This window comes from Streptomyces sp. NPDC022552 (assembly GCF_055561875.1).
The window spans coordinates 1-113,289 of record NZ_JBVHGJ010000011.1; the positions used below are offsets into that span (position 1 = coordinate 1).

The following is a 113,289-nucleotide window of genomic DNA, read 5'->3' on the forward strand; positions in this document are numbered from 1 at the left end:
GGGTGGCGCTGGGTGCGGTGGCCCGGTCGTTCCTGAAGGAGGCCGCGGGGATCGAGATCGTCTCGCACGTGGTGGAGCTGGCGGCGGCGAGGGCTCCGTACGGTGTCTACCCGACGCCCGCGGATGTGGAGAAGCTGGACGCCGATCCGGTGCGCTGCCTGGACGCGGATGCGTCGAAGGCGATGGTCGCGGAGATCGACCAGGCCCACAAGGACGGCGACACCCTGGGCGGGGTCGTCGAGGTCCTCGCCTACGGTGTGCCGGTGGGGCTCGGCTCGCATGTGCACTGGGACCGGCGGCTGGACGCGCGGCTGGCTGCCGCGTTGATGGGGATCCAGGCGATCAAGGGTGTCGAGGTCGGTGACGGTTTCGAGCTCGCGCGGGTGCCGGGTTCGCAGGCGCACGACGAGATCGTGAGGACCGAGGACGGTATCCGGCGCACCTCGGGCCGTTCCGGTGGTACCGAGGGTGGTCTGACGACCGGTGAGCTGCTGCGTGTGCGTGCCGCGATGAAGCCGATCGCGACGGTTCCGCGTGCGCTGGCGACGGTCGACGTCGTCACGGGTGAGGCCACGCAGGCGCACCACCAGCGCTCCGACGTGTGCGCGGTGCCGGCCGCCGGGATCGTGGCCGAGGCGATGGTCGCGCTCGTCCTGGCGGACGCGGTGGTGGAGAAGTTCGGCGGCGACAGCGTGCCGGAGACCCGCCGCAACGTGCGCTCGTACCTCGACAACCTCCAGATCCGGTGACCGCACCCCTGATCGTCCTGATCGGACCGATGGGGGTGGGCAAGTCCACGGTGGGCGCGCTGCTCGCGGAGAGGCTGCGCTGCGCGTACCGGGACACGGACGACGTCGTCGTCGCCGCCGAGGGGCGGTCCGTCGCGGACATCTTCGCCGCTCAGGGCGAGGACCGTTTCCGGGCGCTGGAGAAGGCCGCTGTCGCCACCGCGCTCGCCGAACACGACGGTGTGCTGTCCCTCGGCGGCGGCGCGGTCCTGGACGGCGGAACCCGGAGCCTGCTGGCTGCGCACACGGCGGTGGTCCATCTGACGATGGGTGTCGAGGAGGCGGCCGGCCGTGCGGGGTTGGCGGCCGCGCGGCCGCTGCTCACGGGCGATCCACGCGAGCGCTGGCGGGAGTTGGCGGAGGCCCGCGCCCCTCTGTACGCCGAAGTCGCCGGGGTGGTCGTGGCCACCGACGGTCGCACACCCGACGAGGTCGCGGACGCGGTCCTCGATGCCCTGGAATCGAGGCGATGATGGCTGATTCCACCCGGATCGAGGTCGGGTGCCGCGTACGGCGAGAGGTCCGCGTCGGAGGGGGCCGCTCGGACGCCGCCTACGGCGAGGTGTCCCCGTCGGACGGGGCCGGTCGGGCCTCGGCCGGTGTGTGACCGCGCACCCGTGGGGCCCGCGTGGTGGTCCGGCCACACCCCGCCGGAGCCCTGTCGGCCGTCACGTCCGCCGGCTCGCCGGATGGCCGAATCACCTGTGGTCCAGCACGCATGAGCGAGAGCAGGTGGGTGCCGTGGACACCTCGTCCGCGGCACCCTCGCGGAGCGATCGTGGGAGGGCAACAGAGCAGGCCGTCCCCCATGGTTGGAGTGTCGTGAACACAGCTGTCATCAGGCGACGAGACCAGGTCCGACCGCTTACGGTGCCTCGCCGGAACCGGCGTCCCGCCGACCCGGCCGTGTCCGACGACGCCGTCTCCGAACTGTGTGCCGCACTGTTCTCCTCGTTCCCCAGGAAGGATCAGCGGCAGCGTGGGGAGCAGTACCTGCGCGGGCTGCTCACCACCGAGGGACGCAAGACCGCGCGCAACATCGCGGCCCATCTGGGCGCGCCCGCCACGGAGCAGACGCTGCACCACTTCATCGCCGACTCCACCTGGAACTGGCAGCCGTTGCGCGCCGCGCTCGCCGCCCATCTGGAGCGGAAGACTCCCGTCCAGGCCTGGGTGGTACGCCAGATGGCGATACCGAAGACCGGTGAGCACTCGGTCGGTGTCGACCGGGGGTTCGCGCCGCATCTGCGCCAGACGTTCCGCGGTCAGCAGGCCTTCGGTGTGTGGCTCGCCTCCCAGGAGCTGAGCGTGCCCGTCGACTGGCGTCTGGTCCTGCCCGATCAGTGGGTCCACGACCACGCGCTGCGCGACCGGGCGGGTGTTCCGAAGGAGGCGGGGGCCGAGAGCCCGGAGGAGTGCGCCGTCGCGGTCGCCCTGGAGGCCGCGCGCCGCTGGGGACCGCGTAGACCGGTGCTGATCGACCTGCGGGACGGCGACGTGCCGGCGGCGGTGGCCCCGTTGTCCGCCGCGGGTGTCCCCTTCCTCCTCCGCATCAGCGGCACCCAGCGGCTGTCCGTCGCGGACCGCGCCATGCCCGGCTTCCGGGGCGGCCCGCTGCCGGCCCAGCGGATCCTCCAGCTGGTCAAGGGGGTCCGCCGGCCGGTGCCGTGGCAGGACACGGCCGCCGGTCTCGCCCCGCGCACGTCGCTCGCCGCGATGGTCCCGGTGGCGCTGTCGGATCCCTGCTCCGGTGCGCCGCGCAAACTGTCCCTGCTCGGTGAGTGGACCGACCCGTCCCGTCCGCCGTCCGCGCTGTGGCTGACGGGCATGACGCAGCCGGGCCCAGGTCCGCTGCTGCGCCTCACCAAGCTCACCCGTCGCGTGGACGTGGACTTCGCGCGCGTCGGCGAGGAGGCCGGGCTACGGGACTACGTGGGCCGTTCCTTCCGCGGCTGGCACCGGCACATGACGCTGGCCTCCGCCGCGCACGCGGCCGTCGTGCTGTCCGGCGGCGGCTACGACAGCGACTACGACGGCGGCTCCGGCGACGGATTCGGCGGAGGCTACGACGGCGAGTCGGAGAGGGGGCACCCGGCCGAACTCGCCTCCGCCTGAACACCCCTGGCGTCCACGGCGTCCACGGCGTCCCTGGTGTCCATGGCGCCCGTGGCCGCCGGGCGCCGCCGGCGCAGGACCTCGCGGGAGCGGTGCAGCCGCAGCGCCAGCTGCACCTCCAGCGTTCTGCCCGGCTGCTGCCACGCGTCGCCGAGGAGGTCGGTGACCCGGTCGAGCCGCCGTGACACCGTGTTGGGGTGGACGTTGAGCACCTCGGCCGCGCCGGCCTGGCTGCATCCCGAGGCGAAGTACGACTCCAGGGTGCCGGTCAGGTCGGTGAGCCGGTCGCGGTCGTAGTCGAGGACCGGGCCGATCGCGCTCTGGATGTAGCCGTCCACGTCGTGGTCGTCGGAGAGCAGCAGTCCGAGGAAGCCGAGGTCCTTCGCCGAGGCCGTGCCGCCCGCGCCGTCGAGCGCGGTCAGCGCGTCCAGGCAGCGCATGGCCTCCTTGTGCATCCGGCCGATGTCGGCGGCGCCCCGGCCGGGTCCGGCCGCGCCCACCGACACGGGGTGGCCGAGGAGCGGTGACAGCTGGTCGGCCACGGCGCGGGCCGCGGCCGAGGCGTCCGTCCCCGGCAGGAGCAGCACGATGTTGCCGCTGTGGACCGTCTTGAGCCCGGTCATCCGGTGCGCGTAGGAGGAGGCCCACACCACGGCTCTGCCCTGCTCGCCGCCCTCGGGGTGGGCGACGAGCAGGACGTGGGGTGCGTCCAGGTCGATCCCCAGGCGACACGCACGCTGCGCGAGGTAGTGGTTCTGGTGCCCGCTGCGGGCGTCGGCCGCGAGGAGTTCGTCGAACAGGTCGTCGCGTACGGGCCCTTCGGCGACGGCCGTGCTGCGCCGTAGGAGGAGCTGGATCGCGAAGGTCTGCGCGGTCAGCTGGAGCAGGCCCTCGTCCTCGCCCACCAGCGCCGTGGTCGGGCGCAGCACCAGCACGCCCAGGTCCTCCGCGCCCGCGGTGACCGGGGCGACCCAGGTGCCCTGGGCGGTGACGACGGGCCGCAGATGGGCGTGCGCGTCCAGGGCCGCCTCCGCCACGGCCGACTCGTCCAGGTCGCCGAGGTCGCCGCTGGCGGCGAGCGGCCGCCCGGCCGGGTCGCGCAGCTGCAACGCCGAGTCCAGCGCGTCGCCGGCCGCCTTCGCCACGGTGGTGAGGTCGGCGCCGGCGAGCAGCAGTCCGAGGGTGTGGCTGTGCGCCTCGTTGAGCTGTTGCAGCCTGACCAGGCTCGTACGGGTGCGGAAGCCGTCCAGTTCCAGCCGGCCGACCTCGCCCCGGGCCTGCTCGAAGCTGCCGGCCCGCTCGATGGCGACGGCGGCGAGCGCCGCCAGGGAGCAGACCAGACCTATCTCGTCCGGGCTGAAGTGGCGTACGGAGCGGGCCGCGCCGTAGAGCACGCCGACGATCTCGTCGCCGTTGCACATCGGCACGGCCATCATGGCGTGCAGGCCCTCGGCCCGTGCGACCTCGTCGGCGCCCTCGTCGTGGACGAGCGTGTCGTCGTCGAGGTAGTCGGCGGTCCACAGGGGCGCTCTGGCCGCCAGGGTCGGGTGGCCGAGGCCGAAGGGGGGCTGGATCGTGTGACCGGTGACGAGCGCGGTGGTCGAGCCGTCGGAGACGTACACCCGGAGGTGGCCCTCGGGTTCCAGGAGGGCGATGGACGTCATGTCGAAGTTGAGGAGCCGCTTGACCCTCCGGGTGACCACCTGGAGCAGTGACTCGACGTCATGGGGGGACGTCAGGTCCCGCGCGGTGTCCACCAGGTCGGCCAAGCCGTCCTCGCGTTGACGACGCTGCCCCTGCCAGGCCTGTACGCCACGGGCCAGATGCACGGCGCGCTCCAAGCGGGCCAGCTCCGGATCCGTGGTGCCGTCGCGCCGGGCCCGCTGCAGCACCTCGTCGAACCGGCCCGACGGAGCCTGTTCGGCGAGGAGTTCGAGGACGGCCATCAGGCCGGTGTCATGGCTGCGTGAAACCGTCATGATGTGGGAGCCCCCAGCCCGTCGTGCGCGTTTCGCCCGTTATCGGTCCGAAACTAGTTCGACGGTGATCTTCCGGTCAACTGGCGACGGGGAGGCGGTGACGGGCGGGAGGCGAGTGGCGCGCCGCGTGCAGAACGGTCCCGACGCGGACCGCAGCGGCCGCCGCCAGGTACGGCCGCGCCCGCCCGTGATCCGCGCCGCGTTCGAGCTCCGTGACCATCGCCTCGTACCGGGAGGGCGAGTTGCGGAAGCGGGAGAGGAAGACGGACAGACCGGTGTAGAGCTCGTGCCGCCTGCCGAGCCTGCGCTGCGCCTCGATCCACTGGTCGAGGGCCCGCAGCCGCGACTGTTCGAGGCGGGCGATGTGGGCCCGCAGATGCGGTCCGGTGACCACTCCGGTGTACGCGTCGGCCGTCCACAACTCCAGTGCCTGGCCCAGCCGTTCGGCCGCCGTCTCGTAGTCCTCCAGCTCCATGGCCCGGTAGCCCGCGCCGGCCGAGCGCTGGAAGAGGCGGAGGTCGGAGGTGCCGCCGCCGGTGCCGAGCCGGTAGCCGCCGGACAGCGTGACGAGGACGTCGCGCGGGGTCCGGGGTCTTGACGCGGCGGGTGCGCCCACCGCCTCCTCGCGGCGGAGGCCGAGCGCGGCGCCGATCAGCTCGCGCAGCCGCCGGACATGGGTCTCGATCATCTCCCCGGCGTGGTGCGGCGGGCCTTCCGGCCAGAGTTCCTGCGTCACGACGGCCGTCGGCACGATGTGGTCGGCATGGGCCGCGAGCAGCGCGAGCAGCTGACGGGCCGGTGCCTCGGCGGGAACGATGGGTGTCCCGCTCTCCTGGACAGTGAGCAAGCCCAGCACCTTCAGATCCATAGCGCCCCCTCCATGGTTCATGTCCTGCCGACCATAAGATAATAATGACCACTTCTTTTTTAGGGAAGGTGAATCTTGACGCCAAGAAAGCACTCGGCGAACAGGAGTGGTCGCGAACGGGCAGGGGTCCCCTCACCGCCCTGAGGGTGCTTCGGCGGGGGCGCCGCGCCCCCGCCGAAGCACCGGCTCAGGCGCCGTGCGTTCCGGCCTCCGACAGGTCGGCCCGGGTCAGGGTGCGGGGGGTCGCGTGGCCCGACAGGGCCAGGGTGAGGTCGAGTTCTGCGAGGAGACAGCGGATCACATGGTCCACGCCCGGCTCGCCGTCGAGCGCGAGACCGTACGCGTAGGGGCGGCCGACGAGCACTCCGGAAGCGCCCAGCGCCAGGGCCTTGGCGATGTCGGCGCCGGTGCGCACTCCGCTGTCGAAGAGGACCGTCAGCCGGTCGGCGACCGCGTCCGCCACGGCCGGCAGGGCGTCGGCGGCGGCGATCGCCCCGGCGACCTGGCGGCCTCCGTGGTTGGAGACGACGACGCCGTCCATGCCCGCATCGGCCGCCGCGCGGGCGTCGTCCGGGTGCAGGACGCCCTTCAGGACGATCGGACCGTCCCAGTTCTCCCGCAGGAACGCCAGGTCCGGCCAGGTCTTGCCGGGGTCGGAGAACATCGACACGAAGTGCATGACGGCCGCGTTCGGGTCCTCCTCGACCGGCTTGGCCAGACCCGCCCGGAACGCCGGGTCGGAGAAGTGGTTGGCGGTCCCCACCCCGTGCAGGAACGGCAGGTACGCCTGGTCGAGATCGCGCGGACGCCAGGAGAGCAGCGGGGTGTCGAGGGTGACGACGAGGGCCGTGTAGCCCGCCGCCTCGGCCCTGCGCAGGAAGGAACGGGCGACCTCGACGTCCTTCGGCCAGTACAGCTGGAACCACCGCTCCCCCTCCCCCATCGCCTCCGCGACCTGCTCCATCGGCGTGCTGGAGGCGGAGGAGAGGATGTACGGGATGCCACGCGCCGCCGCCGCGCGCGCCGCCGCCGGCTCGGCGTCGGGGTGCAGGATCGACAGCACGCCGACGGGTGCCAGGGCGACGGAGGCGGGGAGCCGGCGGCCGAACAAGTCCACGGACAGGTCCCGTTCGCGCACGTCACGGAGCATGCGCGGGACGATCCGCCGGCGTTCGAGGGCCGCCCTGTTGGCGCGCGCGGTCGAGCCGTCACCCGCACTGCCGGCGACGTAGCCGACCGGTCCCGGGCCGAGCCGGGCGTTGGCCAGCTCCTCCAGGCGCGTCAGATCGGTGGGGAGCCGGGGAACGGCTCCGGTCAGCCCGTTCAGATAGATCTCGTACTGGAAGTCCGCCCAGCTCATGTGCGGGTACCGCCCCTCGGAGGTCGTCGTGGGAGCACCTTGCCACCGGAGTGCGGCACCTCACCAGGCCCGTGCGGCCTCCACTCCCAGCCATACGGCTCCGAGTCCGGCAGCCAGGCTCCCCGCCACGTTCGCCACCGCGTACCCCGTGGCCCCGCTCTCGTACAGCTTCAACGTCTCGTACGAGAACGTGGAGTACGTCGTCAGCGCCCCGCACAGGCCCGTGCCTAGCAGCAGATGGGCCTTGGCGGAGGAGACGCCGGTGAGCAGGCCGAGGACGAAGGAGCCGACGACGTTGACCGTGAACGTGCCCCAGGGGAAGACGGAGTCGTGGCGCGCCTGCACGGCCCGGTCGGTGAGGTACCGCAGGGGCGCGCCGACGACCGCGCCCGCGACGACGAGCAGCCAGTTCACTCCTGCTCCACCCGGCCCACGTACCGGATCACCTCGCAGTCGTCGAGGATCACCAGACCCTCCGTCACCAGTGTGTCGAGCTGTGGCAGGAACTCCCGGACCCGGTCCTCGGTGTCCACGATCACGATGGCTACGGGCAGGTCCTCACTCAGCGAGAGCAGGCGCGTGGTGTGGACGCGCGAGGAGGCTCCGAAGCCCTCGATCCCGCGGAAGACGGAGGCGCCGGCGAGCCCCGCCTCGTGGGCGCGATGCACGATCTCGGCGTACAGCGGCCGGTGGTGCCAGGTGTCGCTCTCGCCGACGAGAATCGTCACGCGCAGGGCCCTGCCCATCAGTCTGGTCATCGTGTTCTCCTCGCCAGAGCGCCACGGGTCGCGAAGGTCGCGGCCCCTACGGCGACCATCGCGGCCGCTACCGTCGCTCCCATGTATGCCACGCCCCGGGCCGCGTCCCCCGCGCTCAGCAGCCGCTGCGTGTCGAGGGCGTACGTGGAGAAGGTGGTGAAGCCGCCGAGGATGCCGGTACCGAGGAAAGGGCGGGCGAGCCGGTGGGGCGGGGTGCCGACCTCGATGACCAGGACCATCAGGACGCCGATGGCCGCGCAGCCGGACGCGTTCACAGCGAGCGTGGTCCAGGGGAACGCGCCGGCCGGGGTGGGCCACGCGAGCGAAGCTCCGTAGCGGGCCGCCGCCCCGACGGCCCCGCCGGCGGCCACGGCCCCGACGATCGGCAGCTCTCTGCGGAAGTCCATGAAGGTCAGGCTATGCGGACCGCCGCGCGGCTCCCGGCCTGAGCGCACGGACCGAGCGAGGCGGACGGGCGCGGCGCCCCGGCCTGGGGCCTTAACCGGGGCCGGCCCGCCGCCTCGTCCTGAGATGGTCGGGCCGGGCCCCTCTCCGGTCAAAACCGGGCCGCAGAGTGTGTCAGATCCGATCGGTTCAGTTCAGGGCGGCCGCGATCAGCAGCCCGAAAGCGGCGAGGATCAGCACCGTCCGGATCAGATGGAAGCTGTTCCAGCGCTTCTCGAAGGCCGCCCGGACGGCGGACGCGGGCTCGCCCGTGCGCTCCGAGGCGGCCAGCGCGTTGTTGAGCGGGATGTTGCCCGCGACGGTGACCAGGTGGTTCAGGGCCGCGCAGACGAGACCGGCCAGGACCAGCCACTTCTGGGTGTCGTCGCCGTCGTCGACCGGCACGAGGAACGCGGCCAGCGGGAAGGCGACGACGCCCAGGAAGACGAGGATGAACACCGCTTTGGGCACGTACTCGTTGATCCGCCGCATGGCGTCGACGAACGTGGCGTCCTCGAGCCGCGCCAGGGCGGGCATGATCCCGGTCAGGAAGATCAGCATGAACCCGGCGTATAGGCCGGTGGAGGCGATGGCGAGGGCGAGCAGCGTGGTGGCCATGGGGCCATCATGGCCGGATCCCCCGCCCTCGCGCAGCCACTTGTGGATCACCCGCTGTACGGGTCACCCGATTCCCCGCCGCCTTCCCGGCCGAGCAGCTTGTCCGCCTGCCGGATCGCCTCGGTCAGCTCCCGCACCACCGTCGAACCCGACCGGTCGGCGATCGCCCCCGAGCGCTCCGCGAGCACCGAGAGCCGCGGCGCGCCCGGCAGCTCGCCGCCCCGCAGGCGGTCGGCGAAGTAGGCGGTGACGGCGGTCAGTTGCAGACTGTCGTGGCCCTGCGCCCAGAGCGATCCGGTGAGCGCGCTCGTGGTGACGCTCCCGGAGTTCTCGTGCGGTGCGCGGCTCTTCGGGTCGAGCCAGCGGACGGTGGCCGTGGCCAGCTGCCCCGTGCGGCCGGGCCGGGTCTTCACGGCGTACAGCGCGGTGACGGTGTGGCCCGCGCCGACCTCGCCGCCGTCGACCCGGTCGTTGCGGAAGTCCTCGTCGGCGACGTCCCGGTTCTCGTAGCCGATCAGCCGGAACCGCTCGACGGTCTTCGGGTCGAAGGCGACCTGTGCCTTGGCGTCACGGGCGCGCAGCTCGATGTGGGTGGGCAGCTGGTCCACGAAGACCTTGCGGGCCTGCTCGGTCGTGGAGACGTACGTGGTGTGGCCGTCGCCCTTGTCGGCGAGCTGCTCCATGAACGCGTCGCCGTACTCGCTGCCGACACCGACCCCGAAGAGGGTGATGCCGTACTCCCTGCGCTCCTCGTCGATCCGGTTCAGGATCGACTGCGCCTCCGTGTCACCGGTGTTGGCGAGGGCGTCGGAGAGCAGCACGACCCGGTTGGTGGCGCCGTCGCGGTGGCCCTCGACGGCGACGTCGTACCCGGTGCGCACCCCCGCCTCCACATTGGTCGACGAGGTGGTCGCCAGCTCGTCGACGATGCCGTGGATGCGCTCGCGCTGCCCCTTGACCCGGGTCATGGGGAGCCGGGTCTCGGCCGTGTCGCTGAAGGTGACCAGGGCGACGGAGTCGTCGTCGCGGAGCTCGTCGGTGAGGAGGCCGAGGGACTGCTTGACCAGGTCGAGGCGGCCGGTCTCGGCCATCGAACCGGAGATGTCGACGACGAAGGTGAGGGCGGCGGGCGGGCGTTCGCCCCGGCGTTCCGCGGCCGCGGTGGCGAGCCCGACCCGGACGAGCGACCAGCCCTCGTCGTCGGTCCTGGCACCGTCCACGGTCACGCTGAACCCGTCACCCTCGGGCCGCGGATAGTCCGGGCGGAAGCTGTTGACGAACTCCTCCGGCCGTACGGACTCCGGGGCGGGCAGTCGGCCTTCGGCGAGGGTGCGGCGGGCGTAGCCGTACGACGCGGTGTCCACGTCCAGGGCGAAGGTGGAGAGGTAGTCGGCGGCCGGGCGGGGGGACCGCTGCTCGCCTTCGGCGGCGTCCTCCCGGCCCGTGGCGCCCCCGTCCGGCCGGGGCGCCTCGAATCCGGGCGCGTCCGGCGCCTGGACGCCGCCGCCCCGGTCCGATGCCTGCTCGCGGTTCTCGCCGCCCCCACAGCCCGTCAGGACCAGGCCTGCGGCCAGGATCCCGGCCGCCAGCCGCACACGCTGTCGTCGCTTCACTTCATCTCCCCCTCGGTGTCCGTCACTTGTGAATGTGACGTTCGGGAGGCCGGGAAGGAGCAGACGAAGGAGTTGCGGATGGATCTCGATGCGGCAACGGCGAACGGGTCGGGCGCGCGTGGCATGGACTCGCCATCCTTCTCAACAGGGGTTGTCACCGTGTGCAGTCACATGCGTACATGGAGTGGCACACCGACGGGGCGGGGGTGGTCAGCGGTGGCAGAGACTGCGGGCTCCGTGATGCTCGCGCGATCGGCGATGAACAGAGCGGTGGCCGAGGCCAAGCGGCCCGCGGGCCGCCCTGTCCGCGGTACGCGACGGATCAGCGCGGCGCTGGCCGGGCTGGCAGCCTCCACCCGGCACGAGCTGTTGACCTTCGACGACCCGGCCGCGTCCGCGGGCCGTGCGATCCCCGAGCCGTTCCTGGAGTTGGCGGGAGCGTGCATGCGGACCGCGGCGGAGCGGGCCCCGGAGGTCAGACGGATCGTGCCGCGCCACGCCCTCCCCCAGGTGGTGGGCGCGGTCCGGATGCCGGGCAGCGCCCGGCTCACGGACGCGATCCCGTTCAAGATGATCGTCGTCGACCGCACGGTCGCGGCGGTCCCGCTCGATCTGGAGCTGCTGTACAACGGGGTGCTGCTGATCCGCGACCCGGTCGTCGTGCAGGCCCTGGTCCGCGCCCACCATGCCAGTTGGGACGCGGGCGAGGAGCTGACCCGGGCGACGGACGGGTCGCGCGACGAGCTGCCTCCCCAGCTCCGCCCGGTCCTCGAAGCACTCCTCGCCGGGCTCACGGACGAGACGGCCGCCGCCCGCCTCGGCATGTCGGGCCGTACCTACAGCCGGCGGGTCGGCGAGCTGATGCACGCCCTGGGCACGACGAGCCGCTTCCGCGCGGGCGCGGAAGCGGCTCGAAGGGGGTGGCTGTGACGTGGTGCGGGCCGGTCTCCCGCGGGTCTACGAAACGATGTCCTTGCGGGCGAAGCCCCGGAAGGCGAGGGCGAAGAGGATCAGCGCGTACGTCACCGAGATCGCCGTGCCCTTCAGCATCCCGCCCCACTCCAGCTGGGGCTGGAGCGCGTCCACCCACGCGTACTGCCAGTGCGCGGGCACGAAGTCGCGCCAGGAGCCGAGCGCCGTGACCGCGTCCAGGACGTTGCCGATGATCGTCAGGCCGACCGCGCCTCCGACGGCGCCCAGCGGCGCGTCGGTCTTCGTGGACAGCCAGAACGCGAGCCCGGCGGTGACGAGTTGGGAGACGAGGATGAAGGCGACGGCCAGACCGAGCCGGGGCAGGGTCTCGGCGGCGGGCAGAGCGCCGCCGGTGGGGAGCTTCAGCGGCCCCCAGCCGTAGGCGAACGTGCCCGCGACGAGCGCGACCGCGGGCAGCAGCACCATCGCCGCCGCGCTGAAGCCGAGCGCCACGGCCAGCTTGGACCACAGCAGCCGGGCCCGGGGCACGGGCGCGGCCAGCAGGTAGCGCAGCGAGGACCAGCTCGCCTCGGAGGCGACGGTGTCCCCGCAGAACAGGGCGACCGCCACCACGAGGAGGAAGCCGGCCGAGACGAAGAGACAGGTCGCGGCGAAGTTCGCCGCCGACGCCGTCGCCGTGTCCATCAGCGTGATGCGCCCGTTGCCGCGGCCGTCCTGGTCCCCGCCGATCGCGAAGGCGACGATCAGGATGAACGGCAGTGCGGCGAGCACCGCGCCCATGACCAGCGTGCGGCGCCGCTTCAGCTGGCGTACGGCCTCGACGCGCAGCGGCAGGGTGCGCCGTGCCCGGTAGCCGGGGGCGGTCTCCACGAGCTCCTCGGCTCCCCCGCCCGTGCCCGCGCTCGTGCTCGTGCTCGTGCTCGTGCTCGTGCTGGTGCTCATGCGGAGCCACCTCCGATCAGGGTCAGGAACGCGTCCTCGAGACGCCGGTGCGGTCCCACACCGGTCAGGGGCACGTCCAGGCGGACGAGTTCACCGATCAGGGCGGTCGCGTCGGCCCCGTCGAGACGGACCAGGAGCCCGCCCTCGGTCCTCGCCGCCGATCCGATCCCGGGCAGCGCGCCGATCTTGTCGACGAGCGGGTCGGGGACGCTGTCCCCGAGGGTCACCAGCAGGGTGTCCCCGGCGCCGGTGATCTCGCCGACCGGCCCGGCCTGCAGGAGCTGCCCGCGGTCCATCACCACGAGGTGGGTGCAGGACTGCTCGACCTCCGAGAGGAGGTGGCTGGAGACGATGACGGTCCGGCCCTGCGCCGCGTACCGGATCATCACGTCCCGCATCTCGCGGATCTGTGGCGGGTCGAGTCCGTTGGTCGGCTCGTCGAGGATCAGCAGGTCCGGCAGGCCGAGCATGGCCTGGGCGATCGCGAGCCGCTGCCGCATGCCCTGCGAGTACGTCCGTACGGCGCGGGCCAGGGCGTCGCCGAGGCCCGCGATCTCCAGGGCCTCCTCCATGTGCGCGTCCTCGGCGGGGCGGCCGGTGGCCTTCCAGTACAGCTCCAGGTTGTCCCGCCCGGAGAGGTGCGGCAGGAAGCCCGCGCCCTCCACGAAGGCGCCGACCCGGGACAGGACCGGTGCGCCCGGGCGGATGGCCTGCCCGAAGACCCGGATCTCCCCGTCGTCGGGGGTGATCAGGCCCATGAGCATGCGCAGGGTGGTGGTCTTTCCGGCGCCGTTGGGCCCGAGCAGTCCGAGGACCTGCCCCTGCTCGACGCGGAAGGAGAGATCCCGTACGGCATACCGGTCGGAGGACTTGGCGTACTTCTTCGACAGGCCCGTGATCTGCAGCGGTACGACGGCGAGTCCGGGGTCCGGGGCAGGAGCCGCGGTCCGGCGCCGGGAGGTCAGCAGCAGCGCGGCGGCGATCAGGGCGCCGACGAGCGGCAGGCCCCACACCCACCACGGCATCGCGGCCGCCTGGGTGTCCACGGCCGGCGCCGTCGGCACGGTCAGCGGGGCCTCGACGGCCACGGTGTAGGCGGCCGGTGTCGCCGGGGAGGCGTAGCCGAGGTCGGTGGCGGCGAGCACGAGCCGCAGCCGGTGACCGGCCTCGATCTCGTGGTCGATCGCCGGCAGCGTCAGCTCGACGCTCCGGCCCTTCGCGGCCCCTTCGATCCGGACGGGGGCGACGAGCTGGGCGGGCAGCACCTGCTGCCGTCCGTCCGGACCGACGTCGTAGACCTTGGCGAAGAGGACGGCCGAGCCGTCCGGGCTGTCCGAGGTGACCTTGACGCGGACGCTCGGTGTGCCCGTGATCCGTACCGGCTCGTTCTGCGGCTTCGCGTCGAACCGGGCGTACTGGCCGGGGAAGTCGAGCGAGAGGCCGACACCGAGCGAGGAGAGCTGGGAGAGCCCGCCGCCGACGCCGGGGACGGCCGAGATGGCGGGCGGGGTGGCCCCGGCGGGGTTGGCGAAGGTCTGCGGCCGGGAGGCGTCGAGCGGCACGGACAGCGGGTCGCCCGAGAGCCCCGGGTAGCGCCCGGAGGTCGCCCCGCGCAGCTGCGCCTCCCCGTCGGTGGAGTCGACTCCACCGGCGCGGCTGACGCGGAACGCGGGACCGGTGTCGGCACCCTTGTCCTGCTTGAGATAGCGGTCGAACCAGTCGCCGATCCGGGCCTCGACCCGGTCGGTCTCGCGGTCGCCGCCGTCGTGGCCGCCCGCGATCCAGTCGACGGCGACGGGCGCGCCGTTGGCGGCGATCGTCCTGGCCATGGCGTCGGCGTGGGTGAGCGGGAAGAGGGAGTCGCTCTGTCCCTGGACGATCAGGGCGGGGACCTTGATCCGGTCACCGACGGCGGAGGGGCTGCGTGCTTCGAGGAGCGTACGGGCGGCGGCGTCGGGCTTCCCCGAGACGGCCACGCTCTCGTACATCGCGCACAGCTCGGCGGTGAAGCGCCCGCATCCGTCGGCGGCGCGGGGCCCGGCGGCCGCCGCCGCGCGACCACCCGGCCGAGTGCCCGTGTCGGCACCCGTGCCCGGACCCGTGTCGGCACCCGCCCCGGCGCCCGGTGTCGCGCCCGTCGAGAAGAAGATGCCGGCCCAGAGCTTCTTGAAGACGCCGTCCGGGAAGAGTGCGTCGGCGAGGTTCCAGTACGTGATCTGGGGGGCGATCGCGTCGACGCGGGTGTCGTGACCGGCGGCGAGCAGCGAGGCCGCGCCACCGTAGGAGGCACCGGTGACACCGACGCGCGGGTCACCGGCCTTGTCGAGCTGGACCTCGGGGCGCCCGGCGAGCCAGTCGACGAGCCGCCGGACGTCCTTGACCTCGTGGTCGGGGTCGTTGAGTCCGATCTCTCCCGTCGAGGCGCCGAACCCGCGGGCCGACCAGGTCAGGACGGCGTAGCCGTCGCGGGCGAGCTTCTCGGCCTGGGCGCGGACGTCGTCCTTGGAGCCGCCGAAGCCGTGGCCGAGCAGGACGGCCGGCCTGCGGTCGGCGGCGGGTCCCGAGGTGAAGTACGAGGTGTCGATCCGCGCCCCGGGCATGTCCAGCACCTGGTCCGCGCGGTGCACGGGTGGCGGTTCGTCGGAGGCGACGGCGGTCCAGGTACCGGCGCCCGCGAGCACGGCGAGGGCGGCGGTGACCGCGGCCCACCGGGGAAGTCGGAATGGCATGCTGCCGAGCCTAGGCGGCCGACCTGTGCGACTCGGCTGTCCAGGGGCGGAAATCGGCGGCCTCCTGGAGTCGTACGCCGTACCGTCCCGTACACCAGGCGCGGTACGCGCGGCGCGAGGCGAGGGGTCGTGGATGGAGATCAGGCGGGCGACGACGGCGGCCGAACTGCTCGCGGCGGGACATCTCTACGACGGGCCGCCGAGGGAGCGGTGGGCGGAGGCGTTCCTCGCCGCCGCGGGCCATCTGATGCTGATCGCGTACGCGGAGGACGGTTTCCCCGCGGGGCTGGTGTCCGGGATCGAGATGCTCCACCCGGACAAGGGGGTGGAGATGTGTCTGTACGAGCTGTCCGTGGACGAGGGATACCGGCGTCGGGGTGTGGGACGGGCGCTGACGGAGGCGCTGGTGGCCGAGGCCCGGGAGCGCGGCTGCTACGACGTGTGGGTGGGAGTGGATCCGGACAACGAGGCCGCGTTGCGGACGTACCGGTCGGCGGGGGCGCAGGAAGAGGACGGGTTCGCGATGCTGACCTGGGAGTTCGAGGTGAAGGACCGGTGAGGGGAGCCGACGGCCCCTTGTACGACACATGACAGCACGAGACTCTGTGGCGCACCACGCACACCCGTACTTGCCGGTAACCCGGTCAACGAAAGGTTCAGGTGCCCCACCACATGACCCGAATACCCCGCCGCGCCGTGGCCGTCGTGCCCGTCCTCGCCCTCGCCGCCGGCCTTCAGTTCGCCGCCTCCCCCACGGCACAGAGCGCGACTGTCGGCGACCTCCGCCTCGCCCCGGCCTCGCTCGCCGTCGACAACAGCTGGATCGTCGTCCTCAAGGACGGCTCGACCCGCGCCGCCGATCTGGGCGTGACGCCCAGGCACCAGTACCGCTCGGTCCTGAAGGGCTTCTCCGCTTCCATGTCCCAGGCCAGGGCCGCGGCCCTGGCCTCCGACCCCCGCGTGGCGTACGTCGAGCAGAACACGACCGTACGGATGACCGACACGCAGCCCGGCGCGACATGGGGCCTCGACCGGATCGACCAGCGTGATCTGCCGCTGTCGACGACGTACAGGTACGACACGACCGCGTCGAACGTCACCGCGTACATCATCGACACCGGGATCCGCACCTCGCACAGCGAGTTCGGCGGCCGGGCGACCGTGGGCACGGACACCGTCGGCGGCGGCCAGAACGGACAGGACTGCCAGGGCCACGGCACGCACGTCGCGGGCACGGTCGGCGGCGCGAAGTACGGCGTCGCCAAGGGCGTCAAGCTGGTGGCCGTACGCGTCCTGGACTGCAACGGCTCCGGTACTACGGCCGGCGTCATCGCGGGCGTCGACTGGGTCACGGCCAACGCGGTCAAGCCGGCGGTCGCCAACATGAGCCTGGGCGGGGGCGCGAACACGTCCCTGGACGACGCGGTGAAGCGCTCGATCGCCTCGGGCGTCACGTACGCGGTCGCCGCCGGCAACGGCAACTTCCTCGGTCTGCCGGCCCGGGCGTGCAACTACTCCCCGGCCCGCGTCCCCGAGGCGATCACGGTCGGCGCGACGGACTCCGCCGACAAGCGGGCGTCCTTCTCCAACTACGGCACGTGCGTGGACCTGTTCGCGCCGGGCGTCTCCATCACCTCGGCGTGGAAGGACGGCGACACGGCGACGAACACCATCTCGGGCACGTCGATGGCGACCCCGCACACGGCGGGCGTGGCCGCGCTCCACCTCGCGGCGAACCCGACGGCCACCCCGGCCCAGGTGAGCACCGCGCTGGTGAACAACGCCACCAACGGCAAGGTGGGCAACCCCCTGTCGGGCTCCCCGAACAAGCTGCTGCACTCGATCTTCTAGCCGCGGCTACCCCACCAGATGCCCGAGGAGCTCCGCACCCGCCGGATAAGGCCGCTCCTCGGGCATCCACGCACGCGCCTCGTCCACCCGCCCGGCGCGCACAAGGGCGTGGACCTCGTGCGCGAGCGGCGTGACGTCCCGTACGGAGACGGTCCACTCGTCCGCGTACCGCCGCGCCGCATCCCCGGCGAGCCCCAGCTGGAGCGAGCGGTACGGAAGGGCGGCCAGGTGCGGGTCCCGCTCGGGGTCCCACTGCACCCGCGCCGGGGCCTGCCTCAACTGCCGCTTCCAGGTTGCCTGGTCGGGGTGGAACCCTCGGACGTAGTGCGACAGGCAGGCGTTGCGCAGCGCCCACTCGAACCCCTCGCGGGTGATCTCGATCGCGAGGACCGTCTGCTGGCCCTCCTTCAGGCCCCAGCCGCAGCGGTACATCATCCACAGGAACGAGGGCTTGATCCACGTCATCCGGTCCCGCTTCCACGCGGGCGGGAAGCGGCCCTCGCGAGCCGTCGGGAGGCCGATGGACGGGTCGTACGCCTGGTAGACGGTCACCGTCGAGTCGGTGTGCAGGGCGCGGATCTGGTACTTCGGCGGAACCACGGACATGGCCCCCAGGGTGCGCGGTCGCGCGCCCCGGGGGCCATCGAATTTCGCGGGTCAGTGGTTGCGCGGGAAGCCCAGGTCCACGCCCGCCGGGGCGTCGGAGGGGTCCGGCCAGCGGGTGGTGACGACCTTGCCGCGGGTGTAGAAGTGGACGCCGTCGTTGCCGTAGATGTGGTGGTCGCCGAAGAGCGAGTCCTTCCAGCCACCGAAGGAGTGGTAGCCCACCGGCACCGGGATCGGCACGTTCACGCCGACCATGCCCGCCTGGATCTCCATCTGGAAGCGGCGCGCCGCGCCGCCGTCGCGGGTGAAGATCGCGGTGCCGTTGCCGAACGGCGACGCGTTGATGAGGGCGACGCCCTCCTCGTACGTCTCGGTGCGCAGCACGCACAGGACCGGGCCGAAGATCTCGTCCTGGTACGCCTTCGCGGTCGTCGGCACGTGGTCCAGGAGCGACAGGCCGATCCAGTGGCCGTCCTCGAAGCCGTCCACCGTGTGGCCCGTGCCGTCGAGGACGACGTCGCAGCCCTCGTCCGCCGCGCCCTTCACGTACGAGGCGACCTTGTCGCGGTGGACCGCCGTGATCAGCGGGCCCATCTCCGAGGTCGGGTCGTTGCCGGGGCCGATCTTGATCTTCTCGGCGCGCTCGCGGATCTTCTCCACCAGCTGGTCACCGATCGCGCCGACCGCGACGACCGCCGAGATCGCCATGCAGCGCTCACCGGCCGAGCCGTACGCCGCCGAGACCGCGGCGTCGGCCGCCGCGTCCAGGTCCGCGTCCGGCAGCACCAGCATGTGGTTCTTCGCACCGCCGAGCGCCTGGACGCGCTTGCCCGCCGCGGAGGCGGTGGTGTGGATGTACCGGGCGATCGGCGTCGAGCCGACGAAGGAGATCGCCGAGACGTCCGGGTGCTCCAGGAGCCGGTCGACGGCCACCTTGTCACCGTGCACGACGTTGAAGACGCCGTCCGGCAGGCCCGCCTCGGCGAGCAGCTCCGCGATCTTCAGCGACGGCGAGGGGTCCTTCTCGCTCGGCTTGAGGATGAAGGTGTTGCCGCAGGCGATGGCGAGCGGGAACATCCACATCGGGACCATCGCCGGGAAGTTGAACGGCGTGATGCCGGCCACCACACCGACGGGCTGGCGGATCGCCGCCACGTCCACCCGGTTCGAGACCTGGGTGGACAGCTCGCCCTTGAGCTGCGTGGTGATGCCGCAGGCCAGGTCCACGATCTCCAGACCGCGGGCGACCTCGCCCAGCGCGTCGGAGTGCACCTTGCCGTGCTCGGCGGTGATCAGCTCGGCGATCGCGTCCCGGTTGGCGTCGAGCAGCGCGCGGAACTTGAAGAGGATCGTGGTGCGCTGCGCGAGCGACGCCGTGCCCCAGGTCTCGAACGCGGTCTTGGCGGCCGCCACGGCCGCGTCGACCTCGTCGACCGACGCGAGCGCCACCTTCGTGGTCACGGCGCCCGTGGCCGGGTCGGTGACCGGGCCCCAGTTGCCCGACGTGCCCTCGACGGTCTTGCCACCGATCCAGTGGTTGACGGTCTTCTCGGTGTTCGTCATGCCGGAATGCTCCTTCAGAGATGGCGGCGTCGGGCGGTGACGTGCCGGTCGTACTCCTCCCGGGCCTTGACCGCCGACACGCGGGTCGAGGTCTCGGCCACGGGCACATCCCACCACGCCTGGGCGGGGGGCGCGCCCGACACTGTGTCTGCCGTTTCGGTCTCGACATAGACACATGTGGGAACGGTCGACGCCCGCGCGTCGGCGAGGGCTTCCCGCAGGTCACGTACGGTACGTGCAGTGAGCACCCGCATCCCGAGCGAGGCGGCGTTGGCGGCCAGGTCGACGGGGAGCGGGTCCCCGGTGAAGGTGCCGTCGGGAGCGCGGAAGCGGTACGCGGTGCCGTACCGCTCACTGCCCACGGCCTCCGAAAGACCTCCGATGGAGGCGTACCCGTGGTTCTGCAGGATCACCACCTTGATGGGCAGCCCTTCCTGCACGGCCGTGACGATTTCGGTGGGATTCATCAGATACGTACCGTCCCCGACGAGCGCCCAGACCGGCCGGCCGGGCGCGGCGAGGGCCACCCCGATCGCCGCCGGGATCTCGTAGCCCATGCAGGAGTAGCCGTACTCGACGTGGTACTGGTCGGCGGAGCGGGCCCGCCAGAGCTTGTGGAGGTCGCCGGGGAGCGAGCCGGCCGCGTTGATCAGGATGTCGTCCCCGGTGACCAGGGTGTCGAGTGCGCCGAGGACCTGCGGCTGCGTGGGCCGGGCCGCCACGTCCGCCGTGGTGCAGGCGGCGGTGACGCGGGCCTCCCAGCGGCCCTTCTCCTCCGCGTACTCGTGCACGTAGTGCTCGGTGACATGGTGCGGGTCGAGCAGCGCGTGGAGCCCTTCGAGCCCCTCGCGGGCATCCGCGACCAGGGGCAGCGCGGCCAGTTTGTGCGAGTCGGAGGCCGCGATGTTGAGGTTGACGAACCGCACGTCCGGGTGGGTGAACAGGGTCCCGGAGGCGGTGGTGAAGTCGGTCCAGCGGGTGCCGACGCCGATCACCACGTCGGCCGTGCGCGCCAGGTGGTCGGCGACGGCGGTGCCGGTGTGGCCGACGGCGCCGACGTCCTGCGGATGGTCGTGACGCAGCGCGCCCTTGCCGGCCTGGGTGGAGGCGACCGGGATGCCGGTCAGGGAGGCGAAGGTGGCGAGCGCCTCCTCGGCGCCGCTGTACTTGACCCCGCCGCCCGCGACGATCAGCGGACGGGCCGCGCGGCCGATCGCCGCGGCCGCCGCCTCCAGTTCGGCGTCGTCGGGCACGGGCCGGCGCACGCGCCAGACCCGCTCGGCGAAGAACTCCTCCGGCCAGTCGTACGCCTCCGCCTGGACGTCCTGCGGCAGGGCGAGCGTCACCGCCCCGGTCTGGACGGGGTCGGTGAGGACCCGTACGGCGGCGAGCGCGGCGGGGATCAGCGCCTCGGGGCGGGTGATCCGGTCGAAGTACGTGGAGACCGGTCGCAGACAGTCGTTGACCGACACATCGCCCGCGTACGGGACTTCGAGCTGCTGGAGGACGGGGTCGGCGGGGCGGGTGGCGAAGGTGTCGCCGGGCAGCAGCAGCACCGGGAGGTGGTTGACGGTGGCGAGCGCGGCGCCCGTGACGAGGTTGGTGGCGCCGGGGCCGATGGAGGTGGTCACGGCGTGCGCGGAGAGCCGGTTCGACTGGCGGGCGTAGCCGACGGCCGCGTGCACCATGGCCTGCTCGTTGCGCCCCTGGTGGTAGGGCATCTCCTCGGCGTGCTCGACGAGGGCCTGGCCGATCCCGGCGACGTTCCCGTGGCCGAAGATGCCCCAGGTGGCGGCGATCAGCCGGCTTCGTACGCCGTCGCGTTCGGTGTACTGCGCGGCGAGGAACCGCACCAGCGCCTGCGCGACGGTCAGAGTGCTCACGTGTACCCCTCCGAGTGGTCGGGGTGGAAGCAGATCTTCCACTCCCTCTCCGGTCCTGGTCCCGCCATCACGTTCAGGTAGTACATCGCGTGGTCCGGCTGAGCGATCGACGGGCCGTGCCAGCCGTCGGGCACGAGGACGGCGTCGCCCGTGCGGACCTCGGCGAGGAGGTCGGCGCCTCCGGGCCGGGAGGGGGAGATCCGCTGGTAGCCGACTCCGCCGTCGGCGATCTCGAAGTAGTAGATCTCCTCCAGCTCGGACTCGGCGCCCGGGCGGTGCTCGTCGTGCTTGTGGGGCGGGTAGGAGGACCAGTTCCCGCCGGGGGTGATCACCTCGACGGCGATCAGGCGGTCCGCCTCGAAGACGTCGGCGGCGGCGAAGTTCCGTACCTGCCGCGCCTGGTTGCCGCTGCCGCGGGCCTCGACGGGTACCTCCGGCGCGGGGCCGTAGCGAGCGGGGAGTCGTCGCTCGCACTTCGCTCCTGCCAAAGCGAAGCGGCCTCCCGCACCGGAGGCGATCTGGACTCGGGCGTCGCGGGGCACGTACGCGAAGTCGGACACTCCGCCGAACACGCTCTCGCGGCCCAGGAGTTGAAGCGTCTGGCCGTCGACGTGCACCGTACAGCCGCCGGAGAGCGGAAGCACGATCCATTCGCTGTCCCCGGTGTCCAGGAGGTGGGTGGCTCCCGGGCCGAGTTCGAGGACGCGCAGTGCGGAGTGCGCCCAGCCGGCCCGGTCGGGGTCGACGTGGAGCGCGTACGACCCGTGGGAGGCGGTCCCGGCGGGCAGATGGAGATCGTTCATGGGCGGTGCGTACTCCTTCCTACCGCTTCCCGCAGCAGCCGCGCAGCGGTATCGACGGCTCCGGCCACATCGCCGTCCGCGGGATAGAGCAGGGCGCGGCCGACGACCAGGCCCCGGACGGTGGGCAGGCGCAGCGCGGCGCGCCATTTCTCGTACGCGACGTCCTGGGCGTCCGGGCCGGGCCCGGGGTCTCCGCCGAGGAGGACGGTGGGGAGGGTGGTGGTCTCCAGGACGCGGGCCATGTCGTCGGGGTGGTCGGTGACCGGGACCTTGAGCCAGGTGTAGGCGGAGGTGCCGCCGAGGCCGGAGGCGACGGCGAGGGAGGTGGAGACGGCCTCGGCGGAGAGGTCGTTGCGGAGCCGGCCGTCGTGGTCGCGGTGGCAGAGGAACGGTTCGACGAAGACGGGCAGTCGCAGGGCGGCCATCTCGTCGACGGCGCGGGCGGCGGAGTGGAGGGTGGAGAGCGAGCCGGGGTCGTCCGGGTCGATCCGCAGGAGGAGCTTGCCTGCGTCGAAGCCGAGCCGGGCGAGGTCCTCGGGGCGGTGGCCGGTGAACCGGTCGTCGAGCTCGAAGGAGGCCCCGGCGAGGCCGCCGCGGTTCATCGACCCGATGACGAGGCGGTCGTCCAGGGCGCCGAGCAGGAGCAGGTCGTCGAGGATGTCGGCGGAGGCGAGGACGCCGTCGACGCCGGGCCGGGAGAGCGCGAGCCGGAGCCGTGCGAGGAGGTCGGCGCGGTCCGCCATCGCGTACGGCCTCGCCCCGACACCGAGCGCGCCGCGGGCGGGATGGTCGGCGGCGACGATCAGCAGCCGCTCGCGGCCCTCGAACCACGCCCGCCTGCGCCGCGCCGCGGCGGCCTCCCCCACGGCCTCGGGCCGCCGGGCCCGGAGCGAGACGAGCCGCTCGACGTCGACGGGCTCGAGCCCGGCGCCCACGCCCGCGACCCGCGCGGCCCGAGCGAACCGCCGCGGCGGCACGGGGTGCGCGGCCTGACGGAGGGGGTCGCGTGCGGGGGGCGTCTGTGCGGGGGGCGTCTCACGCGTGGGGCCCGGCGGGGCGGGCGGGTGCCCGGGGCCGGGCGGGGCGGGCGGGTGCCCGGGGCCCGGCGGGGCGGGCGGGTGCCCGAGGCCGGTCGGGGCGGACGAGGCTGCGGGGGCGTCGGCGTCCCGGCCGCCCGGCGGCGGAGTTGCTGGAGCCGGCGTGGGGGTCGGGGGCTCCGAAGTGGTGGGCTTGGGTGGGGTCTTCGGTCCGCTCGCGCGGCGGTGGGCGGCTCGGGTGCGCCAGGTGTCGGTGGGGCGGGCGGTCATGGCGTGCGCTCCGGAAGCGTGCCGGTGCCGGTGACCAGGGCCCGGTCGATCTCGTCGGCGTAGGGCATCGCCGGGGAGCAGGCGAGGCGGCCGGCCACGATGGCGCCCGCCGCGTTGGCCCGGCGGAGGATGCGGTCCAGGTCCCAGCCGGCGAGCAGCCCGTCGCACAGCGCCCCGCCGAACGCGTCGCCCGCGCCGAGGCCGTTGACCACGTCGACCGGCAGAGGCGCGACCTCGGCGCTCTCCCCGTCGGCGGTCATCGCGAGGACCCCCTTGGGGCCCTGCTTGACGACCGCGAGCCGGACCCCGGCGGCGAGCAGCGCGCGGGCCGCCGCGTACGGTTCGCGCTCCCCGGTCGCGACCTCGCACTCGTCCAGGTTGCCGACGGCGACGGTGGCTGCGCTCAGGGCCTCCCGGTAGAGCGGTCCCGCCTCGGCCGGATCGGGCCAGAGCACCGGACGCCAGTCCAGGTCGAGAACGGTCAGCTCCGCACCGCCCCGCTCCTCCAGCGCGCCCAGCGTGGCCGCCCGGCTGGGCTCGACGCTCAGCCCCGTCCCCGTCACCCAGAAGGCCCGCGCCGCCCGGACCGCCGCCAGGTCCAGCTCCGCCGGGTGGATCTCCAGGTCCGGCGCCCGGGGCTGCCGGTAGAAGTGGATCGGGAAGTCGTCGGGCGGGAAGATCTCGCAGAACGTCACCGGCGTCGGATACGCCTCCACCGCCGTCACCCAGCGGTCGTCGACCCCGAACGCCGTCAGCTCCTCGTGGAGATACTCCCCGAACGGGTCCGCTCCGGTCCGGCTCACCAGCGCCGTACGCCGCCCGAGCCGGGCCGCCGCGACCGCCACGTTCGCGGGCGAGCCGCCCAGGAACTTCCCGAAGGTCTCCACCCGGGCGAGCGGAACGCCGACCTGGAGGGGGTAGAGGTCCACGCCGAGTCGCCCCATCGTGATCAGCTCGTACGGCTCCGCATCCACGCGCGCCACCTCTCGCCTCGGCCCCGCACCCAGGTCTAGCCGTCCGCCCCGAACCCTGTCAACGCTATGTCCTTACATTCGGACGAGCGTCTTGACTCGTCGTTCCGGGCGCGGCCAAGGTGGCTCTCATGACGAAGCCGTCGCCGCTGTCCCGTATCCGTATCGGCTCCGCCCCCGACTCCTGGGGCGTCTGGTTCCCCGACGATCCACGGCAGGTTCCCTGGCAGCGCTTCCTCGACGAGGTCGCCGACGCCGGCTACGCCTGGATCGAGCTCGGACCGTACGGCTATCTGCCCACCGACCCCGCCGTCCTGGCCGAGGAGACGGGGCGCAGGGGCCTGCGGGTCTCGGCGGGCACGGTCTTCACCGGGCTGCACCACGGTCCGGCCGTCTGGGAGAAGACCTGGGCCCATGTCGCCGACAACGCGGCCCTCGCGCAGGCGATGGGCGCCGAGCACCTCGTCGTCATCCCCTCCTTCTGGCGGGACGACAAGACGGGCGAGGTCCTGGAGGACCGTACGCTCACCGCCGAACAGTGGCGCGATCTGACCGGTCTGACGGAGCGCCTCGGCCGCGAGGTCAGGAACCGGTACGGGCTGCGGATCGTCGTCCATCCGCACGCGGACACCCACGTCGACAGCGAGGAGAACGTGGCCCGCTTCCTGGACGCGACCGATCCGGAGCTGGTCTCCCTCTGTCTGGACACCGGGCACTACGCGTACTGCGGGGGCGACAGCGTCAAGCTGATCGAGACGTACGGCGAGCGCATCGGCTACCTCCATCTCAAGCAGGTCGACCCGGAGATCCTCGCCGGGGTCGTCGCCGACGAGGTGCCGTTCGGTCCGGCCGTGGCGCGGGGCGTGATGTGCGAACCGCCCTCCGGGGTCCCGGCCCTCGAGCCGGTCCTCGCGGCGGCACAGGCGCTCGACGTGGAGCTCTTCGCCATCGTCGAGCAGGACATGTACCCGTGCGAGCCCGACAGGCCGTATCCGATCGCGGTCCGCACCCGCCGCTTCCTGCGCTCCTGCGGAGCATAGGAACCGCGGGAACGCCGTTCGGCGCGCCGATGTGACCTTGCGCCACTTACGTCACATCCATCCCCCTGTCGTCACAGATATCTCCATTACGCGGGCTTTACGTCACAGCCGTTCGACAGCCGCTCCCTTCCCGTTGGAAGGGGTCGTTGCATCGGGCACAGGCTCAGTGATCGCCAGCGTTTGCCCCGCAGCTCCCCCGAACGGCACCCCCGCCGCCGCTGCGAGGCGCGCAGGGAGGTGCCACGCATGACGGACAGACGGCTCTGGTCGTACAAGGACATCGCCGCACACATCAAGGTGCAGCCGGACACCGTCCGCTCCTACCGGAAGCACGGCCTCCTGCCGACACCCGACCATGTCGAGTCGGGCAAGCCCTACTGGTACGCGGACACGATCCGCGCCTGGGTGGCCAACCGCCCGGGCAACCGGAGTCGCCGGGACTGACCTCCACCCGGCACGGGCAGGGCCCCACACCCCACAACGGGTGCGGGGCCCTCGGTCTGTCCGGGACGATCCGGGCCGCCCGCCTAACGGCCGACGGACTCCCTGTCCCGGGCGTCCTCGTCCGCCGGCTCCGACGGTTCCGCCCGGTCCGACACCTCCGCCCGCTCCGGTGCCGCGGCCGGCGCCTTCGTCGCACCTCCGCCCTCGCTGACTCCGAACCGGTCGTGGAAGCGGCGCAGCGGGCCGGGGGCCCACCAGGTCAGGCGGCCGGTCAGCTTCATCACGGCGGGCACGAGCAGGCTGCGAATCACCATCGCGTCCACCAGCACGGCGAGCGCGATGCCGAGGCCCAGCATCTTGGTGTTGGTGACCCGCGAGGTGCCGATGGCCACCATGACGACGGCCAGGATCACGGCGGCGGCGGTGATCAGGCCACCCGTGCGGCGCAGGCCGAACCGGACCGCGTGGTCGTGGTCGCCCGTCTCGTCGTACTCCTCCTTGATCCGGGATATCAGGAACACCCCGTAGTCCATGGAGAGTCCGAAGGCGACGCAGAACATCAGCACCGGCAGGGTCGTCTCGATGTCGCCGGTCGGGGTGAAGCCGAGGAACCCGGAGAGGTGGCCGTCCTGGAAGACCCAGACGACCGCGCCGAACATCGCCGTCAGGCTGAGCCCGTTGAGGACGACGGCCTGGATCGGGATCAGCACACTGCCGGTCAGCAGGAAGACCAGGAGCAGGGTGACGACCACGATGATCGCCCCCGCCCACGGGAGCCGGTCGCCTATGGCGTCCTTGGAGTCGACCAGGACGGCGGCGGCTCCGGTGACGGACGTGTCGAACGGGGCGGGCTCGGCGCGCAGTTCGCCGACCACGCGCTGGGCGGTTCCGCCGACGCCCTCGCCCTCCGGGATCACCGTGAAGTACGCGCGGGCCTCGGCGCCGCCGGTGCCCGAGGGCACCGGTCCGTCCACCCGCACGATCCCGTCGAGGGCCGCGATCCGCTCGCGGTAGCCGGCGTACTCGGCCGGAGTGGCGCCGCCTTCGGCGAGGACCGTGATGCCGCCGCCGGGGCTGCCGGGGAAGCCGTCGCGCAGCTCGTCCTGGACCACCCGGGACTCGGCGGTGGTCGGGAGCTGCCGGTCGTCGACCGTGCCGAACGTGGCTCCGAGGAAGGGAAGTCCGAGCAGCACGAGACCCGCCGTGGTGACGACGGCGAAGACGGGCGCGCGCCGCATCACCAGCGTCGCCGTCCGCGCCCAGCCGGCCCCCGGCTCCCTGGGCCCCGGCTCCGCCGCACCCGGCGCCGTCGACCCCGCCGCCTCCGGCTCCGCGCCGTCGACGGCCCGCCTGCGGCGCCTGAACAGGCGCCGCAGGTCGAGCGCGTTGACCCGCTCCCCGAGCAGCATCAGTGCGGCGGGCAGCAGGACCAGCGCGGCCGCCGCGGCGAGCAGCACCACCGCGATGCCCGCGTAGGCGAAGGAGCGCAGGAAGTACTGCGGGAAGACGAGCATCGCGGCGAGCGAGGCCGCCACGGTCAGGGCGGAGAAGAGCACCGTCCGCCCGGCCGTCCGCAGTGTGGTCCTGACGGCGGTCCGGGTGTCGGCCCCTCCGGCGAGCTCCTCGCGGAACCTGCGGACCACGAACAGGGCGTAGTCGATGGCGAGTCCGAGCCCGAGGGCCGTCGTCAGGTTCTGCGCGAAGACCGAGACGTCGGTGAGTTCGGTGAGGCCGCGCAGTACCGCGTTCGTCCCCAGGATGGCCACGATGCCGATCCCCAGCGGCAGCAGGGCCGCGACCGCGCTGCCGAAGACCATGACGAGCAGGACGAGCGTCACCGGCAGGGCGATCAGCTCGGCGCGCAGCAGGTCCTCCTCGACGACCGTCTGCATCTCGTGCTGCACGGCCAACTGGCCGCCCACGGAGACCTCGACCGGTCCATGCGTGCCCCGGTAGTCGGGGGCGATCCGCTCCAGGATCTCGCCGGCCGCCTTCTCGTCCCCTTCGACCCGGGCGACGATCACCGCCTGCCGGCCGTCCTCGGAGCGCAGGGCCGGAGAACCGGTCCCCCAGTAGGAGCCGATGCCGCCGACCCCCTCCTCGGCGTCGAGCCGCTCGGCGAGCCGCCGGGCCTCGGCGGCCACGCCGGGATCGTCGACCCCGCCCTCCCGCGCGCTCACGAGCAGGAGCAGATTGGGCTGTGAGTCGGGGAACTCCCGCTCCAGGACCTGTGTCGCATACGTGGATTCGGCGTCCGGGTCCTCGAAACCGCCGCTCCCCATCCGGTCGGCGACGCCGCTGCCCGCGAGAACGGAGAGCGCGGTGATCACGAGCGCGACCAGCAGGGACAGCCGTGGCCTGGCCGTCACGAACCGGGTCCACCCCCCACCCGGTGCGGGCCCTGAATTCTTGACTTCGGCCATGACGCGGTGTCCCCTTCACCGTGACCCATGCGCTCGCTTCCCGGCAGGTCGCATGGGTCGCCCATTGCCATAGACTGGCAAACACGAGTCATCGCTCGCGTTTCACAAGAATGCGAGCGACCTCTCGTGTTTGTCAAACATGCTGAGAGAGCTGGGGACAGTCATGTCCGAGGAGACGCCCGAGAGTTCGGCGGACCAGAAGCCGCGCCGTCGGCAGGCCCGCGGCGAGCGGCGCATCGCGCAGCTGCTCCAGGCGGCCGCGAACGTCTTCTGCACGAACGGCTACACAGCCGCCAGCACCAACGCGATCGCCCGCGAGGCCAGCGTCTCGCCCGGAACGCTCTACCAGTACTTCCCCAACAAGGAGGCGATCGCCGTCGAGCTCGGCGGCCGTCTGCTGCACCAGATGCGCGAGATGCACGGACAGGCGTTCACCCCGGCCAACCTCGCCCTGCCGCTGCCCGAGCTCGTGGACGCGGTGCTCGACCCGATGATCGAGTTCAACTGCAAGAACCCGGTCTTCCTCGCCCTGATGCACGGCTCCGAGATCCCCGGCCGGATCGCCGAGGAGCACGACGCCCTGCACGCCTCGCTCCTCGCCTCGGTCCAGAGCCTGTTCGACCACCATCTGCCGGACCACACCCCCGAGGACCGCACCCTCAAGGCCGAGATGACCTTCGCGGTCGTCAAGGGCGGTCTCACCCTGATCCTCGCCGCCGCCGAGGGGCCGGAGCGGGACGCGGCGATCGCCGAGCTGAAGGCGCTCCTCCTGAGCTACCTCGGCCCGCTCATCGGAAGCTCCCCGACCGCCGTCGGCAGCGCGCTCACCACGACTCCGACCCCGTAACCGCCTCCCCGACCCCCGCCCTGGGGGCGGCGCCCGCCTTCGCCCGGATCTTCATCGCGAGGATCGGGAGGACGAGGACGGAGAGCACCCGCCCCCACGAGCGCCGCCGCCTCGCCCGCCGTCAGCGCCTTGTCGTCGAACCCGATGGTGGTGATCGCGACCACGAGCGGCAGGGCCGTGGACTCGTAGAGCACCAGCGCGCTCCGGTCCCCGCGCGCCAGGTCACCCCGGGGCGAGGAACCAGACCGGCCCGCCCCGCACCACCACGAACAGCAGCAGGAAGACCGGCAGCAGGAGCAGCGTCCGGCCGCCGTCGAGCAGCGAGTCCAGGTCGAACTCGATGCCGGTGACGACGAAGAAGACCGGGACCAGGAAGCCGAAGCCGACGGCCTCGACCTTCTCCAGGATGAGGACGTCGGGGCCGACGAGGATGCCGAGCAGGATCTCGAAGATGACGAGCGGGACGGGCAGCCGGCGGCCCCACCGCGTAGGCCGGCAGGGGCGCCAGGACGGCGATCGACATGACCAGGATCAAGGTGGTCCCGGAATGCGACATGTCGGGTATCTACCATGGGCGACAGCCCTCACGGGCCACGAGGTCGGCGCCGGACTGGATTCATACCCCCTAGGGGTATAAAGTGTGCTTCAGTACGACCCAGTACCAGCACGCCCTCGAAGAGGAGACCGTCATGACCGCCGAGACGACGACCGAACTCACCACCGTGTACCAGGTCAAGGGAATGACCTGCGGGCACTGCGAGGGCGCGGTCTCCAGTGAGATCTCCGAGATCGCCGGGGTCTCCTCCGTCAAGGCCGTGGCCTCCACCGGCCAGGTCACCGTCGTCTCCCAGGCCCCGCTCGACGAGGAGGCCGTCCGCGCCGCCGTGGACGAGGCCGGCTACGAACTCGTCGGCCAGGCCTGATCCACGAGGCTCGGACCGCACTCCCGGCACACACGGACAGGGCCGTACCGTACGCGGTACGGCCCTGCTCCCGTTCGGAACGGCACCCATGACATCGAGCACCGCGACATCGAGCACCGCGCCCACCGTCACGACCGAGCTCCTCATCGGCGGGATGACCTGCGCCTCCTGCGCGGCCCGCGTCGAGAGGAAGCTCAACCGGATGGACGGCGTCACGGCGACCGTCAACTACGCCACGGAGAAGGCGAGGATCGCGCATCCGGCGGGGACGGAGGTCGCCGATCTGATCGCGACGGTCGTCAAGACCGGTTACACCGCCGAGGAGCCCGCGCCCCCGGCCCCGGAGCCGTCGGAGGCACCGCGCGAGGCCGATCCCGAGCTCGATCCGCTCCGCACGCGGCTGACCGTCTCGGCGGTGCTCTCCGCGCCGGTCGTGCTGCTCGCCATGGTCCCCGCCCTCCAGTTCGACAACTGGCAGTGGCTCTCCCTCACCCTCGCCGCGCCGGTCGTCGTCTGGGGCGGGCTGCCCTTCCACCGCGCCGCCTGGACCAACCTGCGGCACGGCGCGGCGACCATGGACACCCTCGTCTCGATCGGCACGCTGGCCGCGTTCGGCTGGTCGCTGTGGGCGCTGTTCCTCGGTGACGCGGGCATGCCCGGCATGCGGCACGGCTTCGACCTCACCGTCGGCCGCGCCGACGGCGCCTCCACCGTCTATCTGGAGGTCGCGGCCGGCGTCGTCACCTTCATCCTCCTCGGCCGATACCTGGAGGCCCGCGCCAAACGGAAGGCGGGCTCCGCGCTGCGCGCCCTGATGGCGCTCGGCGCGAAGGACGTGGCCGTCCTGAGGGACGGTACGGAGGTACGGATCCCGGTGGACGCGCTGCGGGTCGGCGAACTCTTCGTCGTCCGCCCCGGAGAGAAGATCGCCACCGACGGAACGGTCACCGAGGGCGCCTCCGCCGTCGACGCGTCCCTGCTCACCGGCGAGTCCGTCCCGGTCGACGTGACCGCCGGCGACCCGGTCACCGGTGGCTGCCTCAACACCTCGGGCCGGCTCGTCGTCCGGGCGACCCGGGTCGGCGCGGACACCCAGCTGGCCCGGATGGCCGCGCTGGTCGAGGACGCCCAGAACGGCAAGGCCGAGGTGCAGCGCCTGGCCGACCGGATCTCCGCCGTGTTCGTCCCCGTGGTGCTCTACATCGCCCTCGGCACGCTGCTGACCTGGCTCTTCGTGGTCCAGGACACCACGGGCGCGTTCACCGCCGCCGTCGCCGTACTGATCATCGCCTGCCCCTGCGCCCTCGGGCTCGCGACCCCGACCGCGCTCATGGTCGGCACCGGCCGCGGCGCGCAGCTCGGCATCCTGATCAAGGGCCCGGAGGTCCTGGAGTCCACCCGGCGCGTCGACACGGTCGTCCTCGACAAGACCGGGACGATCACGACCGGCCGGATGCGGCTCCGGAAGGTGTACGCGTACGAGGGTGTGGACGAGGCCGAGCTGCTGCGCCTCGTGGGCGCCCTGGAGCACGCCTCCGAGCACCCGGTCGCCCGGGCGGTCGCGGCGGGCGCCGCCGAGCGGCTCGGCCTGCGCGTGGACGAGCTCCCCGTACCGACGTCCTTCGAGAACGTGCCCGGCCTCGGGGTGCGCGGCACGGTCGACGGCCACCACCTCCTGGTCGGCCGCGCGGCGCTCCTCGAGGCGGAGGGCGTCGAGGTCCCCGGCGTACCGGAGCACGGGGCCGTGCAGGTCGCCTGGGACGGCCGGACGCGCGGGGCGCTGACGGTCGCCGACGCCGTGAAGGAGACCAGCGCGGAGGCGGTCGCCCGGCTGCGCACCCTCGGGCTGAGGCCGGTCCTGCTCACCGGGGACGGGCGGGCGGTCGCCGAGACGGTGGCCGCGGAGGTGGGCATCGACGCGGACCAGGTCTTCGCCGAGGTGCTGCCGGAGGAGAAGGTCGACGTGGTGCGGCGTCTGCAGGCGGAGGGCCGGACGGTCGCGATGGTCGGGGACGGCGTGAACGACGCCGCCGCGCTGGCCACCGCCGACCTGGGCCTGGCCATGGGGACGGGCACGGACGCCGCGATCGAGGCGAGCGATCTGACGCTGGTCCGCGGCGACCTGCGGGTGGCCGCGGACGCCATCCGGCTCGCGCGCCGGACCCTGGCGACGATCAAGGGAAACCTGGGGTGGGCGTTCGGTTACAACTGCGCCGCCCTGCCGCTGGCCGCGTCCGGATTGCTGAACCCCATGATCGCCGGATTGGCCATGGCATTTTCGTCCGTATTTGTCGTGACAAACAGCCTGCGACTTCGGAGGTTCGCGTGAATTCACCTACACGTGACGCACAGGACCTTCACAAAGAGACCTAGATCACAGATATTTGGGGGTAACCATTCGGGCCGTTCGCGAGTCTAAGTGGGCGATGCCAAGAACGTCTTGGGGGACGTTCATGGGATGTCTTGGGGGACGTTCCAGGCAAGCGTTGGCCGGGGCACGTGCACCGGGGAGCTTTGAGCGGCCCTCCCGTACGTACGTACCCCGGCAGACCGCGTAGACCCGCCTAGCTTCTGCTGAACCCGGCAGACGCCCGGCCCGGATCCCGTGGGGGGAATCCGCACCGGGGATATGGAAAGCGCCCCGCTCGCCGACCCGTGGGGGGATCGGAAGCGGGGCGCTTTTCGTTGGCGTCTCGTGCGGCACGGCCTCGCGCGGCACCACCTCGCGCCGCGCCGCCATGTGCGGTGCCCGGCGACGAGGTGAGGCGTCAGCGGCGGTGAGGTGTCAGCGACCCTCGACCGGGACGAAGTCGCGCAGGACCTCGCCCGTGTAGATCTGGCGCGGGCGGCCGATGCGCGAGCCCGGCTCCTTGATCATCTCGTGCCACTGGGCGATCCAGCCCGGCAGACGGCCGAGCGCGAAGAGCACGGTGAACATCTCGGTCGGGAAGCCCATCGCGCGGTAGATGAGGCCCGTGTAGAAGTCCACGTTCGGGTAGAGGTTGCGCGAGACGAAGTAGTCGTCGGAGAGCGCGTGCTCCTCCAGCTTGAGCGCGATGTCCAGCAGCTCGTCGGACTTGCCGAGCGCGGAGAGCACGTCGTGCGCCGCGGCCTTGATGATCTTGGCGCGCGGGTCGAAGGACTTGTACACCCGGTGGCCGAAGCCCATCAGGCGGACGCCGTCCTCCTTGTTCTTCACCTTGTTGATGAAGGAGTCGACATTGCCACCGTTGGCCTGGATGCCCTCGAGCATCTCCAGGACCGACTGGTTGGCGCCACCGTGCAGCGGGCCCCACAGGGCCGAGATGCCGGCGGAGATCGACGCGAACATGTTCGCCTGGCTCGAACCCACCAGACGGACGGTGGACGTCGAACAGTTCTGCTCGTGGTCCGCGTGCAGGATCAGCAGCTTGTCGAGCGCCGAGACCACGACCGGGTCGAGCTCGTACTCCTGGGCCGGGACCGAGAAGGTCATGCGCAGGAAGTTCTCGACGTACCCGAGGTCGTTGCGCGGGTAGACGAAGGGGTGGCCGATCGACTTCTTGTACGCGTACGCCGCGATCGTCGGCAGCTTGGCGAGCAGCCGGATCGTGGAGAGGTGGCGCTGCTTCTCGTCGAACGGGTTGTGGCTGTCCTGGTAGAACGTGGACAGCGCGGAGACCACCGAGGAGAGCATCGCCATCGGGTGGGCGTCCCGGGGGAAGCCGTCGAAGAAGCGCTTGACGTCCTCGTGCAGCAGCGTGTGCTGGGTGATCTCGTTCTTGAAGGTCGCGAGCTCGTCGACCTTGGGAAGCTCACCGTTGATCAGCAGGTACGCCACCTCAAGGAAGGTGGAGCGCTCCGCCAGCTGCTCGATGGGGTAGCCGCGGTACCGCAGAATGCCCTGCTCGCCGTCGAGGTAGGTGATGGCGGATTTATAGGCGGCGGTGTTGCCGTATCCGCTGTCCAGGGTGACCAGACCGGTCTGGGCTCGGAGCTTCCCGATGTCGAAGCCCTTGTCGCCGACGGTGCTTTCGACCACCGGGTAGGTGTATTCACCGTCCGCGTACCGCAGTACTACAGAGTTGTCGCTCACGTCATCCCTCACCGACGTAGTGCCTCTTCTTCGAGGTGCCCTGACTGTCTCTACCATCCCCCATTTGGCTCAGGAGAGTGCACTCGGGGTCGACCATTGGGCCATTTGGCGGCACTCAGTGCCGCCAACCTGCTCATCTTGCCCCCTTCGCCCCGATCGGGGAAGTCCGGGGTGGTCTTTCACACGGCTGCCGAGAGCCGGTGAGCCAGGGCGGTGAAGCGTCTGCCTGCGGAAACCGTACGCACGGCCTGGGCGATCGCCTTCCGCGAACCGACGAGCACGACCAGCTTCTTCGCCCGGGTGACGGCCGTGTAGAGCAGGTTCCGCTGGAGCATCATCCAGGCGCTGTTGGTGACGGGGATCACGACCGCCGGGTACTCGCTGCCCTGGGAGCGGTGGATCGTGACGGCGTAGGCGTGGGCCAGCTCGTCCAGCTCGTCGAAGTCGTAGCCGACCTCCTCGTCCTCGTCGGTGCGCACGGTCAGCCGCTGCTCGACGGCGTCGAGCGAGGTCACGACACCGACGGTGCCGTTGAAGACGCCGTTGGCGCCCTTCTCGTAGTTGTTGCGGATCTGGGTGACCTTGTCCCCGACGCGGAAGACCCGGCCACCGAACCGCTTCTCGGGGAGGTCGGGGCGGGCCGGGGTGATCGCCTGCTGAAGCAGCCCGTTCAGCGCGCCGGCGCCCGCGGGGCCGCGGTGCATGGGCGCCAGGACCTGGACGTCCCGGCGGGGGTCGAGCCCGAACTTGGCGGGAATCCGCCGGGCCGCGACCTCGACGGCGACCCGCGCGGCGTCCTCGGTCTCGTCCTCCGCGAAGAGGAAGAAGTCCGGCAGGCCGGTGGTGACGGGCGGCAGACCGGCGTTGATCCGGTGGGCGTTGGTGACGACGCCGGACTGCTGGGCCTGGCGGAAGATCCGGGTCAGCCGGACGGCCGGCACCGGGCTGCCGGGGGCCAGCAGATCCCCGAGCACCTCGCCCGCGCCGACCGAGGGCAGCTGGTCCACGTCACCCACGAGGAGGAGGTGGGCACCGGGTGCCACGGCCTTCACGAGCTTGTTGGCGAGGAGCAGATCGAGCATGGAGGCCTCGTCCACGACGACCAGATCGGCGTCGAGCGGGCGGTCCCGGTCGTAGGCCGCGTCCCCGCCCGGCTTGAGCTCCAGGAGCCGGTGGACGGTCGACGCCTCCGTGCCGGTGAGCTCGGCGAGGCGCTTGGCGGCGCGGCCGGTGGGGGCGGCGAGGACCACCTTGGCCCGCTTGGCGCGGGCCAGCTCCACGATCGAGCGGACGGTGAACGACTTGCCGCACCCCGGGCCGCCGGTGAGCACGGCGACCTTACGGGTCAGGGCGAGCCGCACCGCCTCCTCCTGCTCGGGCGCGAGGGAGGCCCCGGTGCGGTCGGCGAGCCAGGCGAGGGCCTTGTCCCAGGCGACGTCCTGGAAGGCCGCCATCCGGTCCTCGGCGGCGTGCAGCAGGCGCTTGGTCTGGCCGGCGAGGGAGAGCTCGGCGCGGTGGAAGGGGATCAGATAGACGGCCGTGACGGGCAGCCCCTCGGGCCCCGGAACCGACTCCCGTACGACCCCCTCCGGGTCCTCCACCAGCTCCGCGAGGCACTCGATGACCAGCCCCGTGTCGACCTGGAGCAGCTTCACGGCCTCGCGGATCAGCTGCTCCTCTGGCAGGAAGCAGTGGCCCTGGTCGGTGGACTGGGACAGGGCGTACTGGAGCCCCGCCTTGACCCGGTCCGGGCTGTCGTGCGGGATGCCGACGGCCTGGGCGATCTTGTCGGCGGTGAGGAAGCCGATGCCCCAGATGTCGGAGGCAAGCCGGTAGGGCTGGTTCTTCACGACGGAGATTGAGGCGTCCCCGTACTTCTTGTAGATCCGCACGGCGATGGAGGTGGAGACCCCGACGCCCTGGAGGAAGACCATCACCTCCTTGATGGCCTTCTGCTCCTCCCAGGCGGCGGTGATGTTCTTCGTCCGCTTGGGGCCGAGGCCCGGCACCTCGATCAGACGGGCCGGGGACGCCTCCAGGATGTCGAGGGTGTCCACACCGAAGTGCTGGGTGATGCGGTCGGCGAAGACGGGGCCGATGCCCTTGATGAGGCCGGAGCCGAGGTAGCGGCGTATGCCCTGGATGGTGGCGGGCAGCACGGTCGTGTAGTTCTCGACGGTGAACTGCTTGCCGTACTGCGGATGGGAGCCCCAACGCCCCTGCATCCGCAGCGACTCACCCGGCTGAGCCCCGAGCAGCGCCCCGACGACCGTGAGGAGATCGCCGCCACCGCGCCCGGTGTCCACGCGGGCGACCGTGTACCCGCTCTCCTCGTTGGCGTACGTGATCCGCTCCAGCACCCCTTCGACGACCGCCTGACCGTGACCCTGACCCTGGTTGGACATGCCCAGACGGTAGCGAAGGGCTCGGACATCGGGTGGGCGCCTGTGGACGAGACCGTTCGTCGGGGCCACCGCGCACCATCCGCTGACGACGGCGGGGCCGGAGGCCGCGCCGGCTCGACATGCCGACGCGCGGCGCGCGTCCCAGCGTGTCGACCATGAGCGGATCCTCCTTCCAGGCCGACGTCCTGCACGAACTCGGCGACGACCGGCTGCGGGAGATCGCGGGCCTGCTCGGCACGGACCGGGTCGGCGCCGAGCAGCTCGTCGGTACGTCGGTCGCCGAGCTCTCCGGCGAACTCCGCCAGGCGGCGTCCGAGCCGGCCAGCGCGGACGAGGTCCGCGCAGCGGTCGAGGAGGCCCCCCCCCCCGGAGCCCCCGCTCCAGGGCGTGGCGGCCTTCGGCGGCCCGGTGAGCGGCGGGCTGATGAAGAAGTAGGAGGCCGGGAGGCCCGGGCGGGAGGCCAGATGGGCACCCAGGCCCCAGGCAGGCCAGACGGGCAGGCCAGGACACCCGGGGCCGGCCGGGCAGCCCGGGCGCGCAGGTCAGGGCCCCGGGCGGGCCGGGGCGGCCGCACATCCGCCCCGGTCCGCCCGGCCCTGACCGGGGCGGCCGCACATCCGCCCCGGTCCGCCCTGACCGGGGCGGTCTAGGTCGCGTGGCGGAGGTACCTCGCCAGTGTCTCCGCAAGGACTTCCGCGCCGTCCCGCGCCCACAGGGACTCGTTGAAGAGTTCCACCTCGATCGGGCCCCCGTACCCCGCCTCCTCCACCCGCTCGCGCCACGACCGCAGGTCGATCGCGCCGTCGCCCAGCTGGCCACGGCCGTTGAGGACGCCGACCGGCAAGGGGGTGGTCCAGTCCGCCAGTTGGAAGGCGTGGATGCGGTCCGAGGCACCCGCGCGGGCGACCGCTGCCGGAGCTCGGTCGTCCCACCAGATGTGGTACGTGTCGACCACCACGCCCACCTGCGAGGACGGGAACCGCTCGGCGATCGCCAGGGCCTGGTCCAGGGTGGAGATCGCGCAGCGGTCCGACGCGTACATCGGGTGGAGGGGTTCGATCGCCAGGCGGACGCCCCGGTCGCCCGCGTACGGAGCGAGTTCGGCGATGGCGTCCGTGATCCGGGCGCGGGCAGCCGTCAGGTCCCGGCTGCCCGGGGCGAGGCCGCCCGAGACCAGGACCAGGGTGTCCGTGCCCAGGGTGGCCGCCTCGTCGATCGCGGCGCGGTTGTCGTCCAGCGAGTCCGCCGTCGTGAAGAAGCCGCCCCGGCACAGCGACGTGACCGTCAGGCCCGCATCGCGTACCAGCTTGGCCGCCGCCTCCAGGCCGTACTCCGCGACCGGCTCCCGCCACAGGCCCACGCCCGGGACCGAGAGCCGTACGCACTGCTCCACCAGCTCCGGCAGCGACAGCTGCCTCACCGTCATCTGGTTGATGCTGAACCGCGAGAGAAGGCTCACCGGGGGACTCCGTACACCGTCAGCAGGGATCTCATCCGGGACTCCGCCAGCTCCGGATCGGGGAACAGGCCGAGCCCGTCCGCCAGTTCGTACGCCCGCGCCAGATGCGGCAGCGAGCGGGCGGACTGCAGGCCGCCCACCATCGTGAAGTGGTCCTGGTGGCCGGCCAGCCAGGCCAGGAACACGACCCCCGTCTTGTAGAAGCGGGTCGGCGCCCGGAAGAGGTGGCGCGACAGCTCGACCGTGGGGTCGAGCAGCTCGCGGAAGCCCTTCGTGTCGCCCGTGTCCAGGATCCTCACCGCCTCCGCCGCCAGCGGCCCCAGCGGATCGAAGATGCCGAGCAGGGCGTGGCTGAACCCCTGCTCGTCCCCCGCGATCAGCTCCGGGTAGTGGAAGTCGTCGCCCGTGTAGCAGCGCACCCCCTCCGGGAGGCGGCGGCGCAGGTCGATCTCGCGCCGGGCGTCCAGGAGCGAGACCTTGATGCCGTCGACCTTGTCCGGGTGGGCCGCGACGACCTCCAGGAACGTCTCGGTCGCCGCGTCGAGGTCGGCCGAGCCCCAGTAGCCGTCGAGCGCCGGGTCGAACATCGGCCCGAGCCAGTGCAGGATCACCGGCTCGCTCGCCTGGCGGAGGAGGTGGCCGTACATGTCGAGGTAGTCGTCCGCGCCCTCGGCCGCCGCCGCGAGGGCGCGCGAGGCCATGAGGATCGCCTGGGAGCCGGTCTCCTCGACCAGCGCCAGCTGCTCCTCGTACGCCTTGCGGACCGTCACGAGGTCGGCGGCACCCATGAGCTGGTCCGTGCCCACTCCGCACGCGATGCGGCCGCCCACCGCCTTCGCCTCGGCAGCCGACCGGCGGATCAGCTCCGCCGCGCCCGCCCAGTCCAGGCCCATCCCGCGCTGCGCGGTGTCCATCGCCTCCGCGACGCCGAGGCCCTGCGCCCAGAGGTGGCGGCGGAAGGCGAGGGTCGCGTCCCAGTCGACGGCCGCAGGCCCGTCGGGCGTGGTGTCGGCGTAGGGGTCGGCGACGACATGCGCGGCCGAGAACACCGTACGGGAGGTCGGCGCGCCGGCCACGGGGGCCGGAGTGCGGGCCGGGCGCGGGCTGTACTCCCGTACCCCGCCGGCGCCGTCGGGAAGGCGGATCACAGCGCGACCTCCGGGACCTCCAGGCGCCTGCCCTCGACCGAGGACCGCAGCCCCAGCTCGGCGAGCTGCACGCCGCGCGCGCCCGCCAGCAGGTCCCACTGGTACGGCTCGTCCAGGACCACGTGCCTCAGGAAGAGCTCCCACTGGGCCTTGAAGCCGTTGTCGAACGTGGCGTTGTCCGGGACCTCCTGCCACTGCTCGCGGAAGGGCTCGGTCGCCGGGATGTCCGGGTTCCAGACCGGCTTGGGCGTGGCGGAGCGGTGCTGGACGCGGCAGTTCCGCAGGCCGGCGACGGCGGAGCCGTGGGTGCCGTCGACCTGGAACTCGACGAGTTCGTCGCGGTTGACGCGGACCGTCCAGGAGGAGTTGATCTGGGCGACCGCGCCACCCTCCAGCTGGAATATGCCGTACGCGGCGTCGTCGGCGGTCGCGGCGTACGGCTTGCCGTGCTCGTCCCAGCGCTCCTGGACGTGCGTGGCGACGTGCGCGGTGACACCGGTGACCCGGCCGAACAGCTCGTGGAGTACGTACTCCCAGTGCGGGAACATGTCGACGACGATGCCGCCGCCGTCCTCGGCGCGGTAGTTCCAGCTGGGGCGCTGGGCGTCCTGCCAGTCGCCCTCGAAGACCCAGTAGCCGAACTCCCCGCGCACGGAGAGGATCCGGCCGAAGAAGCCGCCGTCGATGAGGCGCTTCAGCTTGAGCAGGCCCGGCAGGAAGATCTTGTCCTGGACGACACCGTGCTTGACGCCCTTCTCGGTGGCGAGCCGGGCGAGTTCCAGGGCGCCCGCCAGGTCTCCCGCCGTCGGCTTCTCGGTGTAGACGTGCTTGCCGGCGGCGACGGCCTTGCGGATCGCCTCGACGCGCGCGGAGGTGACCTGGGCGTCGAAGTAGATCTCCACCGTCTCGTCCGCGAGAACGGCGTCGAGGTCGGTGGACCACTCGGTGAGCCCGTGGCGCTCGGCGAGCGCGCGCAGGGCGTGCTCGCGGCGGCCGACGAGGACGGGTTCGGGCCAGAGGGTCTCGCCGTTGCCGAGGTCGAGTCCGCCCTGCTCGCGCAACGCGAGGATCGAGCGGACGAGGTGCTGGCGGTAGCCCATGCGTCCGGTGACGCCGTTCATGGCGATACGGACAGTCCTGCGTGTCACGAAGGTGCCTCCATCACGTACGTACTCCCAAACAGAAAGCGCTTTCTACGAACGGAGACGCTAGCCTGCCGACAACACACCGGACAAGGGGTCCGCCCTCCTCCGCGCGGTGCCGCAGGCTCGTTCGCCCGACAATCTCCCCCGGAGGTACGCGATGACCGTCACGCTGGCGGATGTGGCCGCGCGTGCCCAGGTCTCCCCCGCCACCGTCTCCCGCGTCCTGAACGGCAATTACCCGGTCGCCGCGTCGACCCGGGAGCGGGTGCTGCGGGCGGTGGACGAGCTGGACTACGTACTGAACGGGCCCGCGAGCTCGCTCGCAGCCGCGACGTCCGACCTGATCGGCATCCTCGTCAACGACATCGCCGACCCCTTCTTCGGGATCATGGCGGGCGCTGCGCAGGGGGCGATCGGGGAGGGCGCGCCGGGGCGGGCGGGCGGCGAGAAGCTGGCCGTCGTGTGCAACACGGGCGGCTCGCCCGAGCGCGAGCTCACGTACCTCACGCTGCTCCAGCGGCAGCGCGCCGCCGCCGTCATCATGACCGGCGGGTCCCTGGAGGCCCCGGACCACATGGCGGCCGTGTCGGCGAAGCTCGCGAAGCTGACGGACGCGGGGACGCGGATCGTGCTGTGCGGGCGGCCGCCGGTGGAGGGGGACGCGAGCATGGCGGCGCTCACCTTCGACAACCGGGCGGGGGCGCGGCGGCTCGCCGAGCACCTGCTCTCGCTGGGGCACCGGCGGATCGGTTACGTGGCGGGGCCGGCGGACCGGACGACGACCCGGCACCGGCTGGAGGGCCACCGGGAGGCACTGGCGGCGGCGGGGCTGCCGGAGGGGCCGACGGTGCACGGCCGGTACGACCGGCGGTCCGGCTACGACGCGACGCTCGAACTCCTGCGCAGGGAGCCGTCGCTGACGGCGATCGTGGCGGCGAACGACACGGTGGCGCTGGGCGCGTGCGCGGCGCTGCGGGACCGGGGGCTGCGGATTCCGGAGGACGTGTCGGTGGCGGGCTTCGACGACCTGCCGTTCTCGATAGACGTGGTCCCGGCGCTGACGACGGTACGGCTCCCGCTGCACGACGCGGGCGCCCGTGCGGGCCGCCTCGCGGTGGCCACGGAGGAACCCCCGCCGGGCGGGGTGACGACGATCCCGGCGGAGCTGTTGGTACGGGATTCCACGGCCCGCCCCCGCGACTGACGGGCTGCCCGGAAACCACCGCCCGGGCGGGGCGGGCACCTCGCGCGCGTGAAGCGCGGCTACCGGCCCGAAGCCGGGCCCCGCGCCGCCCGGCCCACAGCCGGTCGCGCACGGCCGGGGCACCGACCCGGGCCCCGTACCCACACCCGTGCGCCCCGCTACGACGCCGCCGTGGCCAGGCCCGTCGTTCTCAGGACCTCGTCGACCGTCTCCTCCACCGACAGCTCCGCGTTGTCGAGCCAGATGCCGTCGGCCGACAGTTCTTCGCGCATCGCAGCGTCCAGTGGGGCCCAGTTCGTCGTCAGGCGCTTGTCGCGGGCGTTGTTGCGTTCCCAGGCCTTCGTCGCGCCGGGCGCGAGGAAGACCGTGTGGAAGGGACGGGCCTTCAGGGTCGCGCGGTAGAAGTCGAGGTGGCTGCGGCGGACCACCACGTCGTCGACGACCGGCAGGAAGCCGGCCGCCGCGAAGCTGTCCGCCAGCAGGCACGCGTTCCGGGCGCGCAGGAAGATCTGGCGGTCGGCCTCCGGGTCGTGGTCCATCGTCGGCCAGTGGCCGCCGCTGACGATCAGCTCCTGGATCTCGTCCACCTCGATGTGCGCGGCGCGCGCGAACCGGGCCGCCAGGGCGGCCGCGACGGTCGACTTGCCGCTGCCGGGAATGCCGCTCAACAGCACGGCCGCGGGCGCGGGTTCACGGTCGACCGGGACCAGGTCGAAGGCCATCCGGGGCTCCTCTCGATCAAGGAGCCAGGTTACGACCGCCTCCGCCCCGTCCGTCACACCCGGGCCTCCGTCCGCCCGACGGCCTCCGGGGTGGCCGCCGTCCCTCCGCCGCGCGACAGCGACGTCAGCGCCACTCCGCCGACGAGCAGCGCCGCCGCGCACCAGCGCAGGGGGCTGATGCCCTCGCCCAGGAAGAGCGCCGCCGAGGACATCCCGAAGACCGGGACCAGGAGCGAGAACGGGGCCACCGAGGAGGCCGGATAGCGGCGCAGGAGCCAGCCCCAGGCACCGAAGCCGAAGATCGTGACGACCCACGCGACGTAGACGATGACGCCCACGCCCGCCCAGTCGAGCCCCCGCAGCGCCGCGAGGTCCCGCTCCGGGCCCTCCAGGAGGAGGGAGAGGACCAGCAGCGGCAGGATCGGCACGACGCTGACCCAGACCATGAAGTTGAGGGCGTCCGGCGGGGACGCCTTACGGGTCAGGACGTTGGAGACACCCCAGCAGGCCGCCGCCGCGATGCAGAGCGCGAAGCCCACCAGCGGGCCGCTCGCGCCCTCGTCGACCGCCGCCACTCCGATGCCCGCGAGCGCGACCGCCATGCCCGCGATCTTCGCCTTCCCCGGCCGTTCGCCGAGCGCGACGACGGCGAACAGGGCCGTGAAGACCGCCTGGATCTGGAGGATCAGCGAGGAGAGCCCGGCGGGCGCGCCGAGGTCCATGCCCGTGAACAGCAGGCCGAACTTGGCCACTCCCAGGGCCAGCCCCACCCCCACGATCCACTTCCAGGCGACCTTGGGCGGGCCCACCAGGAACACGGCGGGGAGCGCGGCGACGAGGAAGCGGAGGGCGGAGAAGAGCAGCGGCGGAAAGTGGTCGAGACCGATCTCGATGACGACGAAGTTGACTCCCCAGACGGCGGCGACGAGCGCGGCCAGGGCGACATGGGCAGGGCGCATGTGAGAGAGCGTCACGCATGATGACCGTGTAGCACCAGCGCATATTCCTTCATGATTGGATGAAGCAACGCTTCATCCAGGACCTGCCCCCGCCCCCGAGGAGCCCGCCCATGCTCGATCTCGGACGCCTGCGCGCCCTCCACGCCGTCGCCGTGCACGGCTCGGTGGGCGCCGCGGCCGCCGCCCTCGGCTTCAGCCCGTCGGCCGTCTCCCAGCAGATCGCCAAGCTGGAGCGCGAGACCCGTACCACCCTCCTCGAACGCCGGGGCCGCGGGGTGCGGCTCACCGACGAGGCACACCAACTGGCCGCCACCGCCCAGCAGTTGCTGGCCATCGTCGAGGAGGCGGAGGTACGGCTCGAAGAGCGGCGCGGGCTGCCCTCCGGGCGTCTGTCGATCGGCTGCTTCGCGAGCGCCGCGCGCGGTCTGATGCCCCGGGTCCTCGCGGAGCTGGCGACCCGTCACCCCGCCCTGGACGCCCGCCTCACGGAGGTGGACCCGCACATCTCGATCGAGCTCGTCGGGCGCGGCGTGATCGACCTCGCCGTCGCCCACGACTGGGACATCGCGCCGATGCCGACCCCGCCCGGGGTGGAGCAGGCGGTGATCGGCGACGACCTGTGCGACCTACTCGTACCGCGTGACCATCCGATGGCGACGCGCGCGTCGATACGGCGGGAGGAGCTGGCGGACGAGCGGTGGATCACGCAGCCGCCCGGGACCGTCTGCCACGACTGGTTGATGCAGACCCTGCGGGCCACCGGCTACGAGCCGCACATCGTCCACCAGGCGGAGGAGAACCACACGCAGGTCGCCCTGGTCGCGGCCGGCCTCGGGATCGCGCTGGTGCCGCGCCTCGGCCGCGGGGCGCTGCCGCCCGGGGTGACTCCGGTACGGCTGGACCCGATGCCGACGCGCCGACTGCACGCGCTCTGGCGCACCGGAGCGGCCCGCCGCCCGGCGATCACGGAGACCGTCCGCACGCTCCAGGAACTCTGGCCCCAGGTCTCCGCCGCCGCCTGACCTCTGCACGGATCCCGGAGGGACCCCGAGCGGATCCCGAACGGATACCCGAGCGGATCCTTGCGCGGATCCTTGACCTGGCAGTTACTTTCGGGCTATCCGTTGCACCTTGGAAGTTTCCTTCACCCACTTCCGTCAACCCCGCACGGCCGGAAGGAGCATCAGTGCACCACCGCGCCCCCTCCCGACGCACCCTCCTCACCGTCACCGCCGCCGCCGCGGCCGCCGCCGTCACCGGCGCCACCACCCCCGTCGCCCACGCCCAGCCGGACACCGGCCTCAGGAGCCTCCAGCGGCTCATCTCCCGTATGTCGCTGGAGGAGAAGGTCGGCCAGCTCTTCGTGATGCGGGTGTACGGCCACTCCGCCACCGCGCCCGACCAGGCCGACATCGATGCCAACCTCAAGGAGATCGGCGTCCGCACGGCCGCCGAACTCGTCGAGAAGTACCACGTCGGCGGTGTCATCTACTTCTCCTGGGCGCACAACACCCGCGACCCGCGCCAGATCGCCGAGCTCTCCAACGGCATCCAGCGGGCCGCCCTCGCCCAGCCCACCCCCGTCCCCGCCCTCATCTCCACCGACCAGGAGCACGGCATCGTCTGCCGGGTCGGTGAGCCGGCCACCCTGCTCCCGGGGGCGATGGCGCTCGGCGCCGGGGGCTCCCGCTCCGACGCCCGCGACGCCGCCCGGATCGCGGGCACCGAGCTGGCCGCCGTCGGCATCCGGCAGAACTACGCGCCCGTCGCCGACGTCAACGTCAACCCCGCCAACCCCGTCATCGGCGTACGCTCCTTCGGCTCCGACCCACAGGCCGTCGCCGGCCTGGTGTCCGCCCAGGTCAAGGGGTACCAGCATGCCGGTGTCGCGGCGACCTCCAAGCACTTCCCCGGCCACGGCGACACCGCCACCGACAGCCACTACGGCCTGCCGACCATCACCCACACCCGCGCGCAGTGGGCCGAGCTCGACGCCCCGCCGTTCCGGGCCGCCATCGCCGCCGGCATCGACTCGATCATGACCGCGCACATCGTCGTGCCCGCGCTCGACCCGAGCGGGGACCCGGCGACCCTCTCCCACCCGATCCTGACCGGCATCCTGCGCGAGCAACTCGGCTACGACGGCGTGGTGGTGACGGACTCCCTCGGCATGGAGGGTGTCCGGACGAAGTACGGCGACGACCGCGTGCCCGTCCTCGCGCTCAAGGCGGGCGTCGACCAGCTGCTCAACCCGCCGAAGCTCGACCTCGCCTGGAACGCGGTCCTCCAGGCCGTCAAGGACGGCGAACTGACCGAGGCCCGACTCGACGAATCGATCCTGCGGATCCTGCGCCTCAAGGCCAAGCTGGGGCTCTTCCGTCGGCCGTACGTCACCGGCCGCGGTGTGGACCGTACGGTCGGCACCGCCGCCCATCTGGCCCGCGCCGACCGGATCGCCGAGCAGACCACGACCCTGGTCGTCAACGAGGGCGGGTTCCTGCCGATCAGCCGCCGCAGCCACGGCGACGTGCTGGTCGTCGGCGCCGATCCCGCCTCGCCGTCCGGCACCACAGGCCCCCCGACCACCACCCTGGCCGCCGCCTTCACCGAACTCGGCTTCACCGCCACGGCCCTGTCCACGGGGATCACCCCGACGGCGGCGAGGATCGAGGAGGCGGTGGCGGCCGCGGCCGGCAAGGACCTGGTCGTGGTCGGCACGTACAACGTCTCGGCGACCAGCCCGCAGCGCACCCTCGTCGACCGGCTCGTGGCGACGGGGGTCCCCGTCGTGACGATCGCCATCCGCAACCCGTACGACGTCGCCTGGACCACCGGGCAGCGCGCCACCCTCGCCGCCTACTCCTGGACCGACGTCGAACTGCGGGCCGCGGTCCGGGTCCTCGCGGGCCACGCCCGGCCGCACGGCCGTCTGCCCGTCCCCGTACAGCGGGCGGACGATCCGACACGGGTGCTGTACCCGGTCGGCCACGGCCTGTCGTACACGTAACGTAACTCGCGGCGCAGACCCCCCGTTCTCCCTGGCGTGCGCCCGCCCCGGCGGGCCACCCTGGACTCGGAGATCGGGGGGTCTTTTCATGCGCGCTCCCAGGAGCGGGGCGGGGCTGTCCGTGGCGTGCGCGGCTCTGCTGTCCATGGCGTGCGCGGGCCTGCTGCCGGCCCTGACCGGCTGTCGGCAGGCGGCCGACAGCGGGCCGCCGCGGCCCGTCACGTACACGAGCTCGCCCCACGACCACGGGGCGATGTTCCTCGGGCCCGGGGACTGTTCCACGCGCGGGGCGGTGTTCCGTGAGGTTCCGTGCACGAGCGAGAAGGCCGTCGCGCGGGTGACGACCCGGTCCCAGGGCGCCACCTCGGGCGGTCCGACGTGCCCGGCGACCACGGACTTCGTGCTGCACGTCTCGGAGAGCCGACCCGCGGCGGACGAGAACGGGGACGGGTCCGTGCCGCGCGGGTACGCCTGCATGCGCAATCTGGAACCTCCCCATCCGGGCGACCCCGGGGAGGGCGGCGGGCCGCACACGATCGTCGGGGACTGCGTGTCGTCCTCGGGCGAGGGCCGGGTCAAGGAGACCGCGTGCGACGGATCGGGGGCCCGTGCGCCCGCGTTCCGGGTCGCGTCGGCGGTCACGAGCCGCGACCGCTGCCCGCCCACGACGGCGCTGTTCGTGGCGCTGGGCGGGGAGCGACCGGTGGGCTGCGCGCGGCGGCTGTGAAGAGCGGTGGGCGCGCGGTTGCGGCGAAGAGCCGTCGGCACGCCCGGCGGGGCTGAAGAGCGGTGGGCGCCCGGTTGCGGTGAATTGAGCGGTCGGCGCCCGGCGGCCGTGAAGAAGCGGTCGGCGCCCGGCGGCCGTGGAGAGCGATCGGTGCGCGGCGGCCGTGGAGAAGGGTGGGACGCGCCCGGCGGCCGGGGGGCCGCCGGGCGCGTCACGCGTCGCTACGGGCGTACGCCGCGCTCCCGGTTCAGTTCGTCGTCCGCCGGCTTGTCGAGCCGGGCGTCGAAGCGGGCCAGGGGCTGCGCGGCCGACGCCGTCGGGGCGTCCACCCCGGCCCAGGCGAGGATGCGGGCCGTGGCCTTGGTGCGCTCGGCCTCGACGAGACCGGCTACCTGGGCGCCGTGGTTGGCTCCGGGGGCCGTGAAGACGTAGCTGTCACGGGCGCCCTTGCCGACGCGGAACGGCTCCGCTCCCCACGGGTCGTTGCCGCCGTACACGAACAGCATCCGGTTCGCGTTCTTGCGGACCCAGTCGTCCACGTCCCGCATCGCCGCCGGCTTGAAGGTCGTCGGGATCTCACTCGGCACGAAGTTCCGCGCCGGCTGGTAGCCGTAGCGGGTGAGGCCCTTCAGGTGCGGCAGCTCGATGCTGGGCGAGCCGAGCTCGGTGGCCGCCTGGTAGTAGTACGGCGTGTACGGGTCGAGGCCCTGGTCGGTGTAGAAGGACCAGCCGGAGTACGCGTCGATCGTCTCGTAGACCTGGTCGTCGGTCGCGGTCTTCGCGTCCGGGACCGAACCGCAGACGTCCTCGCCGTAGTACTGCCAGAAGCCCCAGACGAAGTCGAGGACGACGGCCTCGTACGCCTTGTCCAGCGTGCCGACGGTGTTGAAGGTGGCGCCCTCGGACTCGGCCCACTCCTTGTACTTCTTCTGCAGCGGGGCGCGGCGGACGAGCGCCTCGCGCTGCATCGCGTTGAGCCGGTCGCGGCACTCCTTGGTCCCGACGTTCTCGAAGAACCGGTCGTACGCCGAGTCCTCCTTGTTGTTGACGTCGTTCGGCGCCACGTACGCGACGACGCCGTCCATGTCGCGCGGGTAGAAGCGCTCGTAGTACGTGGCCGTCATACCGCCCTTGGAGGCGCCGGTGGAGAGCCACTTCTGCCCGTAGATCTTCTTCAGGGCGGTGAAGATGCGGTGCTGGTCGCTCGCGGCCTGCCAGATGTCGAGCTTCGACCAGTCGGCGGGCTGGGGCCGGGACGGCGTGAAGAACCGGTACTCCATGGAGACCTGGTTGCCGTCGATGATCCGGGTGGGCTCGCGGCGGCTGGGGGTGGTGCTCAGCCCGTAGCCGCTGGTGTGGAAGACGGTCGGACGGTCCGTGTCCTTGTGGAGGACGGAGATCCGCTGCTTGAACGTGCCCTTCCACGGACGGCGGTGGTCGATCGGCTGGGTGTAGTCGAGCACGAAGAAGCGGTAGCCGGCGTACGGCTTCTCCTCGATGAGGCTCATCCCGGGGATCGCCAGGATGCGGTCCTTGATGTCCGTACCGACGGCGCTGTCCGCGGCGGCGGTCGGGCTGCCGGTGGCCGGCTCGGCGGCGGTAGCCGCACCACTCGCCCCGACGGTGCCTATGAGCACCGTGAGCGACGTCAGCCAGATCAGCGACTTGCGCATTCACCCTCCCCTTGATTCACAACGGTGTCGCGAACCTAGCGGGGGCAACGTGCGTGCCGCCAGACCCAGTTGGCCCTTACCTTCGCAACGACACAGGTTTCGTCACGGGTTGCGATGCCCGGACCTCAGCAGAGGACCCAGCCCGTCGAGCCGCTCCGCCCGGCGACGGTACCGGTGGCGCGGACACAGCGGTTCAGGGCGTGGACGGTGACCGGCCCGGCCTGGCGGGTGAACTGGCCGCTGTCGACGACGGGCCGCCCGCCGCGGGGCTGGAGGGAGACGGACATCGCGCGGCGCTCGCCGGGGTGCTTGGCGACGGCGAGGGCGCAGACGTACTGCCGGCTCCGGTAGAGACGCAGCTCTCCGGTGGCGAAGGTGACGGTCTTGGTGGCTCTGCCGCTGCAGACCGAGGCGGCCTCGGCGTGCGTGACCCCCGGCCCGGCCAGGGTGAGGGCGCCGGCGGTGAGCAGAACCGCCAGGAGATACCCGAGCAGCCGATTGCCGCGCCCCGCCTCCGTCACACTGATCCCATCGAACATCTGGAGCCCCTCCCGACGTCATGCCGTACATGCGTACGACGCAGCGGAGCCCTGCACGGTTGCCTTCACCCGAACGAGGTGACGACCAGCAGCAGGAAGACGGACTCGGCGCCGACCAGGGTCCAGAAGGCTGCCTTGCGGGAGGTGGCGGGCTCGGCGGGCCCGTCCGGGGTGCAGAGGGCGTGGATCCAGGCGATCGCGGTGATCGCGAAGGTGACGAGGTAGAACCAGCCCGGAGTGGAGCCGCAGGACGTGCCGTAGGCGACGCAGCGGCCGGCGTTCTCCGTGCTCAGGGCGAGGAGTCCGGCGACGATCGTGGCGGGCACGAGCAGGAGCCCGGCCCACAGCGCGCGGGTGCGCAGACGGCGGGCGGCGGTCGGGGCCTCGGGCGGGGTGACGGGCGTGACCCAGCCGGGGTGCTCGTTGAACATGGGCCGATCCAACCCCGGGCGGGGCGGGCGGCGGGAGACGCGATGGTACTCATCCCGCCCGGCTCCCGTACTCAGTCGGGAGCCGGGTACTCCCGGCCACGAGCCGGAACCGCTCGCACCGCCGTCCCGCCTCACACCGCTGTCGCAGGCTCCTCCTCGCCGATGAAGGCGCGCCAGAGCTCCGCGTACCGGCCACCCCGTGCGAGCAGTTCCTCGTGGGTGCCGTCCTCGGCGACGCGGCCGTGGGCCATGAGGATCACCCGGTCCGCGCGGGCCGCCGTCGTCAGGCGGTGGGCGACGACCAGGGTCGTACGGCGGCCGGCCAGGCGGTCGGTGGCCTGGTTGACCTGGGCCTCGGTGGCCAGGTCGAGCGCGGCCGTCGCCTCGTCGAGGAGCAGGATGTCCGGGTCGACGAGCTCGGCGCGGGCCAGGGCGATCAGCTGGCGCTGGCCTGCGGAGAGGTTGCGGCCGCGTTCTGCGACCTCGTGGAGGTAGCCGCCTTCCAGGGTCGCGATCATGTCGTGGGCGCCGACCGCACGGGCCGCCGCCTCGACCTCGGCGTCCGTCGCGCCGGGACGGCCGTACGCGATGGCGTCGCGGATCGTGCCGGCGAAGAGGTACGCCTCCTGCGGGACGACGCCGAGCCGGTGACGGTACGCGGTGAGGTCCAGGTCCTTGAGGTCGGTGCCGTCGGCGGTGACCCGGCCGGCGGTCGGGTCGTAGAACCGGGCGACCAACTTGACCAGGGTGGACTTTCCGGCGCCGGTCTCGCCGACGAAGGCGACGGTCTGCCCGGCGGGGATCCGCAGGTCGATGCCGGTGAGCGCCTCCTCCTCCTTGCCGTACGCGAACGACACGTCCTCGAACGCGATCTCACCGCGCAGCGACAGCACGTCCAGGGGCTTGGCGGCCTCGGCCGTGGACGTCGGCTCCTGGAGCAGTTCCTGCATGCGCCTCAGCGAGACGGTCGCCTGCTGGTAGCCGTCGAAGACCTGGGAGAGCTGCTGCACGGGCGCGAAGAAGAGGTCGATGTAGAGGAGGTAGGCGACCAGGGCGCCGGTGGTGAGGGTGCCGGCCTCGATCCGGTTCGCGCCGACGATCATCACGGCCGCGGCGGCCACGGAGGACAGCAGCGTGACGAAGGGGAAGTAGATCGAGATCAGCCACTGGCCGCGGACGCGGGCCTGGCGGTAGTCGTCGCTGCGGGCGGCGAACCGGGCGGCTCCCGAGCTCTCGCGGCGGAAGGCCTGGACGATGCGGAGGCCGGAGACCGACTCCTGGAGGTCGGCGTTGACCACGCTGATCCGGTCCCGCGCCAGCTCGTACGCCTTCACGCTGGAACGGCGGAAGAAGTACGTGGCGACGGCGAGGACCGGGAGCGTCGCGAAGACGACCAGGGCGAGCTTGAGGTCGAGCACGAGCAGCGCGCCCATGATCCCGAAGAAGGTCGTGACGGAGACGAACGCGGTGACGAGACCGGTCTGGAGGAACGTCGACAGCGCGTCCACGTCCGTCGTCATCCGGGTCATGATCCGGCCGGTCAGCTCGCGCTCGTAGTAGTCGAGGCCGAGCCGCTGGAGCTGGGCGAAGATCTTCAGGCGCAGGGCGTAGAGGACGCGTTCGCCGGTGCGGCCGGTCATCTTGATCTCGGCGGTCTGGGCGAACCACTGCACGACCACGGTCAGCAGGGCGAGCGCGGAGGCGGCCCAGACGGCGCCCATGGCGAGCTTGTTCACGCCGTCGTCGATGCCGTGCCGGATCAGGATGGGCAGCAGCAGGCCCATGCCGGCGTCGACGGCGACGAGACCGAGGCTGACGAGGAGCGGGGTGCGGAAGCCGCGCAGCAGCCGGCGCAGTCCGTACGACTCCTCGGGGGTGACGGCGCGCGCCTCGTCGACGTCCGGGGTGTCGGTGGCGGGCGGCAGCGCCTCGACGGCGGCCAGCAGTTCGGGCGTGGCTCCGGGGGCCTGGGACTCCTCGCTGTCGGTCTCCTCGCGCACCCAGAGGGCGGGGGTGATGCCGCGCTCGGCATCGAACTCGGCGTCGAGCTCGGCGCGCAGGGTGTGGTCCTCGGGCACCTCGACGGGCAGCGTATGGCCGGGCGAGACCCCGCCGAGCTCGTCGGGGTCGGTCAGGAGCCGCCGGTAGAGCGGGGAGCGGCGCTCCAGCTCCTCGTGGGTGCCGATGTCGGAGAGCCGGCCGTCGTCGAGGACGGCGATGCGGTCGGCGAGGCCGAGGGTGGAGCGGCGGTGGGCGATGAGGAGCGTGGTGCGGCCGGCCATCACGGAGGCGAGGGCCTCGTGGATCTCGTGCTCCACGCGCGCGTCGACGGCGGAGGTGGCGTCGTCGAGGAGGAGCAGCCGGGGGTCGGTGAGGATGGCGCGGGCGAGCGCGATGCGCTGGCGCTGGCCGCCCGAGAGGGTGAGGCCGTGCTCGCCGACCTTGGTGTCGTAGCCGTCGGGCAGCTCGGCGATGAAACGGTCCGCCTGGGCGGCGCGCGCTGCGGTCTCGATCTGCTCCTCGGTGGCGTCCGGCCGGCCGTACGCGATGTTGGCGCGGACGGTGTCGGAGAACAGGAAGCTGTCCTCGGGGACGAGCCCGATGGCGGCGCGCAGGGAGTCGAGGGTCAGCTCGCGGACGTCGTGGCCGCCGACCAGAACGGCGCCGTGGGACACGTCGTAGAAGCGCGGCAGGAGCAGGGAGACGGTGGACTTGCCGCTGCCGGAGGCTCCGACGACGGCGACGGTCTCGCCCGCCCGGATCTCCAGGGAGAAGCCGTCGAGGACGGGCCGGCCCTCTTCGTAGCCGAAGCTCACGTCGTCGAACTCGACGGTCGCCTCGGCGTCCGCGGGCAGCTCCTTCGTGCCGTCCTCGATGACCGGCTCGGTGTCGATGAGCTCCAGGACGCGGTCGACGCCGGCGCGGGCCTGCTGGCCGACGGTGAGGACCATCGCGAGCATGCGGACGGGGCCGATGAGCGAGGCGAGGTAGGCGGAGAAGGCGACGAAGGTGCCGAGGGTGATCTGGCCGCGAGTGGCGAGCCAGCCGCCGAGGGCGAGGACGGCGACCTGGCCGAGGGCGGGGACGGCCTGGAGGGCGGGGGTGTAGCGCGCGTTCAGCCGGATGGTGCGCAGGCGGCCGGCGAAGAGCTTGCGGCTGGCCTCCCGGATCTTCCCGGTCTCCTGGTCCTCCTGCCCGAAGCCCTTGACGACGCGGACACCGGTCACGGACCCGTCGACGACCCCGGCGACGGCGGCGGCCTGCGCCTGGGCGTACCAGGTGGCGGGGTGGAGGCGGGTGCGGCTGCGCTTGGCGATGAACCAGAGGGCGGGGGCGACGGCGAGGGCGACGAGGGTGAGCGGGAGGGAGAGCCAGGCCATCACGGCCAGGGAGATCAGGAAGAGCAGGATGTTCCCGATCGTCATCGGGAGCATGAAGAGAAGGCCCTGGATGAGCTGGAGGTCGCTCGTGGCCCGTCCGACGACCTGCCCGGTGGACAGCTCGTCCTGCCGCCGTCCGTCGAGCCGGGTGATGGTGCCGTACATCTCGGTGCGGAGGTCGTGCTGGACGTCGAGGGCCAGCCGGCCGCCGTAGTAGCGGCGGACGTACGTGAGGACGTAGACGAGGAGGGCGGCGGCGACGAGGAGGCCGGTCCAGACGCCGAGGGACCGGGTCTTCGCGCCGATGACGTCGTCGATGATCACCTTGGTGATCAGCGGCACGAGCGCGAGGACGGCCATTCCTGCGAGGGACGAGCCGAGGGCGAGGAGGACGTTGGCCTTGTACCGCCAGGCGTACCCGCCCAGCCTCCGCGCCCAGCCCAGCGCCTTCGACGCCTGCTGATCCGCCTGTTTCTGCCCCGCCGCGGCCACGTGGTCGCCTCCCGTTCGTCCTGCTCTACCGGAAGGCACCAACGCGGGTGGGGTGGGATTTCATCCCGCCGCAACAAAAGCCGGGACAGGACCGGCCCCTGGTCCTAGGACCAGGGGCCGGAGCGCTCGTGTGCGCGCAGGTCTCACAGGTGCGTCGGTTCGAACATCCGCAGGAGTGCCGGGAGGACCACCACCGACGGGCCCGGGGCCGCCAGGGCCTTCGTGAGGTCGGCCGTCAGGGACTCCGGGGTCGTACGGACCGCGGGGACGCCGAAGGACTCGGCGAGGGCGACGAAGTCCGGGCGCGCCAGTTCGGTGCCCGTGGCCTCGCCGAAGGCGTCCGTCATGTACTCGCGCAGGATGCCGTAACCGCCGTCGTCGACGATCAGCCAGGTGACGTTCGAGCCGTACTGCTTGGCCGTCGCCAGCTCCGCGATCGAGTACATCGCGCCGCCGTCGCCCGAGACCGCGAGGACCGGGACGGTCGGGTCGGCCGCCGCCGCGCCGAGGGCGGCGGGGAAGCCGTAGCCGAGGCCGCCGGCGCCCTGTGCGGAGTGCATGGTGTTGGGGCGGCGGGCGTCGAAGGCCGACCAGGCCCAGTAGGCCAGGATCGTCATGTCCCAGAAGCTGGGCGAGTCGTCCGGCAGCGCCTCGCGCACCGAGGCCACGATCCGCTGCTCCAGGCCGAGGTCCTGCGCCGCGATCCGGTCCCGGACCTCGGTGAGGACGGCCTTGACCCGCTCGGGGGCGGTCCCGTCCCGGCGCTCCTCCACGGTCTCCAGGAGCGCCTGGAGCGCGAGGCGGGCGTCCGCGTGGATGCCGAGCGCGGGGTGGTTGGACTCCAGCTTGCCCGCGTCCGCCTCGATCTGGATCACCCGGCCGCGCGGGGCGAACGTGTGGTAGTTCGAGGACAGCTCGCCGAGCCCCGAGCCGACGACCAGCAGGACGTCGGCGTCCTCCAGGAAGTCGGTGGTGTGCCGGTCCTCCAGCCAGGACTGGAGCGACAGCGGGTGCTTCCAGGGGAAGGCGCCCTTGCCGCCGAACGTGGTGACCACGGGCGCGTCGATCCGCTCGGCGAGCGCGCGCAGCTTGCCGGAGGCGTCGGAGCGGACGACTCCGCCGCCCGCGATGATCGCGGGGCGCTCGGCGTTCGCCAGGAGGTGGGCGGCGACCGCCGTCAGCTCGGGGCGGGGGGCGATCTCCTCGGGCGTCGCGTCCATCGCCGTGACGACCGGCAGGGTCGTCTCGGCGAGCAGCACGTCCTGCGGGATCTCCACCCAGACGGGGCCGTGCGGGGCGGTCAGCGCCGACTCCCAGGCCGCCGCGATGGCGGACGGGATCTGGGACTGGGTACGGACCGTGTGGACGGACTTCACGATGTCCCGGAAGGACGCCTGCTGGTCGCGGAGCTCGTGCAGGTAGCCGTGCCGTCCGCCGCCGAGCCCCGCCACGGGGATCTGGCTGCCGATCGCGAGGACGGGAGCGGAGGCGGCCGCCGCCTCCTGGAGCGCGGCGAGCGACATCAGTGCGCCGGGGCCGGTGGAGAGCAGCAGCGGGGCCGCCTCGCCGGTCATCCGGCCGTACGCGTCGGCCGCGAAGCCCGCGTTGTTCTCGACGCGCAGGCCGACGTAGCGGAGGTCGGACCGGCGGAGGGCGTCGAACATGCCGAGCGCGTGCTGGCCGGGGAGCCCGAAGACGGTGGTGGCGCCGAGGCCGGTGAGGGTCTCGACGACGAGGTCGCCGCCGTTCCGCCCGGCGGGCGGGTCGAGCGCGGCGGCGGTCTGCGCCGCCGTCGGACGGAGCACCAGGTCGTGGTCGTGGGTCATGAACGGTCCCCAGGGTGGCGTGGTCGGTCGGGTGCGGCGGGTGACGGGAGGGCAGCAGGGCGGTCCGGCCGGAGGTACGGCCCGGAGCCACGGGTGCGGGTGCGGGTGCGGCCGCGAGGACGACGGTACGACCCGGAGGCGACCGGGTCCCGAGCGGGCAGCCGCCGCGGGCCGGACGCCGATCCCGGGCGGGAGCCCGCCGCGGGCCACAGGCCCGGTCCCGGGCCAGAGCCCACCGCGGCCCGGAGGCCCGGTCCCGGGCGGGAGCCCAGCGCGGCCCGCCGGCCGGGGGTGCGGCCGGAGCCACGGGAGCGGGGCGAGGGCACCCCGACGGCCCCGGGCGCCCCGGACGGCCCGGCCGCCCCAGGCGGCACCACGTGCCCGCAACGTGCCCACACCCCCGACGGGCGCGTCCCCGTTACTGCGCCGCGCGGCTCTCCGCGATCTGGCGGGACATGATCGTCGTCAGTTCGTACGCCGTGTGCGACGCGGCGACCGCCGTGATCTCCGCGTGGTCGTAGGCCGGGGCGACCTCGACGACGTCCGCCGACACCAGGTTGCAGGAGGACAGGCCGCGCAGGATCTCCAGGAGCTCGCGGGAGGTCATGCCGCCCGCCTCCGGGGTGCCGGTGCCGGGCGCGTGGGCCGGGTCGAGGCAGTCGATGTCGATGGAGATGTACAGCGGGCGGTCGCCGATGCGCTGGCGCAGCTGGTCGGCGACCTCGTCGGCGCCGCGGCGGTAGATGTCCGACGAGGTGACGATGCCGAAGCCCATCTTCTCGTCGTCGGTGAGGTCCTGCTTGCCGTACAGCGGGCCGCGCGTGCCGACGTGCGACAGGGCGGAGGTGTCGAGGATGCCCTCCTCGACGGCGCGGCGGAACGGCGTGCCGTGGGTGTACTCGGCGCCGAAGTACGTGTCCCAGGTGTCGAGGTGCGCGTCGAAGTGGAGCAGCGCGACCGGGCCGTGCTTCTTGGCGACGGAGCGCAGCAGCGGCAGCGCGATGGTGTGGTCGCCGCCGAGGGTCATCATGCGGGCGCCGGTGGAGAGCAGGTCGTCGGCGGCGGCCTCGATCGTCTCGACGGCCTCGTTGATGTTGAACGGGTTGGCGGCGATGTCACCGGCGTCGGCGACCTGGGCCAGGGCGAACGGCGAGGCGTCCTGCGCCGGGTTGTACGGGCGCAGGAGGCGGGAGGCCTCGCGGATGGCGTTGCCGCCGAAGCGGGCGCCGGGGCGGTAGGAGACACCGCTGTCGAAGGGGACGCCGACCACGGCGATGTCGGCGGTGCCGACCTCGTCGAGTCGCGGCAGCCGGGCGAACGTCGCGGGACCGGCGTACCGCGGGATGCGGGACGAGTCGGTCGGGCCGCGGAAGGCGTTCTGGTCGCTGCTCATGGTCGGGTCCTCCTGGGGGGTGTGTCGGTGGGTTCCGGTCGGGGGCCTGATGGGCCCCCGACCGGGTGTCTGCGGTGCGGTCAGCCGGTCGCGGCGGCCGGCACGGTCTCCGGCGTCCCGTCGGCCTCGGCCGTCTCCTGGCCCGCCAGCCGGGCGCGCCAGTTCGCGAGCACGGCGGCGTCCGTCGGGCGGGTCGCCAGGGAAACGATCACATATGCGGCGAGCGAGGCCAACAAACCATAATAAACAGGCTCATTCGCCAAGATTCCGTAAGCCCACATCAGGCCGATGACGGACAGGCCGCCGACGGTGACCGCGGCCAGGGCTCCCTGCACGGTGCCGCGGCGCCACAGCAGGCCGCCGAGGATCGGCACGAGCAGGCCGCCGACCAGCAGGTTGTAGGCGACGGTCAGGGCCTGGACGACGTCGTTCAGGGCGATCGCGATGGCGATGGTGGCGATGCCCATGAGGAGGATGAAGAGGCGGTTGCCCTTCACCTCGTCGTGGTCCTCGCCGCCGCCTCCGGCGGTCAGCCCGCGCAACCTCGACCAGATGTCGTTGTTGGCGACGGTGGCGCAGGCGATCAGCGCGCCGGACGAGGTGGACATGACGGCGGCGAGCGCGGCGGCGAGGACCAGGCCCCGCACGCCCATGGGCAGCTCGTCCTTGACGATGGTCGCGAAGGCGTCGTCGGCGCTGGGCAGGTTCGGGTAGAGCACCTTGGCCGCGGTGCCGATGACGGCGCCGGCGAGGGCGTAGACGAGGCAGTACGTACCGGCCACCGTGCCGCCCCACTTGGCGACCTTGTCGGTCCTGGCGGTGAACACGCGCTGCCAGATGTCCTGGCCGATGAGCATGCCGAAGGTGTAGATCAGCACGTACGTGAAGATCGTCTCGCCACCGATGCCGAGCGGCGCGAAGTACTCGGTGGGCAGCTGGGCCTTCATCTCGGCGAAGCCGCCGGCCTTGATCACGGCGATGGGCAGCAGCAGGATCAGCACGCCGATGGTCTTCACCACGAACTGCACCATGTCGGTCAGCGTGATGGACCACATGCCGCCGAGCGTCGAGTACGCGACGACGATGGCGCCGCCGAGGACGATCGCGATCGTGCGGGGCAGGTCGAAGAGGACGTCGAAGATCGTGGCGTACGCGATGGTCGAGGTGACCGCGAGCATCAGCGTGTACGCCCACATGACCACGCCCGAGATGACGCCGGCCTTGCCGCCGTAGCGCAGGTCGAGCATCTCGGAGACCGTGTACACCTTCAGCCGGGCGATGCGCGCGGAGAAGAAGACGGAGAGGGCGAGGAGTCCGAGGCCGATGGTGAAGACCATCCAGGCACCGGAGAGGCCGTACTTGTAGCCGAGGCCCACGCCGCCGATGGTGGAGGCGCCGCCGAGGACGATGGCGGCCATGGTGCCGGAGTACATCCAGGGACCGAGGCGGCGGCCGGCCACCAGGAACTCGCTCTTGGACTTGGCGCGGCGCATGCCCCACCAGCCCATCGCGAGCATGCCGGCCAAATACAGGACGATCACTGTGTAGTCGACGGCCATGGGGCCCTCCCTCGTTCACTTCGGTGGCGTGTCGTGCGGGTGGAGTGACTCCAGTGACTGATCGCGAGGACATCCGCCCGTACCCGCGGCCGCTGGATGGCACGAGGTTAGGTGGCCGGAAAGCGACGATGAAGCGTAAGTTTCATCCACTGTTCACCCGGTGCAATGTACGAAAGGTCCACAGCGATGGCCGTACGGGAACCCACGCCGACACCGCCGGCACCCCCTGTCTCCCTGGCCGCGCTGCTGAGCCGCCAGGACCTCGGGCTCCGGCTGCTCGCGGGGCCACCCGACGCGGCGGTGCACTGGGTGCACACCTCCGAGATGGCCGACCCGTATCCGTACCTGCTCGGCGGCGAGCTGCTGATGACGGCGGGCGTGCAGCTCCCGGACCCGGCGCACTATGTCGAGCGGGTGGTCGCGGCGGGCGCGGCGGCGCTCGGGTTCGGCGTCGCGCCGGTGTACGACACGGTGCCCGCGGCGCTCGTCGCCGCGTGCGAGCGGCACGGGCTGCCGCTGGTCGAGGTGCCGCCGCACACACCGTTCACGGCGGTGGCCCGGGCGGTCTGGCGGCTGATGGCGGAGGCCCGCCACCGGGAGCTGCGGCGGGTGACCGAGGCCCAGCAGTCGCTGGCGGTCGCGGCGGCCCGGCCTGCGCCGGTCCCGGCGGTCCTCGGGGCGCTCGCCTCCCGGCTCGGCGGACACGCGGTGCTCTACGCGGCGGACGGCACGTCGTACGCGGCGGCGGGCCGCGAGCTGCCGGACGAGGTGTCCCGGGCGCTCGTCGACCTGGCGGGCGTGGTGGGCCCCCGGCCCGGCGGCCCGGCCACCGCGAGCGGCGAGGGCGAGGGGCTGCGCCTGGCCGCGTACGCGCTCGGCGGCGGCGACGGACTGACCCTCGGGGTCGCGACGGAGAGCCGGGAGCCCGGGGACCACACGATCGCGGGCGTCGCCGTCGTCCTGCTCTCCCTGCTGACCGCCCCGCACCGGGGCGCCGACGTCTCGGCCCGGGACACCGCCCTGGTCCGCCTCCTCCTCGGCACCCCGCCGGAGGAGGCCGCACGGGCCCTCGGCCCGGGCCCCTGGACCGTCGTCCACGCTCGCGGCGGCGACGGCACGCCGTTCGCGGCGCCGAGCCTGGCGGCGGCCCTGGGCACGGCACTGCTCGACACGGGCGGGGCGGCGGGCCTGGACACGGGCGCGACGGAGCCGGACGGGCCGGCCGGTACGACGGCGGGCGTCGGCACGGGCGCCACGACGGCGGGCGGGACGGCGGACCGGGCGGCCGGTACGACGGCGGACCCGGGCGCGGGCGCCGCAGCGGCCGACCGTGCGGCGCGGGCGGGCGGCGCCGAGCCGGACGCCACCCCCGTGACCGTCCGGCTCCTGCTGCCCGCCTCCTCGCCCGTCACCGCCCAGCCCGGCTGGACCCTCGGCGTCAGCTCCCCCGTCGAGGCCCGCGACCTCGCCTCGGGCGACGCGCAGGCAGGGCGTGCGCTGCGCAGGGCGGAGGCCGGCCGCACCGATCTCGTACGCCACCGGCCCGCCGGGTTCGGCGGCCTCATGGACGAGGCGGAGGCGGCCGCGTACGCCCGGACCCTGCTCGCACCGATCGGCGAACCGCTGACCGAGACCCTCCGCACCTGGCTCTCGCTCCACGGCAGCTGGGACCGGACGGCCGTCGCCATGGACATCCACCGCAACACCGTCCGCCAGCGCATCGCCCGCTGCGCGACGCTCCTGGACATGGACCTGGACGACGCGAACGTACGGATGGAGCTCTGGTTCGCCCTCGGCCGCGTATGACTCCGGCCGAGGGCGCCGAGGGCGACCTCGGCCGGGCGGGCCCGTCAGGGACGGAGCTTGTTCACCGCGGTGCGCGTGGTGGTCTTGAAGGCCTCCACGGGGGCGTCCTCCAGGTCGCCCATCTGGCCCCAGCGGACGTAGGTGACGGTCCGGCCGTCGCGGCCCACCGAGAAGAGGTGGATGTCGGTGATGCCGATCTGCGGGTCCGCGGTGTCCAGGCTGTAGACCCAGGCGCCCTCCTCGACGGCGAGCTTGCCGTGGTACGCGCTGACGGCGTTCAGGCCCGGGTTCTGCTGCTCCAGCAGGGGGCCGCAGCCGGCGAGGGACTTGCGGAGGGTATCGACCAGCTTCACGGCGTCGGCCTCGGTGCGGGCGACGGTGGTGATCTGGACGCCGTTGGTGTCGAGCTCGGTGCTGAACTCGCGGTAGCGGGTGTTCTGCGCCGGGATCTTGTACGGGGCGCAGAGGGCGCCGCCGTTCTCCGGGACGCCGGTGAACACCTGGGTGGCGGTCCACGGCGTCGACGACGGCGGCATCTGGGAGGCGGCGAGGAAGGCGGGCTGGGCAGCGGCCTGCGCCGGGGCCGTGGCGAGGGCCGCGAGGCCCAGGGCCGCAGCGGCGGCGGTGGCGAGTGCGGTACGGAGCTTGTTCATGGTGGTGGATCCCCCGTCGGGTCGTTCGGTCAGTGCTCGACCAGCGTCGGGCCGGCGCCCACCGCCTGCAACGGTGACGCGCCCACCATCCGTCCCGGAACCATTCCACCCCTGCTGACGTGCAAGGACGTGAAGGGTGGGACGCAAGGTCGAGGGGGATGGAATGCCGAAGGACGCCGCCGTCGAGGAGTTCGCGCGGCTCGTGCGCGCGCTGAAGGTGCGGGACGGGAGGAGTTACGAGGCGCTGGGCCGGCGCCTGAGTGTCAGCGCGTCCACCCTCCACCGCTACTGCTCCGGCGCGACCGTCCCGGAGGAGTTCGCCGTGGTCGACCGTTTCGCCCTGCTGTGCGGGGCGGACGAGGAGGAGCGGCGGGCCCTGGAGGTGGCCTGGGCCCGCGCGGACGGCGCCCGCCGCCCTCCGGCACCGGAACCCGGCGCCGAGCCGGCGCCCGAGCCCGGCCCGGAGCCGGCTCCGGAGCCCGCGCCGGCCCCGGAGCCGGCGCCCGAGACCGAGCCGGAACCCGTGCACGCGCGGGTGCCTGGCCTCCCGTCCGAGCGGCGGAGGCTCCGGTGGCGGTGGATGGGCGTGGTCGTCGGGGCGCTGGCGGTCGTGGGGACGGTGACGCTCGGAGCCGTACTCCTGCCCGGGAAGGCCCGGGAGCGGGCCGTTGAACCACCGGTGCCGCTGACGTGGACGGTCGCCTCGCACATCTGGAAGAACGGGTGCGGGCACACCTACCTCGTGGAGCGGACGCCCCCTCCCCCGCCGGAGGCGGCCGACGCGCGGAGCTGGGCGGCGGCGCAGGGGGCCGTGGACGGCGGGGAGACGCTGGTGCGGGTGTCGGTGCAGGGGAAGGGCGCGGCGGCGGTGGTGCTTCAGGCGCTGCACGTGCGGGTGGTGGAGCGGGGCGCGCCGCTGCCGTGGGCGGCGTACCGGATGGACGACGGGTGCGGCGGGGCGGTGACGCCGCGCCGTTTCGAGGTGGACCTGGACCGGCCGCGGCCGGTGGCGCGCGCGCTGGACGGGTACGACGCCTCCGGGGAGGAGGGCCGGAAGCTCCCGGCGGTCTCCTTCCCGTACGCGGTCAGCGCCGCCGAGCCGGAGGAGCTGCTGGTCTCGGCGGGGGCGGCGGGCTGCGACTGCCGCTGGTACCTGGAGCTGGAGTGGAGCAGCGAGGGCCGGTCCGGCACGGTCCGGATCACCGACGACGGCCGGCCGTTCCGTACGAGCGGCATCAAGGGGAGTGCGGTGTACGCGTACGACACCCTCGGCCATCGATGGATCCCCGGTGTGGCGCCCGGCTCCTGAGTGGACGTGATGTGGGCAACCCTGGGGCCCTCAGATCTGGACAGCGGCGCAAACCGATGGGTAACTTGACTGAGCAAGCGCTTAGGCATAGTGCGTCAGGTACGCAGGACTCCGAAGGAGGCGGCTCGTGCGCCGTACGGTATTCAACGAGGACCACGAGGCGTTCCGGGAGACCATCCGGGCCTTCATCGAGGCCGAGGTCGTCCCCGTCTACGACGAGTGGTTCGCCGCGGGCCAGGCGCCGCGCGAGTTCTACGGCAAGCTCGGTGAGCTGGGCATCTTCGGCATCAACGTCCCCGAGGAGTTCGGTGGCGCGGGCCTGGACACCCACAAGTTCGAGGCCGTCCTCTACGAGGAGACCTCCCGCGCGGGCGTCCAGTTCGGCGGCTCCGGCGTGCACGTGCTGCTCGCCCTGCCCTACATCAAGATGCTCGCCACCGACGAGCAGAAGAAGCGTTACCTCCCGAACTTCGTCTCCGGCGACGAGATGTGGGCGCTGGCGATGACCGAGCCGGGCACCGGCTCCGACGTCGCGGGCATGAAGACCACCGCCAAGCTCTCCGAGGACGGCACGCACTACGTCCTCAACGGCGCCAAGACCTTCATCACCGGTGGCGTCCACGCCGACCGCGTGATCGTCTGCGCCCGCACGTCCGCCCCGACGGCCGAGGACCGCCGCCACGGCATCTCCCTCTTCGCCGTGGACACCAAGTCCGAGGGCTACTCCATCGGCCGCAAGCTGGACAAGCTCGGCCTGCGCACCTCCGACACCGCCGAGCTGGCGTTCGTCGACGTGAAGGTGCCGGTCGAGGACCTGCTCGGCGAGGAGAACAAGGGCTTCTACTACCTCGGCCACAACCTCGCCTCCGAGCGCTGGGGCATCGCCTTCGGCGCCTACGCGCAGGCCAAGGCCGCCGTCCGCTTCGCCCAGCAGTACGTGCAGGAGCGCACCGTCTTCGGCAAGCCGGTCGCGCACTTCCAGAACACCAAGTTCGAGCTGGCCGCCTGCCAGGCCGAGGTGGACGCCGCCGAGGCGGTCGCCGACCGCGCCCTGGAGGCTCTGGACGCGGGCGAGCTGACCCCGGCCGAGGCCGCGAGCGCGAAGCTCTTCTGCACCGAGGTCGCGCACCGCGTGATCGACCGCTGCCTCCAGCTGCACGGCGGCTACGGCTACATGAACGAGTACCCGATCGCGCGCCTGTATGCGGACAACCGCGTCAACCGCATCTACGGCGGCACCAGCGAGATCATGAAGTCGATCATCGCCAAGTCGATGGGTCTGTAAGTGCCCGAGGCTCTCGACGCCCTGCTCGATCTGCTCGACCTCGAGCAGATCGAGCAGAACCTCTTCCGGGGACAGTCCCGCTCCGCCGTCGTCCCCCGCGTCTTCGGCGGCCAGGTGGCCGCCCAGGCGCTGGTGGCGGCGGGGCGGACCGTCCCGGAGGACCGCCTCGCCCACTCCCTGCACGCGTACTTCCTGCGCGCCGGGGACCCGGGCGCGCCGATCGTCTACACCGTGGACCGGATCCGCGACGGCCGCTCCTTCACCACCCGCCGGGTCGTCGCCGTCCAGCACGGGCGGCCGATCTTCCACCTCTCCGCGTCCTTCCAAACGTACGAGGAGGGGCTGGAGCACCAGTACGAGATGCCGGCCGCGCCGGACCCGGAGTCCCTGCCGACGGCGGCGGAGATGCTGCCCCGGCACCTTCCGGCGGACGTGGCCGCGCGCCTGGTCGAGGCGCGGGCGGCGGTGGACCTGCGCTACGCCGACACGCCGCCGTGGGGCTCCGTCGGGGAGCCGCGCGAGCCGCGCTCGCAGGTCTGGTTCCGTACGAACGGCAAGCTGGCCGACGACCCGCTGCTGCACGTCTGCCTGGCGACCTACGTCTCCGACATGACGCTGCTCGACTCGGTGCTGCTCGCCCACGGGCGGGGCGGCTGGGCGGTCGGGGACGTCGTCGGGGCATCGCTGGACCACGCGATGTGGTTCCACCGGCCGTTCCGGGCGGACGAATGGCTGCTGTACGACCAGGAGTCGCCGTCCGCGTCGGGCGGGCGCGGCCTGGGCCAGGCGCGGATCTACACGCAGGACGGGCAGCTGGCGATCTCCGTCATCCAGGAGGGTGTCGTTCGCATCCCGCGCTGATGATCGGACATACCGTCCGAACATGGCGCGGAACAGCTCGCAGAGCGGCGAGAGCACCTTCACGGTGATCGTGGCGGCGGTGGCGAACCTCGGGATCGCCGCCGCCAAAGCCGTCGCGGGGGTCGTCAGCGGATCGAGCGCGATGCTCTCCGAGGCGGCCCACTCGGTCGCCGACACCGTCACCGAGGTCATGCTGCTCACCGCGCTCAAGCGCAGCGAGAAGCCGGCCGACGAGGACCATCCGCTCGGGTACGCGAGCGAACGCTACGTCTGGGCGTTGCTCGCCGCCGTCGCCACGTTCGTCGGCGGCGCGGTCTTCTCGGTCTACGACGGCATCCACACGCTCGTGTACGGCGAGGAGGTGGGCGACCCGCTCGTCTCGTACATCGTGCTCGGCGTCGCCTTCGTCCTGGAGAGCTTCTCCCTGCGGACCGCCGTCCGCCAGGTCAAGGGCGAGGCGGAACGGAAGAGTGCGCCTTTCGGCCGCTATCTGCGGCGCACGCCCGACACCACGGTCAAGGCCGTCGTGATGGAGGACTCGGCAGCCCTGGCCGGGCTGCTCCTCGCGGCGGGCGGCCTGTTCGGCGTGGAGATCACCGGCGACAGCGTCTGGGACGGCGTCGCCTCGATCCTCATCGGCGCGCTGCTCGTGTACGTGGCCTGGGTGCTCGGCCGCTCCAACGCGGAGCTGCTGATCGGCCGCCCGGTGCCGCGGCGGATCAGGGAGGAGATCCGCGACGAGCTGCTGACCGTGCCGCACATCATCGCCGTGCTCGACCTGACGACGCTGATCCAGGGCCCGGAGGAGGTCCTGATCGCGGCGAAGATCGACTTCCGCGACGTGTCCTCGGCCGAGCAGGTCGAGTGGGCCTGCGAGGAGGCCGAACAGCAGCTACGGGAACGCTTCCCGGCCGTCCGCCGCGTGTACCTGGACCCGACACCGGCCCTCGGACAGCGGCCGCCGCGGGACACGTGACGGGTCCGCGGCCCCGTGTGGCCGCGGTGTCGTTCTCCCGCCGTCGGCTGTCAGCCCCCCAGGCCCGCCGCGTCGAGCAGGTAGGCGGTGAGCGGCTCGTAGTACCGGGGGTCGAGGACGTGGTCGTCGAGCGGGATCGTGACCTGCATCGCGCCCTCGGCCTCGCCGATGAAGAGGGCGGGGTCGTTGCAGTCCGCGTAGCCGACGGAGTCGATCCCGCGCTGACCCGCCCGCCCGGCCCAGCCGTGGTCGGCGACGACCAGGTCGGGCCGCTGCTCGCCCAGGGCCTCCAGGCCGTCGAGGATCGCGTTCATGGGTTCCGGCGAGTGGGTGTGCCAGAGGCTGGCGCCCCGCTCGAAGACGGCGACGTCGGCGAACTGGACGACGTACCCCTCGTCGGCGGTGAGCCCGCCCGGGATCCGTACGATGTCGCAGCCCTTCGCCCGCAGCGCGGCGGCGACCCGGCTGTGGGCGTCGATCAGCGCGCCCGGGTGACCGGTCGCGAAGAGCACCCGCTCCTGGCCGGCGGCGGCCTTGCGCAGGCGGGCGGCCGCCCGGTCGAGGGCGTCGACGGTCAGCTCGGGGTCGATGGTGTCCTGCCCGGTGCGGTGGGCGGGGTCGTCGTTCACCCCGCACCGCTCGGCCATCACGGCGAGGACGTCCTGCTCGTCCGTCCACCGGTCGCCGAGCTCCAGACCGAGCCAGTAGTGCCGGTCGCCGTTGGCGAGCTTGCGGTAGTGGGAGAGGTTGTTGTCGCGCGGGGTGGCGACATCGCCCGCGATCCGGGTCCGTACGAGGTGCTCGACAAGGGCGGGGCGACTGAGTATCGGCATGGGCCTCATTCTGCCGGGCCGCCGCGCCCCCGGCGGCCCGATTCCACCCCGTGGACCGGTGGCTACGCTTCCGCGAGCGCCCCGAACGCCCCGTGCGCCAGGCGCCTGAGCAGCTCCTCCATCGACTGGCGGCCGAGCGCCGCGAGGTGCGGGGTCGAGTTCAGGAGCCCGAAGACGGCGTGGACCGCAGCCCGCGCCTCCGGCTCGCCGGCCGCCGGGTACAGCTCCCGTACGACCGCCACCCACAGCTCCACGTACTGCCGCTGGAGCTGGCGCACCCGCTTGCGGTCCTCGTCCTTGAGCCGGTCCAGCTCCCGGTCGTGCAGCGTGATCAGGGGCCGGTCGTCGAGCGCGAAGTCGATGTGCCCGTCGATGAGCGAGCCGAGCAGCGCCCGCGGGTCGCCCAGCTCCTCGCCGACCCGCAGCCGCCCGCCGTCCAGGAGCCGCTCGCTGATCCCGACGAGCAGCTCGGCGAGCATCGCGTCCTTGCCCGGGAAGTGCCGGTAGAGCCCGGGGCCGCTGATGCCGACGGCGGCTCCTATCTCGTCGACGCCCACTCCGTGGAAGCCGCGCTCGGCGAAGAGGCGAGCGGCCTCCTTGAGGATCTGCTCGCGTCGCGTGGGGGCGTCGGGCCTGGCGGTGGTGGTCATGGAAGCGATTCTAGACAACCGGGTTAGCGGTCGTTAACCTGAACGACATACGTTAACGCTCATTAACCGAGCAAGGGAGCTCGAGAGATGCAGCAGGCACCTGTGCTGACGAGCGCGGCGGATCCCGCGTCGCCGGCCTGGCAGGCCAATGAGGCCGCTCACCACGAGCTCTCGGCCACTCTGCGCGCCAAGCTCGCCGCGGTGGCGCTCGGCGGTGGCGAGAAGGCGCGCGCACGGCACACCGCGCGCGGCAAGCTGCTGCCGCGGGACCGCGTGGACACCCTCCTCGACCCGGGTTCGCCGTTCCTGGAGCTGGCCCCGCTGGCCGCGAACGGGATGTACGGCGACGCGGCACCGGCCGCCGGCGTCATCGCGGGCATCGGGCGGGTCTCGGGCCGCGAATGCGTGATCGTCGCCAACGACGCCACCGTCAAGGGCGGCACGTACTACCCGATGACCGTGAAGAAGCACCTGAGGGCCCAGGAGGTGGCACTGGAGAATCGTCTCCCCTGCCTCTACCTGGTGGATTCGGGCGGCGCGTTCCTGCCCATGCAGGACGAGGTCTTCCCGGACCGCGAGCACTTCGGCCGGATCTTCTACAACCAGGCCCGGATGTCCGGCGCCGGCATCCCGCAGATCGCGGCGGTCCTCGGCTCGTGCACTGCCGGTGGCGCGTACGTCCCGGCGATGAGCGACGAGGCCGTGATCGTACGGAACCAGGGCACGATCTTCCTCGGCGGTCCGCCGCTGGTGAAGGCCGCGACCGGAGAGGTCGTCACGGCCGAGGAGCTCGGCGGCGGCGAGGTCCACTCCCGTACGTCCGGAGTCACCGACCACCTCGCGGAGGACGACGCCCACGCGCTGCGCATCGTCCGGAACATCGTCGCGACCCTGCCCGCGCGGGGCGAACTGCCCTGGTCGGTCGAGCCGGTCGAGGAGCCGAAGGTGGACCCGGCGGGGCTCTACGGCGCGGTGCCGGTCGACTCCCGCACCCCGTACGACGTCCGCGAGGTCATCGCCCGGATCGTGGACGCCTCGCGCTTCCAGGAGTTCAAGGCCGAGTACGGGCAGACGCTCGTCACCGGCTTCGCCCGGATCCACGGTCACCCGGTCGGGATCGTCGCCAACAACGGCATCCTCTTCTCCGAGTCCGCCCAGAAGGGCGCCCACTTCATCGAGCTGTGCGACCAGCGCGGCATCCCGCTCCTCTTCCTCCAGAACATCTCCGGCTTCATGGTCGGCAAGGACTACGAGGCGGGCGGCATCGCCAAGCACGGCGCCAAGATGGTGACGGCCGTGGCCTGCACGCGCGTGCCGAAGCTGACCGTGGTCGTCGGCGGCTCCTACGGCGCGGGCAACTACTCGATGTGCGGCCGGGCGTACTCGCCGCGCTTCCTGTGGATGTGGCCCAACGCCAAGATCTCGGTCATGGGCGGCGAGCAGGCGGCGTCCGTCCTCGCGACGGTCAAGCGGGACCAGCTCGGCGACGAGTGGAGCGCGGAGGAAGAGGAGGCCTTCAAGGCCCCGATCCGCGCACAGTACGAGACCCAGGGCAACGCCTACTACGCGTCGGCGCGGCTCTGGGACGACGGGGTCATCGACCCGATGGAGACCCGCCAGGTGGTGGGCCTCGCCCTGACGGCCTGTGCCAACGCGCCCCTGGGTGACCCCCAGTTCGGCGTCTTCCGGATGTGAGGGAGTCCATGTTCGACACAGTGCTCGTCGCCAATCGCGGCGAGATCGCGGTCCGGGTCATCCGCACCCTGCGGGCGCTCGGCGTGCGTTCGGTGGCGGTCTACAGCGACGCGGACGCCGAGGCGCGCCACGTGCGGGAGGCGGACACGGCGGTACGGATCGGGCCGCCGGCGGCCTCGGAGTCGTACCTGTCGGTCGAGGCGCTCCTCGACGCGGCGCGCCGGACGGGCGCGCAGGCGGTCCACCCGGGTTACGGCTTCCTGGCGGAGAACGCGGGCTTCGCGCAGGCGTGCGCGGACGCGGGCCTGGTCTTCATCGGCCCCCCGGCGTCCGCGATCTCCCTGATGGGCGACAAGATCCGGGCGAAGGAGACGGTGAAGGCGGCGGGCGTGCCGGTCGTCCCCGGCGCGGCGGACCCGGAGCTCGAAGCGGCGGCACGCGAGTTGGGCGCCCCGGTCCTGCTGAAGCCCTCGGCGGGCGGCGGCGGCAAGGGCATGCGTCTCGTACGCGACCTGTCGACGCTGACGGACGAGATCGCGGCGGCCCGCCGTGAGGCACGGTCGTCGTTCGGCGACGACACGCTCCTGGTGGAGCGGTGGATCGACCGGCCGCGGCACATCGAGATCCAGGTCCTGGCGGACGGGCACGGCAACGTCGTGCACCTCGGCGAGCGCGAGTGCTCGCTCCAGCGGCGCCACCAGAAGATCATCGAGGAGGCCCCGAGCGTCCTGCTGACGCCGGAGATCCGCGAGGAGATGGGCGCGGCGGCGGTCGAGGCGGCGCGTTCGTGCGGCTATGTGGGCGCGGGCACGGTCGAGTTCATCGTGCCGGGCGTGGACCCGTCCTCGTACTACTTCATGGAGATGAACACCCGCCTCCAGGTGGAGCACCCGGTGACGGAGCTGATCACCGGGATCGACCTGGTGGAGTGGCAGCTGCGGGTCGCGGCGGGCGAGAAGCTGGGCTTCGGCCAGTCGGACGTCCGCCTGGACGGCTGGGCGATCGAGGCCCGCATCTGCGCGGAGGACCCCTCGCGGGGCTTCCTCCCGTCGGGCGGCACGGTCCTGGCGCTGGGCGAGCCGCAGGGCGACGGGGTGCGGACGGACTCGGGCCTGAGCGAGGGCACCGAGGTCGGCAGCCTGTACGACCCGATGCTGTCGAAGGTCATCGTCCACGCACCGGACCGTCCCACGGCCCTCCGCCGCCTCCGCGCGGCCCTGGCGGACACGGTCACCCTGGGCGTCCCCACGAACGCGGGCTTCCTGCGACGCCTGCTCGCCCACGAGTCGGTGAAGACCGGCGACCTGGACACGGGGCTGGTGGAGCGGGACGCGGAGAGCCTGGTCCCGACGGGTGTCCCGGACGAGGTGTACGCGGCGGCGGCGCTGCTGACCGCGTGGGGCGCCCGCTCGGCCGGTTCCCGGGGCGAGGCCTCGGCCGCCCCGGCGGGCGCCGGCTGGGCCGACCCCTTCGACGTCCGCAGCGGCTGGCGCCTCGGCGGCACGCCCGCCTGGACCGTGCTGCCCTTCCGTGTCCCCGGCCACGACCCGGTGACCGTCCGGGTGCGCGGCACGGCGTCCGGCGCCGAGCTGCTGCTCGGCGATCCGGAGGTTCCGGCCGCGGCGGTCACCGCCGCACTCGTCGGCAACCCCCCGGTCGGCGGGGAGCTCACCCTGGCCCTCGACGGGATCACCCACCGCCTCCACCTCGCCACCTCCCCCGAAGGGATCTGGCTCGGCCGCGACGGCGACTCCTGGCACGTCCTCGACCACGACCCCGTCCAGGCGGCCCTCACCGGCGCACGCCACGGCGGCGCCGACACCCTCGCCGCGCCCATGCCCGGCACCGTCACCGTCGTCAAGGTCGCGGTCGGGGACGAGGTCGAGGCCGGGCAGAGCCTGCTCGTCGTCGAGGCCATGAAGATGGAGCACGTCATCTCCGCCCCGCACGCCGGCACCGTGACCGAGCTGGACGTCACCCCCGGCTCCACCGTCGCCATGGACCAGATCCTCGCCGTGGTGACCCCCAGGGAGGAATCATGACCACGGGCCTGCCCATGCACGTGCCCGCCCCCGGGCTCCCCGCCCGGGTCCGGATCCACGAGGTCGGCCCCCGCGACGGGCTGCAGAACGAGAAGACCGTCGTCCCGACCGCCACGAAGGCCGAGTTCGTGCGGCGGCTCGCCGCCGCCGGGCTCTCCACCGTCGAGGCGACCAGCTTCGTCCACCCCAAGTGGGTGCCGCAGCTGGCGGACGCCGAGGAGCTGTTCCCGCTCCTCAAGGGCGTGCCGGCCCGGCTCCCGGTCCTCGTGCCCAACGAGCGTGGGCTCGACCGCGCCCTGGCCCTCGGCGCCCGCGAGATCGCCGTCTTCGCCTCCGCCACGGAGTCCTTCGCGAAGGCCAACCTCAACCGGACCGTCGACGAGGCCCTCGCCATGTTCGAGCCCGTCGTCACCCGCGCCATAGAGCAGGGCCTCCGCATCCGCGGCTACCTCTCGATGTGTTTCGGCGACCCCTGGGAAGGCGCCGTCCCCGTCGAGCAGGTCGTCCGCGTCACCAAGGCCCTTGCCGAGATGGGCTGCGACGAGCTGAGCCTCGGCGACACCATCGGCGTCGCCACGCCCGGTCACGTCACCCAGCTACTCCAGAGCCTCGACGAGGCCGGAGTGCCCACCTCCCGCCTCGCCGTGCACTTCCACGACACCTACGGCCAGGCGCTCTCCAACACCCTCGCCGCCCTCCAGCACGGCGTGACCACGGTCGACGCCTCCGCCGGCGGCCTCGGCGGCTGCCCGTACGCCAAGAGCGCCACGGGCAACCTCGCCACCGAAGACCTCGTGTGGATGCTCGACGGCCTCGGCATCGAGACCGGGGTCGACCTGGCCGCCCTCACCGCCACCAGCGTGTGGATGGCCGACCAACTGGGCCGACCGAGCCCTTCCCGTACCGTTCGCGCGCTCTCCCACAAGGAGTCCTAGCCATGTCCCTCGACCACCGGCTCTCCGAAGAGCACGAGGAACTCCGCCGCACCGTGGAGGAGTTCGCGCACGACGTCGTCGCGCCGAAGATCGGCGACTACTACGAGCGCCACGAGTTCCCGTACGAGATCGTCCGCGAGATGGGCCGCATGGGCCTGTTCGGCCTGCCCTTCCCGGAGGAGTACGGCGGCATGGGCGGCGACTACCTCGCCCTCGGCATCGCGCTCGAAGAGCTCGCCCGCGTCGACTCCTCCGTCGCCATCACCCTGGAGGCGGGTGTCTCGCTCGGCGCGATGCCGGTCTACCGCTTCGGCACCGAGGAGCAGAAGCAGGAGTGGCTTCCCCGGATGTGCTCGGGCGAGATCCTGGGCGCCTTCGGCCTGACCGAGCCCGGCGCGGGCAGCGACGCCGGCGGCACCCGCACCACCGCCGTCCGCGACGGCGACGACTGGGTCATCAACGGCTCGAAGTGCTTCATCACCAACTCCGGTACGGACATCACGGGTCTGGTCACCGTCACGGCCGTCACCGGCCGCAAGCCCGACGGCCGTCCGCTGATCTCCTCGATCATCGTCCCGTCCGGCACCCCGGGCTTCACGGTCGCCGCGCCGTACTCCAAGGTCGGCTGGAACGCCTCGGACACCCGCGAGCTGTCCTTCGACGACGTCCGTGTCCCCGCCGCCAACCTGCTCGGCGAAGAGGGCCGTGGGTACGCGCAGTTCCTCCGGATCCTCGACGAGGGCCGGATCGCGATCTCGGCCCTCGCGACCGGGCTCGCGCAGGGCTGTGTCGACGAGTCCGTGAAGTACGCGAAGGAACGTCACGCCTTCGGCCGGCCGATCGGCGACAACCAGGCCATCCAGTTCAAGATCGCGGACATGGAGATGCGGGCGCACATGGCCCGCATCGGCTGGCGCGACGCGGCCTCGCGGCTGGTGCTCGGCGAGCCGTTCAAGAAGGAGGCGGCGCTGGCGAAGCTGTACTCCTCCACGGTCGCGGTCGACAACGCCCGTGAGGCCACCCAGATCCACGGCGGCTACGGCTTCATGAACGAGTACCCGGTGGCCCGCATGTGGCGCGACTCCAAGATCCTGGAGATCGGCGAGGGCACGAGCGAGGTCCAGCGGATGCTGATCGCCCGCGAGTTGGGCCTCGTCTCCGCCTGAGCCCTTCCGCCCCAGGCACCGACGTCCGTCGAGCGCCCGTCGCCCCTACCGGGGGCGGCGGGCGCTCGACGGTTTCCGGCTCGCCCCTTCGTCGCGAATCACGGCATTACGAGGGCTCCTTGGTATTGCGACGCAAATTGGCGAATTGGCCGTACAAAAGGCCGGATTCATGACTTCGGGTCGCACCGGAACCGATTCTTTATCGAGATCACTACAACCTTTTCCGCGAGTGACGCACATCACGACGGCCACCCGGGGGTTCCCCAGCTTCTGCCCCATTTCTGAATTGGACGCGCCCGCCGAGCCCCGATTGCATAAGGAACTTGGACCGCAGGGGCGAGCCGCAAGGACCGGCCCTCCGCCGCGGAGTGCTTCCTGCGCCTGGAGTCCGACTCGGTGTACCGGGTGCGGACGACCGACCACGACAGTCCGTCGAAGGCCGGAAGCACGTCCTGGTCGGGATCAGCGCAGGAGAAGGGGATCGTGATGGCACAGCGCTCACGACAGTTCAGCAGACGTCAGATACTCGCCGCTTTCGCCGGGGTGGCAGCCGGTTGTGCGCTGCCGGAATGCACGGTCCTCACACGTCCCGCGTACGCGGCGACCGGGTCCGGAACCGACTCGGTGCCCGAGGGGTCCGGCCTGCCGGACACCGACCGCGGCAAGGTGGTCTGGGCGTACAGGACGGGCGGCCGTGCCGTCCGCACCGCCGCGGCCGCGGCCCTGGTGGGCAGTGCGGCCGACGTGAGGGCCTTCCTCGACGAGAAGCTGCCCTCGGCCCGGGCCGAGGACAACCGGTTCACGCTCACGCAGTCCCTGGTCATGGCGGGCAGGGCGACGCGCGAGAGCATCGGCGTGGCGTTGTCCGGCGGGACGGCGGCGGTCGAGGCCTTCCTCAAGGACGGTTTCCGGACGGCGGTGCGCGAGGACCTCGAGGTGGCCGTGACCACGGTCATGGCCCACGGTGGCCGTGCCGTGAAGCGTGAGGCTTCCGCCGCGCTGGAGGCCGATTCGGACTTCGCGCTGCGCGCCTTCCTCAGCGGTGGACAGTTCACCGCGCACGAGGAGGACGAGCGTGTGCAGGTGACCTCCATCCTCGTGACCGCTTCGCCGCAGGTGCGGGAGTACGCCTCGCGGGCCCTGGACGACGGATCGCCGAGGGCGATCCGGTGGTTCCTGGAGACGGGCCAGTACATCGCCCGGGCGCGGGACGAAGAGACGGCGACGATCCAGCAGCTGGTCAAGGTCGTGGAGGCGGAGGGCCGCCGCGCCGGCCGGAAGACCGACGAGGCCGTCGAGCTGTCCCAGCAGGCGATCAAGGCCTCCGAGAAGGCGAAGGAGGCGGCGCTGGAGGCCAAGGCCGAGGCCGAGGCCGCCGAACAGGACGTCCAGCGCTCGGCCAGGGCGGCGAACAAGGCCGCGCAGGCGGCCAAGGGCGCTGCCGCCGCCGCGGCGACCGCGGTGTCGGCCTCGCGGACGGCGCAGGCCGCCGCGCAGCGTTCGGTGGCGGCCGCGCAGGCCGCCGCTTCGGCTGCGGCGGCGGCAGGACGCGCCGCGGCCCGTGCGTACCGTGCCGCAATCGGCGCCTCCAAGGACGCGGCGATGGCGGACGCGGCCCGCGCGGCGGCGACGGCCGCCACGGCGATGGTCAAGCTCGTGCGCACCGTGGCCCTGAAGGCTGACCTCGCGGCCATGTCCGCCGACGCGGCCGATGCCGCCGGCGCGGCCGCCGCCAGCTCGGCCCTCAACGCGGCCGCCGCCGCGCGGGCCTCGGCCGACGCGGCCGTGGCCTCCGGCGCCGCACAGTCCGAGGCCGCCGCCGCGCAGCGGGAGGCCGCCGTGGCCGAGGCCGCCGCGGCCAGGGCGACGCAGGCCGCGGGCAGGTCGCGGACCCTGGCCGGGCAGGCGGCCACCGCCGCCCGCGCGTCGCGCGACGCGGCCAACAGCGCCGCCGACCACGCCGAGAAGGCGGCCGCGGCCGCTGTGGAGGCGGCGAACTTCGCCGGCCAGGCGGTCGACTACGCCAACCGCTCGACGACCGCCGCCAACGCGGCCGTCGAGGCGGCGAACAAGGCCGCCGACGCCGTCGACAAGGCACGTGCCGTCGAGCAGACGGCGCGTCAGGCCGAGCTCGCCAGGCTGGCCGAGGAGACCGAGGAGGCGATCGAGCGGGCGCGGCTCGAGGCGAGCGCCGAGACGGATCAGCTCGAACGGTTCAACCGGGAGCGGACGCAGGAAGCGCGCCTGTCCGCTGAGCTGCTCGCGCTCATCGGCTCCGCCGAGTCGGCGCTGGCGGGCGGCAGGACCGCGGAGGCGGTGGCGACCGGGCGCAAGGCGGCGGTCCAGCTCATCGAGCGGTCGGGCACGTGGACCCGGGAGGCCGCGGAGTTCGCGCTGGCCGGCTCGGACGAGGACGTCGTCCACTGGATCGACGCCGACCGCGTCCTCGCGCTGCGCCAGGACAACGTCGAGAACGTCGCGGCGACGGCGGCGATCTCGACGCAGGACGTGGCCACGGCGGCCGCGGCGGCGCTGAAGACCGAGGACCCCGCGAAGGTGAAGGCCTTCCTCGAGAGCGGGGCGGTCCAGGCGGCCAGGGAGGACAACCGGGTCGAGGTGACCACGCTCCTGGCCGACGCCACCACCGGTCCCGCGGTACGGCGTGCGGCCGAGGCCGCGCTGGAGAACGGCACCGCCGAGGCCCTGCACTCCTTCCTGCACATCGAGCGTTACGCGGCCGTCCGCGAGGACGACCGCGTGAAGGCCACCACCCTCCTGGCGAACGGAGGCCCGTACGTCAAGGCGGCCGCCCAGATCGCGCTCGAGGGCACCACGCACATGCTGCGCCAGTTCATCGGCACCACACAGCACGAGTTCGCGCGGCTCGACCACGACCACGCCACGCACATCAGCGCGATCCGTGCGGCGATCGCGGGCGCGGCCAAGGTCGCCAAGGAAGCGCAGGAGGACGCGGCACGGGCCTCCGAGGCGGCGGCCCTCGCACGCGACGCCGCCGACAAGGCGATCGAGTGGTCCAACGCCGCCAAGGGTTACGCGGCCGACGCCAAGCTGTCCGCCGATGAGGCACGCGCGAACGCCGCGGCCGCCGAAGACTCCGCGGCCGACGCCGCGCGATCCGCCGAGACCGCACGTCAGGCCGCAGCGGCGGCGCGCAACGCGAGCCGCGTGGCGCGCAACGCGGCGACGCGGGCCGTGCAGTCCGCCGGTGTCGCCGCGAACTACGCCGCGCAGGCCGCTTCCTCGTCGGCGGCTGCCCGCAAGGCATCGCTCGAGGCCGGGAAGGACGCCACCGCCGCCGCGCAGGCCGCGTTCGAGGCCAAGGTCCTCGTCATCCAGGCCGCGATACGCGAGGCGATCCAGAACGCGCAGGACAATGCGACCGTTCCCATCAACCCCGAGGAGAACGGCCTCCCGGAGGGCGCCGAGAGCTGCCTGACGCCGTTCGGTGACCCGATCGAGTCCGGCAACAGCACCAACCCGTGGGAGCTCGGCTGGAGTTGGCTCACCGGTAAGGGGCCCACGTCGCAGTGCTTCGGTCCGGGCGACGAGTTCACCAGCCTCTACCGTGACCACAACTTCACTAAGGAGGTCATCGCCTTCTTCGCTTCCCGCACTCAGGGCGGGAACTACGAGCTGGGCCACACATACATGTACGACTACACGCTCAGCGGCTTCGACGGTGCCGGCAAGTACCTGCAGGACTACGGGACGCTCTCCACGGCCGGGCTCACCGGAAACCTGGCGTACACGTTCCTCGGCTCGCACCAGGTCCGCATGACGCCCATCCGCACGAACGCCAACGGCTCCGTCGTCTGGCGCTACACCGCGTACAACGAATCGGACATCGAGTCCGCGACGCACCCTCCCGTCATCGGGTACACGGACTGGTGGAGCGACACCGTCGGCGCGTTCGTCGACAAGGTCGTCGGCGACTCCGGGCCGTTGTCGCCCAAGACGCAGGTCATCGAGTTCGACGTGACGCTCGGGCCGTGATGCGCAGGAAGACGAGAGGACGCGGGCTCGGCGCCGTCCTGGCCGCTTCCGCGGTACTGATCTCGGGGTGCATGGGCTCGGTGGACCCCGCCGAGCTGCCCGGCGTGTACCGCGACGACGCGACGGGCGGCGAGCTCCAGCTGGAGTCCGACGGGACGTTCTCCGCCACCGGTGTGTCGACGGACGGGTCCTCCGACCCGGCCGACTTCAGCGGCCGTTGGGAGTTCCGCGACAGCCAGGCGTCCAGCGACTTCATCTACCTGACGGTCGATGACGGTGGACTCGGCAGGACGTCCGGCGTCCAGCTCTACCCGAGCGGAGGGGAAGCGGTGGAGTTCCGTCCCGATCCGGACGGAAAGCCGTCCCTGAAGCTCACCAGAACGCCCGCACCGTAGATCCCGCGGCGCCAGGCACGACGCCCGGCGGCGGAGGCCGGGCCACGGAACATCCGTTCCGTGGCCCGGCCTCCGCCTTTTTCGGCCCCAATTGCCCGACACCGTCCACCGAATGGCACTCCGGGTGAGGAGATACCGATTCTTTACACGGATCACTACAACCAAATGCGCGAGTGACGCACATCACGAAGGCCGCCCGGGGGTTGCCCAGCTTCTGCCCCATTTCTGAATTGGACGCACCCGCCGAGCCCCGATTGCATAAGGAGCTTGAACCGCAGGGGACGGCGGGGAAATTCTCCTGCCGACTCTGACGACTGTCGACTTCTAGGACTGTGATGAAGCCACGCAGCACATTGGCGCGCATTCTGGGCACAGCGACCGCCGCCGGTGCCCTGGCATGGGCCGTATTGTCCGGGGGCCAGCCCTCCGAGACCACCGCCGGACCTGTCGCCGACGCGGCGCCCGGATATGCCGTCGAGGACTACAACTACCCGAAGGCCGACCAGATATTGGCCGAACAGGGCATTCTCCTCAAGCGCGGCGACGGCCACATCGTGCTCGCCGACTGCGCGAGCGAGGCGAACCTGCTGAGGTTCCTCGCCCGCGACCGCGCGGACGTGTGCTTCAAGGTCACCGCCGACGAGGGCTTCCTGACGTTGCAACTCCCGTCGGTGCACGGGGTGAAGACCGACGACTCCGGCAACACCCACCTCGCGATGACCGCCGAGGACGACCGCGTCGAGTACGACATCCCCGCGGAGACCTGGGAGGGCGTCGGTGAGTCCGTCGACGGCCGGGAGCACGTCCTGGTCGAGATCCGCACCTCCAAGTAGCCGCGCCGCCTTGTGATTGAGGTAACCACCCCCATGCATTCCCCCAGACGTCTCCGCCCGGCCGCGCTCGGCGCGGTCCTGGCCGCCGGGTCGCTCGCGCTGTGCGCGGTGCCCGCGTCCGCCGTCACCGGCACTCCGGTCGCCGACTCGGACACCACCTACGCCTACACGGCCAAGGTCGTCGTCGGTGCGCACGACCGCGGCTGCTCCGCCGTTCTCGTGGACACCGAGTGGCTGCTGACCGCCGCCAGTTGCTTCGCCGACAACCCGGCCGTCTCGCTCGCGGTCCCGGCCGGCGCCCCGCAGAAGACGACCACCGCCGTGATCGGCCGCGCCGACCTGGGCGGGACCCAGGGCGCCGAGCGCCGGATCGTCGAGCTCGTGCCGCGCACCGACCGCGATGTGGTCCTCGCCCGGTTGAACCGGCCCGTCACCAACGTGACGCCCATCGCCCTCGCGAGCGCCGCGCCCGCGGTCGGCGCGGAGCTGACCTTCGCCGGTTACGGCCGTACGAAGACCGAGTGGGCGCCGCAGAAGCTGCACACCGGCACGTACACCGTCGACTCGGCCGCCGCCACGTCGGCGAACGTGACCGGCAAGGACTCGGCCGCGTGCATGGGTGACTCGGGCGGCCCGGTGGTCGGCGCCGGCAAGCTCGTGGGCCTCAGCTCCCAGTCCGCGCAGGGCGGGTGCCACGGCACCGACGCCACGCAGACCAGCACCGCGGGCGTCATCGCGCGCGTGGACGACCTCGCCTCGTGGGTGAGCTCCAAGGTGGGCGCCACCCGCATCACCGACTTCAACGGCGACGGCGTCGAGGACATCGCGATCGCCGACCCGGCGGGCACCGTCGGCGGCAAGACCAACGCCGGTCTCGTGCGGATCTCCTACGGCGGCGGCAAGGGCATCGCCGAAATCAACCAGGACCTCGCGTGGGTCACCGGCGACGCCGAGCAGGGCGACTCGTTCGGCGACGCGATCGACACCGTCGACCACAACGAGGACGGCTACACCGACCTCGTCGTCGGCACCACCCTGGAGGACGTCGGCACCGTCGCCGACGCGGGCTTCGTCGACGTGCTCTACGGCGCTCCCGGCGGCCTGGGCACCGGCACACTGAAGGACACCCACTTCGAGCAGGGCGCGGGCGCCGGCGCGATCAAGGCGGCGGTCAACGAGACGGGCGACCGGATGGGCGACTCGCTCGCCGCGGGCACCACCGCCGCCGGCGAGCCGTACATCGTGATCGGCGTGCCCGGCGAGGCGCTCGGCACCATCGCCAAGGCCGGCGGGGCCTTCTACCTGCGCGGCGGCGTCAACGTCGCGATCCACCAGGACAAGGCGGACGTGCCCGGTGCCGCCGAGGCGAACGACGGCTTCGGTACCTCGGTCGCGGCCGACGCCAACCACATCGCCATCGGCGCGCCCAACGAGAACATCGGTGGCGACAACGCCGCGGGCAACCTGGCGGTCTTCAGCCACACGCTGCACGCCGATGGCCACCCGAAGCCGCTGTTCGGCCTGGACCAGGACCTCGAGAACGTCTCCGGCGGCGCCGAGGCGAACGACGACTTCGGCTGGTCGCTCAGCCTGACCGAGTACCGGCCCTCGGGTGCCGCCGCCGCCACCGACTCGATCCTGGCGATCGGTTCGCCCGGCGAGGCCGTGGTCGTGGGCACCGAGAACCGCACCGACGCCGGCCGTGTCGTCGTCGGCCGGGTCACCGCCGCGGGCGTATGGAGCGAGCTGCGCGAGCTCAAGCAGGGCACGGACGTCGACGACGTATCCGGTACGTCGGAGGTCGGCGACCGGATGGGCGAGACCCTGACCGCCGTCAACACCGCGCCCCGCGCGGTCGGCACCACCGCGACCATGCGGCTCGCGGTCGGTACCCCGGGTGAGGCCATCGGCACCACCGCCAACGCCGGTGCCGTCCACACCTTCTCGCTCGTCGCGGCGGCCGGCGCCAACGACCGCTGGCTCGAGGCCGGCGACGGCGACGGCATCCCCGGCACCCCGGGCGCCAACCAGTACCTGGGGCGCAACATGCACTACACCGGCACCAAGCTCTACGTCGGCATGCCGTACGGCCCCGGACTCGGCGCCCTGTACGCCCTGCCGATGTCCAACACGGTCAACGGCGGCACGGTCGCCGCGGTGACCGCGTACAAGCCCGGCACCGGCGGCTTCCCCTCCGTGGGCACCCGCTTCGGCGCCCAGGCGCGCTGACCCCTCGCGGGTAGGCGGCAGCAAGAGCCCCCCAAGGCCTCAGGGCCTTGGGGGGCTCGTTGCTGTGCCCATGTCGTGATGACGCCTGGGAGTTCCCCTCCAGACCGTGTGGCGATGGAGGAGAACGGCGAAGTGCGTGGCTCACACGCTTGTTGCCGTGAGCCGGGAAGCGCCACGGGGCCGTCGCCACGGGGCGGCGACGGCGGGCGGGCGGCGGGGCATCAGGGCCGGTGCCGTACGAAGGTCAGGTAGGCGAAGCCCTCGCCCTCCTGCGGCGCCCGGGTCCACGACCGGGTGGTGAAGGTGGGGAGCCTGCCCCGGGTCAGCGCGAAACGGGGCAGTGAGAGCCCCAGTTCGGTGTACAGGGCCTCCAGCACGCGCAGTTCGCGGTCCGTCTCGGAGTCCTCCGGGCGGCACAGCCGGGCGGGGTCCAGGGCCTCGGGTATCACGCCGGAGCGCTCGACCTCTGCGCCCCGCAGGGTGAACGCGTAACGCTCCTCGCCCCGTTCGGCCACCGAGAGGTGGAAGGCGGCGGGGCGGGCGTCCGGCGACGAGCTCCTCGGCTCGCGCCACACCACCACCGCGCGCCCGGCCGGCGAAGCGGCCTGCGCGGGCGACCGGAACAGGTCGCCCATGAGCCGGTGGGAGTGGCCGTCGAAGGCGAACGCCCACCCCTCGGCCGTGCGGCCTGCGGCGACCACCGCACGGTCCTCCCAGAGTTCCACGCCCTCCCGCTCATGCGGCTTCGGCGCCCGCCGGGACGCCTCACCCGGATCGGTGGGCACGCTCAGCTCGGCGCCTTCCTCGCCGATCAGGGCGGGCAGGCCGGTGGGATCGGTCGCCTCGACCCACACACAGCGGTAGGCGTCGAGCGGTCGCCCGTACATCGCGGGCCCGGTCAGCCAGGCGAGACCCGGCGGGTCGAGATCGGGCGCGGACTCGAGAGCGGGCCCCTTCTCCCCCGCCCTCGGTGTCGCGAGGATCTCCCGCCCCCGCTCCGGGGTGACCAGCGGACCCAGGACCGGATCGGCGAGCAGGCCGAGCGGAGCAACGAGCGAGGGCCCGGGAGCCTCCCACAACGGGAGCGCGTCCCGCAGCACCCGCCACGCGGCGTCGGTCGCACCCCAGCGGGCCGACTCCCGCGCCTCGGCGACGGCGCGGCCCCACGCACCGGCTGGCGCGTAGCGATGGCTGCCGTCCCGCAGCGCGCTCAGCACGCCCTCGGCGGTACTCCGGGGCACCCCACGGGCTTCCATCATGCCCAGCCAGTGGTCGTCCCCGCCCAGCCTCCCTTCACCACGGGCCGGCGTCATGGCATGCACGGGCAGAAGCTCCGGCAGGTACCGCGGATCGGCCACCAGGAGGCCGTAGTCCTGGGCGCCGCCCGGAGCCGACAGGTGCCGGAGCTGGTTGAAGAGGACGGCGCTCCCCGGCCGCCCGAAGGACCGGGCCTCCTCCAGCAGGGCCAGGGCCTCCTCGTACCGTCCGCGCAGGGTCAGCCGGTGGGCCTCCTCCACTCGGGCGTCCTGCGCACGCGTGGTCGCGTTCACGAAGTCGGGTCTGTCCACCCGGTCGGCGTGGAAGCCGCGGTACATGGCCTCCATGTACGCGCGGAACGACGGGTATCGGACCGGGAACTCCCCGCCCCAGCCCTTGTAGACGTAGAGCGCCCACTCGCCGTCCTGGTCGGTGTCACCCGGGTCGAGCAGGGCGTGCGACATGTCGGAGTCCGTCTCCAGCCGCAGCGCCCGCCGCCACATCCCGGCCAGCAGGACGTCCTCCTCGGTCGGATCGTCCCCCAGACCCTCCTCGTAGAGCGCCGTCATGTCGAAGGGATCCCCGAACCAGTCGATGTCCGCGGCGCCGCCGAGCTGATAGATCCCGGCCGGCTGATCCACGTGCCACCCGTCGCTGACCGCCAGGAACTCCCGGTACGAGGGCGGCAGACGCCGCCCCAGCCGCTCCTCGGCCGCGACGATGGCCGCCTCCTCCGCGGCGGGCCGGGCTGGGGAGCCGGGGCCCGTGCCGCCGTCCTCGCCCTCGTCGTCGTCGGCGTCCGCGCGCGGAACCCACTCCTGCTGCCAGCGCCCCAGGAACTCTTGCCAGTTGAAAGGCCCACCACTCATGCCCGCATGGTGGCACCCGGCACTGACACCGGCAGGCCGCACTCCGAGCGTCCGCCGGACGAGGGCGGCCGAACCAGAAGGGCTACCCGAGAAGACCTTCGGCCGTGGCGGTCACGAACGCGGAGAACGCAGCGGGGCTCGCCAGAAAGACGGGCCCTTCGGGGTTCTTGGAGTCCCGGACGGATACGTGAGCGGTGAGGTCGGCGACCTCGACGCAGTCGCCGCCGGTGGGGCCGCTGTGGGAGGACTTGCGCCAGGCGGCGGCGCCGAGGGGGGCGCACTCGATGCACTCGCCGCCGTCTGAACCGCTGTACGACGACTTACGCCACCGCAGAACCTGGTCGGCTCCCATACCGTTCCTCCATCACGCGGGTGATCAGAGCCGCCGAGTCCTCCCGGGAGAGGGCCGAGGCTTGCAGATGAGCGTATCCGACGAAACGTCCCCTGATCACTTGCGAATTGGCGGTCATGTGGCCGCCGCCGTAGACCGGTGCATAGAAGAGGTCAGGGTCACCGTCGAACCGCAGCAGAGTGAACGAGCCCATCATTCCGGCATGCTGGCCGACCGCGAACGGCAGCACCTGGATCTGGATCCATTCGCGCTGCATGCAACCCAACAACCGCTGGAGTTGGCCTCGCATCACCTCGCGCCCGCCGACCTCCAGCCGCAGCGCCGCCTCGTCCAGCACCACGCACAGCACCGGCGGATGCTCCCGCTCCAGGATGCGCTGGCGCTCCATCCGGGCCGCCACCATCTCGTCGAGCCTGTCCGGATGGTCCACGCTCAGCACCGCCCGCGCGTACTCCTCCGTCTGCAACAACTCGTACACCAACTGCGCCTGGTACGTCGAGATATAAGCCGCCCGCGCCTCCATCTCCGCATACTGCTGGAACCACGTAGGCAACTGGCTCTTCAGAACCAGCCCCACCAGCCGCGAGAACAGCCCGCCCGTCATCAGCGCCGCGTCCAGCCGTTCCGAGAACTCGCGCGTGGGGACCTTCTTCGCCGTCTCTATCTGGCCGATCAGCGACGCCGTGCAGTAGACGATGTCGCCCAACTGCTGCTGGTTCAGCCCCGCCTCCTCCCGCAACCGCCGGAGCTCCGCTCCGTAGTAGTCCAGCGGCGAGGCACTCGGATCCAGGCTGCGGATGTTGACCACGACGAGGTCACCCCCAAGCTCACGCATCACTGCGTTCGTTTCGGTTCGTAGCCGAGCGTAATCACCCCACCCCACCCTGATGGCATGAATCACGCAACTGACCTCTATCCGGCTGAACTTCGCGACAGCTACCGCATGGGCTTCACCGTCGGTGAGCACTCCGCCGGTCACATGCGCCGCATCCTGCGCACGTTCCTCGGCCGTTGGGCGCTCACCCATCTCGCCGACGCCGCCGAGCTCGCGCTCACCGAGCTCGTCGCCAACGTCGTACGGCACGTTCCCGGGCGGCGCTGCACGGTGCTGATCCTGCGGGAGCCGCACGGTCTCCGGGTGGAGGTCGCCGACGCGGTCTCGGGACCGCCGCTTCACGCCACGGCGGCCGAGCCGCTCGCGGAGGGCGGGCGCGGGCTCACGCTCGTCGAGGCCGTGACCGATCGCTGGGGCGTGGAACCGACCGCCGACGGCAAGACGGTGTGGTTCGAGTGCGACTCACGACATCCCCAGGACCTGGGACTGGACCTGGACCTGACCCCGGCTCCGGTCCAGGACCCGAACGCCCCTCATGCCCATGGCATGTGACGCAGGCCCCATGCCCCACCCCTCCAGATCAACATGAGGTTAGGCTAACCTACCTTCGACTCAGCCAGGCCGAACGCCGTCCCCGGCACGTACCGAAAGCGACTTCGCCATGCCCAGCAACGCCCGAGCCACCTCCCTCACTCGTCGCGGTCTGCTCGCCGCCGGCGGCGCCCTCGGGCTCGGCGCCGCGCTCGCCGCCTGCGGTACCGAGACCAAGGGCGGCAGCGACGCCGCCGGTGCCGCGGAGAAGGCCGGGCCGTGGAAGTTCACCGACGACCGCGGTACGGCCGTCGAGGCGAAGTCCACCCCGAAGAACATCGTCGCCTTCACCGGAATGGCCGCCGCCCTCAAGGACTTCGGCATCGAGGTCAAGGGCGTCTTCGGCCCGACCACGGTCAAGGACCCGAAGACGGGCGAGGAGACGCCGGACGTCCAGGCCGGGGACCTCGACGTCAAGAAGGTCAAGATCATCGGCAACGTCTGGGGCGAGTTCAAGATCGAGGAGTACCTCAAGCTCAACCCGGACCTTCTCATCACCGACATGTGGGAGAAGAACGACCTCTGGTACGTCCCGGCCGAGCAGAAGGACAAGATCCTCAAGGTCGCCCCGAGCGTGGCCCTGTGGGCCGCCGACAAGTCGATGCCGGCCGTCCTCCAGCGCCACGCCGACCTCGCCGCCTCCCTCGGCGCCGACGTGAAGACCAAGCAGATTCTGGCCGACAAGGCCCGCTTCGAGGCGGCCGCCGAGCGCGTCCGCCAGGCCGCCAAGGGCAAGAAGGACATCAAGGTCCTGATCGGCTCCGGCTCCCCCGACCTGTTCTACGTCTCCACCCCGGTCCGGCCGACCGACACGCTCTACTTCCAGGAGCTGGGCGTCAACATCATCACGCCCGACAAGCTGGACCAGGGCGGCTGGTTCGAGGGTCTGAGCTGGGAGAACGTCGACAAGTACAAGGCCGACGTCATCCTGCTCGACAACCGCACCTCGGCCCTGCAGCCGGAGGCCCTCAAGGCCAAGCCGACCTGGGCCGCGCTGCCCGCCGTCAAGGCCGGCCAGGTCTTCCCGCGCGTGACCGAGCCGATCTACTCGTACGCCAAGTGCGCCCCGCTCATGGAGGACCTGGCGAAGGCCCTGGAGAACGCGAAGAAGGTGGCCTGACCCCATGACGAGCGCCGAGACCGCCCCGTTCCAGTTCTTCAGCCTTCAGGTCGACCGGACGAGGCGGCTCGGCCCGTCCCTGGTCCGCGTCACCTTCACCGGCGAGGACCTGAAGTCGTTCGCCTCCGGCGGGCGCGACCAGTCGCTCTCCCTCTTCCTGCCGCACCCCGGCCAGGAGGCTCCCGTCCTGCCGCCGCTGGACAACCCCGACATGTACGCGATCCTCGGGGCCTGGCGCGCGATGCCGGACGACGAGCGGGCCGTGATGCGCTCGTACACGGTCCGCGAGCAGCGCACGGAGCCCGACGGACCGGGCGAGGTCGACATCGACTTCGCGCTCCATGAGGATGGCGGCCCCGCCTGCCGCTGGGCGCAGCAGGCCGAGCCCGGCGACCGGGTCGTCGTGCTCGGCCCGGCGACGGCCGCCAACACCGCCGTCCGCTTCCAGCTCCCGGACGACGCCGACTCCGTCCTCATCTGGGCGGACGAGACGGCCCTGCCGGCCGCCGCGGCGATCCTGGAGTGGCTGCCGGCCGAGACCCGCGCCCACGTCTATCTCGAAGTCCCCTGCTCCGGCGACCGCATGGAGCTGGCGACCCAGGCCGACGCCACCGTCACCTGGCTGATCCGTGAGGAGGGGGCGCCGTCCGCCGTGGACGCGGTGCGCGCCGCCGAGCTGCCGGGCGAGGCGCCGTACGTCTGGATCGCGGGCGAGTCCGGTTCGGTGAAGGAGCTGCGCCGTCACTTCGTGCGCGATCGCGAACTCGACCGCCGCCGGGTCACGTTCGTCGGTTACTGGCGCAAGGGGCTGTCCGAGGACGCCCTGCGCGAGACGCCCGAGGACGAATCGTGACGTAGGGGCGGCAACTCCCACTTCCCCGAGGGGCGGGGGGCGTTGCGATGCAAAGTTAGGTTAGGCTAACCTTACTTTCGCACCGCAACGCCCCTCGCCCCTTTTCCGTCCGGAGGACCATCCCCATGCGTTCGCACCTGCTCAACGACGCCACGGCGGAGAGCTACCGGCGCTCCGTCACCGAAGGAGTCGAGCGGGTGGCGGAGAAACTCGCCACGACGCGACGCCCGTTCAGCGGCGTCACCCCCGCGACGCTGGCGCCCACCATCGACGCCGTCGACCTCGACAAGCCGCTCGGCGACTCCTCCGCCGCCCTCGACGAGCTCGAGAGCGTCTACCTCCGCGACGCCGTCTACTTCCACCACCCGCGCTACCTGGGCCACCTCAACTGCCCGGTCGTGATCCCCGCCGTGCTCGGCGAGGCCGTCCTCTCGGCGGTCAACTCCTCGCTCGACACCTGGGACCAGAGCGCGGGCGGCACCCTGATCGAGCGCAAGCTCATCGACTGGACCACCGGCCGCATCGGCTTCGGACCCTCGGCCGACGGCGTGTTCACCAGCGGCGGTTCGCAGTCCAACCTCCAGGCCCTGCTCCTCGCCCGCCAGGAGGCCAAGACCACGGACCTGTCCAAGCTGCGCGTCTTCACGTCCGACTGCAGCCACTTCAGCGTCCAGAAGTCGGCCGGCCTCCTCGGCCTCGGCCCCGACGCCGTCATCTCCATCCCGGTGGACCGGAACAAGCGGATGCAGTCCGTCGTCCTCGCCGCCGAGCTGGAGGCCTGCCGCGCCGAGGGCCTGGTCCCGATGGCGATCGTCGCCACCGCCGGCACCACCGACTTCGGCTCCATCGACCCGCTGCCCGAGATCGCCGCCCTGGCCGACGAGTACGGCGCCTGGATGCACGTCGACGCCGCCTACGGCTGCGGACTGCTCGCCTCCCTCACCCGCCGCCACCTCCTGGACGGCATCGAGCGCGCCGACTCGGTGACGGTCGACTACCACAAGTCCTTCTTCCAGCCGGTGAGTTCCTCCGCCGTCCTGGTGCGCGACGGGGCCACCCTGCGCCACGCGACGTACCACGCGGAGTACCTCAACCCGCGCCGGACGGTCGCGGAGCAGATTCCCAACCAGGTGGACAAGTCCCTCCAGACCACCCGCCGCTTCGACGCCCTCAAGCTGTGGATGACCCTGCGCGTCATGGGCGCCGACGGCGTCGGCGAGCTCTTCGACGAGGTCTGCGACCTGGCCGAGGCGGGCTTCGACCTGCTCGCCGCCGACCCGCGCTACGACGTGGTCGTCGAGCCGCAGCTGTCCACGCTGGTCTACCGCTACATCCCCGAGAACGTCACCTCGCCCGCCGAGATCGACCGCGCCAACCTCTACGCCCGTAAGGCGCTCTTCGCCTCCGGCGAGGCCGTCGTCGCCGGGACCAAGGTCGACGGCCGCCAGTACCTGAAGTTCACCCTGCTCAACCCCGAGACGACCGTGGCCGACATCGCCGCCGTCCTCGATCTGATAGCCGGCCACGCCGAGCAGTACCTGGGAGAGACCCTTGTCCACGCCTGATACCCCCGACACGTACGACTTCATCGGCATCGGGCTCGGTCCGTTCAACCTCGGCCTCGCCTGCCTCACCGAGCCCATCGACGAACTGAACGGCCTCTTCCTGGAGTCCAAGCCCGACTTCGAGTGGCACTCCGGGATGTTCCTGGAGGGCGCGCACCTCCAGACCCCGTTCATGTCGGACCTCGTCACGATGGCCGACCCGACGTCCCCGTACTCCTTCCTCAGCTATCTGAAGGAGAAGGGGCGGCTCTACTCGTTCTACATCCGCGAGAACTTCTATCCGCTGCGGACCGAGTACAACGACTACTGCCGCTGGGCCGCGGACAAGATGCGGAGCATCCGCTTCTCCACGACCGTCTCCTCCGTCACGTACGACGAGGCCGGCGAGGAGTACGTGGTGACGACCGAGGCCGGAGAGACCTTCCGCGCCCGTCGGATCGTGCTCGGCACCGGCACCCCGCCGTACGTCCCCGACTCCTGCCAGGGCCTCGGCGGCGACCTGATCCACAACTCGCGCTACCTCCAGAACAAGGAGGCGCTCCAGAAGAAGAAGTCGATCACCCTGGTCGGCAGCGGCCAGAGCGCGGCGGAGATCTACTACGACCTCCTCTCCGAGATCGACGTCCACGGCTACCGGCTCAACTGGGTGACGCGCTCCCCGCGCTTCTTCCCGCTGGAGTACACCAAGCTCACGCTGGAGATGACCTCGCCGGAGTACGTGGACTACTTCCACGCGCTGCCCGAGCAGACCCGGTACCGCCTGGAGAACCAGCAGAAGAACCTGTTCAAGGGCATCGACGGCGAGCTGATCGACGCGATCTTCGACCTGCTCTACCAGAAGAACCTGGCCGGCCCGGTCCCCACGCGCCTGCTCACCAACTCGGCCCTGCACTCGGCCGCGTACGACGACACGAGCGGCACGTACACGCTGGGCTTCCACCAGGAGGAGCAGGAGAAGGACTTCACGGTGGAGACCGAGGGCCTGATCCTCGCCACCGGCTACAGGTACGCCGTCCCCGCCTTCCTCGAGCCGGTCAAGGACCGCCTCACGTGGGACGGACAGGGCCGCTTCGACGTGGCCCGCAACTACTCGATCGACACGACGGGCCGCGGCGTCTTCCTGCAGAACGCCTCCGTGCACACGCACTCCATCACCTCGCCCGACCTGGGCATGGGCGCGTACCGCAACGCGTACATCATCGGCGCGATGCTGGGCTACGACTACTACCCCGTCGAGAAGACCATCGCGTTCCAGGAGTTCGCAGTATGAGCATCCGCTTCCGCCCCCTCGATCCGCTCGCGGACGCGCAGCTGATCCACCCCTGGGTCACGCACCCCAAGGCCGCGTTCTGGATGATGCAGGACGCGAAACTGGAGGACGTCGAGCGCGAGTACATGGCGTTCGCCGCCAACCCGCACCACGAGGCCTTCATAGGCCTGGTGGACGAGCAGCCGGCGATCCTCATGGAGCGGTACGACCCCTCCCGGCTGGAACTGGTCGGGCTCTACGAGCCGCAGCCCGGCGACGTCGGCATGCACTTCCTGGTCGCGCCCACCGACACCCCCGTGCACGGCTTCACCCGCGCCGTGATCACCGCCGTGATGCGTGAGCTGTTCGCCGACCCGGCCACCGAGCGCGTCGTCGTCGAGCCGGACGTGGCCAACAAGGCCGTGCACGCGCTCAACGAGGCCGTCGGCTTCGTGCCCGAGCGGGAGATCCAGAAGCCGGAGAAGAAGGCCCTGCTGAGCTTCTGCACCCGCGCCCAGTTCGAGGCCGCCGTGGGAGTCGCCGCATGAACCCCGTCGCCCACCTCACCCCCGCCCGCTGGGCGGACGCCAACCGCGCGCTGATCCGCAAGGGCCTCGCCGAGTTCGCCCACGAGCGGCTGCTCGACCCGCAGGAGCTCGGGGAGAGCCACTACCGGGTCTTCAGTGACGACGGCTCGACCGAGTACCGCTTCACCGCCGACCGGTACGCCCTCGACCACTGGCACATCCACGCCGAGTCGATCAGCCGCCACCGCGGCGACGAGCACCTCCCGCTCGACGCCCTGATGTTCGTCACCGAGCTGCGCGGCTCGCTCGGCCTGAGCGACGAGATCCTGCCGGTCTACCTGGAGGAGATCTCCTCCACCCTGGCCGGTACGGCGTACAAGTCGACCAAGCCGCCGGTCACCGCCGCCGAGCTGGCGCGCGCGGACTTCCAGGCCATCGAGACCGGGATGACCGAGGGCCACCCCTGCTTCGTCGCCAACAACGGCCGGCTCGGCTTCGGCGTCGACGAGTACCGTGCGTACGCCCCGGAGGCCGCCGCCCCGATCCACCTGATCTGGCTGGCCGCGCGGCGCGACCGCACCACCTTCACGGCCGGTGCGGGCATCGACTACGACGCGTTCGTCCGGGCCGAGCTGGGCGACAAGGCGGTCGACGGCTTCGCGGGGATCCTCGCCGAGCGGGGCCTGGACCTGGCCGACTACCTGCTGATGCCGGCTCACCCCTGGCAGTGGTGGAACAAGCTCTCGGTCACCTTCGCCGCCGAGGTCGCCCAGGAGCGTCTGGTCTACCTGGGCGAGGGCGACGACGCCTATCTGGCGCAGCAGTCGATCCGTACGTTCTTCAACACGGCGGATCCGGCCAAGCACTACGTCAAGACGGCGCTCTCGGTCCTCAACATGGGCTTCATGCGGGGCCTCTCGGCCGCGTACATGGAGGCGACCCCGGCGATCAACGACTGGCTGGCCGGGCTGATCGAGTCCGACTCCGTCTTCACGGCGGCCCGCTTCTCGATCATCCGCGAGCGGGCGGCGGTCGGCTACCGGCACCTGGAGTACGAGGCCGCCACCGACCGCTACTCGCCCTACCGCAAGATGCTCGCCGCGCTCTGGCGCGAGTCCCCGGTGGCCTCCCTGGCGCCGGGTGAGCGGCTTGCGACGATGGCCTCGCTGCTCCATGTCGACCACGAGGGCGCGTCCTTCGCGGGCGCCCTGATCAAGGACTCGGGCCTGGCCCCGACGGAGTGGCTGCGCGGCTACCTGGACGCGTACCTGCTGCCGGTGCTGCACAGCTTCTACGCGTACGACCTGGTCTACATGCCGCACGGCGAGAACGTGATCCTGGTCCTCGACGAGCGGGGCGCGGTCGTCCGGGCGGTGTTCAAGGACATCGCCGAGGAGATCTGCGTGATGGACCCGGCCGCGGTCCTGCCACCGGCGGTGGAGCGGGTCCGGGCCGACGTCCCCGAGGACATGAAGCTGCTGTCGATCTTCACGGACGTCTTCGACTGCTTCTTCCGCTTCCTGGCGGCGACGCTGGCGGCGGAGGGCACGCTCGACGAGGAGGCGTTCTGGCGGACGGTCGCGGAGTGCGTGCGCGGCTACCAGGCGTCGAAGCCGGAGCTGGCGGAGAAGTTCGCGCAGTACGACATGTTCGCGGAGACGTTCGCGCTCTCCGCCCTCAACCGCCTGCAGCTGCGCAACAACAAGCAGATGGTGGACCTGTCGGACCCGTCGGCGGCGCTCCAGCTGATCGGCGACCTGGTGAACCCGATCGCGCGGTTCACCCACTGAGACCGGCGCGGGCCCCGGCGGAGTACGGTCCTCCGCCGGGGCCCGCGCTTTCGTCCCTACTCAGCCGCGGGCCACGGGACCTGCGGCGAGCGGTAGTAGTCGATACCGAGCGCCTCGAACCGCGGCCCCTGCGCCGCGAGCCGCGTCCTGTACGCCTCCCAGTCGTGCGTCGCCGCCGGGGACCAGCCCAGCTCGGCCACGCCCGGCAGACGCGGGAACGCCATCTGGTCGATGTGTGCGTTCTCGGAGACGGTCTCGGTCCAGAGCGGCGCCTCGACGCCCTTCACGGCCTCGGCGGGCGCGCCCGGAAGGTACGCGGCCGGGTTCCAGTCGTACGAGCGCTGTACCTCGACGTAGCCGGCCCAGGCCAGGCCGAGCTTGGTCTCCTTCGTGTACTTCATGTCGAGGTAGACCCGGTCCGCGGGCGAGAGGATCAGCCCGGTGCCGTTGCGTGCCGCCGCGGCGACCTGTTCCTTCTCCGCCGCGCCGGTCCGGTCGAGGCCCCAGTACTGCGCGAGCGCGCCCTCGGCCGGGGTGGCGCCGGTCAGCTGGTGCCAGCCGACGACGGTCTTGCCGTACTTCGCGACGATCGGCTGGACCTTCTCCATGAACGCCACGTAGTCCTCGTGGGTGGTGGAGTGCGCCTCGTCGCCGCCGATGTGGAGGTACTTCCCCGGGGTGAGCGCGGCGAGCTCCCGGACGACGTCGTCCACGAAGTCGTACGTGACGGGCTTCGGCACGCACAGGGAGCTGAAGCCGACGCTGGTGCCCGTGTAGAGCGGCGGGGCGACGCCGTCGCAGTTCAGCTCGGCGTAGGAGGCGAGGGCGGCGTTGGTGTGGCCGGGCAGGTCGATCTCGGGCACGACCTCCTGGTAGCGGGAGGCGGCGTACCGCACGATCTCCTTGTAGTCGTCCTTCGTGTAGTACCCGCCGGGTCCGCCGCCGACCTGGGTGGAGCCGCCGTAGGTGGCGAGGCGGGGCCAGGAGTCGATGGCGATGCGCCAGCCCTGGTCGTCGGAGAGGTGCAGATGCAGCTTGTTGACCTTGTAGAGGGCGAGCTGGTCGATGTACCGCTTGACCTGCTCGACGGTGAAGAAATGGCGCGAGACGTCGAGCATCGCGCCCCGGTAGGCGTAGCGCGGGGTGTCGTTGATGGTGCCGCCCGCGATCTGCCAGGGCCCGGGCTGCACGGTTCGCTTCTCGACGGACGCCGGGAGCTGCTGGCGCAGGGTCTGGACGCCGCGGAAGAGCCCGGCGGGGCGGTGGGCGGTGAGGGTGATGCCGGCGCGGCCGGACTGGAGGCGGTAGCCCTCGTCCCCGAGCGCCTCCTCGCCGTTGCTGAGGCGTAGCCGGATTCCGCCGCTCGCCCTGTCCTCGTCGACGACGCGCAGGGGGTGGCCGGTCGAGGGGCGCAGGAGGCCGGCGAGGTAGTCGGCGACGGCGCGGGACTCGCGGGAACGGTCGTCGATCCGGATGCGGGTGGCGGCGGTGATCGTGTACGGCTGTCCGCCGGGGGCCACGGAGGCGGGGGCGGGGACGATCTGGCCGAGCGGCCGGAGCGTGGGTTCGGCGGCGGAGTGGGCGGTGGGAGCGGCTCCGACGCAGGAGATGCCGGCCGCCGCAAGGAGCAGCAGGGCGCCGAGCACACGGGGAAGCGTTCTGCGCTGTCTCACAGGCATGGTCCCTTTCGGTGGACTTCGCGGCTGTGGGTATGCGTATCCGAACAGTCACCATGCGTACCGTGGACCACTTCCGTGGGTCAAGGTGTAGACCAATTTCCGCGCCAGATCGGTGATCATGAAGAGGTCTGCCCGAATTCGGGCAGAATTCTTGCGAAGTCCGGGGGGTACCCCTCAGTATTCACTGGTGCTCGAACGCCGCCCGTCGCATGACGACCTCATCGACCACCTGGTGCGCAGCACCGCGCTGCAGCGCGGTGAAGCAGCCCGGGTGGTGCTCGACGTGCTGGCGTACTTCGACGAGTCGACCGAGACGTTCGTCCGCCGCCGCCACCGCGAACTGCAGTCAGGCGGCGCCGTGAACGCCGAGATCTTCGAGCGCATCGCGGCAGAACTGCCGCACCGCGCCGTGGCGCCACCGGAGCTCTCTCTCCGGCAGCTGCGCCGCATCGTCTACGGCTGAGCACGCTCACCAACCTGGAGGGGTTACACCTTTATGTGTGGAATTGTCGGTTACATCGGAAAGCGTGACGTCGCCCCGCTGCTGCTGGAAGGCCTGCAGCGGCTGGAGTACCGGGGGTACGACTCCGCCGGCATCGTCATCACCAGCCCGAAGGCCTCCGGCCTGAAGATGGTGAAGGCCAAGGGCCGGGTCCGTGACCTCGAAGCCCGCGTCCCCAAGCGCTTCACCGGCACGACCGGCATCGCCCACACCCGCTGGGCCACCCACGGCGCGCCGAGCGACATCAACTCGCACCCGCACCTGGACCCCGAGAACAAGGTCGCGGTCGTCCACAACGGCATCGTCGACAACGCCCAGGAGCTCCGCGCCAAGCTGGAGGCCGACGGCGTCGTCTTCGCGTCGGAGACCGACACCGAGGTCATCACCCACCTGATCGCCCGCTCCCAGGCCACCACCCTGGAGGAGAAGGTCCGCGAGGCGCTCAAGGTCATCGAGGGCACCTACGGCATCGCCGTCATGCACGCCGAGTTCAACGACCGCATCGTGGTGGCCCGCAACGGCTCCCCGGTCGTCCTCGGCATCGGCGAGAAGGAGATGTTCGTCGCCTCCGACGTCGCCGCCCTGATCGCCCACACCCGCCAGGTCGTCACCCTCGACGACGGCGAGATGGCCACCCTCAAGGCCGACGACTTCCGTACGTACACGACCTCGGGCGCCTCGACGACGGCCACCCCGGAGACCGTGGAGTGGGAGGCCGCCTCCTACGACATGGGCGGCCACGACACGTACATGCACAAGGAGATCTCCGAGCAGCCCGACGCGGTCGACCGCGTGCTGCGCGGCCGGATCGACGACCGCTTCTCCACCGTCCACCTGGGCGGCCTCAACCTCGACGCCCGCGAGGCCCGCTCCATCCGCCGGATCAAGATCCTCGGCTGCGGCACCTCGTACCACGCCGGCCTCATCGGCGCGGGCCTGATCGAGTCCATGGCCCGTATCCCCGCCGACGCCGAGCCGGCCTCGGAGTTCCGCTACCGCAACCCGGTCGTGGACCCCGACACCCTGTACATCGCCGTCTCCCAGTCCGGTGAGACGTACGACGTGCTGGCCGCCGTGCAGGAGCTGAAGCGCAAGGGCGCCCGCGTCATCGGCGTCGTCAACGTGGTCGGCTCGGCCATCGCCCGCGAGGCCGACGGCGGCGTGTACGTGCACGCCGGCCCCGAGGTCTGCGTCGTCTCCACCAAGTGCTTCACCAACACGGTCACCGCCTTCGCGCTGATCGCCCTCCACCTCGGCCGCATCCGCGACCTGTCGGTCACCGACGGCAAGCGGATCATCGAGGGTCTGCGCAAGCTGCCCGCGCAGATCAGCGAGATCCTCGAGACCGAGGACGAGATCAAGAAGATCGCCGAGGCGTACGCCGGCGCCCAGTCGATGATGTTCATCGGCCGTGTGCGGGGCTACCCGGTCGCCCTGGAGGCCTCCCTGAAGCTCAAGGAGATCTCCTACATCCACGCCGAGGCGTACCCGGCCTCCGAGCTGAAGCACGGCCCGCTCGCCCTGATCGAGCCGGCCCTGCCGACGGTCGCGATCGTCCCCGACGACGACCTGCTGGAGAAGAACCGCGCCGCGCTGGAGGAGATCAAGGCCCGCAGCGGCCGCATCCTCGCGGTCGCGCACCAGGAGCAGGCCAAGGCCGACCACACGATCGTCGTCCCGAAGAACGAGGACGAGCTGGACCCGATCCTGATGGGCATCCCGCTCCAGCTCCTCGCCTACCACACGGCGCTCGCCATGGGCCGCGACATCGACAAGCCGCGCAACCTGGCCAAGTCCGTCACGGTCGAGTAGCAGCGTCCGGGCCTGTCCCCCGGAGCTCTCGACCACGGCCGGGAAAGCCCGTCCGCCCCATTCCGGACCTGTCCCCGGAAGGACGGACGCCCGGCCGGACACAGGAAGCGGTCCCCGCGCACCGAGTGCGCGGGGACCGCTTCCTGCTTTTCTTGGGGCTCGGCTCGCCAGGCGTCCGTGGGTGCCCTCAGCCGGCTGCCGGGGCTCCGCGGCGCGCGCGGCCGAGCGAGGTCGGCCAGTGCGCCACCGCCGCCGTCGCGCCGTACCAGGCCGCGAGGCCCGCCACCGCGGCGACCCAGCCGCCCGCCTTCGCCAGACCGCCGTTGTCGGCGAGGGCCCCTATGCCGAGCAGCAGCAGCGACACGAACAGCAGCCCGTACACGCCCTGGCCGAACAGACCGCTGCCCCCGGCCGCCATCGTCAGCGTGAGCGCCAGCAGCGCCCACAGCAGCAGGAAGAGACCGGCCGCCTCGGCCGAGCCGCTGTCGCCCACTCCGGTCCCCCAGGTGAACCAGAACGCGCCGAGAGCCGAATAGGCGGTGCCCTCACCGCCGTTGCCGGCGCGCAGGGCGAGCAGACCGACGAGGAAGAGCGTCACCCCGCCGACCCAGGTGGCGAGGGCAGCGGCGTCCGACGCCGCGACGTTGTCGATGACACCCGTGCTGCCGATGCCGAAGGCCAGCAGGGTCAGTCCGAGCGCGAGGTGGCCGAGAGTGGAGGTCGTGTTTCCCGCGGCGACTTCGTTGTCCACGGCGGGCTCCCTTCAGGTGGGCAGTTGTGCTGCGTGAGCTGCTTGTTCCGGTGACTTTTAACTACCCTTCACAAGCACACAAATCACCTGACGGCGGCAGAAAATATCGCCGTACCAAGGGAGTTGACGAAGCGTCGAGAGGACGGCCCCCAGGGGGCGACCGTCAGGGAGCGACGGTCACGGGATGACGATGACGGGCCGCTGTGCCCGCTTCGCCAGCCGGCCGGCCACCGAGCCGAAGATCCGGCCGACGATGCCGTGCGTCGAGCCGACCACGATCGCGTCGGCCGAATACTCCCGGCCGACCTCCTCCAGCTCGTGGCAGATGTCGCCGCCGCGCTCCACGAGGATCCAGGGGACCTCGGCCAGGTAGTCCGCGCAGGCCAGCTCCAGGCCGAGCACCTCGGTGCGGTGGTCCGGGACGTCGACGAAGACCGGCGGCTCACAGCCCGCCCAGACGGTGGTGGGCAGCCGGTTGGCGACATGCACGATGATCAGGCCGGAGCCGGAGCGCTTGGCCATGCCGATGGCGTACGCGAGGGCCCGCTCGCTGGAGGTCGAGCCGTCGAAGCCGACGACCACTCCGTGCCGGAAGGCGGGATCACAGGAGTGGCGTGGCTGTTCCACCGCGAGGGGGTCGACCGTGGAGTCGGCGACGCGCTTGCGGTCCGCGGGTTCGGGGAATTCGTGACCGGCCATCGGTGTCTCGGCGAAGAAGATCCTTGTGGGAAGGGACGGAGCGACGTACGGAGCGACGGTTGGCGGCGGAGCGGTGTCCGGGAATCATCTTCCCAAGCCCATACCCCCAAGGGTACGGCGACACCTCTCTCCTGCCCAGAGCGGTCCGAGGCCACACACGGCGCCCGCAGGGCGTTCCAGGGAGCATGCACGAGCCCGTCCCGTTATGGCAATGCCGGTTGTGTCCTACAGGTGTCCGGTACGGGGGCCAAACGGCCGCCACCGGCAGTGACCGGAACGTTCCGCTTCTCGTTCCCACAGGTCCAGTCACCGTCGCAGGGAGCCCCGCCCGTGCCCGCACCATCGGCCGCCGCCACCCCCGCCACCGCCACCCCCGCCGGCACCCGTGCCGGCACCCGCTCCACCGCCCACTCCCCCGGCCCCGCGGCCCCGCACCCCGCCGCGGACCCGGCGGGCGACGTCGTCCGCTGGGCCGTCTTCTGCTGCGTCCTCGTCCCGGTCGTCCTCGTGGTCTACGGCACGTCGCTGGGCGGGGCGGCGGGCACGGCGCTCGGTCTCGCCGCGGTGACGGCGGTCTGCCGGGTGCTGCTGCGCCGCGCGGAGCGCGGTCTGCGCGCCGAGGCCGCGGGACCCCGCGCGCGCCACTCGCACGGCGGCAGAAACCACCGCCAGAGGTGACGGACCCCCCGTGGAGCTGACGGGTTCGCACACTCACACCCGTATGATTTCAGCCAACTTCCTCGGGTCGGTGAGTCCTTGGCGAAATGCCCCCTCAACCCTGGTGCCACCAGGCATGAAAGGCTTCAGCTCGGCCCTCGCACCCTACGGGGACGGGCCACGCGGCCACGATGCACTTCCGTACGCGGCCCGCGAGTGGAACGCTTCGTGATCGAATGCTTCGCGCCAAGTTGCCTTGTCGACAATGCGCCGGTTGGAGAACGTGGCACGTCGGCACTACGGAACGCAGTAGATTCGATCATGGGTATCGAAGACTGGGGTCTCGTGCAAAACCGAGGGGAAACGTGCAGGAGCGACAGGACCAGGGAGACGCGAACACCGAGGGGGGCTTAGCGTCATGAGCCAGGACTCCGCCGTAACGGAGGCCGCACGGAAGTTGACCGGGCGCCGCCGCCGCGAAGTCGTCGCGGTGCTGCTGTTCAGCGGCGGCCCCATCTTCGAGAGCTCCATCCCGCTCTCCGTGTTCGGAATCGACCGGCAGGACGCGGGAGTACCCCGCTACCGCCTGCTGGTGTGCGCCGGTGAGGAAGGCCCGCTGCGGACCACAGGGGGCCTCGAACTGACCGCGCCGTACGGCCTCGACGCGATCAGTCGCGCCGGAACCGTCGTCGTACCGGCCTGGCGGTCGATCACCTCGCCGCCACCGCCGGAGGCGCTCGAAGCGCTGCGCCGGGCACACGAAGAGGGCGCGCGGATCGTCGGGCTGTGCACCGGCGCGTTCGTGCTCGCCGCGGCCGGACTGCTCGACGGCAGACCGGCCACCACACACTGGATGTACGCGCCGACGCTCGCCAAGCGCTATCCGTCGGTCCATGTGGACCCGCGGGAGCTCTTCGTCGACGACGGGGACGTACTGACCTCGGCCGGCACCGCGGCCGGTATCGACCTGTGTCTGCACATCGTGCGGACCGACCACGGCGCGGAGGCCGCGGGCGCCCTGGCGCGCCGCCTGGTCGTCCCGCCGCGGCGCAGCGGCGGCCAGGAGCGCTACCTCGACAGGTCTTTACCTGAGGAGATCGGCGCCGACCCGCTCGCGGAGGTCGTCGCCTGGGCCCTGGAGCACCTCCACGAGCAGTTCGACGTGGAGACGCTCGCGGCCCGCGCGTACATGTCACGGCGTACGTTCGACCGGCGTTTCCGCTCGCTGACGGGGTCCGCCCCGCTGCAGTGGCTGATCACCCAGCGGGTGCTGCAGGCGCAGCGGCTGCTCGAGACCTCCGACTACTCGGTCGACGAGGTCGCGGGACGCTGCGGCTTCCGTTCCCCGGTGGCACTGCGCGGCCACTTCCGCCGCCAGCTCGGCTCCTCGCCGGCCGCGTACCGCGCGGCCTACCGGGCCCGGCGCCCGCAGGCCGAGACGGCGACGACGGTGCTCGAGCCACTGGTGCCGCAGCAGGGCCCGCCGGTCGTCCGGCGGCCCGGCGGCCCGATGGAGCCGGGCAAGCCGCAGTCCGACATGTACGCCTCCGGTCGCGCGGCCCTGCCGGGCCAGCGCAGCGCCCCCTAGGGGCGGGCCGGACCGCGCGCCACAAGCCGCGCACGGAGAAAACCGACGGGCGCCCGGGGACACCTCTCCCGGGCGCCCGTCGGCGTCCCGCTCGACCCCGAGCCGTACGGCCGGTCCCGGTCCGAACCGGGAGCCACCCCCTAAGGTAGGACGCATGAACGATCGCATGGTGTGGATCGACTGCGAGATGACCGGGCTCTCGCTGACGGACGACGCACTCATCGAGGTGGCCGCACTGGTCACCGACTCGGAACTGAACGTACTCGGCGAAGGGGTGGACATCGTGATCCGCCCGCCGGACGCGGCGCTGGAGACCATGCCCGAGATCGTGCGCCAGATGCACACGTCCTCCGGCCTGCTCGACGCGCTGGCCGGCGGCACGACCCTCGCCGACGCCGAGGCCCAGGTCCTCGCCTACGTACGCGAGCACGTCAAGGAGCCCGGCAAGGCCCCGCTGTGCGGGAACTCGGTCTCCACCGACCGGGGCTTCCTCGCGCGGGACATGGCGGCGCTCGAGAGCCATCTGCACTACCGGATCGTCGATGTCTCCTCGGTCAAGGAGCTGGCCCGCCGCTGGTACCCGAGGGCGTACTTCAACAGTCCGGAGAAGAGCGGCAACCACCGCGCGCTCGCCGACATCCGCGAATCCATCGCCGAGCTGCGCTACTACCGCGAGGCGATCTTCGTCCCGCAGCCCGGCCCGGACTCGGACACGGCGAAGCAGATCGCGGCGCGCCACGTCCTGCCTCCGGAGTAGTCCGGAGCGATACGGAGCGGTCCGGAGCAGTCCGGAGCGCTCCGCTGTCGCCCCACCCCGTCCGAGCAGCCCTGCTCGCGCCCCTGACGCCCCTCTGACGCCGCCGCGGCGGCGCCGGGTCGAATACGGGCGCGAGCACCCTCTCGGACCCTGTAGACTTCTTCTCGGCCGGTCGGGGAAACCTTCGGGAAAACCGCCGGTCGTGGTGGGTATAGCTCAGCTGGTAGAGCACCTGGTTGTGGTCCAGGATGTCGCGGGTTCGAGTCCCGTTACTCACCCTGAAGGCAGAGGCCCCGGTTCATACGAACCGGGGCCTCTGTCGTTCTCCGGGCAGCAGACCCGGCGCGGCGCCACGGTGAGGCGGGCAACGACGGGCGCGCCCCGGCCGGTGGTGGGGTGGGCCCGGCCGGGGCGCGCGGTGTGGGGGGCTCAGTGGCTCACTTGTAGGCGGCGAACGCCTTGGTGAAGGCCAGCGGCTGCTGGAGGATCGAGGAGCAGGTGGCGTCCGCGTGGTTCACCGCGCCCGCCGCGCACTGCTTGTCCCGGGTCGAGGACCACATCGACAGCCAGCCGATGCCCTTGGACTTCGCGAAGTCCACCAGCTGGGTGGCGTCGTCGACCTTGAAGATCTCGGTGGTGACGTCGTTGACCCCGATCATCGGGGTGACGGCGACGGCCTTCCAGGCGGCGCTGTCGCCGAGCCCGAGGACGCCCTTGATCTGTGCCTGGGTCGCGGTCGCGGCCTGGATGGCGTACTCGCCCATGTCTCCGCTGTAGGCCGGCCCGTAGTCCATCGCCATGATGTTGACGGCATCGACGCGGACACCGTTCCTCCTGGCGTCGGCGAGCAGGTCCACGCCCGGCTGGGTCAGGCCCTCGGGCATGACCGGCAGGGTGAAGGAGACGTTCAGGCCGGGGTGGGACTTCTGGAGCTGGGCGATGGCCTGGGAGCGCCGGGTGTTGGCGGCGGTGTCCGGCAGGGCGGCACCCTCGATGTCGAAGTCGACCTTGGTGAGCTTGTACCGGTCGACGACCTTGCCGTAGGCGGCGGCCAGGTCGGCGGAGTTCGCGCAGTTCAGGGCCAGCTCGTGGCCGGCGGCGCCGCCGAAGGAGACCCGGACGTCGCCGCCCTTGGCCCGCAGGGCGCCGATCTGGGAGGCGACCCTGTCGTTGTCGAGGTCGGTGACTCCGCCCCACAGCGGGGCGCAGGCTCCGCCGGAGGTGATGAAGGCGAGGTTGAACTCCTTCACACCGGTGGCGTCGGCGGTGGCGAGCATGTCGTACGCCGGGTAGAGCGAGGTGTCGATGTAGGGCGCGTACTTCGCGGCCGCGCCCGGGGTACCGGTGGCGGTCGCCGTCGGGGTGGGCGTGGGGGCCGTCGTGGCGGGCCGGCTCGGGGTGGCCGTCGCGGTGGCGGTGGGGGTCGCCGACGCGGTCGGGGCGACGGTGGGGGTGGGCTGTCCGGTGGGCCGGCCGCTCGGGGTCGGGGTGACGCCGCCGACGGAGCAGGTGGCCTTGTTGATGAGGCAGTTCGTGGGGTCGCCGGCCTCTCCGGTCGCGGAGGTCACGAAGCCGACGGTGACGGACTGGCCGGGCGCGAGCTCCTTGTTCCAGCTCGCGGGCTTCACGGTGACGTGCCGGCCGGAGACGGTGTGCTCGCCGTTCCAGAGGGACCCGATGGTCGTTCCTGCGGGCAGGTCGAACTCCAGCGTCCAGCCCCCCGGCTGGACGCTGGAGGTCTCGTTGGTCACGACGTACTGCCCGGTGTAGCCACCGGTCCAGGAGCTCGTCCTGGTGTAGGCGGCGCCGACGGCCGCGGCCTGGGCGGTGCCGGTGAGCGCGAAGGCCGCGCCGCCGATCACCGCTGCCGCGACGACCGCGCCGATGACCTTGGTCCTGCCGCTCGCCCTGCGCCGGTGCGAACTGGTGCCCATCGCGTGCCTGCCTCTGTGTGCCGGGGGTGGGGTGGGGTGCGGCAGCACGCTAGCGAGCGAGAAACGGACAAATGGCCACGAGGAGGCCGGGGTTGAGGATTCTTAGGCTCCGCTTAAGGAAGGCATCGGGACGACGAAAGGTTGGACCCGGGGCCGCCCCCGCGGGCGCGCCTCTCAGGCGCCCCGCGCGGGCACCCCGCACGGCAGGCGCCGCGTCACCGGGCCCTCGTCGCGGCCGGCTTCTTGCGGCGCCCCCGCCGGTTGCCGCGGCCTGCCGCGTCGCCGAAGCGGCGGCCGTCCAGGCCGATCCAGATGCGGACCTCCGTACCTCCGAGCACCGAGTGTCCGATGCGGACGTCGCCGCCCGTGGACTCGGCCATCTGCCGCACGATGTCCAGGCCGAGACCGGTCGAGCCGTCGCGGTGGCCGCTGTTGCCGCGGGTCAGCGCGGCGGCCGGGTCGGCGATGCCGGGCCCCGCGTCGGAGACAAGCACGATGACGGCGTCGTCGCCGTTGTGGACGTCGACGGAGAACGCCGTCCCTTCCGGGGTGTGGCGGAAGACGTTGCCGAGCAACGCGTCGAGCGCGGCGACGAGTTCGGGCCGGGCGACCGGGATCCGTACCGGACGCTCGATGCCCGCGACCCGCACCTTGCGGCCCTCGTCCTCGGCGAGCGCGGACCAGAAGTCCATCCGTTCCCGGACGACCTCGGAGGCGTCGCAGCCGGCGCCCGGGGCGGGGCCCTGCGTCTGGGGCTTGGCCTCCCGCGCCGTGCGGATGATCGTGTCGACCTCGCGCTCCAGCTGTTCGACGGCGGTCCGGGTCTGCTCGGCGGCCGGCCCTGAGCCGAGCGAGGCGGCGTTGAGCCGGAGCACGGTCAGCGGGGTCCGCAGCCGGTGGGAGAGGTCGGCGGCCAGTTCACGCTCGTTGGCGAGGAGCTGGACGACCTGGTCGGCCATGGAGTTGAAGGCGACGGCGGCCGACTTGAGCTCCGGCGGCCCCTCCTCGGGGACCCGGGCGCCGAGCCTGCCCTCGCCCAGATCGTGGGCGGCGCGCGCGAGGCGCTGCGCGGGCTGGACCATGCGGACGCCGAGGCGGTCGGCGACGGCGACGGAGCCGACGATCAGGGCGATGCCGACGCCGGCCAGGACCAGCCAGGCGGTGGCGACGCCGTTGGTGACCTCGCCCTCGGGGACGAAGAGTTCGACGACGGCGACCTGCCCGGAGGAGAGCGCGGTGGGCTGGAGCAGCACCGAGCCGCCCTCCACCTCGGCGATCGACGCCCGCCCCAGTTCCCGGGTGGTCCGCAGGTCCTCCTCGTCGGCCCTGCGGGTGCCGATCTCCAGGGCCTCGGCGCCCGGCTCGCCGGCCGAGGCGGCGGCAGGGACGTGGACGGCCATCCGCCCGGCGGCCCCGTCCTCCGTAGTCGCGACGGCCCGGTCGAGCTTGTCGCGGTCGGTGGTGATGGCGAGGACGGGGGCGAGACCGGCGGCGCGCCGCTCGGCGTTGGAGAAGGCCCGGTCGCGCGCCATCTCCTTGACGACGAGTCCGAGCGGTACGGCGAAGGCGACGACGACCATGGCGGTGACGGCCAGCGACACCTTGACGAGTGCCCATCTCACGGCCGGCTCTCCCGCGGCGGCTCCAGCTTCACGCCCACCCCGCGCAGGGTGTGGAGATAGCGGGGACGGGCGGCCGTTTCGCCCAACTTCCGCCGCAGCCAGGACAAATGTACGTCGATGGTCTGGTCGTCCCCGTAGGACTGCTGCCACACCTCGGCGAGCAGCTCCTTGCGCGGGACGACGACACCCGGCCGTCCCGCGAGGAACGCCAGCAGGTCGAACTCCCGGCGGGTCAGGTCGAGCCGGGCCCCGTCGAGTTCCGCCTGGCGGCGCAGCGGGTCGATCGACAGTCCGCCGACCTGGATCACCCGCGACGGCGGGGCCTCCCCGGCGGCGGCGCGCGAGCGCCGGAGCACGGCGGCCATCCGCGCCGACAGGTGCTCCACGGAGAAGGGCTTGGTCAGATAGTCGTCCGCGCCGTCGTTGAGGAGCCGGACGATCTCCGCCTCGTCGTCCCGCGCGGTCGCGATGATCACCGGTACGTCGGTGATGCCGCGCAGCATCTTCAGCGCCTCGGACCCGTCCAGATCGGGCAGTCCGAGGTCCAGGATGACCACGTCGAAACGGAAATGGGCGACCTCGCGCAGCGCCTCCAGGGCCGTGCCGACGCTCCGTACGGTGTGGGAGGCCTCGGTCAGATGCCGGATGAGGGCGGAGCGCACGAACTGGTCGTCCTCGACCACGAGCACACTTGCCATGGGCCGCACCGTACGCCATACGGGTGAGGCCGAGGGAAGGTCCACCCTGCGGGACGGCCGGGACGGCTGTGGTGCAGTATGGCCCGGATGCGTAGAGGACTTGTTCACGCCATGGCGTGGTCGCTCGCCACGGGCGCGGCGGTCACACTCTCGTGGTGGGGTGTGCACACGGTGCTGGCGGGCACGGTCTACGACCCCCCGCGCGCACTGCCCATTCCGGCCGGGACCAGCAGCGACAGTGCGGCCGGCAAGGCCGGTGACACGCCCGTCTCCGCCACCCGGCGGCCGGAGCCCTCCTCCCCCACGCCGTCCGCCGGGTCCGGCACTGGCGGCACTCCCACGTCCTCCGCCTCCGCGGCACCCTCGCGCAGGCCGACCACTCCGAAGCCGCCCGCCTCCCGGCCGCCCCAGGGCGGGGGCAGCGTGAAGAGCTATGCCGTGGACGGCGGTCTGGTCGCCTTCGACCTCGGCGAGACCTCGGCGGAGCTGGTCTCCGCGACCCCGGCCTCGGGCTGGCAGATGCAGGTGTGGAAGCAGCCCACCTGGATCCGGGTCACGTTCACCAAGGACGGCCGCGAGCTGTCGGTCTTCTGCGTGTGGCACGACACCGCGCCCCGGGTGGAGATCGAGGACCGCTGAGGCCGCTCCCCCGTGAGCCGCGTCAGCGGAAGACGGACGGGGGCGGTACGGGCGAGGGCTTGGCGCTGGCGTCGGTGACCGGGGTCGCTCCCCCGGTGAAGTCGGCGAGCGTACGGCCGTGTTCGACGCGGCCGGGGTGCGGATCGGTCGCCACCCGGCGGGTCAGCTCGGCGACGGGCAGCTCGCGGTCGGAGGCGAGGAGCACCGCGTTGCCGAAGCGGCGGCCGCGCAGCACGGTCGGGTCGGCGGTCAGCGCGAGTTCGGGGAAGACGGTGGCGGCGGTCGCGACCTGGCCGCGCAGATGCGTCAGCGGCGGCCCGTCGGCGAGGTTCGCGGCGTAGAAACCGCCGGGCCTCAGGACCCGCCGGACCTCGGTGAGGAACTCGGTGCTGGTCAGATGCGCGGGGGTGCGCGCCCCGCTGAAGACATCGGCGATGATCAGGTCCGCCCAGCCGTCCTGCACCTTGGAGAGCCCGGCCCGGGCGTCGGTGGAGCGGACCCGGATGCGGGCGGTCGTGTCGAGGGGCAGCTCGCGGCGGACGAGCTGGACCAGCGGCCCGTCGAGCTCCACGATCTGCTGGGTGGAGCGGGGCCGGGTGGCGGCGATGTAGCGGGCGAGCGTGAAGGCGCCGCCACCGAGGTGGACGGCCTGGAGGGGCCGGTTCGGCGGGGCGACGAGGTCGGCGATGTGGCCGAGGCGCCGCTGGTACTCGAACGAGAGGTGGCCGGGGTCGTCGAGATCGACGTGCGACTGCGGGGCGCCGTCGATCAGCAGCGTCCAGCCGCGGGGCCGCTCCCGGTCGGGTATGAGCTCCGCGAGCCCGCCGTCGACGGTCTCGACGACGGCGACGGCGGCGGCCGCCTTCTCGCGCTGTCTGTTCCTTGCCACGTGCCCCATTATCGGCGTTCGCCGGACTCCTCCGCCCGACGAGCTCCAGGAGGTGCCCCGCTCCCCGCGGCGGCCCGCGGGGCAGGGGGCGCCGGCGCGCCGGACACCCCTAGTGGCAGCCGTCGGCCGCTTCGATCAGGCGGGCCGCCTGGCCGAGGGCCTCGCGCAGCACCATCGGGTCGGTGACCTCGCCCGTGTCGCCGGGCGGCAGGAGCCAGCCGGCCGGCCGGGGCGCGTCACCGGCCGGCTCGGGCAGCTCCGGCAGCTCGGGGATCCGCAGGCCACGCCCCGAGGTCTGCGTACAGGCGCTGCCCGGCATGTCCCAGCCCGCCGCCGTGCCGGGCGGCACCAGGAAGCCGAGGGTGTCGCAGGCCCCGTCGTGCAGCACGGGGCCGACGACCGGGGTCCCGCCCCGGCGGAGGATGTCCACGGCTTCCAGGCCCTGGCGCGCCGGCACGGTCACCAGGTCACAGGGCTCGGCGTGCGGGGCACTGGCGTCCGGGGTGGGTGCATGCCGTGCGGTCGACTGCGATCCGATCTCCAACAAGGGGACCCCTCCTCGCTCCTGAGAAGACACGTTCCGTCTCTCCACATGGTTCAACGCCCGTGCGCGTCAACGGCTACGGCGGCACGCCGCCGCAAAGGATGGCAGTTCATGGCAGATCGCGAGCGAGATATCCGATTTATGGCAAAACTCAGCGTGTGCGACCGGACACAGCAGGTACGTTCATGCCCGGCCGGAACACCGGCAGCACAGGAGAGGGCTCGGCCATGGCGGTGTCAGGGGCAGTTCCCAATCTCGCCTTCCGCCGACTCCGCGGACAGCACTCGCCGGCGGAGTTCGCCGCGGCGGTCCGGCGGGCGGCACGGGAGATCGGCGAGCGGGTCGCGTGCGACGCCCGCTACATCGGGCGCGTGGAGGCGGGCGAGATCCGCTGCCCCAACTACGCGTACGAGCGGGTGTTCCTGCACATGTTCCCCGGTCTCTCCCTGGCGGACCTGGGCTTCTCGGCGCGAGAGGCGGTCCGCGGCCGTCGGCCGGCCGTCTCGGCCGGGGCGACCCCACCCGCCATCACGACCCGGAACGATGAGGAGAGCGACGTGCTGCGTCGCGCATTCATGACGAGCGGCACCGCCACGGTGGCGGCCGCCTCGCTGGGACTCGGCGGCACCGCCGTCGCGATCCCCGCCCCTCGCGGGGCACACAGGATCGGCGAGGCCGAGGTCCGCGCCGTCGAGGACGCCGTACGGCAGATCCGGCTGCTCGACGACCGGCACGGCGCCGACGGCCTGTACAAGGCGGCGGCCCAGCCGCTCCGGGCGGCGTACGCCCTGCTCGACGCGGGCACGACGGCCCGCCGCTCCACCGAGGACCGGCTGCACGCCGGCGCCGGCGAGCTCGCGATCTCCGTCGGCTGGCTGGCACACGACTCCGGCCGCTTCGACGACGCCCGCTCGCACTACGCCGAGGCCCTCGCCACCGCGCGCGTGGCGGGCGATCCCGCACTGGAGGCGCACGCCTTCTGCAACACGTCGTTCCTGGCCAGGGACGCGGGACGGTACCGGGAGGCGGTCCGTGCCGCCGAGGCCGGTCTGCGGGCGGCGCAGCCGCTCTCCTCCGACCGACTGCTCTCCCTGCTCTGCCTGCGGGAGGCGGGGGCCTGGGCCGGACTGGGCGACCGGACCGCGTGCGAGCAGGCCCTCGGCCGTGCGCACACCCACTTCGCCCGTGGGCAGAGCGAGGGCGACCCGGAGTGGATGTCGTTCTTCGGGGAGCCGGAACTGGAGGCGCTGGAGGCGCACTGCTGGTCGGCGCTCGGCGACTGGGGCCGCGCGGCCCGCCACGCCCATCGCGCGACGGTCCTCCAGAACCCCCACTTCGCGCGCAACCTCGCCCTCTACCGCGCCCAGCTGGCCAACAACCTGGCCCACGCGGGCCGCCCCGACGAGGCGGCGGCGGAGGCACGCCGGGTGGTGGACTCGCTGGGCGACGTCCAGTCCTCCCGCATCCGCCGCATCCTGACGGACACGAGCCGAGTCCTCGCGACAACCCGCTGACTCGCCGGAGGGCCGGCCGGAGGGCTGGGCCGGAGAGCCGACCGGAGGACCGGCCGGGGCCCGACTCCGCGAGCCGGCCAGAGGCTCCTACTCCAGGTGGCCCGTGTCGTTCCAGCGGGACAGGGCCGGCTTGCCGTACATCCAGCCCAGGACCGACAGGCTCGTCGGGTCGAGGCCGATACGGGCGCCGAAGGAGACCTCCTCGCCCAGCCAGCGCGCCGCGAGCGTACGGAGGATGTGTCCGTGCGCGAAGACCAGCACGTCCCGGTCCTCCGACCGCGCCCACTCCACGACCTCGTCCGCGCGCGCCGTGACCTGCTCCAGGCTCTCGCCCTCCGGCACGGCGTCGCGCCACAGCAGCCAGCCCGGCTGCCGCTCCTGGATCTCGGCCGGGGTCAGCCCCTCGTAGGCGCCGTAGTCCCACTCCATCAGCGCGTCCCACTCCCGCGCCCGCTCGCCGAAGCCGGCGATCTCACAGGTCTCACGCGCACGTGCCAACGGGCTCGTGCGGACCTCCACGTCCGGCAGGCCGTTCCACTGCGCCCGGTGAAGCCGCTCACCGAGCAGCTTGGCGCCGCGCCGGCCCTCGTCGAGCAGCGGGATGTCCGTCCTGCCGGTGTGCCGGCCGCTCAGCGACCACTCGGTCTGGCCGTGCCGGGCGAGCAGGATGCGCGGTGCCATGAAGGCTCTCCAGGGGTTCACGTATCGGGTGCCCTTCCATCATCCCGCACGTGAATTCGCGGCGACGTCCGGGCGACGCCGGACCGCCGGTGACCGGCCCGCAGGGAGCTTCGGGGCGTCGTCGGGCGGGAACCGCGACCGAATGTCAGTGGCGGATGGGAGACTTCCGCGGGTGAGCGCATCCCTGGACAGCGGAGCTCCTCTCCCTCCGCAGACGACACGACGGCACGGGGCCTCCCCCGCTCCGGTGAAGCCGAGAGTGTGGGAGAAACTCGCCGAGCTGCGCGGCCCGGCCGTGGTGCCGCATCCGCTGGACGCGCGGGCGCTGGCGGCGCTGGCCGCCAACCCCGGCTGCCGGCGGCGCGCGCTGCTCGACGGCGCCGGGGTGGACAAGACCGCGCTCGCGGCGAAGCTCGGCTCGCCCGCCGCCTTCGGTCAGTCGCAGTTCGCGTTCATGCGGGGCAACGCCTTCGAGGCGAAGGTCAAGGCGGACGGCGGGCGCGAGCTGCTGCGGCTGCTCGGCATCGAGGATGCCGGGGCGGCCGAGGTCCCGGACCTGACGGCGGCCGGCCCCGAGGGCCGCGCCGCCCGCACCGCGCTCGCGCTGCGCGAGGCGACCGCCGCCGGCCGGTGGGCACTGCTCGACCACCCGATGCTGGCTCTGGAGGTGGCGGGCTCCCCCGCCTATCTGGAGCCGGACGCCGTGGTGGTGCACCCCGACGGCCGGTGGACGGTCGTGGAGATCAAGTCCTTCCCGATGATCGACGGTTCCGCCGACGCCTCCAAGGTGGGCGCGGCGGCCCGCCAGGCGGCGGTGTACGTCCTGGCCCTGGAGCGGGTCGCGGCGCTGACCGCCGGCGCCGAGGTGGCGCACAGCGTGCTCCTCGTCTGCCCGAAGGACTTCTCCAACCTGCCGACGGCCTCGGTCGTCGACGTACGCAAGCAGCTGTCGGTGACCCGGCGGCAGCTGGCGCGGCTCACCCGGATCGAGGACATCGCGGACGCGCTGCCGGAGGGCGTCACGTTCGACGTGGAGGCCTGTTCGACGGAGGAGCTCACGGCGGCGGTGGAGTCGGTTCCGCACGCGTACGCGCCGGAGTGCCTGTCCGCGTGCGAGCTGGCCTTCCACTGCCGGGAGCGGGCCAGGTCCGCGGGCGTGGTGGAGGCACTGGGGCGTTCGGTACGGGGCGAGTTGGGCGGCCTGACCACGATCGGGGCGGTCCTGGCGGCGGCCCGCGGCGAGGAGGGCGACGCGGGGGACCCCACGGTCGACGCGCTGCGCCGGGCGCAGGCCCTGCGCGCGGAGGCGCTGGCGGCAGCGTCCGCCCGCTCGGGCGAGGGGACGCTCGCATGCTGAACCACCACGACGAGCCACTGCGCGGCGCCGGGGGCCTTACGCACGGCGGGCGCCGCACACACGGCGGGCGACTCACGCACGGGTCTCCGATCGCGCCGCGCCGGCGTGAGCGGCCCGGCCGGAACGTCGGGCGCCCCGGCCCGGACCGCTCCCACGGAGGCCGCTCATGTCGCTGATCTCCACCCTCGCCCGGATGGAGGCCGTCGAGTCCGGGCGGGCCCAGCCGCTGGCCACGGTGCGGCACCGCCACGTGTCCGACCGGCCGCTCGTTCTCGTACCGCTGACCACGGCAGGTGAGGCCGGCGCCCCGCTCGGTGCGCTGGTCGGGACCGACCGCGAGGAGCCCCGGCTCCTGGTCGTCGCGCAGCCGCGCGACCGGGACCTGCGGTTCGCGTTCCTCGCCGACCTGGCCGAGGAAGTCCTGCCGTACATCGACTCGTTCACCGACGTCGTGGAGGCGGCGGAGCGGAACGAGACCGATCCGGAGACCGGGAAGAAGGTCAAGGTAGAGGTCGACCTCTGCGCGGACGCGCCGCAGTTGATCGTGCCGAGCCGGGCCGGAATCGAGTACGTACGGCTCCTGGGGCGGTCGATGCGGTTCCGGCGGACGGCGGAGCAGGACCCGGAGACGCCGTTCCCGGCGCCGCCGCGCGTGCCGCTGCTCGGCCGCTGGCTGACCCACTTCGGCGAGCGGGCCCGCGTGCCCGGCTCCTCGCTGCTGCTGTCGGCGACGGACCTGCTCAACCGGCACTGGGCGACCGGCCAGTCCTCGCTGGAGGACCAGCACCTCGGCGCACTGCTGGCCTGGGTCGACCCGGACGAGGGCGTCTCCGGGGCCGAGGCGGCCCTCCGCGCCGAGCTCGGCCGGGACCGGGAAGGGCAGCTGCTCTGCCCGCCCGCCGGTCCCGCGACCGACCCGGCCTTCGACAACCGGCTGCTCGCGCCCGCGATCGAGCGCTACGACCGGGCCCGGCAGGCGCTGGCCTCGGCCGAGGACGGCGCCACGGCCGACGACCGCCTGGGCGAACTGCACCGGGCCGAGCGGGAGATCCGCCGGCTGATCGTCTCCCAGCTGAAGCCGACCTGGGACACGGTCTGGCGCGCGCTCGACCTGCTGCGGGAGCTGCCGGAGGGGGCGCGGGTGGCGGACCGCTGGACCCGCGACCGCTGGTCGTTCACCGGTCACCGCGACCGGGTGACGGCCGGTGAGCCCCCGCAGCCCCGCCGCGACGACGCGGTCACGGCGGCGCAGAAGCTGGCCGCGCGCGAGTCCGCGCAGGGCCAACTGGAGGCGCAGGAGGCCCTCGACGACCCGCTGGTGCTCGCCGGGCGGCGGCTCGCGGGCGAGGCGTTCGTCGCCGAGGTGGCGGAGGTGACGATGGCCTGGTCGGAGTCGAAGCGCCCTTCGCCACGCCCGCTGCTCACGGTCCGCACGGACGACCGCCCGCACCTGGGCGCGGGCGTCAAGGTGTACCGCTCGCTCGAAGGCAAGCCGCAGACCGCCGAGTTCGTACGGCGCGAGGAGGACGGCTCGCTCGTGCTGCGGGTCACCGACCGGATGGGCCGCTCCAAGGAACCCGCGGAGGGCTCGGTTCCGGAGAAGGGCGAGCGGATCGCCTGGACGCTCTTCGAGCACGACCAGCGGGTCGGCGCGAAGCTGCCCGACCCGGAGGAGACGCCCTGGACGCACGGCGGGCCTCCGCGGTCAGACACCGCCGAACTGCCCGACGCCCTCACGCCGGAGGACCTGCTGTGAACCCCGACGTCTTCGACCCGTCCACGGAGGCCGCCCGGGCCACGGCCGGCATCCTGGCCGACACCCTGCACGGGAACGCCCGGGGCGTCGTCGTGGACTCGCCGCCCGGCGCGGGAAAGTCGACGCTGGTGGTGCGGGCCGCGCTCGAACTGGCCGAGGCAGGGCGGCCGCTGATGGTCGTCGCGCAGACGAACGCCCAGGTGGACGACCTGGTGCTGCGGCTCGCGGAGAAGCGTCCCGACCTGCCGGTGGGGCGGCTGCACTCCAACGACACCGATCCGTACGACAAGGCGCTCGACGACCTGGAGAACGTACGGAAGTCGTCGAAGGCGGGGGATCTGGCGGGGCTTCCGGTCACGATCTCGACGGCCGCGAAGTGGGCGCACGTGAAGAACGTCGAGCCGTGGGCGCACGCGATCGTGGACGAGGCCTACCAGATGCGCTCGGACGCGCTGCTGGCCGTGGCGGGGCTCTTCGAGCGGGCGCTGTTCGTGGGCGACCCGGGGCAGTTGGACCCGTTCTCGGTGGTGGGCGCGGAGCAGTGGGCGGGCCTGTCGTACGACCCCTCGGCCTCCGCCGTCTCGACCCTGCTCGCGCACAACCCGGACCTGCCGCAGCACCGGCTGCCGGTGTCCTGGCGGCTGCCGGCGTCGGCGGCGCCGCTGGTGTCCGACGCGTTCTACCCGTACACCCGGTTCCGCAGCGGCACGGACCACGGCGACCGCCGGCTGACCTTCGGGGTGCCGTCGGACGGCTCGGGCCCGGACCGGGTCCTGGACGAGGCCGCGGAGTCGGGGTGGGGCCTGCTGGAACTGCCCGCCCGGCACACCCCGCGCACGGATCCCGAGGCGGTCCGTGCCGTGGCACTGGTGGTGCGCCGACTCCTCGACCGGGGCGGGGCGGCCGTCTCCGAGCGGTCGCCCGATCCGGTCGCGCTGACGCCGGACCGGATCGCGGTCGGCACGGCCCACCGCGACCAGGCGGCGGCGGTCCGCGCGGCGCTGACGGAGCTGGGCGTCTCGGGCGTGACCGTGGACACGGCGAACCGCCTACAGGGCCGGGAGTACGACGTGACGGTCGTACTCCACCCCTTGTCGGGCCGCCCGGACGCCACGGCCTTCCACCTGGAGACGGGCCGCCTGTGCGTCCTGGCCTCCCGCCACCGCCATGCCTGCATCGTGGTCTGCCGCGCGGGCGTCGCCGACCTCCTGGACGACCACCCCTCCACGGAACCGGTCCAGCTGGGTGTGACGGTCAAGTTTCCCGACGGCTGGGAGGCGAACCACGCGGTCCTCTCGCACCTCGCCGAACACCGCGTGCCCTGGCAGCCGTAGGGCCGGCCGCCCCGGGCCGCCGCATGCCCCGGCAGCCCTGACGGGTCAGCCGGTCGAGGGGGTCAGATCGGTGGTCGCGGCCGCGTGGGTGAGGAGTTCGTCCACCGGCCATTGGTCGTCGGCGTGTTCGCCGTACTTCGCGGCGGCGATGCGGCCGTCCGGGGTGATGAGGAAGTCCGCGGGCAGTCCGAGCCGGCCGCCGCGCGGGTTGCGTACCGGAGGGCGTTCCCGGCCGCGCACCAGCTCCCACGTGCCGAGGAGCACGGCCCGGGCGATGGGCCACCACGCGCGCGGGGAGAGCAGCGACCGCGGCGAGGACTCGACGCCGAACTCCGCGTAGAGCCGCCTGTCGGGGTCGGCCACGACCGCGAACGGCAGTCCGTCCAGGTGCGGGTGGAGCTCTTCCGGGGGCGAGTGGAAGACCACGACCTCCCGGATCCCCGCCGCCTCGATCTCCGCGTGCCTGCGGACGAAGGACCGCAGGTGGAGGTGGCAGATCGGGCAGCCGGCGAAGCGGCGGAACTGCAGATGGACGAGGTGTCCGGGGTCCGGCACGGCGACCGGGGGACCGAGGACCGGGTCGAGCGTACGGGCGGGAACGGGCGTGCCGGGCTTGAGCATGGACGACCTCCACGTAGGCGTACGGCGTACACCTACCAGCGTAGGCGTATGGCGTACGCTGTCAATCCATGCCGCGCCCCCGCTCCCTCACCCCGGACCAGCTCGCCGCCGCCGCGCTCGCCGTCATCGATCGCGACGGGCTCGCCGGTCTGTCGATGCGCACCGTGGCCAAGGAACTCGGCATGAGCACGATGGGGCTCTACCGGTACGTGGCCGACCGCGACGAACTCGAAGGGCTCGTCGCCGAACGCGTCCTGAGCTCCGTCGATCCGACCCCGCCCGCGGCCGACACGCCCTGGCGCGCCCGGATCGAGGTCCTGGTCCGGCGACTGCGCGACAGCGTCGGCGCACACCCCGCCGCCGTCCCGCTCACCCTCACCCACCGGCACCGGCTGCCGGGACTGCTGCGCTGGTCGGAGTCGGTGCTCGGGCTGATGGCGGAGGGCGGCATCGACGGCGAGCGGCGCGTCGTCGCCCTGCGCGGCCTGATCTCGTACGTCGTCGGGGCGATCCAGCTCGAACACCTCGGGTCCCTCGCCGGCGCGGGGACGACCGCCATCGCCGAACTGCCGCAGGACCGCTTCCCGTACATGACGGAGGCAGCCCGTCATGC

94 protein-coding genes, 1 tRNA gene and 1 pseudogene (1 of these 96 only partly in view) are annotated in these 113,289 nt (G+C 72.3%); 48 read left to right on the forward strand and 48 right to left on the reverse strand.

All coding sequences use genetic code 11. From position 1 onward, the window contains the following. The 3 genes from aroC to ACZ3OF_RS25685 form a co-directional block, all read left to right on the forward strand. On the forward strand, nucleotides 1-749 hold a 749-nt coding region (gene aroC / locus ACZ3OF_RS25675), incomplete at its 5' end, for a chorismate synthase (RefSeq protein ID WP_467307031.1). Next, on the forward strand, nucleotides 746-1,261 hold the full coding sequence (locus tag ACZ3OF_RS25680) for a shikimate kinase (RefSeq protein ID WP_361673354.1): 516 nt from the start codon (nucleotides 746-748) through the stop codon (nucleotides 1,259-1,261). The genes aroC and ACZ3OF_RS25680, both read left to right, overlap by 4 nt. Nucleotides 1,262-1,694: 433 nt before the next feature. Further along, a complete protein-coding gene (locus ACZ3OF_RS25685; protein ID WP_467307033.1) occupies nucleotides 1,695-2,903 on the forward strand; it encodes an IS701 family transposase in 1,209 nt (402 codons plus the stop codon). On the opposite strand, the gene ACZ3OF_RS25690 is transcribed toward ACZ3OF_RS25685, so the two are convergent. The 8 genes from ACZ3OF_RS25690 to ACZ3OF_RS25725 form a co-directional block, all read right to left on the reverse strand. Further along, entirely contained in the window at nucleotides 2,852-4,882 is a 2,031-nt protein-coding gene (locus ACZ3OF_RS25690) for a helix-turn-helix domain-containing protein (RefSeq protein WP_361673359.1), read from the reverse strand. The two genes, ACZ3OF_RS25685 and ACZ3OF_RS25690, sit on opposite strands and share 52 nt — an antisense overlap. Before the next feature lie 76 nt (nucleotides 4,883-4,958). Continuing rightward, nucleotides 4,959-5,729 carry a BTAD domain-containing putative transcriptional regulator gene (locus ACZ3OF_RS25695; RefSeq protein ID WP_361673362.1) on the reverse strand — a complete coding sequence of 257 codons (771 nt, stop codon included), beginning with the start codon at nucleotides 5,727-5,729 and terminating at the stop codon, nucleotides 4,959-4,961. A gap of 208 nt (nucleotides 5,730-5,937) precedes the next feature. After that, nucleotides 5,938-7,110: a lactate 2-monooxygenase gene (locus ACZ3OF_RS25700; RefSeq protein ID WP_467307036.1), complete on the reverse strand. Its 1,173-nt coding sequence runs from the start codon at nucleotides 7,108-7,110 to the stop codon at nucleotides 5,938-5,940. Nucleotides 7,111-7,170: 60 nt separating this feature from the next. Further along, nucleotides 7,171-7,524: a fluoride efflux transporter CrcB gene (gene crcB / locus ACZ3OF_RS25705; protein ID WP_361673367.1), complete on the reverse strand. Its 354-nt coding sequence runs from the start codon at nucleotides 7,522-7,524 to the stop codon at nucleotides 7,171-7,173. Continuing rightward, nucleotides 7,521-7,868 carry a DUF190 domain-containing protein gene (locus tag ACZ3OF_RS25710; RefSeq protein WP_467307039.1) on the reverse strand — a complete coding sequence of 116 codons (348 nt, stop codon included), beginning with the start codon at nucleotides 7,866-7,868 and terminating at the stop codon, nucleotides 7,521-7,523. Before ACZ3OF_RS25710 ends, crcB begins: the two co-directional genes overlap by 4 nt. Further along, the gene (locus ACZ3OF_RS25715) at nucleotides 7,865-8,275 is read right to left on the reverse strand and encodes a FluC/FEX family fluoride channel (RefSeq protein WP_361673372.1); all 411 of its coding nucleotides are present in this window, start codon (nucleotides 8,273-8,275) and stop codon (nucleotides 7,865-7,867) included. The genes ACZ3OF_RS25710 and ACZ3OF_RS25715 overlap by 4 nt, the downstream gene beginning before the upstream one ends. Before the next feature lie 187 nt (nucleotides 8,276-8,462). Continuing rightward, nucleotides 8,463-8,930: an anthrone oxygenase family protein gene (locus ACZ3OF_RS25720; protein WP_361673375.1), complete on the reverse strand. Its 468-nt coding sequence runs from the start codon at nucleotides 8,928-8,930 to the stop codon at nucleotides 8,463-8,465. A 47-nt stretch (nucleotides 8,931-8,977) separates the two neighbouring features. Then, entirely contained in the window at nucleotides 8,978-10,543 is a 1,566-nt protein-coding gene (locus tag ACZ3OF_RS25725) for a vWA domain-containing protein (protein WP_467307041.1), read from the reverse strand. Between the two features lie 216 nt (nucleotides 10,544-10,759). Between ACZ3OF_RS25725 and ACZ3OF_RS25730 the strand changes: the two genes are divergently transcribed. Then, complete coding sequence (locus ACZ3OF_RS25730; RefSeq protein WP_467307043.1) at nucleotides 10,760-11,473, forward strand: helix-turn-helix transcriptional regulator; 714 nt, start codon at nucleotides 10,760-10,762, stop codon at nucleotides 11,471-11,473. A 27-nt stretch (nucleotides 11,474-11,500) separates the two neighbouring features. Here ACZ3OF_RS25730 and ACZ3OF_RS25735 read toward each other — a convergent pair whose 3' ends face one another. After that, nucleotides 11,501-12,418: an ABC transporter permease gene (locus ACZ3OF_RS25735; RefSeq protein WP_361673383.1), complete on the reverse strand. Its 918-nt coding sequence runs from the start codon at nucleotides 12,416-12,418 to the stop codon at nucleotides 11,501-11,503. Then, nucleotides 12,415-15,147: an alpha/beta fold hydrolase gene (locus tag ACZ3OF_RS25740; protein WP_467307046.1), complete on the reverse strand. Its 2,733-nt coding sequence runs from the start codon at nucleotides 15,145-15,147 to the stop codon at nucleotides 12,415-12,417. Before ACZ3OF_RS25740 ends, ACZ3OF_RS25735 begins: the two co-directional genes overlap by 4 nt. Before the next feature lie 133 nt (nucleotides 15,148-15,280). Here ACZ3OF_RS25740 and ACZ3OF_RS25745 point away from each other — a divergent pair, with 133 nt between their 5' ends. Further along, nucleotides 15,281-15,706 (forward strand): GNAT family N-acetyltransferase, encoded by a 426-nt coding sequence (locus tag ACZ3OF_RS25745; protein WP_361673389.1) that lies wholly within the window; start codon nucleotides 15,281-15,283, stop codon nucleotides 15,704-15,706. Nucleotides 15,707-15,819: 113 nt separating this feature from the next. Further along, a complete protein-coding gene (locus tag ACZ3OF_RS25750; protein ID WP_361673391.1) occupies nucleotides 15,820-16,998 on the forward strand; it encodes a S8 family peptidase in 1,179 nt (392 codons plus the stop codon). 6 nt (nucleotides 16,999-17,004) lie between these two features. Here ACZ3OF_RS25750 and ACZ3OF_RS25755 read toward each other — a convergent pair whose 3' ends face one another. From ACZ3OF_RS25755 to iolC, 6 genes are all read right to left on the reverse strand, one after another. Next, nucleotides 17,005-17,604 carry a DUF4291 domain-containing protein gene (locus ACZ3OF_RS25755; protein ID WP_467307048.1) on the reverse strand — a complete coding sequence of 200 codons (600 nt, stop codon included), beginning with the start codon at nucleotides 17,602-17,604 and terminating at the stop codon, nucleotides 17,005-17,007. Nucleotides 17,605-17,655: 51 nt separating this feature from the next. Continuing rightward, nucleotides 17,656-19,167: a CoA-acylating methylmalonate-semialdehyde dehydrogenase gene (gene mmsA, locus ACZ3OF_RS25760; RefSeq protein ID WP_361673397.1), complete on the reverse strand. Its 1,512-nt coding sequence runs from the start codon at nucleotides 19,165-19,167 to the stop codon at nucleotides 17,656-17,658. A gap of 14 nt (nucleotides 19,168-19,181) precedes the next feature. Beyond that, the gene (iolD, locus tag ACZ3OF_RS25765; protein ID WP_467307050.1) at nucleotides 19,182-21,050 is read right to left on the reverse strand and encodes a 3D-(3,5/4)-trihydroxycyclohexane-1,2-dione acylhydrolase (decyclizing); all 1,869 of its coding nucleotides are present in this window, start codon (nucleotides 21,048-21,050) and stop codon (nucleotides 19,182-19,184) included. Beyond that, nucleotides 21,047-21,853 (reverse strand): 5-deoxy-glucuronate isomerase, encoded by an 807-nt coding sequence (gene iolB / locus ACZ3OF_RS25770; protein ID WP_467307051.1) that lies wholly within the window; start codon nucleotides 21,851-21,853, stop codon nucleotides 21,047-21,049. Before iolB ends, iolD begins: the two co-directional genes overlap by 4 nt. After that, nucleotides 21,850-22,788, reverse strand: a complete 939-nt coding sequence (locus ACZ3OF_RS25775) for a Cgl0159 family (beta/alpha)8-fold protein (RefSeq protein WP_361673825.1) — start codon at nucleotides 22,786-22,788, stop codon at nucleotides 21,850-21,852. The genes iolB and ACZ3OF_RS25775 overlap by 4 nt, the downstream gene beginning before the upstream one ends. Nucleotides 22,789-23,156: 368 nt before the next feature. Further along, nucleotides 23,157-24,134: a 5-dehydro-2-deoxygluconokinase gene (gene iolC, locus ACZ3OF_RS25780; protein ID WP_467307052.1), complete on the reverse strand. Its 978-nt coding sequence runs from the start codon at nucleotides 24,132-24,134 to the stop codon at nucleotides 23,157-23,159. Between the two features lie 128 nt (nucleotides 24,135-24,262). Between iolC and ACZ3OF_RS25785 the strand changes: the two genes are divergently transcribed. Both ACZ3OF_RS25785 and ACZ3OF_RS25790 read left to right on the forward strand, forming a co-directional pair. Then, nucleotides 24,263-25,171: a sugar phosphate isomerase/epimerase family protein gene (locus ACZ3OF_RS25785; RefSeq protein WP_361673405.1), complete on the forward strand. Its 909-nt coding sequence runs from the start codon at nucleotides 24,263-24,265 to the stop codon at nucleotides 25,169-25,171. A 246-nt stretch (nucleotides 25,172-25,417) separates the two neighbouring features. After that, on the forward strand, nucleotides 25,418-25,615 hold the full coding sequence (locus ACZ3OF_RS25790) for a helix-turn-helix transcriptional regulator (protein WP_361673407.1): 198 nt from the start codon (nucleotides 25,418-25,420) through the stop codon (nucleotides 25,613-25,615). Between the two features lie 83 nt (nucleotides 25,616-25,698). On the opposite strand, the gene ACZ3OF_RS25795 is transcribed toward ACZ3OF_RS25790, so the two are convergent. Then, nucleotides 25,699-28,038: an MMPL family transporter gene (locus tag ACZ3OF_RS25795; RefSeq protein WP_467307055.1), complete on the reverse strand. Its 2,340-nt coding sequence runs from the start codon at nucleotides 28,036-28,038 to the stop codon at nucleotides 25,699-25,701. Between the two features lie 163 nt (nucleotides 28,039-28,201). Between ACZ3OF_RS25795 and ACZ3OF_RS25800 the strand changes: the two genes are divergently transcribed. Continuing rightward, nucleotides 28,202-28,885, forward strand: coding sequence for a TetR/AcrR family transcriptional regulator (locus ACZ3OF_RS25800; RefSeq protein ID WP_361673412.1), 684 nt, complete (start codon nucleotides 28,202-28,204; stop codon nucleotides 28,883-28,885). Here ACZ3OF_RS25800 and ACZ3OF_RS25805 read toward each other — a convergent pair. Beyond that, a pseudogene (locus tag ACZ3OF_RS25805) lies at nucleotides 28,863-29,293 on the reverse strand (cation:proton antiporter domain-containing protein); the annotation flags it as partial. The gene ACZ3OF_RS25800 and the pseudogene ACZ3OF_RS25805 overlap by 23 nt on opposite strands. Nucleotides 29,294-29,574: 281 nt before the next feature. Between ACZ3OF_RS25805 and ACZ3OF_RS25810 the strand changes: the two are divergent. Continuing rightward, a complete protein-coding gene (locus ACZ3OF_RS25810) occupies nucleotides 29,575-29,808 on the forward strand; it encodes a heavy-metal-associated domain-containing protein (protein ID WP_361606262.1) in 234 nt (77 codons plus the stop codon). Nucleotides 29,809-29,896: 88 nt separating this feature from the next. Continuing rightward, nucleotides 29,897-32,137, forward strand: coding sequence for a heavy metal translocating P-type ATPase (locus ACZ3OF_RS25815; protein WP_361673414.1), 2,241 nt, complete (start codon nucleotides 29,897-29,899; stop codon nucleotides 32,135-32,137). A gap of 456 nt (nucleotides 32,138-32,593) precedes the next feature. Here the strand turns inward: ACZ3OF_RS25815 and ACZ3OF_RS25820 are convergent, their stop codons facing one another. Both ACZ3OF_RS25820 and recD2 read right to left on the reverse strand, forming a co-directional pair. After that, on the reverse strand, nucleotides 32,594-33,883 hold the full coding sequence (locus ACZ3OF_RS25820; RefSeq protein WP_361439808.1) for a citrate synthase: 1,290 nt from the start codon (nucleotides 33,881-33,883) through the stop codon (nucleotides 32,594-32,596). 179 nt (nucleotides 33,884-34,062) lie between these two features. Next, complete coding sequence (recD2, locus tag ACZ3OF_RS25825) at nucleotides 34,063-36,288, reverse strand: SF1B family DNA helicase RecD2 (protein WP_467307058.1); 2,226 nt, start codon at nucleotides 36,286-36,288, stop codon at nucleotides 34,063-34,065. 155 nt (nucleotides 36,289-36,443) lie between these two features. Between recD2 and ACZ3OF_RS25830 the strand changes: the two genes are divergently transcribed. Continuing rightward, nucleotides 36,444-36,938 (forward strand): hypothetical protein, encoded by a 495-nt coding sequence (locus tag ACZ3OF_RS25830; RefSeq protein WP_467307060.1) that lies wholly within the window; start codon nucleotides 36,444-36,446, stop codon nucleotides 36,936-36,938. On the opposite strand, the gene ACZ3OF_RS25835 is transcribed toward ACZ3OF_RS25830, so the two are convergent. From ACZ3OF_RS25835 to ACZ3OF_RS25845, 3 genes are read right to left on the reverse strand one after another with little or no spacing between them, the layout of a single operon-like run. Next, on the reverse strand, nucleotides 36,935-37,714 hold the full coding sequence (locus ACZ3OF_RS25835; protein WP_467307259.1) for a sugar phosphate isomerase/epimerase family protein: 780 nt from the start codon (nucleotides 37,712-37,714) through the stop codon (nucleotides 36,935-36,937). The genes ACZ3OF_RS25830 and ACZ3OF_RS25835 overlap by 4 nt on opposite strands. 29 nt (nucleotides 37,715-37,743) lie before the next feature. Continuing rightward, entirely contained in the window at nucleotides 37,744-38,895 is a 1,152-nt protein-coding gene (locus tag ACZ3OF_RS25840; RefSeq protein WP_467307062.1) for a dihydrodipicolinate synthase family protein, read from the reverse strand. After that, on the reverse strand, nucleotides 38,892-40,043 hold the full coding sequence (locus ACZ3OF_RS25845; protein ID WP_361673422.1) for a Gfo/Idh/MocA family protein: 1,152 nt from the start codon (nucleotides 40,041-40,043) through the stop codon (nucleotides 38,892-38,894). The genes ACZ3OF_RS25840 and ACZ3OF_RS25845 overlap by 4 nt, the downstream gene beginning before the upstream one ends. Before the next feature lie 154 nt (nucleotides 40,044-40,197). Here ACZ3OF_RS25845 and ACZ3OF_RS25850 point away from each other — a divergent pair, with 154 nt between their 5' ends. Then, a complete protein-coding gene (locus ACZ3OF_RS25850) occupies nucleotides 40,198-41,244 on the forward strand; it encodes a LacI family DNA-binding transcriptional regulator (protein ID WP_361673425.1) in 1,047 nt (348 codons plus the stop codon). A 158-nt stretch (nucleotides 41,245-41,402) separates the two neighbouring features. Here the strand turns inward: ACZ3OF_RS25850 and ACZ3OF_RS25855 are convergent, their stop codons facing one another. Next, nucleotides 41,403-41,966 carry an AAA family ATPase gene (locus ACZ3OF_RS25855; protein WP_361673427.1) on the reverse strand — a complete coding sequence of 188 codons (564 nt, stop codon included), beginning with the start codon at nucleotides 41,964-41,966 and terminating at the stop codon, nucleotides 41,403-41,405. A gap of 53 nt (nucleotides 41,967-42,019) precedes the next feature. Further along, on the reverse strand, nucleotides 42,020-42,925 hold the full coding sequence (locus ACZ3OF_RS25860; RefSeq protein WP_361673430.1) for an EamA family transporter: 906 nt from the start codon (nucleotides 42,923-42,925) through the stop codon (nucleotides 42,020-42,022). Nucleotides 42,926-43,035: 110 nt separating this feature from the next. Between ACZ3OF_RS25860 and ACZ3OF_RS25865 the strand changes: the two genes are divergently transcribed. The 3 genes from ACZ3OF_RS25865 to ACZ3OF_RS25875 all read left to right on the forward strand — a co-directional run bounded on the left by ACZ3OF_RS25865 (nucleotide 43,036) and on the right by ACZ3OF_RS25875 (nucleotide 46,659). Further along, nucleotides 43,036-43,947 (forward strand): LysR family transcriptional regulator, encoded by a 912-nt coding sequence (locus ACZ3OF_RS25865; protein ID WP_467307066.1) that lies wholly within the window; start codon nucleotides 43,036-43,038, stop codon nucleotides 43,945-43,947. Between the two features lie 164 nt (nucleotides 43,948-44,111). Next, nucleotides 44,112-45,932 (forward strand): glycoside hydrolase family 3 protein, encoded by a 1,821-nt coding sequence (locus ACZ3OF_RS25870; RefSeq protein ID WP_361673435.1) that lies wholly within the window; start codon nucleotides 44,112-44,114, stop codon nucleotides 45,930-45,932. An 88-nt stretch (nucleotides 45,933-46,020) separates the two neighbouring features. Further along, complete coding sequence (locus tag ACZ3OF_RS25875) at nucleotides 46,021-46,659, forward strand: hypothetical protein (protein WP_467307068.1); 639 nt, start codon at nucleotides 46,021-46,023, stop codon at nucleotides 46,657-46,659. Between the two features lie 221 nt (nucleotides 46,660-46,880). Here the strand turns inward: ACZ3OF_RS25875 and ACZ3OF_RS25880 are convergent, their stop codons facing one another. From ACZ3OF_RS25880 to ACZ3OF_RS25910, 7 genes are all read right to left on the reverse strand, one after another. After that, the gene (locus ACZ3OF_RS25880; protein WP_361673439.1) at nucleotides 46,881-48,332 is read right to left on the reverse strand and encodes an aminopeptidase; all 1,452 of its coding nucleotides are present in this window, start codon (nucleotides 48,330-48,332) and stop codon (nucleotides 46,881-46,883) included. Between the two features lie 125 nt (nucleotides 48,333-48,457). Next, the gene (locus tag ACZ3OF_RS25885; RefSeq protein ID WP_467307071.1) at nucleotides 48,458-48,871 is read right to left on the reverse strand and encodes a hypothetical protein; all 414 of its coding nucleotides are present in this window, start codon (nucleotides 48,869-48,871) and stop codon (nucleotides 48,458-48,460) included. Nucleotides 48,872-48,936: 65 nt separating this feature from the next. After that, nucleotides 48,937-49,302 (reverse strand): hypothetical protein, encoded by a 366-nt coding sequence (locus ACZ3OF_RS25890; RefSeq protein ID WP_361673445.1) that lies wholly within the window; start codon nucleotides 49,300-49,302, stop codon nucleotides 48,937-48,939. 131 nt (nucleotides 49,303-49,433) lie between these two features. Next, nucleotides 49,434-53,174 carry an ABC transporter ATP-binding protein gene (locus tag ACZ3OF_RS25895; protein ID WP_467307074.1) on the reverse strand — a complete coding sequence of 1,247 codons (3,741 nt, stop codon included), beginning with the start codon at nucleotides 53,172-53,174 and terminating at the stop codon, nucleotides 49,434-49,436. A 143-nt stretch (nucleotides 53,175-53,317) separates the two neighbouring features. Further along, nucleotides 53,318-55,000 carry a thiamine pyrophosphate-binding protein gene (locus tag ACZ3OF_RS25900; protein ID WP_467307076.1) on the reverse strand — a complete coding sequence of 561 codons (1,683 nt, stop codon included), beginning with the start codon at nucleotides 54,998-55,000 and terminating at the stop codon, nucleotides 53,318-53,320. Between the two features lie 418 nt (nucleotides 55,001-55,418). Next, complete coding sequence (gene speB / locus ACZ3OF_RS25905) at nucleotides 55,419-56,393, reverse strand: agmatinase (RefSeq protein ID WP_361439748.1); 975 nt, start codon at nucleotides 56,391-56,393, stop codon at nucleotides 55,419-55,421. Nucleotides 56,394-56,473: 80 nt separating this feature from the next. After that, a complete protein-coding gene (locus ACZ3OF_RS25910; protein ID WP_361673454.1) occupies nucleotides 56,474-57,952 on the reverse strand; it encodes a sodium:solute symporter family protein in 1,479 nt (492 codons plus the stop codon). Between the two features lie 186 nt (nucleotides 57,953-58,138). Here ACZ3OF_RS25910 and ACZ3OF_RS25915 point away from each other — a divergent pair, with 186 nt between their 5' ends. Next, nucleotides 58,139-59,758, forward strand: a complete 1,620-nt coding sequence (locus ACZ3OF_RS25915; protein ID WP_361673457.1) for a PucR family transcriptional regulator — start codon at nucleotides 58,139-58,141, stop codon at nucleotides 59,756-59,758. 44 nt (nucleotides 59,759-59,802) lie between these two features. Here the strand turns inward: ACZ3OF_RS25915 and ACZ3OF_RS25920 are convergent, their stop codons facing one another. After that, complete coding sequence (locus tag ACZ3OF_RS25920; RefSeq protein WP_361673460.1) at nucleotides 59,803-60,411, reverse strand: hypothetical protein; 609 nt, start codon at nucleotides 60,409-60,411, stop codon at nucleotides 59,803-59,805. A gap of 163 nt (nucleotides 60,412-60,574) precedes the next feature. On the opposite strand from ACZ3OF_RS25920, the gene ACZ3OF_RS25925 reads away from it, so the two are divergent. The 4 genes from ACZ3OF_RS25925 (at nucleotide 60,575) to ACZ3OF_RS25940 (ending at nucleotide 64,842) form a co-directional block, all read left to right on the forward strand. Further along, entirely contained in the window at nucleotides 60,575-61,720 is a 1,146-nt protein-coding gene (locus ACZ3OF_RS25925; RefSeq protein ID WP_467307080.1) for a helix-turn-helix domain-containing protein, read from the forward strand. Between the two features lie 127 nt (nucleotides 61,721-61,847). After that, nucleotides 61,848-63,005: an acyl-CoA dehydrogenase family protein gene (locus ACZ3OF_RS25930; protein WP_329120307.1), complete on the forward strand. Its 1,158-nt coding sequence runs from the start codon at nucleotides 61,848-61,850 to the stop codon at nucleotides 63,003-63,005. Further along, a complete protein-coding gene (gene tesB, locus ACZ3OF_RS25935) occupies nucleotides 63,006-63,866 on the forward strand; it encodes an acyl-CoA thioesterase II (protein WP_361673466.1) in 861 nt (286 codons plus the stop codon). A 22-nt stretch (nucleotides 63,867-63,888) separates the two neighbouring features. Continuing rightward, on the forward strand, nucleotides 63,889-64,842 hold the full coding sequence (locus tag ACZ3OF_RS25940) for a cation diffusion facilitator family transporter (RefSeq protein WP_467307083.1): 954 nt from the start codon (nucleotides 63,889-63,891) through the stop codon (nucleotides 64,840-64,842). 50 nt (nucleotides 64,843-64,892) lie between these two features. Here the strand turns inward: ACZ3OF_RS25940 and ACZ3OF_RS25945 are convergent, their stop codons facing one another. Both ACZ3OF_RS25945 and ACZ3OF_RS25950 read right to left on the reverse strand, forming a co-directional pair. Next, a complete protein-coding gene (locus ACZ3OF_RS25945; protein WP_467307085.1) occupies nucleotides 64,893-65,675 on the reverse strand; it encodes a phosphatase in 783 nt (260 codons plus the stop codon). Between the two features lie 62 nt (nucleotides 65,676-65,737). Beyond that, on the reverse strand, nucleotides 65,738-66,325 hold the full coding sequence (locus ACZ3OF_RS25950; protein ID WP_361673473.1) for an SACE_7040 family transcriptional regulator: 588 nt from the start codon (nucleotides 66,323-66,325) through the stop codon (nucleotides 65,738-65,740). Nucleotides 66,326-66,412: 87 nt separating this feature from the next. Here ACZ3OF_RS25950 and ACZ3OF_RS25955 point away from each other — a divergent pair, with 87 nt between their 5' ends. From ACZ3OF_RS25955 to ACZ3OF_RS25990, 8 genes are all read left to right on the forward strand, one after another. Next, the gene (locus tag ACZ3OF_RS25955) at nucleotides 66,413-68,020 is read left to right on the forward strand and encodes a carboxyl transferase domain-containing protein (protein ID WP_361673475.1); all 1,608 of its coding nucleotides are present in this window, start codon (nucleotides 66,413-66,415) and stop codon (nucleotides 68,018-68,020) included. A gap of 8 nt (nucleotides 68,021-68,028) precedes the next feature. Further along, the gene (locus tag ACZ3OF_RS25960; protein ID WP_361673477.1) at nucleotides 68,029-70,062 is read left to right on the forward strand and encodes an acetyl/propionyl/methylcrotonyl-CoA carboxylase subunit alpha; all 2,034 of its coding nucleotides are present in this window, start codon (nucleotides 68,029-68,031) and stop codon (nucleotides 70,060-70,062) included. After that, nucleotides 70,059-70,997 carry a hydroxymethylglutaryl-CoA lyase gene (locus tag ACZ3OF_RS25965; protein ID WP_361673479.1) on the forward strand — a complete coding sequence of 313 codons (939 nt, stop codon included), beginning with the start codon at nucleotides 70,059-70,061 and terminating at the stop codon, nucleotides 70,995-70,997. The genes ACZ3OF_RS25960 and ACZ3OF_RS25965 overlap by 4 nt, the downstream gene beginning before the upstream one ends. Before the next feature lie 2 nt (nucleotides 70,998-70,999). Then, entirely contained in the window at nucleotides 71,000-72,163 is a 1,164-nt protein-coding gene (locus tag ACZ3OF_RS25970) for an acyl-CoA dehydrogenase family protein (RefSeq protein ID WP_361439712.1), read from the forward strand. A 486-nt stretch (nucleotides 72,164-72,649) separates the two neighbouring features. Next, entirely contained in the window at nucleotides 72,650-76,177 is a 3,528-nt protein-coding gene (locus ACZ3OF_RS25975) for an ALF repeat-containing protein (RefSeq protein WP_361673481.1), read from the forward strand. Then, a complete protein-coding gene (locus tag ACZ3OF_RS25980) occupies nucleotides 76,177-76,572 on the forward strand; it encodes a hypothetical protein (protein ID WP_361673831.1) in 396 nt (131 codons plus the stop codon). Before ACZ3OF_RS25975 ends, ACZ3OF_RS25980 begins: the two co-directional genes overlap by 1 nt. Before the next feature lie 335 nt (nucleotides 76,573-76,907). Continuing rightward, nucleotides 76,908-77,405 (forward strand): hypothetical protein, encoded by a 498-nt coding sequence (locus ACZ3OF_RS25985; RefSeq protein ID WP_361673484.1) that lies wholly within the window; start codon nucleotides 76,908-76,910, stop codon nucleotides 77,403-77,405. Between the two features lie 33 nt (nucleotides 77,406-77,438). Further along, entirely contained in the window at nucleotides 77,439-79,634 is a 2,196-nt protein-coding gene (locus tag ACZ3OF_RS25990) for a S1 family peptidase (RefSeq protein ID WP_361673486.1), read from the forward strand. A 221-nt stretch (nucleotides 79,635-79,855) separates the two neighbouring features. On the opposite strand, the gene ACZ3OF_RS25995 is transcribed toward ACZ3OF_RS25990, so the two are convergent. The 3 genes from ACZ3OF_RS25995 to ACZ3OF_RS26005 all read right to left on the reverse strand — a co-directional run bounded on the left by ACZ3OF_RS25995 (nucleotide 79,856) and on the right by ACZ3OF_RS26005 (nucleotide 82,920). Continuing rightward, nucleotides 79,856-81,760, reverse strand: a complete 1,905-nt coding sequence (locus ACZ3OF_RS25995) for an SMI1/KNR4 family protein (protein WP_361673489.1) — start codon at nucleotides 81,758-81,760, stop codon at nucleotides 79,856-79,858. A gap of 82 nt (nucleotides 81,761-81,842) precedes the next feature. Beyond that, on the reverse strand, nucleotides 81,843-82,112 hold the full coding sequence (locus tag ACZ3OF_RS26000) for a DUF397 domain-containing protein (RefSeq protein ID WP_467307091.1): 270 nt from the start codon (nucleotides 82,110-82,112) through the stop codon (nucleotides 81,843-81,845). Beyond that, the gene (locus ACZ3OF_RS26005; RefSeq protein ID WP_467307093.1) at nucleotides 82,081-82,920 is read right to left on the reverse strand and encodes a helix-turn-helix domain-containing protein; all 840 of its coding nucleotides are present in this window, start codon (nucleotides 82,918-82,920) and stop codon (nucleotides 82,081-82,083) included. Before ACZ3OF_RS26005 ends, ACZ3OF_RS26000 begins: the two co-directional genes overlap by 32 nt. An 84-nt stretch (nucleotides 82,921-83,004) precedes the next feature. Between ACZ3OF_RS26005 and ACZ3OF_RS26010 the strand changes: the two genes are divergently transcribed. From ACZ3OF_RS26010 to ACZ3OF_RS26040, 7 genes are all read left to right on the forward strand, one after another. Further along, nucleotides 83,005-83,499, forward strand: coding sequence for an ATP-binding protein (locus ACZ3OF_RS26010; RefSeq protein WP_467307095.1), 495 nt, complete (start codon nucleotides 83,005-83,007; stop codon nucleotides 83,497-83,499). A gap of 109 nt (nucleotides 83,500-83,608) precedes the next feature. Beyond that, nucleotides 83,609-84,658 carry an ABC transporter substrate-binding protein gene (locus ACZ3OF_RS26015; protein WP_361673499.1) on the forward strand — a complete coding sequence of 350 codons (1,050 nt, stop codon included), beginning with the start codon at nucleotides 83,609-83,611 and terminating at the stop codon, nucleotides 84,656-84,658. Between the two features lie 4 nt (nucleotides 84,659-84,662). After that, nucleotides 84,663-85,511 (forward strand): siderophore-interacting protein, encoded by an 849-nt coding sequence (locus ACZ3OF_RS26020; RefSeq protein ID WP_361673502.1) that lies wholly within the window; start codon nucleotides 84,663-84,665, stop codon nucleotides 85,509-85,511. Nucleotides 85,512-85,636: 125 nt separating this feature from the next. Beyond that, entirely contained in the window at nucleotides 85,637-87,076 is a 1,440-nt protein-coding gene (locus tag ACZ3OF_RS26025) for a pyridoxal phosphate-dependent decarboxylase family protein (RefSeq protein WP_361673503.1), read from the forward strand. Then, complete coding sequence (locus ACZ3OF_RS26030) at nucleotides 87,063-88,346, forward strand: lysine N(6)-hydroxylase/L-ornithine N(5)-oxygenase family protein (RefSeq protein WP_361673506.1); 1,284 nt, start codon at nucleotides 87,063-87,065, stop codon at nucleotides 88,344-88,346. The genes ACZ3OF_RS26025 and ACZ3OF_RS26030 overlap by 14 nt, the downstream gene beginning before the upstream one ends. Then, nucleotides 88,343-88,873: a GNAT family N-acetyltransferase gene (locus tag ACZ3OF_RS26035; RefSeq protein ID WP_361673509.1), complete on the forward strand. Its 531-nt coding sequence runs from the start codon at nucleotides 88,343-88,345 to the stop codon at nucleotides 88,871-88,873. Before ACZ3OF_RS26030 ends, ACZ3OF_RS26035 begins: the two co-directional genes overlap by 4 nt. Beyond that, nucleotides 88,870-90,642, forward strand: coding sequence for an IucA/IucC family protein (locus tag ACZ3OF_RS26040; RefSeq protein WP_361673512.1), 1,773 nt, complete (start codon nucleotides 88,870-88,872; stop codon nucleotides 90,640-90,642). Before ACZ3OF_RS26035 ends, ACZ3OF_RS26040 begins: the two co-directional genes overlap by 4 nt. 56 nt (nucleotides 90,643-90,698) lie before the next feature. Here ACZ3OF_RS26040 and ACZ3OF_RS26045 read toward each other — a convergent pair whose 3' ends face one another. Further along, nucleotides 90,699-92,321, reverse strand: coding sequence for a beta-N-acetylhexosaminidase (locus ACZ3OF_RS26045; protein ID WP_467307102.1), 1,623 nt, complete (start codon nucleotides 92,319-92,321; stop codon nucleotides 90,699-90,701). Between the two features lie 187 nt (nucleotides 92,322-92,508). On the opposite strand from ACZ3OF_RS26045, the gene ACZ3OF_RS26050 reads away from it, so the two are divergent. Both ACZ3OF_RS26050 and glmS read left to right on the forward strand, forming a co-directional pair. Beyond that, on the forward strand, nucleotides 92,509-92,784 hold the full coding sequence (locus ACZ3OF_RS26050) for a hypothetical protein (RefSeq protein ID WP_361439670.1): 276 nt from the start codon (nucleotides 92,509-92,511) through the stop codon (nucleotides 92,782-92,784). Between the two features lie 33 nt (nucleotides 92,785-92,817). Further along, nucleotides 92,818-94,635 carry a glutamine--fructose-6-phosphate transaminase (isomerizing) gene (glmS, locus tag ACZ3OF_RS26055; RefSeq protein WP_361673517.1) on the forward strand — a complete coding sequence of 606 codons (1,818 nt, stop codon included), beginning with the start codon at nucleotides 92,818-92,820 and terminating at the stop codon, nucleotides 94,633-94,635. Nucleotides 94,636-94,822: 187 nt separating this feature from the next. On the opposite strand, the gene ACZ3OF_RS26060 is transcribed toward glmS, so the two are convergent. Further along, the gene (locus ACZ3OF_RS26060; protein WP_361673520.1) at nucleotides 94,823-95,386 is read right to left on the reverse strand and encodes a GPR1/FUN34/YaaH family transporter; all 564 of its coding nucleotides are present in this window, start codon (nucleotides 95,384-95,386) and stop codon (nucleotides 94,823-94,825) included. 177 nt (nucleotides 95,387-95,563) lie between these two features. Then, complete coding sequence (locus tag ACZ3OF_RS26065; protein WP_329120266.1) at nucleotides 95,564-96,085, reverse strand: universal stress protein; 522 nt, start codon at nucleotides 96,083-96,085, stop codon at nucleotides 95,564-95,566. A gap of 330 nt (nucleotides 96,086-96,415) precedes the next feature. Between ACZ3OF_RS26065 and ACZ3OF_RS26070 the strand changes: the two genes are divergently transcribed. The 4 genes from ACZ3OF_RS26070 to ACZ3OF_RS26085 all read left to right on the forward strand — a co-directional run bounded on the left by ACZ3OF_RS26070 (nucleotide 96,416) and on the right by ACZ3OF_RS26085 (nucleotide 99,365). Further along, on the forward strand, nucleotides 96,416-96,763 hold the full coding sequence (locus ACZ3OF_RS26070; protein ID WP_361673523.1) for a hypothetical protein: 348 nt from the start codon (nucleotides 96,416-96,418) through the stop codon (nucleotides 96,761-96,763). Nucleotides 96,764-97,160: 397 nt separating this feature from the next. Beyond that, complete coding sequence (locus tag ACZ3OF_RS26075) at nucleotides 97,161-98,330, forward strand: helix-turn-helix domain-containing protein (protein WP_361439657.1); 1,170 nt, start codon at nucleotides 97,161-97,163, stop codon at nucleotides 98,328-98,330. 154 nt (nucleotides 98,331-98,484) lie between these two features. Continuing rightward, nucleotides 98,485-99,087 carry an oligoribonuclease gene (orn, locus tag ACZ3OF_RS26080; protein ID WP_361673526.1) on the forward strand — a complete coding sequence of 201 codons (603 nt, stop codon included), beginning with the start codon at nucleotides 98,485-98,487 and terminating at the stop codon, nucleotides 99,085-99,087. A gap of 205 nt (nucleotides 99,088-99,292) precedes the next feature. After that, a tRNA-His gene (locus ACZ3OF_RS26085) sits at nucleotides 99,293-99,365 on the forward strand. 159 nt (nucleotides 99,366-99,524) lie between these two features. Here ACZ3OF_RS26085 and ACZ3OF_RS26090 read toward each other — a convergent pair. From ACZ3OF_RS26090 to ACZ3OF_RS26100, 3 genes are all read right to left on the reverse strand, one after another. Continuing rightward, nucleotides 99,525-101,021 carry a glycoside hydrolase family 18 protein gene (locus ACZ3OF_RS26090; RefSeq protein ID WP_467307110.1) on the reverse strand — a complete coding sequence of 499 codons (1,497 nt, stop codon included), beginning with the start codon at nucleotides 101,019-101,021 and terminating at the stop codon, nucleotides 99,525-99,527. 215 nt (nucleotides 101,022-101,236) lie between these two features. Next, a complete protein-coding gene (locus tag ACZ3OF_RS26095; RefSeq protein ID WP_361673530.1) occupies nucleotides 101,237-102,643 on the reverse strand; it encodes a HAMP domain-containing sensor histidine kinase in 1,407 nt (468 codons plus the stop codon). Continuing rightward, nucleotides 102,640-103,341 carry a response regulator transcription factor gene (locus ACZ3OF_RS26100; protein WP_352187522.1) on the reverse strand — a complete coding sequence of 234 codons (702 nt, stop codon included), beginning with the start codon at nucleotides 103,339-103,341 and terminating at the stop codon, nucleotides 102,640-102,642. The genes ACZ3OF_RS26095 and ACZ3OF_RS26100 overlap by 4 nt, the downstream gene beginning before the upstream one ends. A gap of 78 nt (nucleotides 103,342-103,419) precedes the next feature. On the opposite strand from ACZ3OF_RS26100, the gene ACZ3OF_RS26105 reads away from it, so the two are divergent. Beyond that, complete coding sequence (locus ACZ3OF_RS26105) at nucleotides 103,420-103,980, forward strand: hypothetical protein (protein WP_467307114.1); 561 nt, start codon at nucleotides 103,420-103,422, stop codon at nucleotides 103,978-103,980. A 22-nt stretch (nucleotides 103,981-104,002) separates the two neighbouring features. Here the strand turns inward: ACZ3OF_RS26105 and ACZ3OF_RS26110 are convergent, their stop codons facing one another. After that, the gene (locus ACZ3OF_RS26110) at nucleotides 104,003-104,878 is read right to left on the reverse strand and encodes a spermidine synthase (RefSeq protein WP_467307115.1); all 876 of its coding nucleotides are present in this window, start codon (nucleotides 104,876-104,878) and stop codon (nucleotides 104,003-104,005) included. 100 nt (nucleotides 104,879-104,978) lie between these two features. Beyond that, a complete protein-coding gene (locus ACZ3OF_RS26115; protein ID WP_361602982.1) occupies nucleotides 104,979-105,416 on the reverse strand; it encodes a hypothetical protein in 438 nt (145 codons plus the stop codon). Between the two features lie 224 nt (nucleotides 105,417-105,640). On the opposite strand from ACZ3OF_RS26115, the gene ACZ3OF_RS26120 reads away from it, so the two are divergent. Then, the gene (locus ACZ3OF_RS26120; protein WP_361673538.1) at nucleotides 105,641-106,927 is read left to right on the forward strand and encodes a tetratricopeptide repeat protein; all 1,287 of its coding nucleotides are present in this window, start codon (nucleotides 105,641-105,643) and stop codon (nucleotides 106,925-106,927) included. An 87-nt stretch (nucleotides 106,928-107,014) separates the two neighbouring features. Here ACZ3OF_RS26120 and ACZ3OF_RS26125 read toward each other — a convergent pair whose 3' ends face one another. Further along, entirely contained in the window at nucleotides 107,015-107,608 is a 594-nt protein-coding gene (locus tag ACZ3OF_RS26125; protein WP_361673542.1) for a histidine phosphatase family protein, read from the reverse strand. A 172-nt stretch (nucleotides 107,609-107,780) separates the two neighbouring features. On the opposite strand from ACZ3OF_RS26125, the gene ACZ3OF_RS26130 reads away from it, so the two are divergent. From ACZ3OF_RS26130 to ACZ3OF_RS26140, 3 genes are all read left to right on the forward strand, one after another. Next, nucleotides 107,781-108,965 carry a hypothetical protein gene (locus tag ACZ3OF_RS26130; protein WP_467307120.1) on the forward strand — a complete coding sequence of 395 codons (1,185 nt, stop codon included), beginning with the start codon at nucleotides 107,781-107,783 and terminating at the stop codon, nucleotides 108,963-108,965. A gap of 166 nt (nucleotides 108,966-109,131) precedes the next feature. After that, nucleotides 109,132-110,721 (forward strand): hypothetical protein, encoded by a 1,590-nt coding sequence (locus ACZ3OF_RS26135; RefSeq protein ID WP_467307121.1) that lies wholly within the window; start codon nucleotides 109,132-109,134, stop codon nucleotides 110,719-110,721. Further along, nucleotides 110,718-112,055 carry an AAA domain-containing protein gene (locus ACZ3OF_RS26140; protein WP_361673549.1) on the forward strand — a complete coding sequence of 446 codons (1,338 nt, stop codon included), beginning with the start codon at nucleotides 110,718-110,720 and terminating at the stop codon, nucleotides 112,053-112,055. Before ACZ3OF_RS26135 ends, ACZ3OF_RS26140 begins: the two co-directional genes overlap by 4 nt. Before the next feature lie 45 nt (nucleotides 112,056-112,100). On the opposite strand, the gene ACZ3OF_RS26145 is transcribed toward ACZ3OF_RS26140, so the two are convergent. After that, complete coding sequence (locus ACZ3OF_RS26145) at nucleotides 112,101-112,676, reverse strand: peroxiredoxin-like family protein (RefSeq protein WP_361673551.1); 576 nt, start codon at nucleotides 112,674-112,676, stop codon at nucleotides 112,101-112,103. Between the two features lie 68 nt (nucleotides 112,677-112,744). On the opposite strand from ACZ3OF_RS26145, the gene ACZ3OF_RS26150 reads away from it, so the two are divergent. Further along, nucleotides 112,745-113,289, forward strand: the 5' portion of a protein-coding gene (locus ACZ3OF_RS26150; protein ID WP_361673553.1) for a TetR/AcrR family transcriptional regulator. Its footprint extends 70 nt past the window's final position; the window shows 545 of its 615 coding nt (coding positions 1-545); it begins with the start codon at nucleotides 112,745-112,747; its stop codon lies beyond the right edge, outside the window.

What these genes read in the sequence shown, in the direction of transcription:
- ACZ3OF_RS25880 (WP_361673439.1), bottom strand. Translation starts at nt 48,332, where the DNA reads ATGCGCAAGTCGCTGATCTGGCTGACGTCGCTCACGGTGCTCATAGGC.
- ACZ3OF_RS26125 (WP_361673542.1), bottom strand. Translation starts at nt 107,608, where the DNA reads ATGGCACCGCGCATCCTGCTCGCCCGGCACGGCCAGACCGAGTGGTCG.
- ACZ3OF_RS26110 (WP_467307115.1), bottom strand. Translation starts at nt 104,878, where the DNA reads ATGGGGCACGTGGCAAGGAACAGACAGCGCGAGAAGGCGGCCGCCGCC.
- ACZ3OF_RS26045 (WP_467307102.1), bottom strand. Translation starts at nt 92,321, where the DNA reads ATGCCTGTGAGACAGCGCAGAACGCTTCCCCGTGTGCTCGGCGCCCTG.
- ACZ3OF_RS25755 (WP_467307048.1), bottom strand. Translation starts at nt 17,604, where the DNA reads ATGTCCGTGGTTCCGCCGAAGTACCAGATCCGCGCCCTGCACACCGAC.
- ACZ3OF_RS25885 (WP_467307071.1), bottom strand. Translation starts at nt 48,871, where the DNA reads ATGTTCGATGGGATCAGTGTGACGGAGGCGGGGCGCGGCAATCGGCTG.
- ACZ3OF_RS25920 (WP_361673460.1), bottom strand. Translation starts at nt 60,411, where the DNA reads ATGAACAAGCTCCGTACCGCACTCGCCACCGCCGCCGCTGCGGCCCTG.
- ACZ3OF_RS25830 (WP_467307060.1), top strand. Translation starts at nt 36,444, where the DNA reads ATGAGCGGATCCTCCTTCCAGGCCGACGTCCTGCACGAACTCGGCGAC.
- ACZ3OF_RS26105 (WP_467307114.1), top strand. Translation starts at nt 103,420, where the DNA reads ATGGCCCGGATGCGTAGAGGACTTGTTCACGCCATGGCGTGGTCGCTC.
- ACZ3OF_RS25690 (WP_361673359.1), bottom strand. Translation starts at nt 4,882, where the DNA reads ATGACGGTTTCACGCAGCCATGACACCGGCCTGATGGCCGTCCTCGAA.
- ACZ3OF_RS25995 (WP_361673489.1), bottom strand. Translation starts at nt 81,760, where the DNA reads ATGAGTGGTGGGCCTTTCAACTGGCAAGAGTTCCTGGGGCGCTGGCAG.
- ACZ3OF_RS26010 (WP_467307095.1), top strand. Translation starts at nt 83,005, where the DNA reads ATGAATCACGCAACTGACCTCTATCCGGCTGAACTTCGCGACAGCTAC.
- orn (WP_361673526.1), top strand. Translation starts at nt 98,485, where the DNA reads ATGAACGATCGCATGGTGTGGATCGACTGCGAGATGACCGGGCTCTCG.
- ACZ3OF_RS25815 (WP_361673414.1), top strand. Translation starts at nt 29,897, where the DNA reads ATGACATCGAGCACCGCGACATCGAGCACCGCGCCCACCGTCACGACC.
- mmsA (WP_361673397.1), bottom strand. Translation starts at nt 19,167, where the DNA reads ATGACGAACACCGAGAAGACCGTCAACCACTGGATCGGTGGCAAGACC.
- ACZ3OF_RS25700 (WP_467307036.1), bottom strand. Translation starts at nt 7,110, where the DNA reads ATGAGCTGGGCGGACTTCCAGTACGAGATCTATCTGAACGGGCTGACC.
- glmS (WP_361673517.1), top strand. Translation starts at nt 92,818, where the DNA reads ATGTGTGGAATTGTCGGTTACATCGGAAAGCGTGACGTCGCCCCGCTG.
- ACZ3OF_RS25980 (WP_361673831.1), top strand. Translation starts at nt 76,177, where the DNA reads ATGCGCAGGAAGACGAGAGGACGCGGGCTCGGCGCCGTCCTGGCCGCT.
- ACZ3OF_RS25750 (WP_361673391.1), top strand. Translation starts at nt 15,820, where the DNA reads ATGACCCGAATACCCCGCCGCGCCGTGGCCGTCGTGCCCGTCCTCGCC.
- ACZ3OF_RS26100 (WP_352187522.1), bottom strand. Translation starts at nt 103,341, where the DNA reads ATGGCAAGTGTGCTCGTGGTCGAGGACGACCAGTTCGTGCGCTCCGCC.
- ACZ3OF_RS25890 (WP_361673445.1), bottom strand. Translation starts at nt 49,302, where the DNA reads ATGTTCAACGAGCACCCCGGCTGGGTCACGCCCGTCACCCCGCCCGAG.
- ACZ3OF_RS26145 (WP_361673551.1), bottom strand. Translation starts at nt 112,676, where the DNA reads ATGCTCAAGCCCGGCACGCCCGTTCCCGCCCGTACGCTCGACCCGGTC.
- speB (WP_361439748.1), bottom strand. Translation starts at nt 56,393, where the DNA reads ATGAGCAGCGACCAGAACGCCTTCCGCGGCCCGACCGACTCGTCCCGC.
- ACZ3OF_RS25855 (WP_361673427.1), bottom strand. Translation starts at nt 41,966, where the DNA reads ATGGCCTTCGACCTGGTCCCGGTCGACCGTGAACCCGCGCCCGCGGCC.
- ACZ3OF_RS25875 (WP_467307068.1), top strand. Translation starts at nt 46,021, where the DNA reads ATGCGCGCTCCCAGGAGCGGGGCGGGGCTGTCCGTGGCGTGCGCGGCT.
- ACZ3OF_RS25860 (WP_361673430.1), bottom strand. Translation starts at nt 42,925, where the DNA reads ATGCGCCCTGCCCATGTCGCCCTGGCCGCGCTCGTCGCCGCCGTCTGG.
- ACZ3OF_RS26025 (WP_361673503.1), top strand. Translation starts at nt 85,637, where the DNA reads ATGCGTTCGCACCTGCTCAACGACGCCACGGCGGAGAGCTACCGGCGC.
- ACZ3OF_RS25940 (WP_467307083.1), top strand. Translation starts at nt 63,889, where the DNA reads ATGGCGCGGAACAGCTCGCAGAGCGGCGAGAGCACCTTCACGGTGATC.
- ACZ3OF_RS25715 (WP_361673372.1), bottom strand. Translation starts at nt 8,275, where the DNA reads ATGGACTTCCGCAGAGAGCTGCCGATCGTCGGGGCCGTGGCCGCCGGC.
- ACZ3OF_RS25865 (WP_467307066.1), top strand. Translation starts at nt 43,036, where the DNA reads ATGCTCGATCTCGGACGCCTGCGCGCCCTCCACGCCGTCGCCGTGCAC.
- ACZ3OF_RS25985 (WP_361673484.1), top strand. Translation starts at nt 76,908, where the DNA reads ATGAAGCCACGCAGCACATTGGCGCGCATTCTGGGCACAGCGACCGCC.
- ACZ3OF_RS26000 (WP_467307091.1), bottom strand. Translation starts at nt 82,112, where the DNA reads ATGGGAGCCGACCAGGTTCTGCGGTGGCGTAAGTCGTCGTACAGCGGT.
- ACZ3OF_RS25720 (WP_361673375.1), bottom strand. Translation starts at nt 8,930, where the DNA reads ATGGCCACCACGCTGCTCGCCCTCGCCATCGCCTCCACCGGCCTATAC.
- ACZ3OF_RS25850 (WP_361673425.1), top strand. Translation starts at nt 40,198, where the DNA reads ATGACCGTCACGCTGGCGGATGTGGCCGCGCGTGCCCAGGTCTCCCCC.
- ACZ3OF_RS25835 (WP_467307259.1), bottom strand. Translation starts at nt 37,714, where the DNA reads ATGACGGTGAGGCAGCTGTCGCTGCCGGAGCTGGTGGAGCAGTGCGTA.
- ACZ3OF_RS25735 (WP_361673383.1), bottom strand. Translation starts at nt 12,418, where the DNA reads ATGAGCACCAGCACGAGCACGAGCACGAGCACGAGCACGAGCGCGGGC.
- ACZ3OF_RS25960 (WP_361673477.1), top strand. Translation starts at nt 68,029, where the DNA reads ATGTTCGACACAGTGCTCGTCGCCAATCGCGGCGAGATCGCGGTCCGG.
- ACZ3OF_RS26035 (WP_361673509.1), top strand. Translation starts at nt 88,343, where the DNA reads ATGAGCATCCGCTTCCGCCCCCTCGATCCGCTCGCGGACGCGCAGCTG.
- ACZ3OF_RS26120 (WP_361673538.1), top strand. Translation starts at nt 105,641, where the DNA reads ATGGCGGTGTCAGGGGCAGTTCCCAATCTCGCCTTCCGCCGACTCCGC.
- ACZ3OF_RS25740 (WP_467307046.1), bottom strand. Translation starts at nt 15,147, where the DNA reads ATGCCATTCCGACTTCCCCGGTGGGCCGCGGTCACCGCCGCCCTCGCC.
- ACZ3OF_RS26015 (WP_361673499.1), top strand. Translation starts at nt 83,609, where the DNA reads ATGCCCAGCAACGCCCGAGCCACCTCCCTCACTCGTCGCGGTCTGCTC.
- ACZ3OF_RS25800 (WP_361673412.1), top strand. Translation starts at nt 28,202, where the DNA reads ATGTCCGAGGAGACGCCCGAGAGTTCGGCGGACCAGAAGCCGCGCCGT.
- ACZ3OF_RS25785 (WP_361673405.1), top strand. Translation starts at nt 24,263, where the DNA reads ATGACGAAGCCGTCGCCGCTGTCCCGTATCCGTATCGGCTCCGCCCCC.
- ACZ3OF_RS26090 (WP_467307110.1), bottom strand. Translation starts at nt 101,021, where the DNA reads ATGGGCACCAGTTCGCACCGGCGCAGGGCGAGCGGCAGGACCAAGGTC.
- ACZ3OF_RS26135 (WP_467307121.1), top strand. Translation starts at nt 109,132, where the DNA reads ATGTCGCTGATCTCCACCCTCGCCCGGATGGAGGCCGTCGAGTCCGGG.
- ACZ3OF_RS25900 (WP_467307076.1), bottom strand. Translation starts at nt 55,000, where the DNA reads ATGACCCACGACCACGACCTGGTGCTCCGTCCGACGGCGGCGCAGACC.
- ACZ3OF_RS25955 (WP_361673475.1), top strand. Translation starts at nt 66,413, where the DNA reads ATGCAGCAGGCACCTGTGCTGACGAGCGCGGCGGATCCCGCGTCGCCG.
- iolB (WP_467307051.1), bottom strand. Translation starts at nt 21,853, where the DNA reads ATGAACGATCTCCATCTGCCCGCCGGGACCGCCTCCCACGGGTCGTAC.
- ACZ3OF_RS25790 (WP_361673407.1), top strand. Translation starts at nt 25,418, where the DNA reads ATGACGGACAGACGGCTCTGGTCGTACAAGGACATCGCCGCACACATC.
- ACZ3OF_RS26065 (WP_329120266.1), bottom strand. Translation starts at nt 96,085, where the DNA reads ATGGCCGGTCACGAATTCCCCGAACCCGCGGACCGCAAGCGCGTCGCC.
- recD2 (WP_467307058.1), bottom strand. Translation starts at nt 36,288, where the DNA reads ATGTCCAACCAGGGTCAGGGTCACGGTCAGGCGGTCGTCGAAGGGGTG.
- ACZ3OF_RS25925 (WP_467307080.1), top strand. Translation starts at nt 60,575, where the DNA reads ATGCCGAAGGACGCCGCCGTCGAGGAGTTCGCGCGGCTCGTGCGCGCG.
- ACZ3OF_RS25810 (WP_361606262.1), top strand. Translation starts at nt 29,575, where the DNA reads ATGACCGCCGAGACGACGACCGAACTCACCACCGTGTACCAGGTCAAG.
- ACZ3OF_RS25795 (WP_467307055.1), bottom strand. Translation starts at nt 28,038, where the DNA reads ATGGCCGAAGTCAAGAATTCAGGGCCCGCACCGGGTGGGGGGTGGACC.
- ACZ3OF_RS25975 (WP_361673481.1), top strand. Translation starts at nt 72,650, where the DNA reads ATGGCACAGCGCTCACGACAGTTCAGCAGACGTCAGATACTCGCCGCT.
- ACZ3OF_RS25745 (WP_361673389.1), top strand. Translation starts at nt 15,281, where the DNA reads ATGGAGATCAGGCGGGCGACGACGGCGGCCGAACTGCTCGCGGCGGGA.
- ACZ3OF_RS25950 (WP_361673473.1), bottom strand. Translation starts at nt 66,325, where the DNA reads ATGACCACCACCGCCAGGCCCGACGCCCCCACGCGACGCGAGCAGATC.
- ACZ3OF_RS25945 (WP_467307085.1), bottom strand. Translation starts at nt 65,675, where the DNA reads ATGCCGATACTCAGTCGCCCCGCCCTTGTCGAGCACCTCGTACGGACC.
- ACZ3OF_RS25990 (WP_361673486.1), top strand. Translation starts at nt 77,439, where the DNA reads ATGCATTCCCCCAGACGTCTCCGCCCGGCCGCGCTCGGCGCGGTCCTG.
- ACZ3OF_RS25915 (WP_361673457.1), top strand. Translation starts at nt 58,139, where the DNA reads ATGGCCGTACGGGAACCCACGCCGACACCGCCGGCACCCCCTGTCTCC.
- ACZ3OF_RS25965 (WP_361673479.1), top strand. Translation starts at nt 70,059, where the DNA reads ATGACCACGGGCCTGCCCATGCACGTGCCCGCCCCCGGGCTCCCCGCC.
- ACZ3OF_RS26075 (WP_361439657.1), top strand. Translation starts at nt 97,161, where the DNA reads ATGAGCCAGGACTCCGCCGTAACGGAGGCCGCACGGAAGTTGACCGGG.
- ACZ3OF_RS26040 (WP_361673512.1), top strand. Translation starts at nt 88,870, where the DNA reads ATGAACCCCGTCGCCCACCTCACCCCCGCCCGCTGGGCGGACGCCAAC.
- ACZ3OF_RS25910 (WP_361673454.1), bottom strand. Translation starts at nt 57,952, where the DNA reads ATGGCCGTCGACTACACAGTGATCGTCCTGTATTTGGCCGGCATGCTC.
- ACZ3OF_RS25710 (WP_467307039.1), bottom strand. Translation starts at nt 7,868, where the DNA reads ATGACCAGACTGATGGGCAGGGCCCTGCGCGTGACGATTCTCGTCGGC.
- ACZ3OF_RS25970 (WP_361439712.1), top strand. Translation starts at nt 71,000, where the DNA reads ATGTCCCTCGACCACCGGCTCTCCGAAGAGCACGAGGAACTCCGCCGC.
- ACZ3OF_RS26020 (WP_361673502.1), top strand. Translation starts at nt 84,663, where the DNA reads ATGACGAGCGCCGAGACCGCCCCGTTCCAGTTCTTCAGCCTTCAGGTC.